Raw genomic sequence first — 110,111 nt, 5'->3', positions numbered from 1 at the left:
CCGGCAGGCGGGCCAGGGCGTGGGCGGACTCGATGGCCGGCAGGATGCCCTCCAGCTCGGCCAGGAGCTTGAAGGCGTCCAATGACTCCTGGTCGGTGGCGGTGAGGTAGGTCGCCCGGCCGACGTCGTTCAGCCAGGAGTGTTCGGGCCCGATGCCGGGATAGTCGAGGCCGGCCGAGATTGAGTGCGCCTCGGTGATCTGGCCTTCGTCGTCCTGCAGCAGGTAGGTCATGTTGCCATGGAGCACGCCCGGGCGGCCGCCGTTGATGGCCGCGGCGTGCTTGCCGGTGCCCATGCCTTCGCCCGCGGCTTCGACGCCGATCAGGCGCACGCCTTCGTCGTTCAGGAAGGGATGGAAGATGCCGATAGCGTTGGAGCCGCCGCCGACGCAGGCGACCACGGCGTCAGGCAGCCGGCCTTCCAGCTCCAGGATCTGCTCGCGCACTTCCTTGCCGATCACCGACTGGAAGTCGCGGACCATCTCCGGATAGGGGTGCATGCCGGCGGCGGTGCCGATCAGGTAGTAGGTGTCGTGGACGTTGGTGACCCAGTCACGGAGCGCCTCGTTCATGGCGTCCTTGAGGGTGGCCGAGCCGGAGGTCACCGCCTCGACCTGGGCCCCCAAAAGGTTCATGCGGAAAACGTTCGGCTTTTGCCGCTCCACGTCCACCGCGCCCATGTAGACGACACAGGGCAGGCCGAAGCGGGCGCAGACGGTGGCGGTGGCCACGCCGTGCTGGCCGGCGCCGGTTTCCGCGATGATCCGAGTCTTGCCCATGCGCTGGGCCAGCAGGATCTGGCCCATGCAGTTGTTGATCTTGTGGGAGCCGGTGTGATTCAGCTCCTCGCGCTTCAGGTAGATCTTCGCCCCGCCGAAATGCTCGGTCAGGCGTTCGGCGAAGTAGAGCGGACTGGGCCGGCCCACATAGTGGGTCATGAAGCTGGAAAGCTGCGCCTGGAACTCCGGATCCGCCTTGGCCGCGCGGTAAGCCGCGTCCAGCTCAAGCACCAGAGGCATCAGGGTTTCCGGCACATACCGGCCGCCGAATTCGCCGAAGCGGCCGTTCGCGTCGGGATAGGACGAATAATCGTTAGGTCTGGAGGGCGCGTTCACGAGCGTTTTCCGAGCCTTCACGCTTTGCGGGCGGCGTCCAGGAACGCCGAAATCAAGGAGGGGTCCTTTAAGCCCGGCCCGCGTTCCACGCCAGAGGAAACGTCCACCATGGGCGCGCCGGACAGGCGCACGGCCTCGGCCAGATTCCAGGGATCGAGGCCGCCGGCCAGGAACCAGGGCCTGGCGAAACGCCGTCCGGCCACCAGGGACCAGTCGAAAGCGCGGCCGGCGCCGCCGGGCAGGGCGGCGTCCTTGGGCGGCTTGGCGTCGAACATCAGGTGCTCGACAACAGGCTCATAGTCGGCGGCGGCGGCGAGGTCGGAGGCTTCGGAGACCGGAAGGGCCTTGATGATTCCGACGCCGGCGCGGGCGGCGATCTCCCGCGTGCGGCTCGGCGTCTCGTGGCCGTGGAGCTGGATCAGATCGGGCCGCAGGATGCGGGCGATGTCGTCCACCAGCGCGTCGTTGGGATCGACGGCCAGCGCGACGATTTTCGCCCCCCGGCCACGCGCGGGCTCGGCCAGCCGGGCGGCGGCTTCTGGCGCGAGGTTGCGGGGGCTCTTGGGGAAGAAGACGAAGCCCAGGAAGCTCGCCTGGCCTTCCAGGGCGGCGCGCACCGCCTCGGGCGTGGAAACGCCGCAGATCTTGGCCATCACGGACATGAGGGGGGATTAGGGTCTCCCGGCCCCCTGCCGCAAGGGAAGATCGCCCGGAACATGGCCGGGCGCCGGCCAGTTGGGACCGCGCCCTCCAGGAGATCGCCCATGTCGCAAGCTTCCGCCGGCCACTTCGGCCGCCTCGCCACCGCCGGGGCCATCGGCCTCGTCGCAGGTCTCGCCCTGCCGCACGCCCGTAAGTCCGTCATGCAAGGCCCGTCCCTCGCCGCCGGCGACTGGGTGGACGCCCTGACCGCCGAGCATCGGATGGTGGAGAAGATGTTCGACGCCCTGCTGAAGACCGGCGACGACGAGCGGCTGAAGCGCGAGATGCTGCTGACCAAGATCGCCTATGCGCTGACCAAGCATGCGGTGGAGGAAGAGAACGTCATCTATCCGGCGCTGGCCGAACACGCCCGGACGGATCAGTCGCGGCACCTGACCGAGGACCACCTCGAGGTGAAGACCTTTATCTACGACCTGCGCCGGACGGACACGTCCGACCCCCGCTGGCTCCTCAAGGCCCGCGCTTTCCTGGGCCACCTGCAGCACCACATGCGCGAGGAGGAGGAGGACATTTTCCCGTCGTTCCGCGAGGCGCTGCCGCCGGAAGAGAACGCAAAGCTCACCAAGATGATGAATTGGGAAGGCTTCAAGGTCGCCTAGTCGCGGGCTTCGAAGTTCCCCTTGCGGCGGGCGCGGGCCAGGACCACGACCGCGACCGCCGTGCCCACAACCATGGCTGGGAGGGAAGCCTCCGGACCGAACGCTCCGCCACTGAGCCACTCGGGCGCGGTGGGAAGCGGTCGGCTGGCGAACAGGCTGGGGCCCACATCGAGGCCGGAGACGGCGGCGCCCCACACCCAGCCCTGGGTGAAGTTCCAGGCGGCGTGCACGCCCACTGACATCCAGATGCGGCCGGTCAGGAGGTAGAAGCCGGCCAGCATCAGGCCGGCCTCCAGCGCGATGGCGATCGCGGCCGTCATGCTGGCGTTGGGGTTGGCCAGGTGCATGACGCCGAACAGGGCGGCCTGGAGGACAAGGGCCGGCCAGACCCCGAAGGCGCGCATGGCCAGCCGCAGGATGATGGCCCGCATGATCAGCTCCTCCAGCGTGCCGGAGGCGATGGAGATCGAGACCATGTCCCAGGCGGAGGCTGTGCGCGGGCCGGTGACCTCGTAGGCGCCGGTGGCGACCAGCAGGCCGACGACGGCAGTCATCATCGCAGCCCCGATGACCAGGCCGGCGGCGGTCTCTGGGACCAGCCGGCGCAGGCCGATCTCGGAGGCGGTGCGCTGCTCGGCCAAGCGGACAAGGCCGGCGTAAAGGGCAAAGCCTGCCGCGCAGATCAGCGACACCAGAAGCACGCCGGCCGGATCCCCGAACCGGTCCGCTACCGCCGGCGGCAGGGTCACGGCGGCGGCGTCGACCAGCATGAAGAGGACGAACAGGGCGAGCGCCCAGCCGGTCGCGCGCAGCCAGCGCAGCTTGCCGGGCCTAAGGACGCGACGCGATCCAAGCTCCACCCGGTCGGCGGTTTCGGGAACGAGGGCGGACATGGGCGGCGCTCCGTGCGGTTCAGCGTCGAGCACGGAGCCCATTCGCGTGAACGGTCAAGCCGTAGGCGGCGCTTTCGGCGGCTCGACCTGGCCCGCCTGGACCTTCAGGAGGTCGCGGATTTCGGTGAGCAGGAGTTCCTGCGGCGTCGGGGCGGGCGGCGCCTTGCCCTTGTCCGCGGCGTCGCGACGGCGAATGACGTTGACCAGCTTGACCAGCAGGAACACGGCCCAAGCGACAATGACGAACTTCAGCACCGCATTGAAGAAGGCGCCGTAGCTAATCGCCACCAGTTCGTTTTCCGGCGTCAGCGGGTTGTCGCGCTTGAGCACCCACTGGAGCTTGGAGAAGTCGATCCCCTGCAGCATCAGGCCGATGGGCGGCATGATGATCAGGTCGACCAGACCTTTGACGATGTCGTTGAAGGCCGCGCCGATGATGACGCCGACCGCCAGGTCGATGACGTTGCCGCGGGCGATGAACTCGCGGAACTCGCCCAGGATCGGAACGCGCTTGTCGATCTTGCCTTCGAGCTTCTTCAGCTCTTCGTGGACGTTGGTCACGACCGCGATCCCTGACTGCGGGTGTCTACTCGTCGGTGGCGTTCAGCCGCTCGCGTAGTTCTTTGCCGCTCTTGAAGAAGGGCACGTGCTTGGCGCGGACGTCAACGGGCTCGCCGGTGCGCGGATTGCGGCCGGCGCGGGCGTCGCGGGAGCGGACCGACAGAGCGCCGAAGCCGCGCAGCTCCACTCGGCCGCCTTCCTCCAGAGCCTGGATCATCCGCTCGAGGATCACGCCGACGACGCGTTCGATGTCCCGCTGCGTGAGGTGCGGGTTCTCTTCGGCGAGTTTGGCGATGAGTTCAGACTTGATCATCCCAGGTCCCTGGCCCTTCCACCCGCAGGCGGAGTTCGTCCGGTGTGGGGCAGGAAGGGTCTGCCCTTGTGAATGGAGCGCGTCCGGCAAAGCCGTCCGCTTCCGCCCGCCGCGCTCTTGAACCGGCGCGACCATGGGCGACTCCGCCCTTCGGTTCAAGGGTGGAAAAGGGTTTACGGAGGCGACTGTCAAGCTTTGTAAGGCGGTTTTGCGGCGAGCGGCCGATTATCAAAAGAAAAGCCCCGCCCGGCGGACCGGACGGGGCTTCCCAGAAGTTCAGATCGCTTGGGCCCGCGGGTCGGCGGGCCGCGGCGGCCTTACTCGCCCTTGGCCTTCTCGCGAAGAGCCGCGCCGAGGATGTCGCCCAGCGAGGCGCCGGAGTCGGAGGAGCCGAACTGTTCGATGGCTTCCTTCTCTTCCGCCATTTCGAGCGCCTTGACCGACAGCGAGACACGGCGGGCGGCCTTGTCCACGTTGGTGATCTGGGCGTCGACACGGTCGCCGACGGCGAAGCGTTCCGGACGTTGGTCCGCACGATCGCGCGACAGGTCCGACTTGCGGATGAAGGCCGTCATCGGCGCTTCGTCCTCGCCGAACTTCACCTCGATGCCGCCCGAGGTGATCTCGGTGACGGTGCAGGTGACGGTCTGGCCCTTGCGGAACGTGTCGCCGGTCATCGGGTCGCCCGAAAGCTGCTTGATGCCGAGCGAGATGCGCTCCTTCTCGACGTCGACGTCGAGGACGCGGGCCTTGACCACGTCGCCCTTGTTGTAGCGGGCGATGGCTTCTTCACCCGGCGCCGACCAGTCGAGGTCGGACAGGTGCACCATGCCGTCGATGTCGTTGTCCAGGCCGATGAACAGGCCGAACTCGGTGGCGTTCTTGACTTCGCCTTCGACGGTCGAGCCGATCGGGTGAGCCTCGAGGAAGGCGTCCCACGGGTTGGCCATGGCTTGCTTCAGGCCGAGGCTGACGCGGCGCTTGGACGGATCGACGTCCAGGACGACCACTTCCACTTCCTGAGAGGTGGAGACGATCTTGCCCGGGTGGACGTTCTTCTTGGTCCAGGACATTTCCGAGACGTGCACCAGGCCTTCAACGCCCGGCTCCAGCTCCACGAAGGCGCCGTAGTCGGTGATGTTGGTGATGCGACCGGTGAACTTCGCGCCGACCGGGTACTTGGCTTCAACGCCGTCCCACGGATCCGACTGCAGCTGCTTCATGCCGAGCGAGATGCGCTGGGTCTCGGGGTTGATCTTGACGATCTGCACCTTGACGGTGTCGCCCACGGCCAGGACTTGGCTCGGGTGGTTGACGCGCTTCCAGCTCATGTCGGTGACGTGCAGCAGGCCGTCGATGCCGCCGAGGTCCACGAACGCACCGTAGTCGGTGATGTTCTTGACCACGCCTTCGCGGACTTCACCCTCTTGCAGCTGCGACACCAGCTCGGTGCGCTGCTCGGCGCGGGCTTCTTCCAGGATGGCGCGACGCGACACGACGATGTTGCCGCGCGGACGGTCCATCTTGAGGATGGCGAACGGCTGCTCGCGACCCATGAGCGGGCCGACGTCGCGGACCGGACGGATGTCGACTTGCGAACCCGGCAGGAAGGCCGAGGCGCCGCCCAGGTCGACGGTGAAGCCGCCCTTCACGCGGCCGACGATGGAGCCCATGACCGGCTCGTTCCGCTCGTACACGGCTTCGAGGCGGGTCCAGGCTTCTTCGCGGCGGGCCTTGTCGCGGCTGATGACCGCTTCGCCCATGGCGTTCTCGACGCGCTCGAGGAACACCTCGACAGTGTCGCCGGTCTTCAGGGTCGGCTTGCCGTCTTCGCCAAGGCCGAATTCCTTCAGCGGCACGCGGCCTTCGGTCTTCAGACCGACGTCGATGATCGCGAAGTCCTTCTCGATGGCCACGACCTTGCCATGGACCACTTGGCCTTCCATGAAGTCGCGTCCGCCGAGGGACTCGTTGAGAAGCGCGGAGAAGTCGTCCCGCGTCGGGTTCAGGCTCATATCGTCAGCCATATGGATCTTTCGTCTTCTTCGAATGACGCATGGACCCCAGAGCGCATGGCGCCGGAGGGAGTCCTCGCGTCGGTTAGGGGTTGAACCGAAGGCGCAGGGCGTTCCCGCGCATCTTTGTGAAATCTGCCCGCAGCCGTCAGAGGGAAAGGCGCGGTTGGATTTGCCGTCAGGTCGCCGAAGCTTCCCAGCGGGCGCGCGCCGCCTCGACGATGCGGCGGGCCGCATCGGCGGCTTGTTCTATAGTCATTTCCGAGGTGTCCAGCAAGACGGCGTCCTCGGCCTGGCGAAGGGGCGCAGCCTCGCGCCCGGCGTCACGGGCGTCGCGGGTGCGGATGTCGGCCAGGATGTCGGAAAGCACCACCATCTCGCCCTGACCCACCAGCTGGCGCCAGCGCCGCTCGGCCCGCACCTCCGGCGAGGCGGTGACGAACAGCTTGGCCGGCGCGTCGGGGGCGATCACCGTGCCTATGTCGCGGCCGTCGAGAATGGCGCCGCCAGCTTGGGCGGCGAAGTCGCGCTGGAATTTCAGCAGGGCGGCGCGAACGGGCGGGTGAGCGCCCACGCGGCTGGCCGCCTCGCCGGCGACGCGGGTCCGGAAGGCGGGATCGGCCAGCATTACCGGCGACAGCTTGGCCGCGACCTGGGCGGCGCCTTCGACGTCGTCGAGATCGCCGCCGGCCCGCTGGAGGATCACGCCCACGGCGCGATAGAGCAGGCCGGTGTCGAGAACGGGGAGGCGGTAGAGCGCGCCGAGGCGGCTCGCGACGGTACCCTTGCCGGACGCCGCCGGGCCGTCCACCGCGATGACGAAGCCGCCGCTCAAGCGGCCACCGGCTCTTCGGCGGCGATGTCGCCGCCAAGCCCGCGGATCATCTCCACGAAGGTGGGGAAGCTGGTGGCGATCATGCCGGGTTCGTCGACGCTGATCGGCTCCTGCGAGACCTGGCCGAGGATCAGGTGGCTCATGGCGATGCGGTGGTCGCCGTGCGTGGTGACGCGGGCGCCGCCCTTCACCGACTTGGCGCCGGTGACGATCATGCCCTCGGGCTCTTCCTCGATGGCGACGCCGCAGGCCTGGAGACCGGCCGCCATCAGGGCGATGCGGTCACTTTCCTTGACCCGCATCTCGCCGATGCCGCGCATGACGGTCTGGCCGTCAGCGAAAGCCGCGGCGATGCAGAGGATCGGGTACTCGTCGATCATGGACGGCGCCCGCTCGGGCGGAACGACCACGCCTTCCAGCTGCGAGTAGCGGGCGGTGACGTCGCCGACGGTCTCGCCGCCTTCATCGCGGATGTTGGTGACCGACAGGTCGGCGCCCATCTCGCCGAGGGTGTCCAGCAGGCCGATCCGCGAAGGGTTCAGCAGCATGCCCTCGACGGTGACTTCGGAGCCCGGGGTGATGATCGCCGCCACCAGCGGGAAGGCCGCCGAGGAGGGATCGCCGGGCACATGGATGTCGGTGGCCTTCAGCGACTGGCCGCCCGGCAGGACGATGCGGCTGCCGCCGTCCTGTTCGGCCACCTGCAGCTGAGCGCCGAAGCCGATCAGCATTCGCTCGGTGTGATCGCGGGTGGCTTCCGGCTCGAAGATCTCGACGCCGCCGTCGGCCATCAAGCCGGCCAACAGCACCGCCGACTTCACCTGTGCGGAGGGCACCGGGACGCGATAGTCGATACGCTTCAGCCCGCCGCCCTTCAGGGTCAGCGGGAGGCGGCCGCCCGAACGGGCGATCCATGTCGCGCCCATTTCGCCCAGCGGGTTCAGCACCCGGTTCATGGGCCGGCTGCGCAGGGAGCTGTCGCCCGTGAAGGTGACGGACAGGTCGAAGCCCGCGGCCGCGCCCATGATCAGGCGCACGCCGGTGCCGGCGTTTCCGCAGTCCACCACGTCCGACGGTTCGGCGAAGCCGCCCTTGCCCTCGACGCGCCAGCGGCCTTCACCCAGGCGTTCGACGGCGGCGCCGAAGCTCGCCATGGCGGCGGCGGTGCGCTTGACGTCCTCGCCCTCCAGCAAGCCCTGAATGTTGGTCACGCCGCTCGCCAGCGCGCCCAGGATCAGAGCGCGGTGGGAGATCGACTTGTCCCCGGGAGCCCGCACGCGGCCCTTCAGAGGGCCTGCGCGCCTGGCGGTCAGTGCAGCCGCCGTCATTGTACGAAACGAGCCTCCCAAGGGCCGTTGATTTCACGAGGGGGATTGCTTTTGACAGCCACCCTCACGCGTGGCAAGGGAGCCCGCCTTCCCATTCCAAGACCAAGACGAGGATCGCCTACTTGGCCAATCCCGAACTGGGCACGAAGCAGATCTGCCCGCACTGCCAAGCGAAGTTCTACGATCTCAACAAGCGCCCGGCTCATTGCCCGAAGTGCGCCACTGAGTTCGATCCCGACGAAGCGGTCCGCAACCGCCGCGTCCGGGCCCGCGCCATCACGCCCGACACCGAGGCGGATGACGAGCGCGAGGATCAGGTTCGCGGCAAGGATACCGAGTCCGACGAGGACGAAGAAGAAGACGTCGGCGCGCCGGAGCTGGACGAGGTGGCGGACGAGCCGCCGCTGGCCGGCGACGACGACGAGGATGCGGCTGAGCCGGGCGTCGGCCCTGCCGGCGACGACCTGGGCGAGTTCTCGGATGACGAGGACGTCGAGGAAGCCGACGACGTGCCGTTCCTCGAGGAAGAGGACGACGATTTCGACGACACCGAGATCGAAGGCCTGCCTGAAGAAGGCGACGACGAGCGCTGATTTCCAGGTCCGGCCGGCGGTGAAAAAAAACCGCCGGCCGGGCTTGATCCGCCGGAGCCCTTTGAATAGGTTCCGCGCCTCGCCGGGAGCCAACCTCGGCAAGACAAAAAAGACCTGGGGCTATAGCTCAGTTGGTAGAGCGCTTGAATGGCATTCAAGAGGTCAGGAGTTCGACTCTCCTTAGCTCCACCATGAAGGCCCGCCGGTAACCCGGCGGGCCTTCGCCTTTTGTGGCCCAGGCCTGCGAAAGGGCCCGCCGAAGCGGACCCTGTGGTGGTCTAGCGAAGGGTCAGGCGGAGGAAGGCCATGGCGCCGTTCGGGTCTCCGCCGTAAGACGCTTCCAGCGCGTCCGGCACGAAGTTCCAGGCATAGAGACCGCCCAACCCCAGGCTGACGTGGTCGTTGACGCGGAAGTCGCGGATCGCCCCGACCGACAGCTTGCCGACCTTATAGGCGGGGCCATGGTGATGGTCGCCGTCGCCCAGCAGCAGTTCGTCATTCTCCGCCCGTTCAGCCCGGGCAAAGGCGGTCCATGCCGCATTGGGCTTCAGCGCGCTCTCGAAAGTGAAGGCGTCCAGGTCCTGGTGTGCGCCGGTGCGCCGGCCCCACGCCGCGGTGGTGGACCACCAGCCTTCGGCGCCGACGGGCACGGTGTAGATGCCGCTAGCCGACCAGCGGGTCTGGTCCATCTCCGGCTCAAGCTGCTCCGGACTCTTCATGTCGGCCCAGGACGCCTGCAGCGACCAGTTCGCGGTGGGGTTCCAGGAGACGCGGGCCGCCGTCGAGTCGAGCTTCGGGGTTTCGAAGTTGAAGCGCTTCTCGTCCGGCTCCCGCCCCTTGAAGCGCGACACCTCGAGCTTCCAGTCGTCGTGGACAAAGCCGGCCGTCACCACGCCGAAGGTGATGTGGGTGGAGTCCAGCCAGTGGTGGCTGATCGGCGCCTCGGGGCTGTCCATGATGGACAGGCGGTGCATGAAAGTCGGCGGGCCGAAGGCCGGCTCCCCCGGCAGGCCGGCGTAGATGAAGACGCTGTCCTTGGCGCCGAGCCGGTGGGCGTAAGCGGCCGACAGCTCCATGAAGAGGTCGTGGGGATGCTGGCGGTCGATCAGTGGATCGATCCCGTTGGCGGTCTCGCCTGACGCCAGATGCAGGGGATAGCCGCTCTTGCCCATGAAGGGGTCGGGGCTGAGCATGGTGGTGAAGGTGAGGGTGTCGCCGTTGTCGAGCGCCCGCCGGGCGCTGGCCATGGCCATGCCGGCGACGAAGCTCTTTTCCCCGCCGCGCGGGCCCTCCTGCCAGTCATAGACGCCGTAGAGTTGGGCGTGAGTCATGACGCTCCAAGGGCCGACCATGCGGCCGCCCATGTGGTGGGGCGAAGCGTCGGGCTGCCAGGCGGTGCCTGATGCATCGCGGCCCATCGGATAGGCGCCGAGGGCTCCGGCCTCCGCGTGGTTCATAGCCATGGGCGCGTGGTCCGCCTGCGCTCGGTCCGTCGCGCCATGGCTCATCTGACCATGATCCATTTGCCCGTTGTCCATTTGCCCGTGGTCCATCTGGCCGTGATCCATCTGGGCGTGGTCCTGGGCCGCGGCGGGCAGGGCCAGCAACAGGGCGGCGGCGCCAGCCGCCGAGAACAGGGTCTTCATCGGGTTCCACGTTCCAGAAGTTGGATCAGCTCGGCGGCCTTGCGCCGTTGTTCGTCCTTGTCGCCGCTGACGATCGCGCCCTCGATGCAGTGCCCGAGGTGATCGCGAAGGATCTCGGTTTCCACCTTGGCCATGGCGGCCCGCACAGCCTGCAGCTGGGTCAGGATGTCGATGCAGTAGCGGTCTTCTTCCACCATCCGATGGACGCCGCGCACCTGACCTTCGATCCGATTCAGGCGGTTCAGCAGTTTGGATTTGTTGTCGCGTTCCATGCGGCGTCCTCGATCTGGAGCGAACATATACCCCCCGGGGGTAATTGCAATATGCCCCACGGGGGTATACCTGGCGGACCAGGAGGCACTCCTGATGTCCGACGATCGCCACGCGCACGCCCATCCCCACAGCCATGTTCACGAACATGCCCATGCCTGTTGCAGCGACGGGGCTCAGCCGGATCACGCCAAGACGGCGACCGATCCGGTCTGCGGCATGAAGGTGGATCCGCTGGCCACCCCGCATCATGCGGCGCATGGCGGGGAGGACTTTCACTTCTGCTCAGCGGGCTGTCGGACCAAATTCGTCGCCGACCCGCCCAGGTATCTGGATCGGGAACGCGCGTCCGAAGCGGCGAAGGCTCCCGCGGGAGCGATCTACACCTGTCCGATGCATCCGGAGGTGCGGCAGGTCGGGCCGGGCAGCTGCCCCATTTGCGGCATGGCGCTGGAGCCCGAGTTGGTCACCGCAGACGCGGGGCCGAACCCGGAGCTGGTCGATTTCCGCCGGAGGTTCTGGATCGCGCTTGTGCTGACCGCGCCGGTGTTCGCGCTGGAGATGGGCGGTCACCTGTTCGATCTGCACGCGCTGATCGCGCCGCGGGTTTCCAACTGGCTCCAGTTCGCGCTGGCGACGCCCGTGGCTCTTTGGGCCGGGGCGCCCTTTTTCCAGCGCGGGTGGGCCTCGATCCGCAGCCGTAACCTCAACATGTTCACGCTGATCGCCATGGGTGTCGGCGTGGCCTGGCTCTACAGCGCCGTGGCGGTGCTGGCGCCCGGCATCTTCCCGCCCGCCTTCCGCAGTCACGACGGCGCCGTGCCGGTCTACTTCGAAGCCGCGGCGGTGATCACGGTGTTGGTGCTGCTGGGCCAATTGCTGGAGCTGCGGGCGCGGGAGCAGACCTCGGGCGCCATCAAGGCGCTGATGGACCTAGCGCCGAAAACCGCGCGCCGTGTGTGCGAGGACGGCTCCGACGAAGAGGTGCAGCTGGACCAGGTCTCGCCAGGCGATCGCCTGCGCGTGCGGCCGGGCGAAAAGGTCCCGGTGGATGGCGAGGTGCTGGAAGGCCGTGTCAGCATCGACGAGTCGATGGTGACGGGTGAGTCCCTGCCCGTCACCAAGCAGGCGGGCGACCCTGTCGTCGGCGGCTCGATCAACAAGACCGGATCGTTCGTGATGCGCGCGGACCGCGTGGGGGCGGACACCCTGCTGGCGCAGATCGTCCAGATGGTGGCCCAGGCCCAGCGCAGCCGCGCGCCGATCCAGCGGCTGGCGGACAGGGTGTCCGGGTGGTTCGTCCCGGCGGTGCTCGCCGTCGCATTGGCCGCCTTCGTGGGCTGGGCGCTCGTGGGGCCGGAGCCTCGCTTGAGCTACGCCCTGGTGGCCGCCGTGTCCGTGCTGATCATCGCCTGCCCCTGTGCGCTGGGGCTGGCGACCCCAATGTCGATCATGGTGGGGGTCGGTCGAGGCGCGAACGCCGGCGTGCTGATCAAGAACGCCGAAGCCCTGGAGCGGCTGGAAAAGATCGACACCCTGGTGGTCGACAAGACCGGAACCCTGACCGAAGGTCGCCCTGCCTTGACCGCTATCCGAACGGCGCCGGGACAGGACGAGGCCGAGGTGCTGCGGCTCGCCGCCAGCCTGGAGCGGGCCAGCGAGCATCCGCTGGCGGACGCCATCGTCGCGGCGGCGCATGAGCGCGGTCTCACGCTGTCCGAACCGGCCGAGTTCGACAGTCCGGTGGGCAAGGGCGTAACGGGGGTGGTGGACAGCCGTCGGATTCTGGTGGGGTCCGGCCGCTTTCTCGCCGAGCAAGGCCTTGAAGTGGGAGATCTGGGCAGGCAGGCCGAAACGCTGCGGGCCGAAGGGGCCAGCGCCATCTTCGCCGCCGTCGACGGGAAGGTCGCGGCCCTCCTGGCCATCGCCGACCCGGTCAAGGCGACCACGCCGGAAGCGGTGCGCGCGCTGAAGAGCGAAGGCGTGCGCCTGGTTATGCTGACCGGCGACAACCGCACGACGGCCCTGTCGGTGGCGCGCCGGCTGGGCATCGAGGAGGTGGAGGCCGAAGTCCTGCCGCAGGACAAGGCGGCGGTGGTGGAGAAGCTGCGAGCCCAGGGGCGGTCGGTCGCCATGGCGGGCGACGGCGTCAACGACGCGCCGGCGCTGGCGGTGGCGGAGGTCGCGCTGGCCATGGGCGCAGGCTCGGACGTGGCGATCGAAAGCGCCGGCGTGACCCTGCTGACCGGCGACCTGAACGGCATCGTGCGGGCGCGGCGGCTGTCGCGGGCGGTGATGCGCAACATCCGCCAGAACCTGGTGTTCGCCTTCGTCTACAACGCGGCCGGCGTGCCGCTGGCGGCGGGGCTGCTCTATCCGGCGCTGGGGCTGACCTTGTCGCCGCAGCTCGCGGCCTTGGCGATGTCGCTGTCCTCGGTCAGCGTGATCGGCAACGCCCTGCGGCTGCGGGCCGTCAGGCTGGGCTGAACTCTACGCCCAGCTCGCCCAGGCGGCGCCAGACGTAGCGGTAGTAAGCCTCGCCATAGTGGAAGGGGCTGAGGCCCCAGCGGTGCGCGGCGTCCCCGAGGGTGAGGTCGGCCGGCGCGCGGACGTAGAAGGCGTTCGGGGCGGCCTGGCGCATGGCCTGGCTGTAGCGTTCGAGGAGCTGGTTGTGGTCGTCGATGTTGGCCGGGATGCCGGGCCAGATCACCCGGTCGGGGTCGAAGGGACGACGCTGGCCGTCTTCCATGTAGTCCAGCGCCCAGCGGGCGTCGTGGAAGATCAGGCGCGTGTTCGGCAGCGTCTCGCGCAGGAAGCGCACGAAGGCCTCCAGGCCGGATCGCCACAGATCGAACGCTTCGGGCGCGTGTCGGGACAGGTGGGTGAAGGTGTCCAGCGGCGGCTGGTCACGTAGACCGGCCCTGTGCAGCTCCCAGCTGTAGGTGGCTGCCGTGCCGGTCCCGACCAGCAAGTCGAAGCGTTCCTCAATGAAGTCGACCACCAGGTGGGTGGGCGCGAACGCCACGAGCTTTTCGGCGGCGCGCTTGAGAAGGTCGTCGTAGATGACCCGAAACTCCCAGGGCGTCAGATCGGCCGGGGCCGTTTCCGGCGCCGCCAAGCCTGGAACGGGCGGGGCGAACAGGCTCGCGAAGCTGCCGCGCGCCAGATAGAGCAGGTGGGGCTTCACGACGTCCTCGAGCCCCATGACCCCGGGGATGTCCCGCGTCACGCAGCTGCCGATGATGGCCAGTCGGGGGCGGCGCAAGTTCCGGTCCTATTGACGGCGCGCCGCAATCGGGCGCAGGGGCAACGAGCCTTGCAGCATGGCGGCCTCGGCGCCAGCAGCAAGGACTGCGGGCTCTAAGGGGCGCACCGGCGAAGGACAAGTCATGCGGACATGGGCGTGCATTCTGGCGGCGGCGGCAGTGGGCCTGGCGGCCTGCGACGAGGCCAAGCCGCGCCACCCGCCGCCGGAGCCCGCGCCGCCCTATGCCGACCGCGCGCCGCCCCTGGGCTCGGCCGAGCGGCCGGGCTTGGCGAAGTGGAATGCGCAGGCGGGCGTCTTCGAGATGGACGGCCAAGCGCTGCACACCGCGCGGCTGTGGACCTTTGACGGCGCCACGGACGGCTTCACCGCCTCGAACGCCGAAGCTACGATCGAGCCGAGCGGCGGCCTGCGGCTGGTGAACCGCGGCGCGGACGCCATCTTGCTGTCGCCCAAGGGCCTCGACATCCCCGGCGGGCGCTATCCGCTGGTGCTGGTGCGGCTGACGCGGGTGAAGGCCGGCGGCCAATGGGCGGGGGCCTTGTTCTACATAACGGCGCAGCACCAGGCGGCCGAGCAGTTCCGCGGCAATGCCAAGGACATGCGCGGGCCGGAGGTCGGCGAGACCATGACCCTGGTCTACGACATGCGTCAGATGCCGGCCGCCAGCGACTGGGCCAACTCGGCCATCGACCAGCTGCGGTTCGACAGCGACGATGCGCCGGGCGGCGAGTTCGTGATCCGGCAGGTGGCCGTCGCGGCGGCGCCGCAACCGCCAGCGCCGCCGGAGGGCGCCGCGGCTCCCGCGCCAGCTCCCGCACCGGGCGCCTGACGCGTTGAAAAGGCTGCGCCGGGCGCCCAAATAGGAGGTGTCCGGCCGAGCCGCGCCGCTCCAGGGCGGTTCGACCGGAGAGTCGCTTCGCACGAGGACTCTTCGAATGAACAGGTCGATCCTTTTCGACAGCCCGTTCCTGCTGGGCTTCGATCATACCCGCAGCCTCATCGAGCGCGCCGCAAAGGCCGCCGCCGAGAGCTATCCGCCCTACAACGTGGAAGACCTCGGGGAAGGCCGTCTTCGCATCACCCTGGCCGTGGCCGGCTTCACGCCCGATCAGCTCGCGGTGACCGTCGAGGGTCGGCAGCTCACGGTGCAGGGCCGCCGCGAAGGCGAGACCCCCAAGCCCGAGGAGACTTTCCTGCATCGCGGAATCGCGGCCCGAGGCTTCGTGCGCAGCTTCGTGCTGGCGGACGGCATGCTGGTGGACGAGGCGGTGCTGGAGCACGGCCTGCTTCACATCATCGTGGCCCGCCCCGAGCCGGAGACGCGGGTCCAAACGATCCCGATCCGGGCAGCCGGCTGAAAAAAGTAGCAAATACAAGCTTCGGCGTGCGGGTTCCGACGCCAATCCTCAGTGGTCGGCTGAACCGGCGACCGTTCGAGGCGTTCAAATTTTCGGAGGTGGTCCTATGACACCGGTGTTGACAACTGAAGCTTTCGCCGCCCTCGGCGCTCCGAACCTGGTCTATGTGCGTCCGATCAAGGCCGCCGAGATCCTGGACAGCGTTCCGACGACGACCGCGGACGAGTTCGAGCTCGATCCCGAACAAACTCTTTATGCGGTGCACCGTGCAGATGGCGAACGTCTCGCCGTGCTGACGGACCGCGACTCGGCGATGGCCGCCGCCCTGGCGCACGAGCTGGCGCCGGTGTCCGTCCATTAGCGACGGCGGCCCTCCTGAGGGAGGGTTTCAGACACGAGGAAAAGGCCGGCTCGCGCCGGCCTTTTTCGTTTCAGAGCTGTGTCAGCGATCAGGCCGCCGACGAGCGGGCGGCGCCGGTGTCGTGAACCAGCAAGGCGTAGACCGCGTCCGCGGTGCGGGCCTGACGCAGCTGTTCACGCAGATCCGCCTGGCGAAGCAGGCGCGACACGCGTGCCAGAGCGCGCAGGTGTTCGGAGCCGGCGTCCTTGGGTGCGAAGAGGGCGAAGATCAGGTCGACCGGCTGGTCGTCCACCGCTTCGAACTCGACAGGCTGCTCCAGGCGCACGAACACGCCGCGCATCCGGTCCAGCCCCTCCAGCCGGGCGTGAGGCGCAGCGACGCCGTGGCCCACGCCGGTGGAGCCGGCCTGCTCCCGCTCGGTGAGGGCGTCGAGAACGACGCCCGCTTCGAGCTTGAGGTTGCGGGCGGCGAGCTCCGCAATAAGCGCCAGGGTCTGGCGCTTATTGGCCGCGCTGACGCGCAGGGAAATCGCATTGCGATCGAGGAGGTCGCCGATTTGCATTGGTCCACTAACTACCCGTACTCGCGGCGCACGTCACTCTAGCGCCGCGATGTGACGGATGTCGAAGCGCCGTCAGCCCGCAGCGGTTCCGTCCGCTCCCGCTCCGGCGGCGCCTTTCGTGCGCTCCGGATCGATCCAGCCGATGTTTCCGTCGGGCCGGCGATATACCACGGCCAGCCCGCCGTGCGCGGCGTTCCGGAACACGATTGTTTGAGCTTCAGTGATGTCGAGCTCCATCACGGCCATGGAGACCGTCATGGTGCGGACGGGGCGCTCCGTCTCGGCGATGACCATCGGCTCGGGGAAGCTTTCAGCTGACCCGTTGTCGTCGGAGTCCTCGTCGTCGTCTTCGAAATCGGTGGGCTGGAGAACGAAGTAGGCGGCCACTTCCTGTTGCTTGGCCAGGGCTTGCTGGTGGTGATCCTTGAGCCTGCGCGTGTAGCGGCGGACCCGCTTGTCCATCTTGGCCAGGGCCTGGTCGAACGCCATGTGGGCGTCGCCGCCAAGGCCGTGCGTGGTCAACTGCTGGCCGGAAGCCAGGGTGACCGCGCAGTCCACCTTGAAGGAATTTCCCTCCCGCATGACGACCACGTCGGCGCCGCCGCCGCGATCGAAATACTTGCTGATGGAACTGGTGAGTTGGTCCTCGATCCGCGAGCGCAGCGCATCGCCGAGATCGACGTGTTTGCCGGTGACTTGGACTTGCATGGCGTCATGAACGCGCCCGTCCGCATATGGTGTCAAGCCGACGTGATGATCGCGATCAGATGCTGCGCGGCGTGCATGATCAGACCGGCGGCGAGCACCAAAACACCGACGCTGGCCACGGCGAGGGCATAGCCGATCAGAGCCAGAGCGCCATCGCGCTGCACCAGCGCCAGCGACAGCACGGTTACCGAAGCGGCCGGCAGCATGTTGCCGAGCGGGATCGGCAGAATCAGCACGAACGCCAAGAGCGTGCAGACCAGGCCGATGATCCGCTGACCCGTTCCGCCGAACAGGAAGGAGAAGCGCGGCCGGGAGATGGACTCGATCCGCTCCAGCCAGGGCAGGGCCTTGTTGAGACCGGTGCGCAGGTCGACGCGCGACATGGTTCGGCGGCGGAGCTTGCCGGGAACCCACGGGGCGCGGGCGCCGAACAGCAGCTGAGGCGCCAGCAGAAGCAGCGGCAGGCCGAAGACAGTGGTGGCGCCCGGCGGCAGCGGCAGGGCGCAGGCCAGGCCGAAGACCAGCAGCAAGGCGCCCATGGCGCGACCGCCGAACCGCTCCATCAGCTCGCCGATGGAGACCCGCGGGCCGCCGTTCAGGGAAAGGTCTCGAAGGACCGCGGAAAGGGGCGCCTTGTCGTCGGCTGGCTCTGACATGTGTGCGTTCATCTGGAGCCTGAATGAACGCACGCCAAGCCGTCTTGTGTCGGCTCGCCTACATCTGTGGCGCGGAAGCTACACGGCTTCCTTGAGAAGCCGTCGGCGCTCGACCGATGAGGGTATCCGCATCGCCTCGCGGTACTTGGCGACGGTGCGGCGGGCGATGTCGACGCCAGCCTCCTTGAGGATCTCGACGATGCGGTCGTCGGAGTGGACCTGCCGCTCGTCGGACTCGGCGTCGATCAGCTGGCGGATCTTGTGGCGGACGCTTTCCGCCGAGTGCGCCTCGCCGCCCTCGGTGGAGGCGATGGCCGAGGTGAAGAAGAACTTCATCTCAAACAAGCCGCGGGGCGTGGCGATGTACTTGTTGGAGGTCACGCGGCTGACCGTGGACTCGTGCATGCCGATGGCGTCGGCGACGGTCTTGAGGTTCAGCGGGCGCAGGTGCTCGACGCCGTAGGCCAGGAAGGCGTCCTGCTGACGGACGATCTCGGACGAGACCTTCAGGATGGTGCGGGCGCGCTGGTCCAGGCTTTTCACCAGCCAGTTGGCCTGGGCCATACACTCGCTGACGAAGGTCTTTTCCTGGTCGGAGCGGGCCGCCTTGTTGACCTGGGCGAAGTAGCGCTGGTCGACCAGCAGGCGGGGCAGGGTGTCGCTGTTCAGCTCCACGTGCCAAAGGCCGCCGGGGCCTTCGCGCACGAAGACGTCCGGAGCGACGGGCTGGGCCGGCTCGGCGCCGAAGGCGGCGCCCGGGCGAGGGGTGAGGGCGCGCAGTTCGGCGACCATCTCCCGCAGGTCGTCGTCGTCGACGCCGCAGGCCTTGCGCAAGGCGGCCATGTCGCGCTTGGCCAGCAGGGGCAGGTTGTCCAGCAGGGCGTCCATGGCCGGGTCGAACCGGTTGCGCTCCTTCAGCTGAAGCATCAGGCATTCGCGCAGGTCCCGGGCGGCGATGCCGGTGGGCTCGAACCCCTGGATCACCGTCAGGACCTTTTCCACCACGCGCAGGCCGCAGCCGAGGCGGACGCTGATCTCGTCGAGTTCGGCCCGCAGGTAGCCGCCTTCGTCGATGGCGTCGACGAGGACGCTGGCGACCGCCGTCTCAGCCGGAGTGAGGCCGGCGACAGCCACCTGGTCCATCAGGTGCTCGGCGAGCGTTCTCTCGCGGGTCAGGGCGCTTTCGAAATCGTCCGGCAGAGTGTCGAAGCCGCCGCCGCCCGACCCGGCCTTGGACCAGTCCACCTGGCCGCCCACATCGGCCGCGCCATCGGGCGCATCGCCGGTGGCCCGCTCGCCGGGGGAGACCTCGTCATAGGCTGCGTCCATCTCGCCACGCGCTTCAGAGTCGGCGATCCGGTCGGTAGAAAGGTCATCGGAAGGCGGCGGCTCGGGCGCGGCCTCCGCTTCCGGCTCTTCGCGCTGAAGAAGCGGGTTGCGCTCCAGCTCGCCCTCGACGAACGCCTCGAGCTCCATGTTCGACAGCTGCAGCAGCTTGATGGCTTGCTGCAGCTGCGGCGTGATGACCAGACCCTGGCCCTGCCGAAGCTCCAAACGTGCGCCTAGCGCCAAGACTCGCCCCCGTGGCCTGTTTCTTGCTGGAGGCTACGGGACCGATCTTAATCGAATGGTTAACCGCGGCGCGTCAGGCCGCCGCGGTCTGCGTTCGCACGCCAGTTAGGCACAGCTTTCAGGGCGCAAGCCGTCCGGAGCGGCCGAATCGGCCCGGCAGGATTGACACGGCGCGGCCCGGCGCGCCCCTTTGCGCCCACGAACTGTCAGCAGGTGGCGAGAGAGATGAGACGCGCCGATCGGCTGTTCCAGATCATCCAGATCCTGCGCCGGAGCCGCGGGCCGGTGACTGCCGACGCCATGGCCGCCGAGCTGGAGACGTCCAAGCGGACCATCTATCGCGACATCGCCGATCTGGTCGGCCAGCGCGCGCCGATTCGGGGCGAGGCCGGGATCGGCTACGTGCTGGACGAGGGCTACGACCTGCCGCCGCTGATGCTGACGGCCGACGAGGTGGAAGCTGCGGTGCTGGGGGCGCAGTTCGTGATCAGCCGGGCGGACCCTGTGCTGGCGCGCGCCGCCGAGGACCTGCTGGCCAAGATCCGCACCGTCATTCCTGAGCAGCTGCGCCCATTGGTGGTGGAGCCGGCGATCCGGGCGCCGCGGGCGTGGAAGCCGATGGAGGACGGCCTCGACATGGCGGCCGTGCGCCGGGCGATCCATGGCGGACTGAAGATCCGCATGACCTATCGGGACGAGAAGGACCGGGAGAGCGCGCGCGTAATCTGGCCGTTCGCCATCGGCTATTACGAGCTGACCCGGCTGCTGGTCGGGTGGTGCGAACTGCGGGGCGACTTCCGGACATTCCGGACGGATCGGGTGGTCGGGGCCGAATTCCTGCCGGAGCGCTATCCCGAGCGGCCAGCGGTGCTGCGGGCCCGCTGGGGGAAGATCAAGGCAGAGCGCTGGCGGCAGATGATGGAAGCGCAGGCCGCCGAATAAGGGCTGCGTCGGGGGTCAGGCGCCGTACCGGTCGCCGAGGTAGACGCGGCGCACTTCCGGATCGTTGACGATCTCGTCGGGGCTGCCCTCGAACAGCACCTCGCCCGCGTGGATGATCGAGGCGCGGTCGATGATGTCGAGGGTCTCGCGGACGTTGTGGTCCGTGATCAGGATGCCGATGCCGCGACCCTTGAGGTAGGTGATCACCTCGCGGATGTCGGCGATGGCCAGCGGATCGATGCCTGCGAAGGGCTCGTCCAGCAGCATGAAAGACGGCTCGGAAGCCAGGGCGCGGGCGATTTCCGCACGGCGCCGCTCGCCGCCCGACAGCGACACGGCCGGCGCGTTGCGCAGATGCTCGATGCGCAGCTCTTCCAGCAGCTCGGTCACGATCTCGCGTCCCTTGCGTCGATCGCGCTCGCGCAGCTCCACCACGGCCATGACGTTTTCGGCCACGGTCAGGCCGCGAAAGATGGAGGTTTCCTGCGGCAGGTAGCCCAGGCCCATGCGGGCGCGCTGGTACATGGGTTGGGCGGTGATGTTCTCGCCGTCCAGGTAGATGGCGCCCGAGTCTGCCGGGATCAGCCCCGTGACCATGTAGAAGCAGGTGGTCTTGCCCGCGCCGTTGGGACCGAGCAGGCCGGCGACCTCCCCGCGACCGAGGCGGAGAGAGACGCTCTTCACGACCGGACGGCCGCGGAAGGTCTTGCAGACGTTGTCCACCACCAAGCCTTCGCCGACCGTGCCGGGAAGGGGGGCGAAGCGCTCCTGCTTCAACGGTGTCACCGGCTCCTGGCGGCGGGGGCGGACGCCTGTTGCTGCTGCGGGTAGAAGACGCCGCGGACGCGATTGGGTCGGTTGCGGCCCTTGCCAGCGGACTCCATCTGGCCCTCGCCAGTGCGAGTGTTAACCACCATCCGGCCGCCGCGCAGCACGTTCTGGCCCTGCACGGCGATGACGTCGCCGGTGATGGTCAGGGTCTCGCCGGCCGCGTCATAGACGGCGTTGTCGCCGCGTACGCGCTGCTGGGGCGTGACGTAGTAGACGTTGCCCTTGGCCTCCATGCGGGTGAGGTCGCCGCAGCCGCCGCCCGGCTTGCCCGGATTGGAGCCGGCCTTCTGCATGATGGCGATCAGCACGTCCGAGCGCAGACGCGCGGTGTCCTGCAAAGCTTCGACGTTGCCGCGCCAGGTGGAGCTGCACTCGTTGTTGTTCGCCACGAGCTCGTCGGCGGCGATGTCCACCGGGCCTTTGGCGTTCTGACCCAGTTGCTGACCGAGCGCGGGGCTCGCCAGCAGGACGAGGGCCGTGGCGGCGATGGCCGTCTTGGTCCGGGAGATGTTCTTCGCTCGCATAAGCCGCCTGCTCTATTTCATGTCCAGGCGGGTGTGAACGCCGCCCTGGAAGATCATCCGCTCGCCTTTGCCTTGCACGGAATAGGACTTCGCGGTGATTTCTCCAAGGCCACCCGTCCCCTGAATAGGACCTGAACCCACCACTTCGCCCGTCTTGGTGTCGAACAGGGAGGCGGCCGTTTCGAAGGCGCCCTGGGCGCCGGAGAGCCGCACGCCCCCACGGACTTCAAGCTTGCGGTTGGTCTCGTCGTAGACCCCTTCGTGCGCCGTGATGCGCAGCGGATCGGGACCTTCCTCGTCGAGCACCAGGGCCGGCCGGTCCAGCAGCACGCGCTGATATTCCTGCGGGTCGCGGGTGGCGGCGGCGGCGGTGAGCACGAAGGCCCGACCCTTGTCGTCGCGCCCGACGAAGCGGGGGTTCACCAGGCGGATCGGCGCATTGGCGTCGCGCGGCTGCTCCGGCTTGGCGTTCAGGGTGTTCCAGACCACCGCGCCGATCATCATGGCCACGATGGCGGCGATCGCCGCCGGCAAGGCGACGCGCAAGGTGCGGATCAGCCGGGAGCGCCGGCGCCAGCGCTCGAACCCGGTCCGTCGATCCGCCGCCGGTATGATGGACAGGTCGGGCGCCGTCATCGGCGCCTCAGGAATGAGCGAAGATGTCGACGTCTTCCCAGCCGGCGACGTCGAGCAGCGCACGGTGCGGAAGGAACTCGAAACAGGCCTTGGCTAGGGAATCGCGGCCCTCGCGGACCAGCATCTCGTCGAGCCGGGCGCGGACGGCGTGCAGGTGCAGGACGTCGGAAGCCGCATAGGCGAGCTGGTCGTCGGAAAGGCTCTTGGCCCCCCAGTCAGAGCTCTGCTGGGCCTTGGACAGGTCCACGCCGGTCAGCTCCTTGGTCACGTCTTTGAGCCCATGCCGGTCCGTGTAGGTCCGCGCGAGCTTGGAGGCGATCTTGGTGCAATAGACAGGCGCCGTCACCACCCGAAGGTGGAGCCAGAACATGGCGATATCGAAGCGGCCGAAGTGGAAGATCTTGGTGACCGCGGGATCGGTCAGCAGCCGCTTGAGGTTGGGCGCGTCATAGCTGGTGCGATCCAGCTGGACGACGTGGGCGTCGCCCTGACCGTCCGACAGCTGCACGACGCACAGCGGGTCGCGGCCAAGCCGCAGGCCCATGGTCTCGGAGTCGACCGCTACGGCCGATGCGCTGGCTAGCGCATCGGCCGGCAGGTCACCGTGATGCAGGAATGTCGTCACAGTCCTTACGCTCCGACGCCGTTTTTTCCGCCCCCACTTCGTAAGGGTGGTGCCCAGGAAAGGACTCGAACCTTCACGGCCGTTAAGCCACTGGCACCTGAAGCCAGCGCGTCTACCAATTCCGCCACCTGGGCCCGGTCCGTCGGATCGGGAGGCGGCTACATATGGCGCCTCCCGGAACGCGTCAACGGCGCCATGAAATAAGTTGTGGGCGGCTCGCATTGCGGCGCGCACGCCTATCGTCTATCCGCAGGGCCAGTCAGGGCTTTCAGAGAACCTCCGGCGCTTCCATGCAGAATCTTGTCACCGTGTTCGGCGGATCGGGCTTCATCGGCACGCAGGTCGTGCGACAGCTCGCCAAGGCCGGCTGGCGAATCCGCGTCGCGGTGCGCAACCCGAACCTGGGCTACGCCATGCGCCTGCACGGCGATGTCGGTCAGATCGACGTCATCCAGGCCAACATCCGCAACGAGGCCTCCGTGCGGCGTGCGGTGGAGGGCGCGACGGCGGTGGTGAACCTGGTGGGCGTGCTGTTTGAGCAAGGCCGTCAGGGCTTCCAGGCCGTGCACGTGATGGGGGCGCGCAACGTCGCCGAAGCGGCGCGCGATGCGGGCGTGACCCAGCTGATCCAGATGTCGGCCCTGGGCGCCGACATCAACTCGCCGTCCAAGTACGCCCGCAGCAAGGCTGAGGCCGAGGCGGCCGTGCGGGACGCCTTCCCGGGCGCCGTGATCGTGCGCCCCTCGGTGGTGTTCGGCCAGGACGACGGCTTCTTCAACAAGTTCGCCCAGATGGCCGCGCTGAGCCCGGTTCTGCCTCTGATCGGCGGCGGGCGCACCCGCTTCCAGCCGGTGTTCGTGGGCGACGTGGCCAAGGCGATCGCCCGCATGACCACTGATCCCGCTGCTGCGGGCGAGACCTACGAGCTGGGAGGTCCGGCCGATTTCTCCTTCCGGCGGCTGATGGAGATCGTTCTGGAGGAGACCGGCCGCCGGCGCATGCTGCTGCCGATCCCGTTTGGCGCGGCGGGCGCGCTGGGGGCTGTGGGCGACATCGTCGCCATGGTGCTGCCCCCGCCGATCACCTCCGATCAGCTCGAGCTGCTGAAGACCGACAACGTGGTCAGTGGCGCCTACCTGGGTCTCGCGGACCTAGGCGTCACCCCGACCACGCTAGAGTCGGTGCTGCCGACCTACCTTTACCGCTACCGCCGCGGGGGTCAGTACGCCGACCAGGAAGCGCGGGCGGTGGCGGGCGGCCAAGCCTAGGGCCCAGGCTCCAGCGCAGAAAAAGGAAAGCCCGGACCAGAGCTTGGTCCGGGCTTTTTCTTTTGCAGCCGAAACGCTTTTGGCGTCAGGCGAACTGCAGCAGCCCCAGGCCGATCACGCCGACGACGATCCGCCACCAGCCGAAGGGCGCGTAGCCGCGCTTGGTGACGATGGCGAGCATCGCCTTGATCACCACGATGGCCACGACGAACGAAACGGCGGAGCCGACAGCGATCAGGCCGAGGTTGTCGCTGGTCAGCTGGTCGCGGCTTTGCCACGCGTCGACGGCGAAGGCGCCGGCCATGGTCGGGATGGCCAGGAAGAAGGAGAATTCGGCCGCGGCGCGCTTCTCCACCCCCAGCAGCATGGAGCCGACGATGGTCGCCCCGGAGCGCGAGACGCCAGGGATCATGGCGAGGCACTGGAAGAAGCCGACGGCGAAAGAGGTGGCCAGGGGCAGGTTCATGGCGTCGGTGCGCCGCGGATGCGGGGCGAAGCGGTCGATCAGCAGAAGCACTACGCCGCCGATGATCAGGGAGATGCAGATCACCCGCGGGCTTTCGAACAGCACCTGCTTGATGAAGTCGTGGAAGACGAGGCCCAGGACCACCGCGGGGATGAAGGCCAGCAGGACGCTAAGCGCGAAGCGGCGGGCCCGAGGGTCGCTGGGCAGGCGCAGCAGCACGTTCCAGAGCCGGCTGAAGTAGAGCACCACAACCGCAAGGATCGCGCTCAGCTGGATCATCACCGAGAAGGTGTCCCAAAAGCCGGGGGGCAGGCCCATGGCGCTCTTGGCCAGGAGCAGGTGGCCGGTGGACGAGACCGGAATGAATTCCGTCAGCCCTTCGATGATGCCGAGAATGACGGCGTAGACCCAATCCGGCACTGCGGAGCACTCCTGAACGCGGCGAAGCTTCGAAAGGCCCGCATTATGGTGAAAAAGACGTTCATCCAAAAACGGGACTAAACGGAGCTCCGAAATTGGGCGTCCCGCAGCAACTTACGGCCAAGTTCCTGCTGATAGTCCAATATCGGGATGATCAACTTTTCAGCGCCCGCCGAAGAACGTAGAGGGCGAGCTGAGAGAAGGAGCGCCCCATGGCCGAGCGCATGCTGAAGTTCACCGTCACGCCGCGCAGCACCCCTGCGAAGCGCGAAGTCGCCGAGCGCAAAGGCGACTTCCACGAGATTTATGCGGACTTCATCGACGCGAAGGCGTCGGAACAGGCTTCGCGCTGCTCCCAGTGCGGCGTGCCCTTCTGTCAGTCGCATTGCCCGCTGCACAACAACATTCCCGACTGGCTGCGGATGACCGCTGAAGGCCGGCTGCAGGAAGCCTGCGCACTGTCGCAGGCGACCAGCTCCATGCCGGAGATCTGCGGCCGCATCTGCCCGCAAGACCGCCTGTGTGAAGGCAACTGCGTGATCGAACAGTCGGGCCACGGCACCGTCACGATCGGCGCGGTGGAGCGCTATCTGACCGACAAGGCCTGGGAGATGGGCTGGGTGCCGCCGCTGCAGGCCGGGCCCGCTCGTGGCCAGTCGGTGGCGGTGATCGGGGCCGGTCCGGCCGGCCTGTCCGCCGCCGAGCGCCTGCGCGAGATGGGCTACGCCGTCACCGTCTATGACCGGCACGACCGGGCCGGCGGCCTGCTGATCTATGGCATTCCCGGTTTCAAGCTGGAGAAGGACGTCGTCGAGCGCCGGACCCAGCGACTGGCCGATGGTGGGGTCGAGTTCCGCTTGGGCTTCGAGGTCGGCCGCGACGCCACCCTGGCTGAACTGCGGGCCAAGCACGACGCCGTGCTGGTCGCGACGGGCGTCTACAAGGCGCGGGACCTGGCCGTTCCGGGCGCGGGCTCCGAAGGCGTCGTGCCGGCGCTGGAGTATCTGATCGCCTCCAACCGCGTGAGTTTGGGCGATGCCGTGTCGGCCTATGAGGACGGCAGCCTCAACGCCGCGGGCAAGAACGTGGTGGTGGTCGGCGGCGGCGACACCGCCATGGATTGCGTCCGCACGGCGATCCGCCAGGGCGCGGCCTCGGTCACCTGCCTTTATCGCCGCGACCGCGCCAACATGCCGGGCTCGGTGCGTGAAGTCGCCCACGCCGAAGAAGAAGGCGTAGTGTTCGAGTGGCTGGCCGCGCCGCGGGCTGTCACGGGCGAAGCGCTGAGGGCCGCCGGCCTGCGCGCCGCGCGGATGCGGCTTGGCTCGCCGGACGCTTCGGGCCGCCAGTCGCCGGAAGAGATCGAGGGCGCCGACTTCGAGCTGAAGGCGGACCTGGTGATCAAGGCGCTGGGCTTCGACCCCGAGGACCTGCCGGGCGCGTTCCAGGCGCAGGACCTGGCGGTCAGCCGCTGGGGCACCCTGAAGACCGACTTCCGCAACATGATGACTTCGGTCCCGGGCGTGTTCGCCGCCGGCGACATCGTGCGGGGCGCCTCGCTGGTGGTCTGGGCCATCCGCGACGGCCGCGACGCCGCCGAAGCCATCAACCGCTACCTGATCGCCCATGCCAGCGCCGACGCGCTGATGGCCGCGGAGTAAGATCCATGACCGAGCACCTGACGGGTCAAGACTACGTCGATCACTACGAGCTCGAGCGGGCCAAGCTGATCGAGGCGAACGGCGGCTACGACATCACCGCGCAGCATGACGCCTGCGGCGTGGGTCTGGTGGCGGCCATCAACGGCCAGCCGCGCCGCGAAGTGGTCGAGCTCGCCATTCGCGCCCTGAAGGCCGTCTGGCACCGCGGGGCCGTCGACGCGGACGGCAAGACTGGAGACGGGGCCGGCGTGCTGCTGTCGGTGCCGCAGGACTTCTTCGCCGACCAAGTGGCCCGGATCGGCCACACCGTGCGACCCGGCCCGATCGCCGTGGGCCAGGTGTTCCTGCCGCGCACGGACCTCGCAGCCCAGGAGACCGCCCGGACCATCGTCGAGGCCGAAGCCCTGCGGTTCGGCTTCTATATCTACGGCTGGCGCCAGGTGCCGGTGGACACCTCGGTGATCGGGGAAAAGGCCAACGCCACCCGTCCCGAGATCGAGCAGATCATGCTCTCGCCGCCGGCCGGCATGGATGGCGAGGCGCTGGAGCGCGCCCTCTTCCTGTGCCGCAAGCGCATCGAAAAGCGCGTGGCCGCGGCCAACATCCAGCACTTCTACATCTGCTCGTTGTCCGCTCGGAGCCTGATCTACAAGGGCATGTTCCTGGCCGAGCACATCGACAGCTTCTACCCCGACCTGACCGATCCGCGGTTCACGGCGGCGGTGGCGGTGTTCCACCAGCGCTACTCGACCAACACCTTCCCGGAATGGCGGCTGGCCCAGCCGTTCCGCATGCTGGCCCACAACGGCGAGATCAACACGCTGAAGGGCAACGTCGGCTGGATGAAGAGCCACGAGATCCGCATGGCGGCCTCGGCCTTCGGCGACCTGCAGGAAGATATCAAGCCGGTGATTCAGCCGAGCGGCTCGGACTCCGCGGCGCTGGACAACACCTTCGAGGTGCTGGTGCGCGCCGGCCGCGACGCGCCTATGGCCAAGACCCTGCTGATGCCGGAGGCCTGGAACGCCCGCAACGAGGACCAGATCAAGCCGGCTCACAAGGCGCTGTTCGCCTACTGCAACGCGGTGATGGAGCCGTGGGACGGACCGGCCGCCGTGTGCGCCACCGACGGCCGCTGGGTCGTGGCCGGCAAGGACCGGAATGGCCTGCGGCCGCTGCGCGTGGCCCATACCGAGGACGGCTTGCTGATCGTCGGCTCCGAGGCGGGCATGTGCCGGGTTGAGGAAGCGCGCATCCTGAAGAAGGCCCACATCTCGCCCGGTCGCATGTTGGCGGTGGACCTGGTGGAAGGCCGTCTCTACGGCGAGGAAGAGATCATCGACCGCCTGGCGGCCCAGCACCCGTACGACCGCTGGCTGGGCAACATGGTCGAGCTGGAAGAGCGCATCGGCCCGGGCGCCGAGGAGCGCCTGTTCAGCCGCGAGGAACTGGTGCGCCGTCAGGCCGCCGCCGGCCTGAGCCTCGAGGACCTGGAGATGATCCTGGCCCCCATGGTCGAGGACGGCAAGGAAGCCGTCGGCTCCATGGGCGACGACACGCCGCTCGCGGTGCTGTCCAACGAGTACCGGCCGCTCAGCCACTTCTTCCGGCAGAACTTCAGCCAGGTGACCAACCCGCCGATCGACTCCCTGCGGGAGACGGCGGTGATGAGCCTGAAGACGCGCTTCAAGAACCTCGGCAACATCCTGGCCGAGGACGAGACCCAGACGGACGTGTTCGTGCTGGACAGCCCCGTGCTGACCACCGGCATGTACGCGCGGCTGGTGGAGGCGATCGGCGCCAAGAACGTCGCGGTGATCGACTGCACCATGCCGGTTCCGGCGGGCGACGCCCGCGCCGGCGACGCCCTGCGGGCCAACCTCGAACGCATCCGCATGGAGGCCGAGGATGCGGCCCTGCGCGGCTGCTCGACCATCGTGCTGTCGGACATGGGGACCGGGACCGATCGGGTCGCCCTGCCGATGATCCTGGCGACCGGCGGCGTCCATGCCTGGCTCGTGCAGAAGGGTCTGCGGTCCTACGTCTCCATCGTGGTGCGTTCGGCCGAGTGCCTGGACACCCACTACTTCGCGGTTCTGGTGGGCGCGGGCGCCACGGCGATCAACGCCTACCTCGCGCAGGAAAGCTTCCTAGACCGCCAGGAGCGCGGCCTGACCGGCGAGCTGTCGCTGCGCGAGCTGTGCCTCAACTTCAAGAAGGCCATCGAGACGGGCCTGCTGAAGATCATCGCCAAGATGGGCATCTCGGTGATCTCGTCCTACCGCGGCGGGCTGAACTTCGAGGCCGTGGGCCTTTCGCGCTCGCTGGTGGCGGAGTTCTTCCCCGGCATGCCGTCGCGCATCAGCGGCATCGGCTTGGCGGGCATTGAGGCCAAGTCGGTCGAGCTGCACAAGCGGGCCTGGAACCCCGCGGCGCTGAGCCTGCCGGTGGGCGGCTTCTACAAGGCGCGGCGCGCCGGCGAGGCCCACGCCTTTGAAGCGCGGATGATCCACACCTTGCAGTCGGCCTGCGATCGGGGCGACTACTCGATCTACAAGCGCTTCTCCGAAGGCATGGGGCGCCTGCCGCAGATCCAGTTGCGCGACCTGCTGCAATGGCGCACCGACGCCAAGGCGGTGGACATCGACGAGGTCGAAAGCGTCAACGAAATCCGCAAGCGGTTCGTCACGCCAGGCATGAGCCTGGGCGCCCTGTCGCCCGAGGCGCACGGCGCGCTGAACATCGCCATGAACCGGATTGGGGCCAAGTCGGTCTCGGGCGAGGGCGGCGAGGACCGTGAGCGCTACAAGCCGCTGCCGAACGGTGACAACCCGAACTCCGCGGTGAAGCAGATCGCCTCCGGCCGGTTCGGCGTCACCGCCGAGTACCTGAACCAGTGCCGCGAGATCGAGATCAAGGTCAGCCAGGGCGCCAAGCCCGGCGAGGGCGGCCAGCTGCCCGGCTTCAAGGTGACCGAGCTGATCGCCAAGCTGCGTCACTCGACGCCCGGCGTGATGCTGATCTCGCCGCCGCCGCACCATGACATCTACTCGATCGAGGACCTGGCGCAGCTCATCTACGACCTGAAGCAGATCAACCCCGACGCCAAGGTGACCGTGAAGCTGGTCGCCATGACCGGCATTGGCGCGATCGCGGCGGGCGTGGCCAAGGCCAAGGCGGATGTCATCCTAATCGCCGGCAACGTCGGCGGTACGGGCGCTTCGCCCCAAACCTCCATCAAGTACGCCGGCGGCCCGTGGGAGATGGGCCTGTCCGAGGCCAATCAGGTGCTGACGCTGAACAACCTGCGTCACTCGGTGAAGCTGCGCACGGACGGCGGTATCCGCACCGGCCGTGACGTGGTGATCGCCGCCATGCTGGGCGCCGAGGAGTTCGGCATCGGCACGGCCAGCCTGATCGCCATGGGCTGCATCATGGTGCGCCAGTGCCATTCCAACACCTGCCCGGTGGGGGTCTGCACTCAGGCCGAGGACCTGCGCGCCAAGTTCACCGGCACGCCGGACAAGGTCATCAACCTTTTCACCTTCATCGCCGAAGAGGTGCGCGAGATCCTGGCGCAGCTGGGCGCGCGCTCGCTGGAGGAGATCGTCGGCCGCACGGATCTGCTGATGCAGGTCAGCCGCGGGGGCGAGCACCTGGACGACCTCGACCTGAACCCACTGCTGGTGAAGGCCGACCCGGGCCAGAACAAGCCGTACTGCACGGTCGAGGGCCGCAACGAGGTGCCCGACACCTTGGACGCCCAGATCGTCCGGGACGCCGCCCCGCTGCTGGAGCGCGGCGAGAAGATGCAGCTGACCTACACGGTCGCCTCGACCCAGCGGTCGATCGGCACGCGGACCAGCTCGCACATCGTGCGCAAGTTCGGCATGGACGGCCTGCAGCCTGGCCATTTGACCGTTCAGCTGAAGGGCTCCACGGGCCAGAGCCTCGGCGCCTTCGCGGTGCAGGGCCTGCGCATCGAGGTGACCGGCGAGGCCAACGACTACGTGGGCAAGGGCCTGTCCGGCGCGACCATCGTGATCCGCCCCTCGCCGCACCTGGCGCGTCCGGAGCTGAATGCGATCCTCGGCAACACCGTGCTCTATGGCGCGACCTCCGGGCGGCTGTTCGCGGCGGGCCTGGCAGGCGAGCGCTTCGGCGTGCGCAACTCGGGCGCCACCGCGGTGGTCGAGGGCTGCGGCGCCAACGGGCTGGAGTACATGACCGGCGGCACGGCCGTGATCCTGGGGCCGGTGGGCTTCAACTTCGCGGCCGGCATGACCGGCGGCATGGCCTTTGTCTACGACGCCGACGGCAGCTTCGATAAGGCGCTGAACGCCGAAAGCGTGGTGGTCTGCGCCGTCGCCAATCCGCACTGGGAGCAGGTGCTGCGCGGCCTGGTGGAGGAGCATGCCCGCGAAACCGGCTCGCGCCTGGCCGAAGAGCTGCTGCGCGACTGGACGCGGGCTCTGCCGCGCTTCCGTCAGGTGTGTCCCAAGGAGATGGTCGGCCGGCTGAACCACAGCCTGGAAGCCGAGCAGCGGGTTTTCGAACGCGCCTAAGGTCGGATGCTCCCTATTCGGGGAGCATCCACCGCCTTGCGAGTCGTTTGCGCTGGATCAGGCGGCGCTCGCCGGTACTTTCCCGCGCATGAGCGAAGCCCATGGCCTGAGCGTTGCGCAGACCGCGGCCCTGACCCGCCGGGTGACCCTGCTGTCCGTGATGACGGCGGCGGTGCTGGTGGTGTTCAAGGCGGCGGCCTGGGGCGCGTCAGGTTCACTGGCGCTGGCGGCCTCGATGGCCGACTCGGCGCTGGACTTGGTGGCCTCGCTGGGCACCTTCTTCGCCGTTCGCTACGCCGCTGCGCCGCCGGACGCCGAGCACCGGTTCGGCCACGGCAAGGCGGAAGCCTTCGCCAGCCTCTTCCAGGCAGGCCTGGTGTTCGCCTCCGCCGCCTTGATCGCTCGCGAAGCCGTTGGGGACCTGCTGCACCCTCAGCCGATCGAGCAGGGCGCCTGGGCCATCGGCGTGATGATCGTGTCCTTGCTCCTGACTTTCGCGCTGATCACGGCTCAGGGCCGCGTCCTGCGGCAGGTTGCGTCCGTGGCGGTGTCAGGCGACCGCGCGCACTATGTCAGCGATCTGGCTTCCAATGCGGTAGCCCTGCTGGGCATCGGCGCGGCTTCCCTTCTGGGGCTGACCTGGCTCGATCCGATCGCCGCCCTCCTGGTTGCCGCCTTGCTGCTCTGGAGCGCCTTGGGCGTCTTTCGGGAAGCTTCCGACCAGCTGATGGATCGAGAATTGCCGGACGAGGACCGCGCCCGGATCGTGCAGATCGTCACCCGTGACGCGCGGCTGACGGACGTCCACCAGCTGCGGACGCGCGCCTCGGGCCCCTGGATCCACATCCAGATGCACGTGGACCTCGACCCCGAGATGACGCTGGAAGCGGCGCACGACATCGTGCTGGCCGCCGAGCACCGGCTGCTCGAGGCGTTCCCTGCGGCGGACATCATCATCCACGCCGATCCGCGCGGACGGGCGGAAATTCACACCGGACCCCTTGCCGCGCCCGAGCGGGCGCCACAGTAAACGCGCCCTTAAGGCCTGAGGCGTCAGTTGGACGTCTGTTTCCATCTGCTCATTTTTAGATCGCTCGGCGACGCCGGGCGTTAGCCGGTCATGAACGTCGAGCGCATCCTCCACCACTTCCCGCTGGATCCCGCCTCCCGGCAGGTGCGGCTTGCGCTGGGCGAAAAGCGCCTGCCGTTCACGGACAATCCGGTGCGCTATTGGGAGCGGCCGAAGGAACTCTCGCAGCTGAACCCCTCGGGCATGGTTCCCGTGCTGGTGGAGAAGACCGACCGCGGTACGCTGGTGCTGTGCGAGGCTCGGGCGATCCTGGACCACCTGGAAGAGACGGTGGTCGAGCCCGCACTGTTGGGCCGCAACGCCGCCGAGCGAGCGGAAGCGCGCCGGCTGCTGCAGTGGTTCGACCGCAAGTTCGAGTACGAGGCCGGCGGCTTCATCCTGCACGAGAAGATGGAGAAGCGGCTGCTGGGCCTGGGCGCGCCGGAGCTGGCCAACCTGCGTCAGGGCCGCGAAGGCCTGAAGAACCACCTGTGGTACATCGACCAGCTGCTGGCCGAGCGCGAATGGCTGGCGGGCAAGCGCCTGTCCCTGGCGGATTTCGCCGCGGCCGCCCATCTGTCGGTGATCGACTATTTCGGCGACGTGCCCTGGGGTGACTTCGCGTCCGTGAAGACCTGGTACATGAAGCTGAAATCCCGGCCGGCCTTCCGGCCTCTGCTCATGGACCGCTGGCCGGGCCTGACGCCCGCCAAGCATTATGACGATCTCGACTTCTAGCTCGCCTGAAGACCTGATCCGCGCCGAGGCCCAAGCGCTCGGCTTCGACCTTTGCCGCTTCACGGATCTCGACGACGCCTGGCCGGCGGCCGCGCGTCTGGAGCAGTTCGTGAGCGAAGGTCGGCACGGCGAGATGGGCTGGATGGCCGAGACGCTGGAGCGCCGCCGTCATCCGAGAGCGATGTGGGCAGACGCCCGTTCGGCGATCGTGCTGGGGGTCAATTATGGGCCCGACCGCGATCCGCGCGAGCTGCTGGCCGACTCCACGCGTGCGGCGATCAGCGTCTACGCCCAGGGCGACGACTATCACGACCTGATCAAGAAGCGGCTGAAGGCGCTGGCCAGGTTCCTGCAGGCGAAGTTCGGAGGCGAGCTGAAGGTGTTCGTCGACACGGCGCCTCTCCTGGAGAAGCCGCTGGCGGAGCGGGCGGGGCTGGGCTGGCAAGGCAAGCACACCAACCTCGTCAGCCGCGAATTCGGCTCGTGGCTGTTCCTGGGTTCGATCCTGACCACGCTGGAGCTCGCGCCGGACGAAGCGCCCGCCGTGCACTGCGGCCGTTGCACCGCATGCCTGGACGTTTGCCCGACCAACGCCTTCCCGACGCCGTTCCAGATCGATGCGCGGCGATGCATTTCCTATCTGACGATCGAGCTGAAGGGAGCGATCCCCCACGAGTTCCGTCCGGCGCTGGGCAACCGGATCTACGGCTGCGACGACTGCCTGGCGGCCTGCCCGTGGAACAAGTTCGCCCAGGTGTCCCGTGAGCAGAAGCTGCATGCCCGCGAGACCCTGCGCGGTCCGGGACTGGCCGAGCTCTCCCGCTTGGACGACGCCGCCTTCCGTGAGCTGTTCGCCAAGAGCCCGGTCAAGCGCATCGGTCGCGACCGCTTCCTGCGCAACGTGCTCTACGCCATCGGCAACTCGGGCGAGCCGGCGCTTGCGGTGGAAGCGCGACGGCTGCTGGGCGATCCCTCGCCCCTGGTGCGCGGAGCGGCGGTGTGGGCGTTAGGCCGGCTGCTGAGCGCGGAGGCGTTCGAGGCGCTGCGTGCGGCGCGGCGTCCGGTAGAGGCAGACAAGGACGTGCAGTCGGAATGGAATCAAACTCCGCTCATCCCCGCGAAGGCGGGGATCCAAGCTGAGTTGCTGGTCGATGCACCGCGCCTGCCTGAGCCGGCGCCGCATGGATCCCCGCCTTCGCGGGGATGAGCGGGGTACAGGGCGGGGCCCGCTCAGAACGCCGCGGGCGGCATGTCCTTGAGGCGGGGGAGGATCTTGTCCTTGTCGCTCAGCACGACATCACCGTCGACCGGCCAGTCGATCGCTAGGTCCGGGTCGTTCCAGAGGACGCCGCCCTCGGTTTGCGGGGCGTAGAGGCCGTCGACCTTGTAGAAGAGCTCGCAGTCGTCGGTGAGGGTGCAGTAGCCGTGGGCGAAGCCGCGGGGGACGAACAGCTGCTCGCCGCGCTCGGCGGTGAGTTCCGCGCCGACCCATTGGCCGAAGGTCGCAGAGCCCGGGCGCACATCGACCGCCACGTCGTAGATCGCCCCGCGCAGCACGCGCACCAGCTTGGCCTGCGGGTGCGGCGCGGTCTGGAAATGCAGGCCGCGCACCGTGCCCTTGCGCGCGTTGAAGGCCTGGTTGTCCTGCACGAATTCCGTGTCGACGCCGGCGTCCGCGAGGCTGCGGCGGCTCCAGGTTTCGGAGAACCAGCCGCGGGCATCGCCATGGCGCTTGGGCGTGATAAGCAGCACTTCGGGCAGCGCCAGTTGGGTGATCGTCGTCATCTCGACCTACGCTTTGAGAACAGGGCCTCGGATGGCGCGGGAGCGCGCGAAAGACAAGGGTGCAGAACCGCGCGTCAGCGTGGTGGTGGTCGCCTACGAGAGCGGCCCCCTGTTGGCCGAGTGCCTGGCCAGCCTGAAAGCCCAGACGGTGACCGATCACGAGGTCATCCTGATCGACAACGCCTCCAAGGACCCGGCGGCGCGGGACGCGGCGGCGGCTGATTCGTCCCTGATCTTCGTGGGCAACAGCGAGAACCTTGGCTTTGCAGCCGCCTGCAACCAGGGCGCCCGGATCGCGCGGGGACGCTGGATCGCCTTTCTGAACCCCGACGCCGTCGCGCGGCCGGACTGGCTGGAGCAGCTGCTGGCTGCGACCGAGAGGTTCGCCGGCGTGCGTGCGTTCGCGTCCCGCCAGCTGTTGGCCGAGGACACCTCCAAGCTGGATGGTTTGGGAGACGTGATGTCCTCCGCCGGCTTTCCGTTCCGCGGCGGCTATCTCCAGCCGGATCTCGGTCGCACCGAGCCTGGTGAGGTGTTCTCCGCCTGCGGCGGCGCCATGCTGATCGATCGCGAGCTGTTCCTGGCGCTCGGTGGGTTCGACGAGCGGCTGTTCTGCTACTGCGAAGACGTGGACCTGGGCTACCGCCTGCGGCTGCAGGGCGAGCCCACTGTGGTGATTCCGCAGGCGGTGGTGACCCACGTCGGCTCGGCTTCGTCCGGCGGCCCGCGCTCTGACTTCGCCACCTTCTACGGCACCCGCAACCGGCTGTGGGTCTTCATCAAGAACACCCCGCCGCTGCTTCTGCTGCTGACCTGGCCGCTGCATCTGGCGGCGACGGCCTTGCTGTTTGCGCGTCACGCCACCCGGGGGGAGCTCCGCAGCCCGTGGCGCGGTTTCGTGTTCGGCCTGAAGAACATCGGCGTTGCGCTGGAGGCCCGGCGGGAAGCTCAGGCTGCGCGCAAGGTCGGGTCGCTGGATATCGCCCGGGCCATGACCTGGAACCCGAAGGACCTGTTCGGCCGCCGTGTGGTGATCAAGCCGCTGGGGTCATCCGGCCGGTCCTGAGCGCGATCGCCCAATCGGGGCGGCCGTGCGCCTCGGCCGTGCGGGCGGCGCTTTCCCAGTCGTAGGCGACTTCGACGATCTCGGCGTTCCAGGCGCCATCCGAGCCACGCTCACACAGGGCGTAGCGGGCGTGCGGCGATCCCGCTTCGCTGACGTGCGGCCAGGGGCGGTCGTCCTTATAGGCGGGCAGGCCGGCCGAGCCGGGGTTGACCACGAGGCGGCCGTCCGTGAGCCGCCGCACGCGGGGCACGCGGGGCACGTGGGTGTGGCCGCAGAGGATCAAGGCATGCGGGGCGCCTGCCGCCCGCGTCGCCACCTCGGCCTCCGTCGCCTCACGCGCGCCGGTCGGCTCGACCGTCTCCAGGAAGTACTCGAGGTCGGACGCGGGCGTGCCGTGGCAGAGCAGGACGTCCGGCGTGAGCTCCAGCGCCGTAGGCAGGGATGCCAGCCATTCGCGATGCTTCGACTGCAGTTGCGGCCAGGTGAAAGCGTCGGAAGGCCCCATCTGCGCCCGCGTCTGCGTCAGCAGTTGGCGCTCGTGGTTGCCGCGGATCGTGGGCAAGCCTAGGGCCATGAGCCGTTCGGCGGTGTGCACGGGCTGCAAGGGTCCGGACAGGATGTCGCCAAGGTTCACCGTCACGTCGACGTTGCGGGCGGCGATGTCGGCCAGCACCGCCTCGAGGGCCGCCAGATTGCCGTGGATGTCGGAGATGGCGGCGATGCGCATGGTCAGGCCGGCCCGCGCGACCATTCCACCAGTCGGCGCATGAACTGGGCGCCGCGTTGCATCTGGCTGATCTCGACAAACTCGTCTGGCTGGTGCGCCTGTTCGATGGAGCCGGGGCCGCAGATCACAGTGGAGAACCCGGCCTGCTGAAACTGCCCGGCCTCTGCCGCGAAGGCGACAGCGCGGGGCGGGCCGTTGTCCCCGGCCAGGCGGCGGGCGAAGGCCTCGGCGACGCCGCCCGGTTCCGGCGACAGGGGCGGGGTGCTGGAGCGGCGGTGGATGTGGACGCCCGCTTCCGGCGCGCGGGCTTTCAGCGTCGCATCCAGCGCACGAATCTGGGCGAAGAACGGGGCCAGGATTTGCTCGGGATCCAGGCCGGGCGGGCAGCGCAGGTCGAACAGGAACTGGCACTCTCGAGCCAGGATGTTGCCGGCCGTTCCGCCATGCACGACGCCGATTGTCAGGGTCGCGCCCTTGGGCGTGAAGGGAGAGGCCGGGTCGGCTTCGCGCTCCAGGCCGTCGGCGAGCTCGCGCAGGGCGGCCATCAGGGGCACGGCTTCCATGATCGCGGAGACGCCCTGCTGGGTCTGGCTGGAGTGGGCCTCCCGGCCGTGGACCGTCACGGTGAAGGTGGCGATGCCTTTGTGGCCGTTCACCGCTTCCATGTTGGTGGGCTCGCCCACGACGACGAGGGCGGGCGCGGGGAATTCTCGGCGGATCACCTCGATCATGGAGGGTGCGCCCAGGCAGCCGATTTCCTCGTCATAGGAGAAGGCGAGGTGCACGGGCGCGCGCGCCGCCGCCTTGAGCTCCGGCACGGCGGCGAGCGACAGGGCCAGAAAGCCCTTCATGTCACACGTCCCGCGCCCGAACAGGCGGCCGTCACGCTCCGTCAGGGTCCAGGGATCGGTGCTCCACGGCTGGCCGTCCACCGGCACCACGTCCGTATGACCGGACAGCACGACGCCGCCTTCGACCTGCGGACCGATCGTGGCGATCAGGTTGGACTTGGAACCGTCGGCGTTCGGCACGCGGCGGTGCGGCACGTCATGAGCGTCCAGGAAGGTCTCCACCCACTCGACCAGCGCAAGGTTCGATCCCCGGGACGTGGTGTCGAAGCCGACCAGCGTCCTGAGGATATCGACGGCGGCCGGCGTGAGATCTTGAGCCATGGGCAAGCCATAGACCGGCGTTCGACCCGGCTCAAAGGAAAGCCGCAGGCTCACGGGCGTCAGCTCCCAGCCGACATTTTTGCGTGCGCCGTGCGGGCCCATGTCACAAGCTGCCGCGGCAACTCGTCATGTCCGTACGCACAACCGGTGCGACGAGGAGCCAGGACATGACCCAAAGACTAGCCGCCCCTTACAAGCATGCCGCCAAGCCGTACCAGGCGATGGTCGCTCTTGAGGCCGCGATCACGGACAGCGGGCTGGAGAAAAGCCTGCTCGAGTTGATCAAGACGCGGGTTTCCCAGATCAACGGCTGCGCCTTCTGCATCAACATGCATGTCGCCGATGCGTTGAAGGCGGGCGAGAACCCCATGCGTCTGCACCTGCTGAGCGCCTGGCGGGAGTCCTCGCTGTTCACCCCGCGCGAGCGCGCGGCGCTGGCTTGGGCGGAGGCTCTGACCCTGCTGCCGCAGACTGGCGCGCCGGACGCCGACTGGGCCGAGCTGCAGGCGCACTTCAGCGAAGCCGAGCAAGTGAACGTCACCTTCGCGGTCGGCGCCATCAATACCTGGAACCGACTGGCGGTCGGCTTCCGCAGCGCCCATCCGGCGGAGGCGGGTCGTGCGGCGGCCTGACGAGACGGTAAGCGTGTTCGAGGCGCACCGGCCGCGGCTGGTGCGCCTGGCCTACCGCATGCTGGGCTCGGTGGCGGAGGCGGAGGACGTGGTCCAGAACGCCTGGCTGCGGTGGCAGGGCGCGAATGCGGAGGGGGTGCGCGAGCCCGCCGCCTGGCTCACGCGAACCGTGACACGTCTGTCCCTCGATGTTTTGAAGTCAGCGCGGATGCGGCGGGAGACGTATGTCGGCGCCTGGCTTCCCGAGCCGCTCGTGCAGCCGGAGGCTGAAGAGGGCGAGCTTCACGACGACCTGACGCTGACCCTAATGCTGGCTCTGGAGCGGCTGTCCCCCCTGGAGCGTGCCGCCTTCCTGCTGCACGACGTGTTCGGCGTCGAGTTCGAGGAGGTGGCCTCCACCCTGGGGCGCGAACCCGCGGCCGCCCGCCAGCTCGCGGCTCGGGCGCGCCGGCACGTGCAAGATGCGCGTCCGCGCTTTCCCATCGAAAGGTCCGAAGGCGAGAAGATCGCTCAGGCCTTCTTCGACGCTTCACGCACGGGGGATGTGGCGGCTCTGCGCAGTCTGTTGGCGGAGGGCGTGACCCTGCGCTCCGACGGCGGCGGCAAGGTCATCGCGTTCCTCAACCCGATCCACGGGCTTGAAAAGGTGCTGCGGCTTTATTCAGGGCTTCGGCGGAAGTTCGATCCGGCGAGCTTCGTCCACCTTCGCTCGATGTGGATCGACGGGCTGCCGGGTTACGCCAGCATCGAGCGCGGCCAGGTGCTGCAGACCACCGCCCTGGACATCGAAGGCGGCCGCATCGTGGGGATCTACATCACCCGCAATCCGGACAAGCTGGCCCATGTGGCGCGGGAGCTCGGCTTGCCGTCAGCCCCGCTGCACTGAGCTTCAGCCGAAGGCGGTGGAGCCCGGGCCGGGGAGCACGTCGATCAGCTCGATCCGAAAGATCAGGGCGGCGTTCGGCGGGATGTCGCCGCCGGCGCCTTCGGCGCCGTAGCCCATCTCCGGCGGCACATAGAGCACCCACTCATCACCCGGACGCATCAGCACCAGGGCTTCCTTCCAGGCGGGGATCAGCGCCTTGAGCGGCATGGAAGCCGGCTGGCCCCGCTCGTATGAGCTGTCGAAGACCTTGCCGTCGACCAGCTTGCCTTCGTAGTGGACCTTCACCTCGTCGTTCGGCTGCGGGTGCGAGCCGGTGGCTGGGCCGGAGCGCACCACCTTGTACTGCAGGCCGCTGGGGAGGGTGACGACGCCCGGCTCCTTGGCGTTCTTGGTCATGAACGCCGCCGACTGGGCGCTCTGGTCAGGCAGCTGGCGGTTGCAGGCGCCCATGGCGAGGGCCGAAAGGGCGATGATCGTCAGTTTACGGAACATGGGTCAGACAGCTCTCGGCGGATAGCCGCGCTCGCGCAGGGCTTCCATGATTTCCTGGGTGTGTTGGGCGTCGCGCGTCTCGATCATCAGGTCGAATTCGGCGCCCTTGGCCGGCACGTCGAGCGCGAGGCGGTTGTGGGCCACCTCGATGATGTTGGCGCCGAGCTGGCCGATGATGGTCGACACGTTCGCCAGCAGACCGGGCCGATCGTCGCCGATGATCCGTAGGCTGATGATGCGTTGCTCGCGGACGAGCTCGCGGGTCAGAACGGAGGCAAGAAGGCGCGTGTCGATGTTGCCGCCGGTGATCACCAGGCCGCACTTCTTGCCCCGGAAGCGTTCGGGGTAAGCCAGCAGGGCAGCCAGTGAAGCTGCGCCAGCACCTTCGGCCACTGTCTTTTCGACGTTGGTGTAGAGCGCAACCGCGCGCTCAAGATACGGCTCCTCGATCAGCAGCACCTCGTCGAGCAGCGGGCGGGCCACGCCATAGCTGATGTCGCCCACCTGCTTGACGGCGATGCCTTCGGCGATGGTCGCCCCGCCGGTCGGCGCGCCGGCGTTCACGCCCCGCATCTTGGCGGTGAAGGACGGGTACATGGCCGGCTCCAGCCCAACCATGCGGATGTCGCTTTTAACGTGCTTGGCCGCCGTCGCCATGCCGGCGATCAGCCCGCCGCCGCCGATCGGCACGGGCAGCACCTCGAGATCCGGTGCATCCTCCAGCATCTCAAGAGCGACGGTGCCCTGGCCGGCCATGACGTCCAGGTCGTTGAAAGGGTGGACGAACACGAGGTCGCGGTCCTCGCACAGCTTGCGGGCGAAGGCGGAGGCTTCGTCATAGCCGTCGCCGTCGATCACCACCTCGGCCCCGTGGTTGCGGGTCTGCTGCACCTTCACGAAGGGCGTGCCGCGGGGCATCACGATGGTCACCGGAATCCCGAGGCGGGCGGCGTGATAGGCCAGCCCCTGGCTGTGATTGCCAGCGGAGGCGGCGATCACGCCGCGCTTCTTCTCGGCGTCGGTGAGCTGCAGCAGCTTGTTGAGCGCGCCGCGCTCCTTGTAGGCGGCCGTGAACTGCAGGTTCTCGAACTTCACCCAGACTTCAGCGCCGGTAATCTCCGAGAGCGTCCTCGACGGGCGACAGGGGGTGCGCTCGATGTGCCCCTGGAGCCGCGACTTGGCGGCCAGGATGTCGTCGAAGGTAAGCGTCATGGGGATGGGGACCGGTCGAAAGAGGCGCGCAACCTAACGGCGCCGGCCTTTGGCTGCAACGCGAGCGCTGACGCAGGGGAACTAGTCGGCTGTCGCGGCCAGAGCCTCGCGTGAGCGGCGCCTCTCCACACTGGGATCCGGTATCGGCGCGGCGGCGATCAGAGCGCGGGTATAGGCATGGCGCGGCTGGGCGAACAGCTGGTCGGCCGCACCTTCCTCGACCACCTGGCCACGGTAGAGCACCAGAACTCGGTGGCTGATCTCGCGCACCACCGCCAGGTCGTGGCTGATGAAGATGATGGCGACGCCCATCTCGGCCTGCAGCTCGGCCAGCAGATCGAGCACCTGGGCGCGAACGGTGACGTCCAGCGCCGAGACGGCTTCGTCACAGACCACCAGCTTGGGCCGCAGGATCATGGCCCGGGCGATGCCGGCCCGCTGGTTCTGGCCGCCGGATAGCTCGTGAGGGTAACGACCGGCTATGGCGGCGCCGAGGCCCACCCGCGCCAGCATGGCGGCGGCCGCTTCCGTGCGCTGAGCCAGGGATAGGTCGGGGCGGAACACCTGAAGCGGCTCGGCCACCGACTGGCCGATGGTCATCCGCGGATCCAGGCTCGCCAAGGGATCCTGGAAGACGATCTGCAGATCGCGGCGGGCGCGGCGCAGGCTTTCGCGGTCGGCCTGGGTGATGTCGCGGCCCAGCAGGGTGACGGCGCCGCCGCTGGCCGAAATGAGCCGCAGGACGGCGCGGGCCAGGGTCGATTTGCCCGAGCCGCTTTCGCCAACCACCGACAGCGTCTCGCCTTCCCGCACCGACAGGCTGACGCCGTCCACCGCCTTGAAGCTGCGCCGCCGCAGGAGCCCTTCGCGAATGGGGAACGCCACTTCGATGTCGCGCACCTCGATCACCACTGGCGCGTCCGGCGCAACCGGCGCGAGCTTGCCGCTTGCGGGCTGGTCCAGCCTGGGGACGGCTTCAAGAAGGCCGCGGGTGTAGGCGGAGGCGGGCTGCGTGAACAAGCGGTCGACAGGCGCGACCTCCACATAGGCGCCGTCCCTCATCACGCAGACCCGGTCGGCCAGGCGAGCGATGACGCCCATGTCGTGGGTGATCAGCGCCAGGGCGGTTCCGGTCTCGCGCTGGAGCTCGGCCATCAACTCCAGGATCTCGGCCTGGACGGTGACGTCGAGGGCGGTGGTGGGCTCGTCGGCGATCAGCAACTCCGGCCCGGGCGCCAGGGCTGCGGCGATCATCACCCGCTGGCGCATGCCCCCGGAAAGCTCATGCGGGAACTGGCGCAGGCGGCGGCGAGCGTCGGGGATGCGGACTTTGTCCAGCCACTCCAATGCGCGGGCCTCGGCGGCCCGCGCGGAAAGCCCGAGATGCGCGCGCAGCGGCTCGGCGATCTGCTCGCCAATGCGGATGTGCGGGGTCAGGGCGGTGAGCGGGTCCTGGAAGATCATGGTCATCTTCGAGCCGCGCACGCGGTTCAGCGCCGCCGCGTGGAGGCCGAGAAGCTCCTGACCTTGAAACCGCGCGGAGCCGGTGGTCCGCGCATTCGGCGCCAGCAGGCCCATGGCGGCCAGAAAGGTCTGGCTTTTCCCTGAGCCGCTCTCGCCGACGACGCCCAGCACCTCGCCCTTGGCGATGGAGAGGGATACGCCGCGCACCGCCTCCACCTCTCCCTCAGGGCCGACGAAGCGCACCCGCAGATCGTCGAGGGTCAGGACGGGTGGCGGCGGTGCGGACAAGCTCGGACCTTGGGCGATGCGGAAGCTGGTCGCAGGTTAGAGGCGTCCGTGCGCTTTTTGAAATCGCCTCTCGCCTATGGACCGCTATATACCCGGCCCGTGTCCGAGCACGCCACAACCCAGCTCCGCCCTGCCCTGTTCCTCGACCGGGACGGCGTCCTCAATGAAGACGAAGGCTACGTCTATCGCTGGGAGGACTTTCGCTGGATCCCAGGGGCCAGGGAGGTTGTGGCGGCGTTCAATCGGGCCGGCTGGATCGTGGTGGTGGTGACCAATCAGTCGGGCATCGGCCGCGGCTACTACACCGAAGCCGACATGCACACGCTGCACGCCAGGATGACCAAGGAGCTGGCGCAGGCCGGCGCCCACATCGACGCGTTCTACTATGCGCCGCAGCATCCTGAGGCGCCGGTGGAAGCCTATCGCCACCCGAACCCGCCGGACCGCAAACCCAACCCGGGCATGCTCCTGAAAGCGATGGCCGAGTGGCCGATCGATCGCGAGCGCTCGATCCTGGTGGGCGACAAGGGATCCGACATGGAGGCCGCCCAGCGGGCCGGCGTTCGCGGGCTGCTGTTCCGCGACGGGGACCTGAAGGCGTTCCTGGCGGAGCAGGGTCTGCTGCCCTAGCCAGGCGGGTAGGTCAGCGAGGGATACCTTGCTGCCCTAGCCAGGCGGGTAGGTCAGCGAGGGATACCTTGCTGCCCTAGCCAGGCGGGTAGGTCAGCGAGGGATACCAGGTCGGGTCGCGCCCCTCGGGCGTGCAGTCCAGGACCATCCAGAGCGGAGCCGGGTCCGGCGCGCCGCGCGGGTCCTGACCCGGATCGCTGGTCCAGTCGCCCATCTCGCCGGCCCAGAAGTGGCGCACCACGCCGCCGCGTCGCGAGAAGACGTTCAGCCCTGGGATCTCGTCACCCTCGGGCGTCACGCCGAAATAGTCGCGCGAGTAGTTGTCGTTGAGGTCGCTGTAGAGGCGCAGCGCACGCCAGCCACGCTCGGCCTTCCACGCCTTCAGCTTTTCGATGGGCGAACGGGCGATCACCACCAGGGACGCCTTCTGCGCGATGTCCTCGGCGTTGCCTTCCCATCCGCCCAGCAGGTTGGTGCACATGGGGCAGGGGCGCTCGCGATGCGGGCCGAACATGTAGCTATAGGCGACCAGGGTGGACTTGCCGGCGAACAGGGCCTCAAGGCCGACGACTTCGCCATCTTCGCCTTGGAAGCGGTAGTCGCCGACGACTTCGCCGCCTGGAGGCAAGGCGCGCCGCTGGGCGGCGACCCGCTCGATGTGCCGCCGCAGCTCGATCTCCTCGATCAGCAGGGCGTTGCGGGCGGCGCGATAGGCCGCGCTTTCGTTGGGAAAGCGGATCGGATGATCGCGGACCAGGTCTTCGGCCGGAACGAGGGGCTCGCTTGTGCTGTCCATGAGGTCCTCCTGCAGGCTGGAGCCCAGAGGACGTGCGGGCCTCGGCCGTCCCGACAGGTCAGCGACCCAGCGCTTCCGTGCAGGCGATCCCGGCGCGGTCTGCAGCGGAGAGCGCAGGGGAAACGTCCCGCGGGCCCGCGGCGCTGAAGGCCGCCTTGAGCGCGGCGGCTGCGGTTCCGGCGGTGTCCGCCACCTCCAGGCAGGCCTTGGGCGCCTTGAGCTGAACCAGTTTCTGGCGAGCGGTTCGGCAGGTCGCCGCCACCTGTTCGGCTTGGGCGACGTAGGTGGGATCCTGTGCGCCGGCGCTGGCCAGATCGGCAAGGGCGCCCAGGGTGGTGAGCCCCGTCCCGCAGGGCGTCACCGCCTGCTCGACCTGAGCCGGATCGAAGCGTTGTCCGCAGGCGGCAAGAGCCAGCGTGCTCGCGAGTATACAGACCACAAGACGCCGCATCACATTCTCCGACCTGGGCCGAGAGCCTAGCCCCTGAGCACGCCAGGGGCCAAGCACATCGCGCGGCGCTCCCGAACTAGAACCTGGTGGTGAAGCCGAAGAAGAGGCGTCGGCCCAGCAGGTCGTAGCTCGGGTAGGTGTTGGGCAGGCCGGTGCCGGCGATCAGCGCGTTGACGATCGGGGGATCGGTGTCGAGCACGTTGTTGACGCCGGCCCGGATCGACAGCACCTCGTTGGGGCTCCAGACCGCCGACAGGTCCAGGTAGTTGCGATCCGGCAGCAGGTGGTTGAACGGATCGACCGTGTTCTCGCCGATCGTCGGCTCGTTCGTGTCCGTCTCCAGCTTGGCTTCGCCGAAGTGACGCCAGGCGGCCGAGACCAGCAGGTCCCAGGGCGTTTCCCAGTTCACCCGCAGGGTGTGGCGCCAGCGGGGGTTTACGGTCTGGCATTGCGGCCCGAACAGGCCGGCGCAGTTGTACTCGTCCTCACCCGGCAGGGGGGTGGTCTTGGCGTCGATCAGGTAGGAGCCGGAGAAGGTGAAGGACAGCGCACCCCAGCCCGTCACGCCGACGCGCTCGAAGGGCAGGCTGTAGTTGATCTGGGCGTCCACGCCCGAGGCGACCCCGGAGCCGATGTTGACGCCCGTTCCGACAATGTAGCCGCCCGACGCGGCATTGCTGCCGAACAAGGTGCCGGCGGACGAACGGACGATCTGGCTGCAGAACTGCTCCGAACCGGTTTCCAGGCAACGCTGCAGGGTGACGCCGAGCGGCACGGTGCTGATCGTGCCTTCAAGATTGATCCGGTAGTAGTCGACGCTGGCGGTCAGGCCTGTGAGGAACCGGGGCCGCGTGGTGAAGCCGACAGAGAAGGTCTTCGCCTCCTCTTCCCGCAGGTTGAGGTTGCCGCCGTTCAGGACCGCGCATTGGCCAGAGGGACACTGCGGGATCACGCCATACTGCGCTGCGGTGATGCCGGTGCGCAGGCACTGTTCCAGCGGGGCGGGCTGCGTTGCATTGGCGGCGCAGGGGTCTTCAGAGACCTGGCTGGTGTTGGTCACCGATGACGGGGTGTAGAGCTCCAGGATGTTGGGAGCGCGGATCGCCTGCTGGTAGGAGGTCCGGAAGCGAATGTCCTCGCTCGGCGCCCACTGCAGGCCGACCTTGTAGGTGTTGGTCTCGATGTCGATCGAATAGCTCGAGAAGCGGTAGCCGACTTCGAGCTGCAACTCGTCGATGAAGGGGCGGTCCTGGATCAGCGGAAGCCGGGCCTCGGCGAAGCCTTCCCACACCTTGATGTCGCCATCGACGGGCGTTGCGACGCCGCTGCCGCCGGACAGCTCGCCCAACGCTGACTGCGGATCAGGTTGGAAGGACAGGGTTTCCTTGCGGTACTGGAACCCGCCGGCGACGCCGAGCCCGTCATTGGCCCAGGGCGAGCGGATGCCCCACTGGCTCAGATCGCCCGTGATCGTCCCTTCGACGATGCGCTGGGTCGCCTCGCCTGTGGAGGTCGCCGCGGGCAGGATGATGTAGTCCAGGGCCTGCTGGGTGACGCCCCCTTCCTGGAAGATGTTGTAGGGGACGCAAGAGCCGCCCGAGATGCAGACGGGGCCGTTTGGTCCCTGCACGGCCTGGAGGGCGTTCTGCGTGCGGGTCTGGCCGAGGTAGCCGGTCAGCGTCTGGTCGAGCTGGGTCTTGTAGTACGATCCATAGAGGTCATAGCGGAACGGGCCGAACAGGTCGCCGCGGCTGCCGAACACCGCGCGGTAGCTCTCGTGCCGATAAAGCGAGCCGCGGGGTCCGCCCTCAACGTTGCGGCGGCCGATGAAGAGATCGACCGTCTCCCCCGCCGCCACCAGGTCCGGCGTACAGCCCAGGGCCCCCTGCTGCTGGGCGCTCAGGAACGGATTGTTGCAGTTGACGGCGAAGCCCCCGGTCGGGGAGGGGCCGCCGCCTTGGAAGAGGCCGCTGGGCGCAATCTGCACGTTGGTCTTGTCGTGCATGTACTGGAAGTCCGAGTAGAACTCGAAGAAGCGGTTCAGCTCGAAGTTGGCGAAGAAGCCCGCCGTGGTCCGGGTGTTGTCCTGGATCAGCGAGTTGTAGGGGTTGGAGTTGAACAGGGCCGGCGGATTGGTCGTGCCGGTTCCGTAAGGCACGAACTGGTTACCGCTGACGGCCAGGTCCTCGCCCAGCCCGCTCGAGAGGTAGAACAGGTTCGAGTTGCTGCTGCCTGCGCAGAAGGGCTGGCCGTCGTCGCCGATGTTCAGCTGGCAGGCCGAGAAGTCGCGTGCTCCCTGATAAACGGGCTCCTGCCGGTGGTAGGTGTAGTAGCCGGTGATGTTGCCGCGATCGTCTGCGAAGTTGCGCCCGGCCACGAAGGAGAAGTCGTAGGAGAGGCCGTCCATGCGGTCACGCGGGATCGGCAGACCGCCCTCCTGCAGCGCGCCTTGAGCGATGTCGTTGTCCTGGTCGTGCTGAAAGACGCTTTCCTGGAAGTCGACCTGGAAGCCCTCGAAGTTGCGCCGCATGATGAAGTTGACGACGCCGGCGATGGCGTCGGAACCGTAGGTCGCCGAGGCGCCGCCGGTCAGCACGTCCACCCGCTCGATCAGCTGCGCTGGGATCTGGTTGATATCGGGCGAGGGATTGGGGTTGCCGGTGTTGGGGTCGCCGACGCCAAGCCGGCGTCCATCCACCAGCACGAGGGTGCGGGTCTGGCCGAGACCGCGCAGGTCGATGGTGGCGACGCCGCCAGGGCCCGAGAGCGGATTGGACGTCGCGCCGAGCCCTGAGGCTGCGTTCTGCTGGATCTGCGGCAGCTGGTTCAGGAAGTCGGCGGTGACGGTGCGGCCGCCAAGGCTGACCTCCTGTGCGGTCACGACCTGCACAGGGCTGACGCTGGTGAGGTTCGGCTGCGGGATGCGAGTGCCGGTGACGATCAGCTCCTCTACCTGACCGGGCGAGGAGCCCTGGGCTGCGCCGCCGGCCACGGCGCCCGGCGTGGCGCCGCCAGCCGTGCCGCCCGTGCCCGGAGGCGGAGCCTGAGCCGCGGCGACCTGCGGAGCGGCGATGATCAGGAAAGCTCCGGCCAAGGCCGAAGTGCCGAGCAACCAGTTCGGTTGATCCAAACGCCCCATGGGGCCCTCCGTCAGCTCTGCAGCGGAGGCGAAAGCCCCTGCTGTCTCCGCGATCGGCAGAGATGACGGGGTAATCATCGGGGCTGTGCGGTGGTCCCTATGCTGACGCTGCGCGCCGTCGGAATGCGACACAGCGTTGCACTTCTACCACGCAATGCGCGCATTTGTTGTAACAGTGGGAGCGGTAACTTGACGGAGTCGGCTCTGAGTTACCGCGCCTCGATCTGCTCCAGCAGGCGCTCCAGCGTCGTCAGTTCGTCCGCTTCCCGGGGGGGCTTGTCCCATCGGATGCGATTGATGCGGGGGAAGCGCATAGCCACGCCGCTCTTGTGCCGGCCCGATCGCTGCAGGCCCTCGAACGCGACTTCGAACACCAGGCCGGCGTGAGGCTCGGCACGGACCGAGCGGACAGGGCCGAACCGTTCGACCGTGTTGTCGCGGACGAACTTGTCGATCTGCTTCAGCTCCTCGTCGGTGAAGCCGAAGTAAGCCTTGCCCACAGGGGTCAGCATGCGGCCGCCCTCGGGCGACGGAGTCCACACCCCGAAGGTGTAGTCGGAGTAGAAGCTTGAGCGTTTCCCGTGGCCGCGCTGGGCGTACATCAGCACCGCATCGACGAGGAACGGGTCGCGCTTCCACTTGAACCAGGGGCCCTTGGGGCGGCCGGCTTCGTAGATCGAGTCCACGCGCTTCAGCATGATGCCCTCGGCGATCTGCGGATCGCCTTCGGGAGGCGCGGCGCGGAGATCGGCCAAGTCCGGCCAGCTGGAGAAGGGCTGCAAGGGCGACAGGTCGATGCGCGGCGTGTGCTGGCGCTCGACGAAAGCTTCCAGACGCTTGCGCCGCTCGCAAAAGGGGAGGGTGCGCAGGTCGTCCTCGCCCTCGGCCAGGATGTCGTAGGCGCGGATCGCGGCCGGATATTGGGCCATCAGCTTGGCGTCGACCGCCTTGCGGTTCAGCCGCTGCTGGAGATCGGCGAAGGTGGCGACCTTGCCGTCGCGCATCACCAGCAGCTCGCCGTCGAGCACGCCGTCCTCGTGAAAGGCGTCCAGAATGTCCGGGAAGGTGCGGGAGATGTCGTCGCCGGTGCGCGTGTAGAGCCGCTGCACGCCGCGCTCGTTCACCGCCTGGACGCGGATGCCGTCCCATTTCCATTCGGCGGAGTAGTCGGCTGGGTTGAGCTTGGCGAAGTCCACCGCCTCGTCGATGGCCTGGGCCAGCATCACCGGGCGGAAGCGGCCGGGATTGTCGGAGGTCGGCTTCTCGGACCGGCCTTCGAGCCAGGCGAACAGGTCCTCGTACGGCGGGTGGAGCGCGTGCCAAAGCTCCTCCACCTCTGCGACCGGCACGGGGCCCAAGTCCGCCGCGGCCTGCTTGGCCAGGCGGGCGGACAGACCGACGCGCAGCTCCCGGGTCATGAGCTTCAGCAAGGCCCAGCGCTCGCGCGGCTCGCGCATGGCGTCGAGCCAGCCCTCGATCAGCCGCTGCACCTCGGCCCGCGTGGCGGTGCGGAGCGCCTCGACCACCTCCGACAGCTCGGGCTCTCGGTTTGCGCCGGGCCGCATGGGCCAGACCAGGGCCACCGCCTCGGCGAGGTCGCCCACATAGTCGTAGGACCACCAGAAGAGCTGGGGGTCCATCCGCTCCTCCACCGCCTTGCGGATGAAGGTCGGCTTGGCGGCGTCGAAGGTGAGGTCGCCGGTCAGGGTGGCCAGCGCCCAGCCACGATCCGGATCCGGCGTGTCGCGCAGGTAGTCGCGCACCAAGGTGAGCTTGGCGTTGCGCGACGGCGTCAGCGACAGCCGGTCCAGCAGTTCGGCAAAGGCGCGCATGGCTACAGCAGGGCGCTCATCCCCGCGACGACGGGGGTTCGGGCAGCATTCGGTGTAGGGCGCCGGTTCAGGTCACGCGCCTCCGGGGACCGCGCCCGGCACGTCCTGGCCGAAGTCGCCATCGCCCGGCATCGGGTCGGGGTTGTCGCCGCCGCCAGGCGGGGTGAGGCCGCCGCCCGTTCCCGGCGGCAGGCCGGCGCCGTCGGGACGGCTCATCGGGCCGCCGTATTCGTCGCCGCCGATCGGGCTGCCCATCGGGTTCACGGGTTCGGACATGGTCATGCTCCTTCTGTGGAGGCGAACGTCGGGCGTGCGCGCAAGGTTCAGTCCTCGTCCTCTTCCTCGTAGCCGACGAGGGCGAGGGCCCGGGCGGAAACGCCATGGAGTTCGGCCCAGCGGGCGAGGGCTTCCTCGCGGCCGTGGGTGATCCAGAGTTCGCCGGGGCGGATCTCGTCCACAGTGGCTGTGAGCTCGTCCCAATCGGCGTGGTCGCTGATGACGAGGGGGAGTTCGACACCGCGCTGGCGGGCTCGAGCGCGAACCTGCATCCAGCCCGACGCAAAGGCGGCCACCGGATCTGGGAAACGGCGGCTCCAGCGATCTTGCAGGGCGGACGGCGGGCCGATGATGATCTGGCCGGCGAACTCGTCCTTCTTGCGACCGGTGGTGGCGGGCGCGAGCGGACCCAAGTCCACGCCGTGTCGCTCGTAAAGCGCGTTCAGCCGCTCAAGCGCGCCGTGGACGTAGATGGTCTCATCCCAGCCCGCCTCGCGCAGGAGGCAGATGATGCGCTGGGCCTTGCCCAGGGCATAGGCGCCGATCATGTGCGCCCGCTCCGGAAACTGGGCGACGGACCGCAGCAGGCGGGCGATCTCGTCCTTGTCGTCCGGATGCTTGAACACCGGCAGGCCGAAGGTCGCCTCGGTGATGAAGACGTCGCAGGCCACCGGCTGGAAGGGCGGACAGGTCGGATCGCGCCGGCGTTTGTAGTCGCCGCTGACCACCATGGTCAGGCCCTTCCAACGGACGACCGCCTGGGCGGAGCCGAGGACATGGCCCGCCGGGACCAGCGTCACCTCGACCTCGTCGCGGTTCACCACTTCGCCGTACTCGGCCGGCTGCATGGCCTGGGCGAATTGGGCGCCGTAGCGCTCGCCCATGATGTCGAGGGTCTGGGGCGTGGCCAACACCGCGCCATGGCCGGAGCGAGCGTGGTCGGAATGGCCATGGGTGATGACCGCCCGGTCCACCGGCCGCACGGGGTCGATGTAGAAGTCGCCGGGGGCGCAATAGAGGCCCTCGGGTCTCGGGCAGAGCAGGTCCTGCGGACGGATCATCTCATTCCATCTGGGGCGGGGTCGGGCGGCGCAACCTTACAGAGTATTCATCTTGTGAATTCGGTGTCATGACGCAGCCTTAACGAGTATTCGCGGCGGCTGTTGCGTATACCAGCCTCATCGAGACGCCACCCGGCGCTCACCACACAGAACTCAGATGAGGCACGTCATGAACACCAACAATATGCTCGGCTTCGCCAACGTCACGCTCGCCGCCACCCCGCTGCTGGCGGTTGTGGTCTTCCTCACGAACCTGGCCCGCTAAGGGCCAGGTCCCCTTCAGGTCGCAGGCCCTTAAGTGGCGGCTTGGGCGTTCGCCCGCTTGTCGACCAGCGACTGGATGGCGATGACGGTGTCGATGATGGTGATCCCCGCCACCACGGCCGTCACCGCCGCCGCTATATGGCGCTTGGGGTTGTCGCGCCCCAGCGAGTTGCGCAGGGCGGCGAGGTCCATGATGTCCCCGCCCACCCGCGTCCAGAACCACGGGCCAGGCTTCACCGGCGACAGAAGGCCCGAACCCGAAGCGATCTCCCGCGCGCCAAAGGCGCTGACCGTCTGCTCGTCGGCCTGGAGGCCGAGCGTCTGAGACACGCGGCGCGGCGCGGCCACGGCCAGCACGCCAAGGCCGATGGAGAGCAGGCCCAGAGCCCGCTTGGCGATCGTCAGGTTCATCTAAAGCCCAGCTCCTTGAAAACCTTGGGCTAGACGTCCAGCGGAGCCGCAGGTTCCGAAAACGGCTTGAGCCCGAGCTTCCCGCAGCGTACTGGCGCCCCCATGCTGCAAGGACTTTCCCACCAGGCGCGCGAGGCCAAGAGCTGGCCGTTCGAACAGGCCCGCCTGCTGCTTTCCCGCGTGCTCCGCCTGCGTCTGTCCGACGCCGAGCGCGATCTGGCTTTTTCGCTGATCAACGAGGGCAAGGCGGCCGAGGCGGTGGCCCAGTTCCCGCAGCTCCTCAAACCCGTCGTTTTCCAGTGCGGCTATGGCGCCAGCGGCCTGCCGCACATGGGCACCTTCGGCGAGGCCGCGCGCCCGACCATGGTGCGCACCGCCTTCCGCGCCCTGACCGAGGACGCCATCCCCACCAAGCTGATCGTCTTCTCCGACGACATGGACGGCTTGCGGAAGATCCCGGACAACGTGCCCAACCGGCACATCCTGGAAGAGGACCGCGACAAGCCGGTCACCGCCGTGCGTGACCCCTTCGGCGAGCACGAGAGCTTTGGCGCGCACAACAACGCCCGGCTGCTCGCCTTCCTGGACGGCTTCGGCTTCGATTACGACTTCTATTCCTCGACCGAATGCTACAAGTCCGGCCGGTTCGACGAGGTGCTGCTGCGCGTCCTGGCGCGCTTTGACGCCATCCAGGCGATCATGCTGCCGACCCTGGGCGAAGAGCGCCGGGCGACCTATTCGCCGTTCCTGCCGGTCAGCCCCAAGAGCGGCAAGGTCCTGCAGGCGCCGACCGTCGCGCGCAACGTGGAGAAGGGCACCATCACCTTCCCCGACGAAGACGGCGAGTTGACCGAAGTTCCAGTCACCGGCGGCCATGTGAAGCTGCAGTGGCGACCCGACTGGGCGGCCCGCTGGACGGCGCTCGAGGTCGACTACGAGATGAGCGGCAAGGACCTGGTCGACAGCGTCCGGGTGTCCAACAAGGTGTGCAAGGCGCTGGGCGGCGAGCCGCCGGAGGCCTTCCACTACGAGCTCTTCATGGACGAGAACAACCAGAAGATCTCGAAGTCCAAGGGCAACGGCCTGACCATGGAGGAGTGGCTGCGCTACGGCACGCCCGAGAGCCTGGCCTACTACATGTACCAGAGCCCGAAGTCGGCCAAGCGGCTGTACTTCGACGTCATCCCGAAGGCGACGGACGAGTACCTGCAGCAGCTGGACGCCTTCAACCGCGCCCGGGGCGAGAGCGAGAAGCCGGCCATCGACAATCCGGCCTGGCATGTCCATCGCGGCGCCCCGCCGGAAGCGGGCTCGCCGGTCAGCTTCTCCTTGCTCCTGAACCTGGTCAGCGCGGCGGACGCCTCGACGAAGGAGATCCTCTGGGCCTTTATCGAGCGCTACATTCCCGGCGCGAACGCACAGAGCGAGCCGCTGCTCGACAAGCTCGCGGGCTATGCGATCAACTACTACGAGGACTTCGTGAAGCCCTCGAAGAAGTTCCGCCTGCCGACCGACCAGGAGCGGGCGGCCATGGAAGACCTGGTGGCGCGGCTCAAGGCGCTGCCCGCTGGGGCCGATGCCGAAGCGATCCAGAACGAAGTGTTCGACGTGGGCAAGACCGCCGGGTTCGAGCCGCTGCGCGCCTGGTTCGGCGCTCTCTACGAGGTGCTGCTTGGCCAGGCCACCGGACCGCGGTTCGGCTCCTTCGTGGCGATCTTCGGCGTTGACCGCACTTTGGCTCTGATCGAGCGGGCGCTCGCGGGCGAACTGGTTGCGGCCTAGCGGGTGAAGCGCAGGCGGTTGCCGGCGATCACGCGCGCCTCCGTCTCGCTCAGCCCCGCCTTGGTGCGGAAGATGGTCCAGGCGTCGCTGAGGCTCGGCGCGCCCGGCGCGGCCATGTCCGATCCGAACAAAATGCGCTTGGGGCCGAGCTGTCGGACCCGCCGGCCGGCGCGCGCGCCTTCCTCCGGCGTGCTGTCGGCCACGAGGATCGTGGCCATGTCGAAGTAGAGGTTGCGCAGTCGCGGATCGCCGCGCTCGGCCGCGACGGCGAAGACGCCCATCACCTCATCCGCCTGTTCGGGGTAGCCGGGACCCGCGCCGCCGAAGTGGGCGACGATGATCTCCACGTCGGGCGCTCTTGGGACCAGGCGATCCAGGAAGATCTGGGCGTCCGGCGCGCCGAAGTCCTTTCCGCCCCTAGCTCGCATGTGGATCAGCACGGGCGCGCCGCGCCGCTGAAGAAGCGCGAACACCTCTTCCATGCGCGCGACGTGATCTGGGTCGCGCAGGGTGACACCGCTGTTGCCGAGGTGCAGCTTCAAGCCGCGCATGCCGGGCAGGCTAAGGCAGCGGTCGATCTCGGACAGCGCCTCCGGCCGCAGCGGATTGACCCCGCAGAAACCGATCAGGCGGCCGCCGCTGGCGACCACCTGCCGTGCCGTCCAGTCATTCTCCGCCCGGGTCAGGCCGGCAGGGTCGGGCAGTTTCTTGCGCTCGTCCGAGAAGCTGTAGCCCATGGACAGCGCCACCGCCTTTTCCATGCCGGCCGCATCGAGCCGCGCCACCAGCGCCTGGCCGTCCATCTCGGGGAACTTCACGATCGGCGCGAAGGCCGGGCTGACGAGGTGCTGGTGGTAGTCGATGCGCGGGGTTGCGGGCCCGGAAGCCCCACCGAGGGAAGCGCAGCCGCCAAGGCCGGCAGCCAGAGCCAGCATCGCGAATGGAAGTCTCATCACCAGCCCCGTCCCGTCGATGCTGCAGCTTCGCCGCGACGAGGGCGCGGGGTCGAGTGAATTCCCTTTCATCTACGCAAGGTTAGCCGCTCAAGATCGAGCTTGGCTGGGGCTTGGACGTCGACCGCGTTGCGCTGCCCTCGAGCCCCGCATGATTCCGAATAGCTGAGCTGGCGCAGACGCATCAGGGCGCCCAAAGGACGATGCGCCTCTAGACCATTCCACGGCGAGAAGCCGATCCGTGCATCCAGCTCAGGCGAGTGCTGTTCATCCCAAGCGGCTTGCGGCCCGACCTGCAGTTCAGCCACTTCGAAGAACGGGCTGCTTGCCTCGTCCCAATCGTCGGCCCCGTCCTCAATGGGGTTTGACCGCAGATCGCGGCAGAGTTGGACGGCGAGGCTCCAGGCGCCGCCGCAGCGTTGCATGGTCCTGCTGATCGCCTCACGGACCGCATCCTCGCGGTCGCTATCCGCCACCGGCGCGTCCCAAAGGCCCCGCAGTTCCGGAGAGGCTGGAACAAGGGCGAACTTCGCGGCGTGATCTCCGAAACGGATGGGCAGTTGACTGTGGAAGGCGTCTCCCAGTGGATGGGTCAGCGGCTGTCCGCCGACGGCTTTCAGCTCCGGACTTTCTCGCCCGAACCGCTCCAGCAGCTTCTCGGCGCGGCGGGTGAGGTGTGACGCAAGGATCTTCGCGCCTGCGCCCCGCTCGGCCACGCGGCTAAGCCGCCGCAAAGCCCAAAGAAAAAGGCGGGCGTTCCGGCCATTGAACGTTCGGCTGTTGGCGAGCACGAAGTCCTGGCTACCTGCCTCCGGTGCGCCAGCGAGGCGCGGCCCGTGAACGTCCAGAACCTTGATGGCGCAGCCTCGAGGCAGAGACACGGCCTCCGGCAAGATGTCGCCGGCCAAGCTTGAGACCCGCATCAGGCAAGGATGTTCGCCGGGGAACGCGAACAGACCCTGAGCAAGCCACGGCGGCAGGTCCGGCCGCACATTCAGCCGCCCGGCGATGAGCCCCAAGCTCTTGGCGTGGACGCCCCTGAATGCTTGCCCGCGTCGCTCCCACGTTTGTCGGGCGATCTCCTGAACGACGTCCGACAGCGCCCGGGCGAGCTGGCCCTCGTGCTTCCCGATCTGCTCAAGGTCTGGGTGGAACAGCAGGGGCGGCGCGAGGCCGTGCGGGGCGTCACGCCAATCGAGAACCTGAGGCAGCCGGTGTGGATCCACCTGCGTCCAACGCGGCAGGGCTCCAGGCTTTCCACCGGTCGCCTTTCGAGCGGCTTTTGCGTGCCCGTAGGCGCCGGAAGCCGCCGGTGTGCGTTTCCTTCGCGGCAGGCCGCTACGTCAGCACATTCCCTTGACGTAAACGGAAGCTGGCGTTTAGCTGCCGGCCCGATTGCATCCCATGGCCGAGGAGCACGTCATGTCGACGGACCTGCGCCGCCCGAACCGCACCTTCACGATCCGCCAGCTCTGCATGGAGTTCGGCTGCACGCCGCGCGCCCTGCGGTTCTATGAGGACAAGGGGCTGCTCGCCCCCGCCCGCGAGGGGCTGAACCGCGTCTACTCATACAAAGAGCGGGCGCGCCTGCAGCTGATCCTGCGTGGCAAACGCGTGGGCCTGTCGCTGGCCGAGATCCGTGAGATCCTGGATCTCTACGACGTCGGCGACGGCGGCCTGCAGCAGGCGGCGCGGTCCTTGCGCAAGTTCCGCGAGCGCATCGTCGCCTTCGAGCAGCAGAAGCTCGACATCGACAACGCGATCGAAGAGCTGCGCGCGGGATGCGAGGCGCTGGAGAAGCGCCTGAAGGAGACCCGCCCCGACCTGCTGCCCCAAGCGGCGGACTACGACCAGATGCTGCGCCGCCGCCTGGGCGACGTGGAGCACGCTGACGTGAAGTAGGCGTCGTCCACCGCCCTCAAGTTCCTGACCTTTAAGACCGGAAGCCGCCATGCCCTATAAGCCGCCCGTCCGTGACTACGCCTTCCTGCTGCGCGACGTCCTGAAGCTGGAGCAGTACGCCGACCTGCCGGCGTTCGCCGATGCTTCCATGGACGTGGTGGACCAGATTCTGGAGGAAGCCGGCCGCTTCACTGGCGAAGTCCTGGCCCCTCTGAACAGCGTCGGGGACAAGACCGGCTGCACCTGGAACGAGGACCACACGGTGGTCACCCCGCCAGGATTCAAGGAAGCCTACGCCCAGCTGGTGGAAGCCGGCTGGCCGGCGCTGGGCTCGGACCCGAACTACGGCGGGCAGGGGCTGCCGCACGTGGTCAACATCGCGTTCTCGGAAATGTCGTCCGGCGCCAACATGGCCTTCTCCATGTACCCGGGCCTGACGCATGGCGCCTATTCGGCCATCCATGTGGGCGGGTCGGACGAGCAGAAGCAGCTTTACCTGCCCAAGCTGGCGTCCGGTCAGTGGGGCGGCACCATGAACCTCACCGAGCCGCACTGCGGCACGGACCTGGGCCTGCTGCGCACCAAGGCGGTTCCGCAGGGCGACGGGACCTACAAGATCAGCGGCCAGAAGATTTGGATCTCGGGCGGCGAGCACGACCTCACCGAGAACATCGTCCATCTGGTGATCGCGCGGATCGAAGGGGCGCCGGCCGGCACCCGCGGCATCAGCCTGTTCATCGTGCCGAAGTTCATCCCTGATGCGGACGGCAATCCGGGCGAGCGCAACAGCGTCTTCTGCGACGGCCTGGAAGAGAAGATGGGCATCCACGGCAACGCCACCTGCGTGATCCGTCACGAGGAGGCGACCGGCTGGCTGGTGGGCGAGGAGAACCGCGGCCTGGCCCTGATGTTCGTGATGATGAACGAGGCGCGGATCGGCGTCGGCCTGCAAGGCGTCGCTCAAGCCGAAGCCGCTTATCAGGCCGCGGCCGAGTTCGCTCGGGATCGCCTGCAGGGCCGCTCGCTCACCGGTCCCAAGAACCCTGAAGGTCCGGCCGACCCGATCATCGTCCACCCGGACGTGCGCCGCATGCTGATGGACAGCCGCGCGGTGATCGAGGGCGGCCGGGCGTTCCTGGCCTGGACGGCGCTGCAGGGGGACCTGGCGCACGCCAGCCCCGACGAGGCCGTTCGCCAGAAGGGCCAGGACTACATGGCGCTGATGACGCCGGTGGTGAAAGCCTTCCTGACCGACCGCGGCTTCAAGGTTGCGTCCGACGCCATGCAGGTGCACGGCGGCTCCGGCTTCACCGAGCACTTCCCCGTCAGCCAGTACCTGCGCGATGTGCGGATCGCCCTGATCTACGAAGGCACCAACGGGGTGCAGGCGCTGGACCTCGTTGGGCGCAAGCTGGCGGCCAACGGCGGCCGCGCGGTGATGACCTTCTTCGCCGAGCTCGACGCCTACATCGGCGAGAACGAGGCCGACCCGCAGCTGAAGCCTTTCATCGACGGGCTCGCCAAGGCCAAGGGCGAACTGCAGGAAGCCACCATGTGGCTGATGCAGAACGGCCTGGCCAATCCGGACAACGCCGGCGCGGCGTCCACCGACTATCTGCAGCTCTTCGGCCTGACCGCGCTGGCCTACATGTGGGCTCAAACCGCCAAGGCGGCCCAGGCTAAGATCGCGGCCGGCGACGCCGACCCGTTCTACGCCAACAAGGTCACGGTCGGCCGCTACTACGTCGAGCGGATCCTGCCGGAAACGGCGGCGCACCTGGCCAAGCTCAAGACAGGCGCCGAACTGATGATGGCCCTGCCGGCCGAGGCGTTCTGATGGCGACTTACCGGGCGGTCGTCGACTGGGCTTTGCAGGCGGGGGAGGACTTCCCCGCCGGCCGTTACAGCCGTGGCCACTCGGTGAGGTTCGAAGATGGGCCGCAGGTGCCGGGAACGGCGTCCCGTCACGTCGTCGGCAACAAGTGGGCGGCGCTGGGGGCGGTGGATCCGGAGCAGATGCTGGTGGCCTCCCTCTCGGCCTGTCACATGCTGACCTTCCTGCACATGGCCCGCAACGCCGGCTTCGTGGTCACCGCCTATCGCGACGACGCGGCAGGGATCATGGAGAAGAACGAGACTGGGCGCCTGGCGGTGACGCGCGTCACGCTGCGGCCGCAGATCGCTTATGCGGGCGCCGCGCCCACGCCGGAGCAGGCGGACCACCTTCATCACCTCGCTCACGAAGAATGCTTCATCGCCAACTCGGTGAAGACCGAGATCGTGGTGGAAGAGGTACGGGCGAGCGCCTGAGGCGCGAAGCGCCGGCACGCTGTTCTGCAGTTTTGCAGAGTCGCCTTGCATGATCAGGCGTAGCCGGGCAGAAGCGCCGCCGGCTATCTTGACGTTGCTCAGTTCGCGGCGCCGCCGGTGTGGACACAGGTTGCGGATCGCGGGCAGGGCGCCGAGCCGTCGTCAGTCACCTCCCCGACCTGGAGACCACCCATGAAGCTTCAGACCCTTGCGGCCGCCTGCGCCGCTCTCGCCGCCCTGTCCGCCTCCTCGGCCTTCGCCGCCGACGCCGTGACCGCCAAGCTCGAGAAGCCGGTGGCCGCCAAGACCAAGTTCATCGCCGGCGGCGCCATGTTCCAGTGCGAAGCCGACGCCTGCGTGGCCGCGGCCCCGACCACCCGCACCTTCGGCGTGGCCACCTGCAAGACCATCGCGCTCAAGGCCGGTCCGGTGGCGGCGTTCTCCTCGTCGCGCGCCGCCCTCGAAGCCGAGCAGCTGGCCGAGTGCAACAAGACCGCCATCGCCCGCGCCAGCGCCACCACGCAGCTGGCCGGCAAGTAAGTTTCTCCCGGCGTCCATCGGACGCTTGCCTCGACGGGCGCCGGCTTTCGCGAGCCGGCGCCCGCTTTGTTTCCGTGCGCTCGGCTCTCTATATGAGCCCCCATGGCGCTCGATGATCAGCAGGCCGTCCTCGACTACGGCACCCCCGACTTCGATGTGGTGAAGCCCGGCGCCTATGTTCTGTGCGCCGTCACCGGAAAGCGCATCCCGCTGGATCAGCTGCTTTACTGGAGCGTCGAGCTGCAGGAAGCCTATGCCGGAGCCGCCGAACTGACGGCGCGAATGAAGCAGCTTGGGCGCACGGCGCCCTAGCTCTTCGCCCATTGTCGCGGCCCCTTCGGTTGCCGCGCCCAAATCATAGTGCTATCAGGCGCGCGGCTTAGGGGCAGGGGTCGTTCAGGCCCTTGTTCCCGCTGTGCTTTTCCGAAGCCTTTATAAGCCTTTACCGCGTCGCTGCGGACTTGTTCCGCTAGCGGCTATCCGACACGCACCGGGCGACAACAAGTGGCGAACGATTCCCAGGCGTCGAATGTGGGTGGCAGGTATGCCCAAGCCCTCTTCGATCTTGCCAACGAACAGAACCAGATTCCGGCGGTCGAGGCCGACCTGAAGTCGTTGAAGGCCGCCCTGGCCGACAGCCGTGACCTGCGCGTCCTGCTGGCGTCGCCGCAGTTCGGCTCGGACGACAAGGGTCGTGGCCTGGCGGCCATCGCCGCTCAAGCCGGCTTCAACCCGACGACGCGCAAGTTTCTCGGCCTGCTTGCGGCCAACGGACGCGCTTCGGCCCTGCTGGATGTGATTGTCGGCTTCGAGCGCCTATCTGCTCAAGCGCGCGGGGCGATCTCTGCGCAAGTGACCACGGCCGTGCCGCTCAGCGCCGCGCAAGCCAAGGGCGTCGCCCAGGCCCTGCGCCAGGCGCTCGGCAAGGATCCTGAGATTGAGACCCGCGTCGATCCCGCCATCCTCGGCGGCATCAAGGTGCGGGTCGGTTCCCGTCTGTTCGACGCTTCGCTGAAGTCGAAGCTCGACTCCCTGAAATTCGCCCTCAAGAGAGCGTAAGATTATGGACATCCGCGCCGCCGAGATCTCGGCCATCCTCAAGTCGCAGATCGCCAACTTCGGCGAAGAAGCCGACGTTTCCGACGTCGGCTCGGTGCTGTCGGTTGGTGACGGCATCGCCCGCATCTACGGCCTCGACAACGTGCAAGCCGGTGAAATGGTCGAATTCCCGGCCGCCGGCGTGAAGGGCATGGCCCTGAACCTCGAGCGCGACAACGTCGGCGCCGTGATCTTCGGCGAAGACCGCGCCATCAAGGAAGGCGACGAAGTCCGCCGCCTGGGCGAAATCGTGGACGTGCCGGTCGGCAAGGGCCTGCTGGGCCGCGTCGTGAACCCGCTGGGCGAGCCGATCGACGGCAAGGGCCCGCTGTCCAACGTGGCCGAGCGTCGCCGCGTGGACGTGAAGGCCCCGGGCATCATTCCGCGTAAGTCGGTGCACGAGCCGGTGCAGACCGGCCTGAAGGCCATCGACACCCTGATCCCGGTCGGCCGCGGCCAGCGCGAGCTGATCATCGGCGACCGTCAGACCGGCAAGACGGCCGTCGCCGTCGACACCATCCTGAACCAGAAGCAGGTCAACGCCGCTGGCGACGAAAGCCAGAAGCTGTACTGCATCTACGTCGCCATCGGTCAGAAGCGCTCCACGGTCGCCCAGATCGTGAAGACGCTCGAAGAGCGCGGCGCTCTCGACTACACGATCATCGTGACGGCCACGGCTTCCGAGCCGGCCCCGCTGCAGTTCCTGGCCCCGTTCGCCGGCTGCGCCATGGGCGAGTGGTTCCGCGACAACGGCATGCACGCCGTGATCATCTATGACGACCTGTCCAAGCAGGCCGTCGCCTACCGCCAGATGTCGCTGCTGCTGCGTCGTCCGCCGGGCCGCGAAGCCTATCCGGGCGACGTGTTCTACCTCCATAGCCGCCTGCTGGAGCGCGCCGCGAAGCTGAACGCCGACAACGGCTCGGGCTCGCTGACCGCCCTGCCGATCATCGAGACGCAGGCCAACGACGTGTCGGCCTACATCCCGACCAACGTGATCTCGATCACCGACGGCCAGATCTTCCTCGAGACCGATCTGTTCTTCCAGGGCATCCGCCCGGCGGTGAACGTCGGCATCTCGGTGTCGCGCGTGGGCTCCTCCGCCCAGATCAAGGCGATGAAGGTCGCCGCCGGCCCGATCAAGGGCGAGCTGGCGCAGTACCGGGAAATGGCCGCCTTCGCGAAGTTCGGCTCCGACCTCGACGTGGCGACCCAGCGCATGCTGGCCCGCGGCGAGCGCCTGACCGAGCTGCTGAAGCAGCCCCAGTACTCGCCCTTGTCGGTGGAAGAGCAGGTCGTGTCGGTTTACGCCGGCACCCGCGGCTACCTCGACAAGGTCCCGACCGCCCAGGTCGGCCGGTTCGAGACCGAGCTGCTGAGCCACATGCACGCCCAGCACCAGGACATTCTCGACACCATCCGGACCGAGAAGGACCTGAAGAACGTCGAAGCCCGGCTGAAGGACGTCCTGAACGCCTTCGCGTCGAACTTCGCCTAAGCCCGCCGCGCCGAGGAGAGAGTAGCAGGCGATGGCCAGCCTCAAGGAGATGCGCAATCGGATCGGAAGCGTGAAAGCCACGCAGAAGATCACGAAAGCGATGCAGATGGTCGCGGCGGCCAAGCTGCGGAAGGCGCAGGACGCCGCCCAGAACGCGCGGCCGTACGCCGAGCGCATGGGCTCCGTCATCGCCAACCTGGCGGCCGGCGTGTCCGGCGGCGACGCGCCCCGCCTGCTGGTGGGTTCGGGTTCGGACCGCCGCCACCTCGTGGTGGTGGCGACCTCCGACCGGGGCCTAGCCGGCGGCTTCAACTCCTCGATCGTCCGTGCGGCGCGCGAGCGGATCAACGCGCTTCTGAACGAAGGCAAGGACGTCCGCGTCCTGACCGTCGGTCGCAAGGCGCGTGACCAGCTGCGCCGCCTGTACGGCGACCGGTACGTCGGCTCGATCGAAGCCGGCGGCAACCCGTCGCTGGAAGTGGCCGAGCAGATCTCCGCCCGCGTGCAGGAGCTGTTCGAAAGCGGTGAAGTGGACGTCGTCACCCTGATGTTCAGCCGCTTCCGCTCGGTGGTCAGCCAGCAGCCGACCGCCCTGCAGCTGATCCCGGTCGAAGTGGGCGCCGCCACGACGCAGTCCGAGAGCACGGCTCCCTACGAGTACGAGCCGGACGAGCAGGCGATCCTCGAGACCCTGCTGCCGCGCAACATCACGACCCAGATCTTCTCCGCGATGCTGGAGAACCAGGCTGGCTTCTTCGCCGCGCAGATGACCGCGATGGACAACGCCACCCGCAACGCCGGCGACATGATCGCCAGCCTCACCCTGCAATACAACCGCTCACGCCAGGCGCAGATCACCAAGGAGCTGATCGAGATCATCTCCGGCGCCGAAGCGCTCTAGTCCGAAAGAGCCCGAAATGTCTGAAGCCGCTGTCGCCAAGAAGCCCGCCCGCCGGACGCCTGCGAAGGCCAAGGCCTCCGAGATCCCCGCCACCGTTCAAGGCGTGGCCAAGGGTCGTATCGTCCAGGTCATCGGCGCCGTCGTCGACGTCGAGTTCGAGGGGCACCTGCCGGCCATCCTGAACGCGCTGGAAACCTCCAACACCGACCAGCGGACCGGCCAGCCGTTCCGCCTGGTTCTGGAAGTCGCTCAGCACCTTGGCGAGAACACCGTCCGCACTATCGCCATGGACACCACCGAAGGCCTGACGCGCGGTCAGCCGGTGGTCGACACCGGCGCGGCCATCACGGTTCCGGTCGGCCCGGCTACCCTGGGCCGCATCATGAACGTCATCGGCGAGCCGATCGACGAAGCCGGCCCGATCAGCGCCGAGCAGTCGAGCGTGATCCACCGTGAGGCGCCGTCCTTCGACGAGCAGTCCACGACTCCGGAAGTTCTGGTCACGGGCATCAAGGTCATCGACCTCCTCTGCCCCTACACCAAGGGCGGCAAGATCGGCCTGTTCGGCGGCGCCGGCGTCGGCAAGACCGTGACGATGCAGGAGCTGATCAACAACATCGCCAAGGCGTACGGCGGCTACTCCGTGCTGGCCGGCGTGGGCGAGCGGACCCGTGAAGGGAACGACCTCTACCACGAGATGATCGAGTCCAACGTGAACGTGGACCCGAAGGCGAACAACGGCTCCACCGTCGGCTCCAAGTGCGCCCTCGTGTACGGCCAGATGAATGAGCCCCCGGGCGCCCGCGCCCGCGTGGCCCTGACCGGCCTGACGCAAGCCGAGTACTTCCGCGACGTGGAAGGCAAGGACGTGTTGCTGTTCGTCGACAACATCTTCCGCTTCACCCAGGCGGGCGCTGAAGTGTCGGCTCTGCTGGGTCGTATCCCGTCGGCGGTGGGCTATCAGCCGACGCTGGCGACGGAGATGGGCAACCTGCAGGAGCGCATCACCTCGACCAACAAGGGTTCGATCACCTCGGTGCAGGCCATCTACGTGCCCGCCGACGACCTGACCGACCCGGCTCCGGCCACCTCCTTCGCCCACTTGGACGCGACGACCGTTCTGAGCCGCGACATCGCGGCCCAGGCGATCTTCCCGGCCGTGGACCCGCTCGACTCCACTTCGCGGATCATGGACCCGCTGGTGATCGGCGAAGAACACTACGCCGTGGCCCGCCGCACCCAGGAAATCCTCCAGCAGTACAAGCAGCTGAAGGACATCATCGCGATCCTGGGCATGGACGAGCTGTCGGAAGACGACAAGCTGATCGTCGCCCGCGCCCGCAAGATCCAGCGCTTCCTGTCGCAGCCGTTCCACGTGGCCGAGCAGTTCACCAACACGCCCGGCGCCTTTGTCGAGCTGGCGGACACCATCCGCTCGTTCAAGGCGATCTGCGACGGCGAGTACGACCACCTGCCCGAGCCGGCCTTCTACATGGTCGGTTCGATCGAAGAAGCCGTCGCCAAGGCTGAAAAGCTGGCGGCGGAAGCCTAAGCGCCGATGGCCGCCAAGCTCCACTTTTCGCTGGTCTCCCCCGAGCGCGAGCTGTTCTCGGGGGACGTGGATCAGGTCGACGCGCCGGGGTCGGAAGGCGACTTCGGCGTGCTCGCCGGGCACGCGCCGTTCATGACCGCCCTCAAGGAAGGTCAGGTGCGCGTGTACGACAATGGCCGGATCCGGACCTTCAACGTTCGCGGCGGCTTCGCCGACGTGACGGGTGAAGGGCTGACCATCCTGGCCGAGCATGCTGTCGAGGCAGCTGAAGCCTAGTCGCAGGATCGCCGCGATCAGGCCTTGCGCCTGCCGCGGCGGTTCAGTTTGATGCCGCGCGTAGTCAGGGGATCCTTCCATGCGTAGTGCTTTCGCCACTCTGATCGTCGCCGCCGGCCTCGCCACCGCGGCCCAGGCCCAGGCCCAAGACCCGGCCGCCCAGGCGCCCGCCGCGGCCGCGCCGGTGCAAGCCGCGCCCGCAGCTCCGGCTGCCCAGGCCGCTCCGGCCGCTCCCGCCACGCCGGGCGCGCCGCAGGCCGCCGCGGTGGGTGAGAACATCACCCTGCCGACCAGCGGGATCGGCGCCACCGTGCTGAACGTGATCGAGAAGGTCTGCGTCCCGATCGTGCGCGGCCAGAGCCTCGACACCGTGGCCAAGGCCCAGGGCTGGAAGCTGAACAAGCGCGAAGGCAGCTGGTCCATGCCGCTTGGCGGCGAGAAGGCTCACCAGGTCATCATCTTCGCCCAGAACTCGAACAAGACGGTCTGCCAGGGCGAGATCCGCTATCCGATCGGCCAGGACGAAGAGCTGTTCAAGGCGGTCAACGTCTGGTCGGCGCTCCACCAGCCGCAGCTGCAGATGCAAGCCAACTACGTCGCGGTCGATCCCGACGGCGTGAAGCGCGTCCGCCGCTCCTGGGAGTACTACGACCAGCGCACCTCGACGGCGGTGAACATCTCCACGATGAAGAAGCCGGACGACAGCCCGCTGGGCAAGAACTACGACGCGGCGGCGATCTTCTACCAAGAACGCACGTTCTGATGATCCTCAGGGGCGCGGGGGACACCTACGCCCTCTAAGGTCCGCACCGAATGCCAGGCCGCTTTGGGAAGGCTCCCGGAGCGGCCTTTGCATGTCTGGAGGCCGGGGAAATGCGCCTGGGCCGGAGGGGAGCTCGACCAGCGCCCTACGCTGCGGCGCGTTCCTGGCCGGCCAGCCAGCTCAGCACATCGTCCGCCACCGCTTCCCAGCCGGCTTCCAGGAAGGGCCAGTGGCTCTTGCTCGCCAACACGCGCAGGTCGCCCCCGATGCGGGCGGCGGTCTGGCGGACGGTCGCCGGCGGATGGACGCGGTCCTGATCGCCCACCAGCACCAGCGACGGAGCGGACGCTCCAGCGCCGAGGCTGGTGGTCATGAAGGGGTCGAGCCACCAGTTCAGCGTCTCGCTCAACGCCTTGGCGCTCTCCCGCCGCATTCGTGCGATCAGGGCCCGGGCGTCGGCCTTGCTGACCTTGTCGAGGCTGAACCGGCGCATGATGTCTGCGTCCGGCTCCATGGCCCCGGTGGGGAATGGTCCCAGCATCTGGACGCCGAAAGCTGTGGCGGCCTCTTCCATGGAGAAGCCGGTCACCCCCCACGGCGCGGAAGGGGCGAACAGCACCAGCGCGCGAACCGGCGTGCGGCGCGCCGCCATAAGCGCGACGAGACCGCCCAGCGAGTGACCTACCAACACAGGCGGCGCGCTCTGGCGGGCGCAGGTATCCGCGACCGCGTCCGCATAGTGGCGCATGGACAGGCCGCAGACAGCGTCCGGCGGATCCGTCGCGGCATGGCCCGGCAAGTCGGGCGCGGCCACCGTCCAGCCAGCCTGCTCGAACGGGCGGCGGAACCGCTCGAAGGCCCAGCCGCCGCAGAAGGCGCCGTGCACCATCACCATGGAGCTCATCGGGCGCGCCTCACTGCCCGGCTTGCGGCCACGGCGCGGCGAGATCGGCGAAGGCGGTGACCACCTGCTCATACGCGGCGCGCTTGAACGGCACGATTAGACCGGGCGTCTCGGCCAGCCAGCCCCAACGCCAGGTGTCGAACTCCGGCTCGTGGTGGGCGGCGAGATCGAACTCAGCGTCGTCTCCATCGAAGCGGTAGGCGAACCAGACCTGCTTCTGGCCCTTGAAGCCGCGCCAGGCCTTCGAGCCGCCCATGTTGGGCGGGAAGTCGTAGGTGATCCAACCCTCGGTGCGGGCGAGGTAGCTCACCGTGACCGCGCCGGTCTCCTCGGTCAGCTCACGGCGGGCGGCGGTCTCGAAGTCCTCGCCGTCGTCGATGCCCCCTTGCGGGAACTGCCAGTTGTAGGGACCTGGCGCGCCGCGGCGGCGGCCCAGCCACACGCGGCCATCGGGGTGAAACAGCACCACGCCCACGTTTGGGCGGTACCCGGAAAGCTCACTCATTTTCGCGTCGCCAGCGCCGAAACCGGCGCCAGCTGATAGCCTCTCTTCTCAACCTCGGATGTCCAACGCGCGACCATCTCCAGGGTTACCGGGTAGGCGAAGCCGGCGCCGAGCGCCTGACCGTGTTGCAGCGCCTTGGTCTCTAGCGCAAGCAGCTGCTTCTCGATGGCCGGGCGGCTGAGGGAGTCATCCACCACCCGATCTGCGGTCGCCCGCGGGATGCCGCCGGTCTTGCCCGCAGCTGCGCCGTCGTCAACGAAGCCAAGTCCGCGGCTGCGCAGACCGCCGGCGAAGGCGTCGTAGGCCCGCGCGTCGCCCAGGAAGCGGGAGCCCAGATAGTTCGACAGGCCGAAGTAGCCGGTGGCGCGCGACAGCACCCACTCCAGCCGCTTCACCGTCTCGGGGCCCTGCGCGTCGGCCATGAGCGTGTAGGGGCCCGGATCGTTGTCCGGGTAGTCCGCGGGCTCCATGGGCGTCTCGAGCAGCACCTCGTGGCCATGGGCTCGAGCCATGTCGATCCAGCCCTGCAGCCCCTCGGCGTAGGGTGTGAAGGACAGGGTGACGACGCCGGGCAGGGTCTCGATGGCCTGGCGGGTGGCGCGCGCGTTCAGCCCCAGGCCGCCGACCACGATCGCCACCTTGGGCTTCCCGTTGGATGTGAACGGCCGGGCATAGGCCTCGAACGGCGTGCGGCCGTCGGGCGCGATAACCGGCAGGGGACCGCCCGGGCCAGGCGCGAAGAAGCCGGCGATCGGCGCCGAAGCGAGTGGTCCGGAGGCGGCGGGCTTCGGCAGGCGCGATGCGCCCGCCGCTGCGAGTGGTGCGCCGACGGCTTCTCCAGGCCGTTCAGTCAGCCGGATAATCTGGTCGGACAGCGCAACGCCGTGGTTGGGGCGAAGCATCTCGCGCCAGCCCTGCGGTGCGGCGTCGCCGACCGGTTCGAGTGCGAGGCGCACGGGCTTGGGTCCGACGGGTCCGATCAGCGCCACGACGGCTGCGAGAGCGCCGGCGAAGAGGGCTGCGGCGCCGATGGGAGCGAGCTGACGGGGGCTCAGGAGAGCCTTGAGGTCCGGACCGCGCGGCGCGCTCAGCCGGGGAAACGCAATCATGGCCACCCTGGGACTCCTTCCAGCAGAAGGTCCGGGAATATGGTTAACGAACGGCTTCTTCCCGGCGTGCGTCAAAGGCGGCGCGGGCGGCTTCCACCTGAGGCAGGGCCTCCAGGGTCCAGCGGTAGAGCGCCTTGAATGGCACCTGCAGGGTTCGGCCGAGCGGCGTGATCTCGTACTCCACGCCGATCGGCGAGACCGGGATCACTCGCCGCGAGACGAGGCCGTTCCGCTCAAGCCGTCTCAGGCAGTCCGTCAGCGCCTTTTGGGTCACACCCTCGAGCTGGCGCTTGATGCCGTTGAATCGCATGGGCCCAGGGTCGAGCACGGTCAGCACCATCATCGACCATTTGTCAGCAATCTGGTCGAACAGCAGGCGGCTTGGGCACTCGACGGAGAAGTGCTGGCGGCCCGCCGCGAACACGTCGGTTTCGATCATGATACCTAGTGTATCCTAGGTGTGTTCTTGACGCCAGGTATAGAGCATATACCTGAAGTGCTCCTTTGTGAGCGGAGCTTTCGCATGTCCCATATTTCCACCGACGTTCTGTTCCGACCGCTGAAGCTGAAAGGCGTCGAGCTGAAGAACCGGATCGTCATGGCCCCGATGACGCGGTCCAAGGCGCCGGGCGGCGTGCCGGGCGCGCTGAACGCGGCGTACTACCGCCGGCGGGCAGAAGGCGACGTCGGACTGATCCTCTCCGAGGGCACGGTGGTAGACCGGCCGGCCTCGCGCAACGAACCCGGCATCCCCTTTTTCCACGGCGGGGCGGCGCTGGCCGGTTGGAAACAGGTAATCGATGCCGTGCATGAGGCGGGCGGGCGCATGGGGCCGCAACTTTGGCACACCGGCTCGACCATCAGCGGGACCTGGGTTCCGGACGCGCCGGTGGAGAGCCCCTCAGGCCTGCTGGCGCCGGACCAGCCGCGCGGCGTGGCCATGAGCGAGGAAGACATCGCGGACACTGTGGCGGCATTCGCCCGGGCCGCGGCCGACGCTCGTCGCCTGGGCTTCGACGTCGCGGAAATCCACGGGGCGCATGGCTACCTGATCGACCAGTTCTTCTGGCCAGGGACGAACCAGCGGCAGGATCGCTGGGGCGGGGCGACCATCAAGGAACGCTCGCGCTTCGCCGCCGAGGTGGTGGCCGCGATCCGGGCCGCCGTGGGTCCGGACTTCCCGCTGATCCTGCGTGTGAGCCAGTGGAAGCAGCAGGATTTCGCAGCTCGCTTGGCGACCACGCCGCAGGAAATGGCCGACTGGCTGCAGCCTCTGGTCGATGCCGGCGCGGACGTGCTGCACTGTTCGCAGCGCAGGTTCTGGGTGCCCGAATTCCCTGAGTTGGACGGGGAGGCGGGTCTGAACTTCGCCGGCTGGGCCAAGAAGCTGACCGGCGCGACGACCATCAGCGTGGGCTCCGTCGGCCTATCCGGCGAGTTCATCGCCGCCTTCTCCGGCGAAAGCTCGCAGGTGGCGAGCCTGGATGGCCTCATCCAGCGGATGGAGCGCGAAGAGTTCGATCTGATCGCCGTGGGCCGGGCCTTGCTGGTCGACGCCCAATGGGCCGCCAAGGTGCAGGCGAACGACACCGCCTCTCTGAAGGCGTTCCACGCGTCTGCGCTTGGCGAACTGGCCTAGGACGCGCGCCCGAAGCGAACGCGGGCGCGGGCGAGCCGGCCAGCCAGCAACGGCTGCCGGCCGTCGAGGAAGCTGATGGGACCCGCGGCGCGCCACTCGCCGCGGGCGACGCCCGGCCAGCCCGTGATCCTCGCCGGGGTCAGCACCGAAGCGCTCTCGCCGGGTTGCGCGATGGTGAGGCGGAAAGGAAGCGGCAGCGGCAGCGGCAGAGCTCGTTCAGGGCGAAACACCGCAAGCCGCTCCCCGCTCCGGTCGCTTGCGGCGAAGGCAGATCCTTCTGCGAAGCGAGCAATCGCCTTCGGGATCGCCCACAGAGTGCGCGCGCCTGTCTTGGAGGCTTCGCTGTCGACCCAGATCCACGGAATGGTCACAGCCAAGGTGGATCCACGTCGCACCAAGACGCCGACCGCGAGTTCGTCATAGGACAACACGCCGGGCGGGCGGTAACGCGCCCAGAAGCCGCCCACCACCAGCCGACCCGCCACGTGGACGGGCGCGAAGCCCTGCGGCGGATCGAAATCCAGTTCGTCCCGCGGGATCAGCCACACCGACAGATAAGCCTCGCCCGACAATCGCCAGGGGGGCGGTGGGAACGCGGGGCTTGCAGCGGCGCTTTGCATGCGCTCTGGCAACCCCGCGGACTCCGCGCGGTTCCGCCTACCTTCAGGAGTCGCCCGCTTGTCCCGTCGATCCGCCGCCGCCGGCCTGGAGGCTTTCGCTGTTCGTGCGCTCTGGCCTGTGATCGCCGTCTTGTTCCTGGGCATCGGTTTGCAGAAGCTGACGGCCTACGAGGCCTTCGCCGTGGCGCCCATCGCCCGCACCAGCCCATTCCTCGCCTGGATCTATGACCTCGCTGGCGTCCGCAACGCCAGCCGCGTCTTCGCCGCGATCGAAGTGCTGATCGGCGGCGGGCTGCTGATGGGCTTCGTTCGGCCTGGGCACATCGCGGCCAAGCTGGCTTCCGTGGGCGCGGCGGTGACGGCCTTCATCACCTTCGCTTTCCTGTTCACGGCGCCGGGCGTCCTGGTCAAGGAGCGCGGGCTCACCCTGCTGTCGCTGGAGGTGGGGCAGCTCTTCCTGAAGGACCTTGTGCTTCTCACAGCCTGCCTTGTGCTGGTCGGCCAGAGCTGGCGCTCTCGCTGAGGGGCAAAGCAAAAGGGCGGCTGTCGCCAGCCGCCCTCCCGATATTATCTTCGACCTGAGGCCTACTTGGCGACCTGCGGCGGCTTCACCTCGGCGACGCGAGACTTCGAGCCTACCACCTCGGCCAGCTTGGCGGCCGGCTTCGGCAGCTTAGGCGTCGCCGCCACCGAGCCGTAGCGCAGCACTTCGGCGGCGCGGGTCAGCTGGAAGTCCTTCTTCGTGTCGAAGCCCTCCGGCGGCGCTTCGGCGGGTTCGTGGGCGCCGCGGCGCACCTTGCCCTCGTCGGCGTTGAGCGCGTTCTTGAACGAGGCTTCCGAGAACTGGAAGGTCCGGTTGGCGATCGCCTGGGCTTCCTCGCGGGTGGACGCCACTTCCAGGTCCGGTTCAATCCCGGTCTTTTGGATGGAGCGGCCCGATGGCGTGAAGTAACGCGCCGTGGTGAGCTTCAGCGCGCCGTCCATGCCGCCGCGCAGCGGGATCACCGTCTGCACCGAGCCCTTGCCAAAGCTGGTCAGGCCGACGATCTCGGCGCGCTTGCGGTCCTGCAGGGCGCCCGCGACGATCTCCGCCGCCGACGCCGAGCCAGAGTTGATCACAACCACCATCGGCATGCCGCCGGTGATGTCGCCCGGACGGGCGTTGTAGCGTTCCACGTCCCGCGGATCGCGGCCGCGCTGGCTGACGATCTCGCCGCCCTCCAGGAAGAGGTCGGACACCGCCACGGCCTGGTCGAGCAGGCCGCCGGGGTTGTTGCGCAGGTCGAGGATCAGCCCCTTCATCTTGGGGTTCTTCGCCTTCAGCTCAGCGAAGGCGGCCTCGGCCTCGTCGGTGGTCTTCTCGTTGAAGCTGCCGATACGCAGCACGCCGTAGTCGCCTTCCACGCGGGTCGAGACGATCTTCGGCTTGATGACTTCGCGCACCAGAGTGACGTCGAACGGATCGGCTTTCTCGCGGGCGATGGTCAGGGTGACCTTCTCGCCAGGCTTGCCGCGCATCTGCTTGACCGCGTCGTTGACGGTGAGGCCGAGCACGCTTTCGCCGTTCACGGCGGTGATGTAGTCGCCGGCCTTCAGGCCCGCAGCGGCGGCGGGCGTGCCGTCCATCGGCGAGATGACCTTGACCACGCCCTCTTCGCTGGTGACCTCAATGCCCAGACCGCCGTACTCGCCGCGCGTCTGGTCGCGCATGTCGTCAAAGCTTTCCGGGTCGAGGTAGCCGGAGTGCGGATCGAGCGAGGTGAGCATCCCGTCGATCGCCGACTGGATCAGCTTGGTGTCGTCCACGTCCGTGACGTACTGCCGCTCGACGGTGTCGAGCACGTCGCCGAATAGGCCGAGCATCCGGTAGGTCTTGGCTCGCGGTTGGGACGAGGCCAGCGCCTGCTGGCTCACATAGGCCATGGACCCTGCGCCGAGCACAAAGGCCGAAACGCCGATCAGAAGGTACTTCTTCATCGCCTGCCGTAGGCTCCTCTGCGGCGAACGCCGCCTGGTGACACTGGGCCCCCGGGAGCGCCGACCACGCGCTCCGCCCGCTTAGTTCTTTATCCAGCGCCCCGGATCGACTGGGGCGCCTTGTTCCCGGACCTCCAGATAGAGTTCCGAAGTCGAATGTCGACCATCCGGCATCCATCCGACAGGCTGACCCGGCGCGACGGATTGTCCGACATTGACGGACGAACGCTCCAACCCAGCAAGCACCAGATGGTATCCACCCGGCAGACGCAATATCAAGATGACGCCCCAGCCCTTAACGGCGCCCACATATTGGACGCGGCCTGCCGAAGGACTGATCACCTGCGCATTGCGACCGGCTGACCAAGCCAGACCATTGGACTTGCCGCCGCCCGGCACTGGCTCGCCGAAACGGCGGAGCAGTTGTGCGTCGACGGGCTTCAGCAGTTCCTGCGGTGGGACGCTTGGACCTTCCGGCTCGTCGGCGCCCAGCAGCGGGTCGTCGTCTCCGGGCTCTGGCGCGGCGTCGGCCTGGCGGCTCTCCGACATGAACAGGGCTTCGCTCTGCACGGCGGCGAGCCGGCGCTGGCGCATCATCTCCCCGGCTTCGCGCGCGTAGACCTCGGCCCGCGCCTGCAGTTCCGGCGTCATCGCCTTCACGAGGATGGCCGCGCGCACGGCGTCCTTGGCGTCCTGCGGGCTGACCAGCAAGGCCGGCGGCGGATCGCGCTCGAACTGCGCCAGCACCGACAGCAAACGAGCCAGCCGGCTCATGTTGCGCGCCTGGTCGGCGGACAGCTGGGTCTCTTCGAGGTTGAGGCGCGCCAGGTGATCGCCGCCCTGCGCCAGGGCGACGGCCCCCGCGCCCAGCAGGGCGCAAGCGACGGAGCTTATGAGGAGGGCGCGGCGCATCAGTCCCGATGATAGGGCGATCCGCCCAGAATGGAGACAGCGCGGAAGACCTGTTCGGCCAGCATGGCGCGGGCCAGGGCGTGCGGCCAGGTTTGAGGGCCGAAGGCGAGCTTGCCATTGGCCTGGGCGAGCAACTCGGGATCCAGCCCGTCGGCCCCGCCGATCAGGAACACGAGCTTGCGAACGCCGCGGTCGCGCAAGGTGGCGATCTCCTGAGCGAAGGCGCGAGAGGGGCGGGCGGCGCCATGCTCGTCGCAGGCGATGACGTGGGCGTCGGCAAGGTGCGGGCGCAACACCTCGGCTTCGGCCGCCTTGCCGGGCTTGCGGCTTTCCACCTCGATCACCTCGACGGGACCCAGGCTCAAGGGACGGCCGGCGTTGGTGGCGCGCTCCAGATAGAGCTTCACGAGCTCGGTCTCGGGGCTGCGCGAGAGCTTGCCGACGGCGACAATGGCGATCTTCATGGGGTGCGCCGGTGATGAGGCAGCTCAGGGCCGGGCGACGCTCAGGCGCTGAGCGTTCCTCCGTCACCCGTCTTAAGCGTCGCCCCGCCCTCCCCGCGCTAGCGAGGAGGACGGCGGACGCTGTTGAAGCGATCAGATCGCCGCGCGATGCGCGGAGTCGACCGACCAGATCTTCTCGATGTTGTAGAACGAGCGGACCTCGGGGCGGAACAGGTGGACGATCACGTCGCCCGTGTCGATCAGCACCCAGTCGCAGTGCGGCAGTCCTTCCACGCGCACCTTGCCGTAGCCTTCGTCCTTGAGCGCGCGCAGCAGGTGGTCGGCCATGGCGCCGACATGCCGGTGCGAGCGGCCGGAAGCCACCACCAGGCCGTCCGCGACAGCGCTCTTGCCTTTGAGGTCGATGAAGATGACGTCCTGCGCCTTGTCGTCGTCGAGACGGGCGAGGATCAGACTTTCCAGGGCGGCGATGCGATCCTGGGTATCAAGGGCGGGTTCGGCGTCCCGAGGCGGGACTTGGGCCGGGCCCTCATGCGCGCTTGGCGCGGCTTCACGGTTCAGCGGGGTTGCTCCTTTGATTTCCTCGCTACCAGTGACCCTAACACGGACAAGGGCTCGGGTCAGCTTCCCTCACGATAGGTTCAAGATGTGAGGGCGAAACCGGGTTCCGCAAGCGAGGCTAGCCGCGGCGTTTGGCCCGGGCGCGCAGGGCGGTCGAGGATTGGAAGTTGAAGCGGCCGAACAGAAAAGCCCAGGCCGGCGCCTTGCGGTCGGGCAGGCTCATGACCTCGGCGGCGGGCACGCGATAGCGGGCGAACCGCTGGGCGGCGGGCGAGAAGCGGCTCTTCAGCGAGATCCAGGGGCGGGAGACCACGGCCACTGGCACCTCGCGCATGATCTGGGTCCAGCCGCGCCAGCGGTGGAAGGATGCCAGGCTGTCGGCGCCCATGATCCAGACGAACTTGACCCCCGGGTAGCGGGCCTTGAGCGAGCGGATGATGTCGATGGTGTACTGGGAGCCGAAGCGGGTCTCGGCGTCGGAGATGATCATGTCGGGGGCGCGGGCCTGAAGGCGGGCGCCGGCCATGCGTTCCGCGAGCTCGGCGGTCTCGGCCGTCGGCTTCAGCGGGTTCTGGGGCGAGACCAGCCAGATCACCCGGTCGAGGTCGAGGCGGCGCTTGGCGGTTTCGGCCACGTGGGCGTGGCCCTCGTGGGCCGGGTTGAAGGAGCCGCCGAACAGGCCGACGCGCATGCCGGGCTCCAGGCGAAAGCCGAGGCGCAGGGCGCGGGGGCGGCCGGCGTCAGGCAGGCGCCGGGCCGGCCCCGCGAACCACATGCGGCCCTTGCTCAAGGGCGGGCAGGCGTGGGGGCGCCGGCTCGGTCGAGATCGAGGTCGGTCTGGCGGACCCGGGCGCGGACGGTGAAGACCCCGTCGCCGGCCAGGACGCCGCCGCGGGCGAACAGGCGGCCGTTCTCCCAGTTCGACAGGCCGAGCTCGGGCTTGTTCAGCGCGTACTGGCCGTCGACCCAGCGGGTGAAGCCGTCGCCGACGAAGGGGGCGTCGACTGCTTCGAAGAACCGGGCGTGGGCTTCGGGGTCGGCGGCGATGAGGCTGACGGTGAAGCGAGGGCTGTATGCGTTGAACAGACCTGCCGCGTGGGTCGCGCTGTCTACGATGTACAGGCTGACCTCGGGGGTTTCCTCCCATTCCCACTCGTGGCCGAGCTGGTCGGGGGAGAGGGGTTCGACGAGAGGTTCTTCGACGGGGCCTTCGGCGCGGACGATGGGGCCGTGAGCAGAGCGGAGGGTCTCGGGGATGTAGGGCAGGGCCGTATCGCCGACGTGGAGCTTGAAGCCCTTGCGGCGCTCGCCGGCGCGCTGGAGGGCGGCGAGGAAGACGGGGACCAGTTCGCCCGCGCGGCTGGCGACGATGCAGCAGGTGTTGAGGGTGTTGCAGACCTTGCGGTCGAGGGAGTGGTAGGCGGCGGCGAAGAAGCGGTCGGCGTCGGCGGTCTCGTCCACCACCATCCAGGCGCCGCCGGTGCCGTGCAGGCTGACGGGCGTGCCGGCCTGGCGGGCGATGGAGCCCAGCTGGGAGACGGCGGGGCCGGAGCCGCGGGCGACGGCCAGCGCCAAGCCGCTGTCGGCGAACATGGCCCAGCCGGCGGCGTGGGCGGCGGAGTCGATCAGGACGGCCGAGCCCTCAGGCAGGCCGGCGGCGGCGAGCGCCGGATCCAGCGCGGCCTTCACGATGGCGCGGGCGGTGCCGAGCGCGTCCGAGCCGATGCGGAAGACCACGGTGTTGCCGGCCCGCAGGACGCCGGTGGCGTCGGCGAAGACATTGGGGCGGCCTTCGAAGACGAAGCCCACGACGCCCAGGGGCGCCATGACCTGCTCGACGCTCCAGCCGGGGTGCTCGACCCGCTCCAGCACGCGGCCGCGGGACGCCTCGGCGTCGCGCCAGGCGCGCAGGCCTGAGACCATGTCCCGGCGCATGGCGTCGGAGACCTGCAGGCGGGTGGTGGAGCGGCCGCGCGCGCGGGCGCTTTCCACGTCGGCGGCGTTGGCGGCGGCGATCTCAGCCCACCGGGCCTCGTCCTCGAGGTTGGCGGCGAAGGCGTCGAAGAAGGCGGTGATGGCGGCGTCGGAGACCTCGCCCATGCGGCCGAAGGCGGCGCGGGCGCGGGCCACGGCCTCGGAGGCGATCTGATGCTCGCGGGCCGGAATGTGCAGCAGGGTCCCGGTGTCGGGCGCGACCAGCAGGCGATCGCCCGCGCGGAAGGCGGCGGCCAGCTCAGGGCTCACATGGGCGACGCGGTCGCCGCCATAGACGATGGCCTGGCCCGGCGTCAGCGTCTCGAGCCGCCCCGCAGGTGCGCTCTGCGCACTCGTCCTGATGCCGCCGTCGTCCACGTCCTGTCCCCTTATGCTCTTTCCGAGCCTTACTCTGGGTGAGGCTTACCTACCGGCCTTCCGAGGCCGGAGCAATCAGCCCACGGGTTCGCGGTGCGGGGCCAGCGCTAGGTCATCGGCGTGGACCAGCGGGCCGCTGGTGTAGCCGATGGCGGCCTCGATTGCCTCGGACTTGAGGCCGACGATGCGGGCGGCGTCCTCGGCCTCGTAGCGAACGAGGCCGCGGGCGATGTCGAGGCCGGCCTCGTCGCGGATCAGCACGGCGTCGCCCTTGTCGAAGCGGCCTTCGATGCGGCGCACGCCGGCGGCCAGCAGGCTCTTGCCCCGGCGCACGGCGGCGGCGGCGCCCTGGTCCACCACCAGCACGCCGGTGGGCGCCAGCGTCCCGGCGATCCAAGCCTTGTAGGCGGCGGCCGGGCTGATGGCGGGCTCGATCCGGGTGGCGCGCTCGCCCTCCTCGATGGCCAGCAGAGGCGAGGGGCGGGTCCCAAGGGTGATGAAGGTGGCGCAGCCGGCGGCCGCGGCGATGCGGGCGGCGGCGAGCTTGGTGGCCATGCCGCCGGTGCCGACCCCGGCCGCGGCGTTGGCGCCGCCGGCCATGGCCTCGATCTCAGGCGTCAGGCGCTCGATCACCGGCAGGTGGCGGGCGTCGGGGTTGGAGCGGGGATCGGCGGTGTAGAGGCCGTCCACGTCGGACAGCAGCACCAGGGCGTCGGCCCCGATCATCTGGGCCACGCGGGCGGCCAGGCGGTCGTTGTCGCCCACCCGGATCTCCTCGGTGGCGACGGTGTCGTTCTCGTTGACCACGGGGACGACGCCCAGGCCCAGCAGGGTCTCGACCGTGGCGCGGGCGTTCAGCCAGCGGCGGCGCACCTCGGTGTCGTCGCGGGTCAGCAGCACCTGGGCGGCGGCCAGGCCGTGCGGCTCCAGCGCTTCTTCCCAGGCGCGCATCAGGGCCGACTGGCCGGCGGCGGCGGCGGCCTGCTTTTCCGGCAGGGAGGAGCGGCGGGCGAGGCCCAGGCGCCGGCGGCCGAGGGCCACGGCGCCGGACGAGACCACCAGCACCTGCTGGCCCCGCGCCCGCATGCGGGCGGCGTCGGCGGAAAAGGCCGCCAGCCAATGGCTGTCCGCACCCTCGTCACCCGCGACCAGGGCCGAGCCGACCTTGACGACGACGCGCCGAGCGCGGGCGAGGTCGGTCACGGACGCCAGCCTTCCTCGGTGGGGGTGTTCTCCGGCTCGTCCGGATCGAGGCCCTGGGCTTCCAGCTTGCGGCGGCGGACCAGGGCGTAGGCTTCGCGCAGCAGCTCGGTCACGCCGAAGCCGGCGAAGCCGGACACGCGGCGGACCTCGGTCCCGGCGGCTTCCGAAAGCTCGGCGAGCTTGGCCTCGATGGTCTCCTCGTCCATGGCGTCGATCTTGTTGAGCGCCAGGATCTCGGGCTTGTCGCCCAGCTCGTCGGCATAGGCTTCCAGCTCGTGGCGGACGATGCGCCAAGCCTCGGCCACGTTGTCCTGGGTGCCGTCGACGAGGTGGATCAGCACGGCGGTGCGCTCGACGTGGCCGAGGAAGCGGGTGCCGATGCCGGCGCCTTCCGACGCGCCCTCGATCAAGCCGGGAATGTCGGCCAGGACGAAGCGCTCGTTGGTGGACAGGTCCACCACGCCGAGATTGGGAGCCAGGGTGGTGAAGGGATAGTCGGCGATCTTCGGCTTGGCCGCGGAGGCGGCGGCCAGGAAGGTCGACTTGCCGGCGTTGGGCAGGCCCACGAGGCCGACGTCGGCGATCAGCTTCAGCCGCAGCCAGATGGCTTTCTCTTCGCCTTCCTGGCCGGGGTTGGCGTGCTTGGGCGCCTGGTTCACCGGGCCCTTGAAGCGGTCGTTGCCCCAGCCGCCGTTGCCGCCGCGCGCCAAGAGGATGCGCATGCCGGGCTGGTCGAGGTCGGCGATCAGGGTCTCGCGGTCTTCTTCCAGCACCTCGGTGCCGACGGGGACCTTGAGCACCACGTCCTCGCCGGCCGCGCCGTGGCGGTTGCGGCCCATGCCGTGGACGCCGGTGCCGGCCTTGAAGTGCTGGGCGTAGCGGTAGTCGATCAGGGTGTTCAGCCCCTCGACCGCCTCGATCCAGACGTCGCCGCCCTTGCCGCCGTCGCCGCCGTCGGGGCCGCCGTACTCGATGTACTTCTCCCGCCGGAACGACACGGCGCCGCCGCCGCCGTTGCCGGAGCGGATGTAGACTTTGACCTGGTCGAGAAACTTCATTGGGAGCGCTTTAGCAGAAAGAGCGGTGTCGGACGAACCGCGAGGGGGAATTACCTCCCCCGCCTGCGGGGGAGGTAGGGGTCAGGCCAGCCAGACCATCATGCGGGTGGGGACGGGCTGGCCCCGGGCGCGGCTGTCCTTGAGGACGACGTCGCCGGTGTAGAGGAAGCCCGCCTTGCAGAGCACCTGGCCGGAGGCCGGGTTGTCGGCGAAGTGGCCGGCGAAGACGAGCTTCTTCCGCCACTCGCGCCGGGCCCAGGACAGGCCGCCGCGCAGGGCCTCGGTGGCGTAGCCGCGGTTCCAGTAGGGCCGGCCCAGCGAATAGCCGACCTCGGGCCGGCCGCGCTCGTTCAGCTTGAAGCCCAGCTGGCCGACGACGCCCAGGCTGCGGTGCTCTATCACGAACAGGGCCTCGCGGCTCCAGTCCCCGGTCATGCTCCGGTCGACCCAGTCCTCCACGTCCTCGGCGGCCAAGGGGTGGGGCAGGGTGCAGGTCATGGAGGCCACGCCGTAGTCGTTGAGCAGGCCGGCAAGGGCCGCCGCGTCGTCGCGCACGGCGCCGCGCAGCACCAGGCGCTCGGTTCCGATGGTGGGGGTCACGTCCAGCGTGCACATCTTTTCTACCCTCCCGGCCTGCGATCCGTTGTCGCCGCAGGCCCAAATGCAAAGCGGGGAGCCCGGCTGACCGGACTCCCCGCTAAGGAAATCATCTGTCCGGTTCGCCTCTTGGTGGGGCGGAACCGGTGGAGGGGTTCCGCCTATTCGGCAGCAAGCACCTCGGTCGCCGGCACCACCGTCACGTAGGTACGGTTGAGCTTCTTGGTGACGAACTTCACCTGGCCGGTGGCCGTGGCGAACAGGGTATGGTCCTTGCCCATGCCGACGTTGTCGCCCGGCCAGAACTTGGTGCCGCGCTGGCGCACGAGGATGTTGCCGGCGAGCACGTTCTCGCCGCCGAACTTCTTCAGACCCAGTCGCTGGCCGGCGGAATCGCGCCCGTTGCGCGAGGAGCCGCCCGATTTTTTGTGAGCCATAGTGGCCTCCTAAACGTGAGCTGCGGGAGAGGCTGGGGCCGAGATTACTCGGCGCCGCCTTCCGCGTTGTCGGTCTTCTTCTTGGCCGGAGCGCGCTTCTTCGGCGCAGCTTCAGCAGCGGCTTCGGTCACGGCCGGGGTCTCGGCGGCTTCCGCGGGAGCCGCGGCGGCCTTCGGAGCCTTCTTCGGCGCAGCCGGGGCGGCTTCAGCCACGGGCGCGGCGGCGACCGGAGCGGTGAACGGCAGGTTGCGCGAACGGGCGTTCAGCTCGGCCTTGGTGACCAGCTTCACTTCGCCGTCCCACTTGGCTTCCTGGCCGGCGCCGGTGATGCCGGTGACGCGCAGAACGCTTTCGGTCTGGCGGTGGCCGCGGGTGCGGCGATAGCCCTGGCGGCGGATCTTCTTGAAGATCTTCACCTTCTCGCCCTTGCGGGTTTCGATCAGGGTGGCGGCGACGGCCGCGCCTTCAATCAGGGGAGCGCCCACGGTGACGGAGTCGCCGTTGCCGAGCATGAGAACTTCGCCGAACGAGACGGCCGCGCCGGGCTCGCCTTCCAGCTTTTCGACGATCAGCAGGTCGCCCGGTTGAACCCGGTACTGCTTGCCGCCGGTCTTGATCACCGCGTACATCATTCGCGCCTTTGTATTTCTTCTTGATTGCAAAGCGTATCGCGCCCGCGGGGGTACCCGGAAGCCGAAGGGGCGCTCTTATACAGAGAGGGGCGCGGGAGTCAACGCGGGGGGCGACATACGGAGCTCCTGAGAGGCACACTCTGCTTCCGTCGTGCAAGTCTAGGAGGCGACGAAGAGCGCTGGTCGTTTGAGTGGCCTAGGTCGGGCAGCGGCCAAGCCATCATGGCCGAGCGGCCGGCTTGCGAGTTCTGCGGAGGCGTCGGTGAGGTGGAAAAGGCAATCATCGACGTAGACGAAAAAGGCCTCCTGCTGCTCAAGAAGAGAGAGATCTACATAACGGAGGGTCAGGCGAGCCTCGGCGTCGTTGCGCTTTGCGGCTCCCTCTAGGTGTGTGAAGTTCAGACGGTTCCCTTCAGAAGCCCAGTGGGCATGGGCGAACTGGTTTCTGATCTGAAGGCAGTAGCGCAGGTCGCTAAGGACCTTCTCGTACTGCGGCCGCAGCTTCTCATCGATTGAAGGGCGGATGAGTGCGTCGGCCAGATCGAGCCGCTGGCTTTCGCTCCTGACTCGAAAGAGCACCCTAAGCGGTGTGACCAACACTCCAGTCACGGCTTCAGCTAGACCTACGAGTGAGAACTCCAACTCACCGTAGCCCACGACCAGGCGCCCGATGTGCGCGAACTCGGCGGGAAAAGAGGCTGCGGCGGGCATGATCGTTCGACTCATGTCACGTTCATACCCGCTCGCCAGATGCGCCCTCAAATGACCTTTGAACTTGGGCGATTGCGCCGGCACATCGCCCCGAAGCTGGCCGCGCCTACGTGGGAGCACATGCTCAACGTATTCAAACAAGTGTTCTGCGGAGTTCAGCCTCCCCGCTCTCGACCACGAGAGCAGGTTTGGAGCGCAACCAAGCGGGCTTATGACAACCCGGTTGTCGCTCAGCTTGGATGCCCGCTTTCGCGGGGCTGGGCGGGCGGTGCGCGTTGGGGGTGGAACCCCCTCCGGCTTTCGGCCACCTCCCTGCGGGGAGGAACTTGCTGGAGGACAATTAGGACGTGAGACGAGCGAGTTCTCGGGCCAAGTCCTCCGGTGCATGCTCAGGCGTCATCTCGATGAACCGCACACCCGCCTTGCGGAGCGCCTCTCGCTTGACCGCGTCGCGGGCGGCTGTGGTGCTCGAGGTGTAGTGCCCTTCACCCTGGTGCTCGATGGCGGCGAGGGCGTGGCCGCGCTGGTCGACGATAAGCAGGTCGGCGCGCTTCGAGTTGATGGCGGCGTAGGCGGCTTTGTCCGGCGTGGACAGAATCTCGCCGAGGCTGACTTGGGCCATGACGCGCCAGCCGAGGTTGCGGTCGGCGACGAACTTCTCCGCCGTGTAGAGCCAGCGGACTTCGCCCTTGTTGAGCAGCGGTTGGATCTCGAACTTCGCCTCCGAGACGATGCGCAGTTGTTCCGGGCCGTCTGCGATGGCGGGGCGGGTCGGCGTCTCGACCGCGCGGAGGTTTGCAGCGCCGGGCTGGAGCCCGCCTTTGCGAGCGGGCCAAGGGCCGCGACGGTGCGCGCGCCTTGTGAACGGCAGCTTGAGCTGCTGGCCAGCGAAGAAGGCCAGGGCTACGGCGAAGGCGAAGAGGAGCGCGGGATCGAGGTTCATGGCTGATGAGGCGAGTTTCGTGAGAGCGCAACCATGGCGGGCTTCTGGTTACCGAACCTTGCTCAGCTTGGATCCCTGCCTTCGCGGAGATGAGCGGGTGGGGTGGGCGTTGGGGGTGGAACCCCCTCCGGCCTTCGGCCAACCTCCCCCTGAGGGGGAGGATCTGGGGTTACCTCTGAGGTCATCGCGGGGTGCGGGTGAACCGTGTTACGTCAACGTGGCCGTCCGGTTGGGGCGGGTGCGGACGGGTGGATGCGATGCGGTGGCTTGGGGCTTTGACGGCTTGCGCGGTGATGGCGGCGGGGGCGGCCGGGGCGCAGCCGGCGGTGTTCGACGGCCATGTGCATCTGCATGACGGGGCGGCGTCGCTGCGGGCCTATCAAGAGGCGGCGAAGGCGGCGGGGCTGAACGTGCCGGCTTACGCGGCCATGTGGTTCGGCGGGGGCAATCAGGCGCCGACGGGAGATCCGGCCGCGATCCGGGCGGGCAACGACGGCATCCTGGCGCTGGCGGCGCGCAATCCGGGGATGATCCCGGTGGCGACGGTGCATCCCTATGACGGCGAGGCGGCGCTGGCGGAGCTGGCGCGGGCAGCCGGGCGCGGGGTGAGGATCCTGAAGATCCATCCGCACACCCAAAGGTTCGATGCGGCCGATCCCCGGGTGCTGGCGCTGGTGCAGCGGGCCGGCGAGCTGGGCGTGATCGTGCTGATGGACAACGCCAACATCCTGCCGGGGGACAACGAGAAGCTGTTCAACCTGGCGCTGGCGGCGCCCAAGACCACCTTCATCTTCGCGCACATGGGGGCGCTGAACTTCCGGTTCTGGAACATCCTGAAGGCGGCGCGGACGGCGGAGAACCTGTTCGGGGAGAACATCTTCTTCGACATCTCGGCCACCGTGGCGCTGCTGGCGGACTCGCCGGTGGAGGCGGAGTTCGTCTGGACGATCCGCAACGTGGGGGTGGAGCACGTGCTGCTGGGCTCGGACTATCCGCAGTACTCGCTGGCGGCCAACGTCGAGGCGCTGGAGAAGCTGGACCTGACGGCGGCCGAGAAGGCGCAGATCCGCTGGGGGAATGCGGCGGGCCTGTTCAAGCTGCCCGCGCCCGCCGCCGGCCGGTAGGCCGGTTCAGGTCCGGGTGGGCTTGGGGCCCGCCTCCGCCACCAGGGTGCGGCATTCGTAGACCGTGGCGTCGGAGCCGCGGGTCTCGAAGCGGACGCGCAGGCGATCGCGGCCCTGCGTCCACTCGCGGGGGATGGGGTAGGTCCGGACCACGAAAGCCGGCTCCGGCGCGCCGTCGGCCCGCCGCTCGGTGGCGAGCTTTCGGCCGTCCACCAGGATGTCGAAGTTCTTGTCCCGCTCCTCGCCCCAGTAGAGGACCTGCAGCTCCATGGGTTGGTCCGGGCGGGCGGCCATCGTCCATTCCATCCAGTTGCCCTGGCCCCACCAGGCCTGGCGGGCCGAGCGGCCGCCGTTGGTGGTGACGTCGGCGTGGTTGGCGCGGAATTCGTGGTCGCGCTCGGGCTGCATCTCGCCGGGGTGCATGACGTCCACGGTGCGGGCCTCGATGGCGCGGGCCTTGGCCTGTTCGGCGGTGAAGGCGGCGGCCTCGGCGCGCCAGCGGGCCTCGGTGAAGCGAGGCAGGTAGACGGCCGTGCGGCGGTCCCACTGGCTGAAGAAGGGGCGGAAGGTGAGGGGACCTGGGCGGGCGTCCGCCGCGCGGAAGACGTGCGGCTGGCCGGCCACGGGCTGGAGGGCGGCCAGGGCGCCGGCCGCCACCAGGGCGGGCGAGGGCTGGTCCAAGGGCGTCTCGGCCGAGCCGAGGTCTGCGGCCAAGACCACGGGGCCGCTGAGGAAGGCGGTGATGTTGGGATCGTCGGGGGTGGTCTCGGCCCGAAGCGGCATCTGCAGGTCGAGGGTGACGGTGTCGCCGTCGCGCCAGGTGCGGCGGACGACCGCGTAGCCGTCGCGCCCCTGCACCGGGACGGAGCGGCCGTTCACCGTCAGGCGGGGATTGGGGCTCCAGGCCGGCAGGCGCAGGGCGAGCTCCGACGGCGTGCGGCCGGCCCGCTGGGCGGTGAGGGTGATGCGGCCGGAGGCGGGGTAGTCGGTGTCCAGCGACCAGCGGGCGCCGGTCTCCGCCCAGTCGAGGGTCGAGGGGATGAACAGGTTGACGAACAGGGTCTCGCGGTTGCGCCACCAGACGGACTCGCCGTGCTTGGCGTGGCTCTCCATCCCTGAGCCCACGCAGCACCAGAAGCTGTCGTCGGGCGTGGAGAACACCCGCGCGGAGCCGGCGCGCATGGGCGTCATGTAGGCGAACATGCCGTCGGAGGGGCGCTGGTGCGCCAGGATGTGGTTGAGGTGGGCGCGCTCGTACCAGTCGAACCAGGCGGCGTTCGGCTCCCAGGCGTAGAGGCGCCGGGTGAGCTTCATCATGTTGTAGGTGTTGCACGCCTCGCAGGTGCGGTCGGTGAGGCGGGACGCGAGCTCGCCCGGGGCGCCGAAGTGCTCGCGCTCGGAGTTGCCGCCGATGACGTAGGAGTGCTTGGAGGTGACCTCGGTCCAGAAGAAACGCGCGGCGCGGCCGTAGCGGGGCTCGCCGGTGATCTCATGGAGGGCGGCCAGGCCGATCACCTTGGGGATCTGGGTGTTGGCGTGCTTGCCCTTGAGCTCGTCGCGGCCCTGCTCCAGCGGGTTCAGCACGGCGTCGTGGTGCAGGCGCTGGGCGAGCTGGAGGTAGGCGGGCTTGCCGGTGCGCCGCCAGGTTTCGGCGAACACCTCGTTCAGGCCGCCGTGCTCGCAGGCCAGGATCTCCTGGATCTCGGCGTCGGAGCGGGGGCTAAGCACGCCCACCAGATAGTCGCTGAGACCGACAGCGACTTGCAGGGCGCGGGCGTCGCCGCACAGGGCGTGGGCTTCCAAGAGGCCCTGGTGGACCTTGTGCCAGGTGTAGAGCGGCACCCAGCCGCCGTTGAGGTCGAAGGGCGTGCCGCGCACGTCGCCGCGGCGGATCTCCTCGTAGATCACCTTGCCGTCAACGATCTTGCCGTCGCGCTCGACGGTGGTGCCGCCGACGTAGCCGTCGCCGTGGGCGGCCTGGCAGGCGGCGAGCTCGCCCACGATGTAGGCCGCGCGGGTCTTGCACTCGGCGTCGCCCGTCTGGGCGTGCATCAGCGACAGGGCGGACAGGTAGTGGCCGAGGCTGTGGCCGGCGATGCCGCGCGCTTCCCAGCCGCCATAGGCCGGGGCCTTGGGCGCAAGGCCGGCGCCGGCGCGGAAGTTGTGCAGCAGGCGGTCGGGCTCCAGCGCCAGCAGGTAGCGGCGGTTGGCGGCCACGGCGTCGGCCCAGGGCGAGGGCTTCAGCCGCACGGCGCTCAAGGGGAAGGGCTCGGCGCGCAAGGCCACGGGCGCTGCGAAGGCGCTGGGCGCGCCGAGGCTCAAGGCGGCGCCGCCCAGCAGGACGGCGCGTCGGCTCCAGTTGTCCAAGCTCATCCCCGGCTGTCTCATTTGTCGGACAATAGCCGCTACGGGACGGCGCGGGAAGGCGGGCTCAGGCTCGCCGGCTGAGGTCGCGGGCGCGGGCCAGGCGCTCGACGCCGGCGTCCAGGGTCTGGTCGGCCTTGGGGAAGCACAGGCGCAGGATGGTGGTGACGGGATCGGCTTCGAAGAGGGCGCTGACCGGAATGGCGGCGACGCCGGCCTGGGCGACCGCGCGCAGGGCGAAGGGGCGGTCGGCCTCGTCGACGCCGGAAGCGGGCAGGTCGATGTTCAGGAAGTAGGTGCCCTGGCAGGGCAGGACGGCGAAGCCTTCGCGGCGCAGGCCCTCGCTCAGCCGGTCGCGGGAGCGCTGGAGGTCGTGGGGCATCTGGGCGAGCCAGCCGCCGAGGTTCTCCAGCCCCCACGCCACCGCCGCCTGAAGGTTCGGCGGGGTGGTGAAGGTCAGGTACTGGTGGGCGCGGGACAGGGCCTGGGTGAGCGGGGGCGCGGCGCACATCCAGCCGACCTTCCAGCCGGTGAGGCCGAAGATCTTGCCGGCGCTGCCCACCTTCACGCAGCGATCGCGCATGCCGGGAAAGGCCATCAGCGGGCGGTGCGCCAGGCCGTCGAACACCACCTGCTCCCAGACCTCGTCGCAGACGGCGATGGCGTCGTGGACCACGCAGAACTCGGCCAGCAGGGCGAGGTCTTCGTCCGGCACGACCACGGCGGCGGGGTTGATGGGATTGTTCAGCACCACGAAGCGAGTGCGGGGCGTGAACGCCTCTTCCAGCATGGCGCGGGTCAAGCGCCAGTGGGGCGGCGACAGGCGCACCAGGCGCGGGATCCCGCCCGCCCGCCGGATCAGCGGCAGGTAGGCGTCGTAGACCGGCTGGAAGACCACCACCTCGTCGCCCGGCTCGATCAGGGCGAAGAAAGCGGCCGCCAAGGCTTCGGTGGCGCCGGAGGTGATGGTGATCTCCCCTTGCGGATTGAGGTCGAGGCCCTGGGCGCGGCCATAGTGCGCGGCGACCGCGGCGCGCAGCTCCGGCAGGCCCGGCATGGGCGGGTACTGGCCCGAGCCGTGGAGGACGGCGTCGGCGGCCTTCTCGCGCAGGGGCTGCGGGCCGTTGCTGTCGGGAAAGCCCTGGCCGAGGTTGACGGCGCCGTGGGCGCGGGCAAGTCCGCTCATTTCCTCGAAGATGGTGGTCGGAATGGCGGCGAAGATCGAGTTGGCCATGAGGTCGCTTGAGCCCCAGCGGAAGAGAGGATCAAGATCACCGGGCCGCCGCGAGGTCCATGGAGATTCGCTCATCTCCCGGGGCCGCGGGGCGTCGGGGGCTTTTGGGGACGGTTAACCTGCTAAGGGATAATCCTGCCCGGATGAGCGCTCGATCCAACCTCGCCCTGGCCTGGACCTTCCGCGTGGACATCTTCGACTTCCGCCCCGAATACGGCCCGGCCTTCAAGGCGCTGAACGAGGCTTGGATCACCCGGTACTTCGCCCTGGAGACGAAGGACGTGGAGACCCTCGCCGACCCGCAGGGCAAGATCGTCGATCGCGGCGGGCGGATCTTCATGGCTCTGGAGAGCGGCGAGGCGGTGGGCTGCGTGGCCATGATCGCCATGGACGACGGCGGCTACGAGGTCGCCAAGATGGCCGTCGACGAGAGCGTGCAGGGCCGCGGCGTCGGACGCGCCCTGCTGCAGAAGTGCATCGACCAGGCCCGCGCGCTGGCCGCGCCCAGGCTCTACATCGAAACCAACTCCAAGCTTACGCCGGCGGTGAGCCTTTACCGGTCCATGGGCTTCAAGGACTTGGCGCCGGCCGCCACGCCCTACGCCCGCTGCGACACCTGGATGGAGCTGAAGCTCCGCTAACGGCCGGAACCTGAGGCCGGCTCGCGGCCTCAGGAGGCATGAGCGATGTTTCCCTTGAAAACCTGCAGGCGCAGCTGGAGCAGGCGCAACGCAGCCTGCTCGCGCACGACTTCCTGCTGCGGGCCCTGCTGACGCACCTGGCGATCACCAGTCCGACCTCGTTCGAGGGGCTGATCGGCGGCTTCACGCGCTCGCGGCTCTACAGTTCGAACGGTGAAGCGGGCGAGCTGACGCGCGAAGTCGCCGAGCAACTGACATCCATGCTGGAAGAGATCGCACGCTCGCTCGGCCGGTGATGGCTTCTTGTTGCGAATGACTCGCAACTGCAATAGCGTCCGAGTCCAGCGATGGAGCGGCGCATGTACGGACGCGGATCTCTCGAGCTCTCCGACCTCAGCCAGGGTGAGCGGCTGCTGCTGCGGGCCGTGCGGCGACAGGCCTTGGAAAGCCCCTGCCACAGCCTGAGACTTGAGTTCGAGGCCGCCTGCGGCGCGGCGGGGCCGGAGGCTTGTCGAGCGCTGATGGCCTTCGTCGAGCAGCTGCGGTGGAAAGGGCGGCGCAGGATCGCCATCGCACCGCCTTGCGCGTCGGGGGTCAGCGGCGACGAGGCCCTGCTGCTGACGGTGTTCGCCTCGGCGCAGGCCGACGATTACCGCTCCTTGGATGAGGGGCTCGAAGCCTTGATGGGCGCCGAGCCGCCGGCCAGCCTGGGCGCTGCGGCCTGCCTGGTGGGCCAGCTGTTCGCGATGCATGGCCTCGTCTTGCAGGTCCGCGATCCGGTTCGCAGCGAACAGGGGCCTAGCCGACCACGACTTTGCGCGGTCGTAGCCCACGCCTGAGCGTTCAGGTCGGGCAGCGCTTCTGCGGCTGAATGACGGCGCCGCCTGCGGCGATCTGGGCGCTCATGTCCCGACCGATGCGCAGGGGCAGGGACGCTGACGGATGCGGCAAGGCGGAGACGTCGTAGAGGAAGACGCATTCGCCAGCCCGGAGCACCAGGCTTTCCCCCGCCTCGACGGGACGGAAGGTCTCGGCCGAGACGAAGCGTCGGGAGCGGCCGTCCGCGACGGGGGCCCATGCATCCTGGCCGACATAGAAGATGTCGCTGACCTGGTTGACCGGCATGTCTTTGTGCAGCACCGCGAGCGGCTGTCCGGTGGCGTTGGCCACCCGTACGGACGGATAGCTGGCGCAGGCGGCGAGCGCCGCGGCCGCCGTCAACGCCAGACCAAGAGCGCCAACGGTGCGCCTGATCTGCCGAACGCCTCGAGCCGCAACAAGCATCTCTGCGCTCCTTCTGAGAGAGCTCCGAGTTTGCCACAACTTCTGGGGGCGAAAAGGCCAAAGTGGATTGCGACCGAACTCCCGCAGGTCGCCTGAGGCTAGCTGCCAGGGCGGGTTTTCTGCGGCGTGATCGGGAAGCCCCTTGGCTGCGCCGCGGCAAGATCAACGAGAGCCAGGGCGACCCGGAACGTACGAAAACGGCGGCGGTGTCGCCACCGCCGCCGCTGAATGTCGTCCTGAGGTCAGGCCCTTAGTCTTCCTTGGTGCGCTTCTTGCGGAAGGAGGGGTTCAGGGTCTGCTTGCGCAGGCGGATGGACTTCGGTGTGACTTCCACCAGCTCGTCGTCCTCGATGTAGGCGATGGCCTGCTCGAGGGTCATGCGGCGCGGCGGGGTCAGGCGGATGGCCTCGTCCTTGCCGGAGGCGCGGACGTTGGTCAGCTGCTTGGCCTTCATCGGGTTGACGTCCAGGTCGTCGGCGCGGCTGTTCTCGCCGATGATCATGCCCTGGTAGGTCTTCTCGCCGGCGCCGACGAACATCACGCCACGCTCTTCCAGGTTCCACAGGGCGTAGGCCGCCGTTTCACCGTCCGAGTTGGAGATCAGCACGCCCTTACGACCGGCGTCGATGGCGCCCTTGTAGGGCTCGTAGTGGCTGAACACCCGGTTCAGCACGCCCGAGCCGCGGGTGTCGGTCAGGAACTCGCCCTGGTAGCCGATCAGCGAGCGCGAGGGGGCCATCAGGCTGATGCGGGTCTTGCCCGCGCCCGACGGGCCCATGTCCTTCAGCTCGGCCTTACGGGCGGAGAGCTTTTCGATGACGATGCCGGTGTACTCGTCGTCCACGTCGATCATGACGTCTTCGATGGGCTCCAGGCGCTCGCCGGTTTCCGGGTCCTGCTGGAACACCACGCGCGGACGCGAGATCGACAGCTCGAAGCCTTCGCGGCGCATGCCTTCGATCAGCACGCCCAGCTGCAGTTCGCCGCGGCCGGCGACTTCATAGGCGTCCTTTTCCGAGGTCTCGGTCACGCGGATCGCGACGTTGGACTCGGCTTCTTTCAGGAGGCGGGCGGCGATGACGCGGCTCTGGACCTTGTCGCCTTCGCGGCCGGCCAGGGGGCTGTCGTTCACCGAGACCGTCATGGAGATGGTCGGCGGGTCGATCGGCTGGGCCGGCAGCGCCTCAGTGACTTCCAGGGCGCACAGGGTGTCGGCCACCGTGGCCTTGGACAGGCCCGCGATGGCGACGATGTCGCCGGCTTCGGCGTCGTCGATCGGCTGGCGCTTCAGGCCGCGGAAGGCCAGCACCTTGGTGATGCGGCCGCGCTCAATTTCCTTGCCGTCGCGCGACAGGGCCTTGATGGCCAGACCCGGAACGGCCTTGCCGCTCTCGATGCGGCCGGTGAGCAGGCGGCCCAGGAAGGGGTCGCTTTCGATCAGCACCGACAGGATCTGGAAGGGCTCGTCCTTGCGGGCGGCGGCCTTGGGCTCGGGCACGTGGTCGACGATCAGGTCGAACAGCGGGGCCAGGTTGTCGTTGGGCTGAGCCAGGTCCATGGTCGCCCAGCCGTTCTTGCCCGACGCATAGATGTGCGGGAAGTCGAGCTGCTCGTCGGTGGCGCCCATGGCGGCGAAGAGGTCGAAGGCCTCGTTCAGCACGCGGTCCGGGTCGGCGTGGGGGCGGTCCACCTTGTTCAGGCAGAGGATCGGGCGCAGGCCCATCTTCAGCGCCTTGCCCAGCACGAACTTGGTCTGGGGCATGACGCCTTCCTCGGCGTCCACCAGGAGGACGCAGCCGTCCACCATCCCCAGGATCCGCTCGACCTCGCCGCCGAAGTCAGCGTGGCCGGGGGTGTCGATGATGTTGATGCGGGTCTCGCCCGCGCGGCCGTTCCAAAGGACGCTGGTGCACTTGGCGAGGATGGTGATCCCCCGCTCGCGCTCCTGGTCGTTGGAGTCCATGGCCCGTTCGACGGTGGCCTCGTTGGCGCGGAACACGCCCGATTGGGCGAGCAGCTGGTCGACGAGGGTGGTCTTGCCGTGGTCGACGTGGGCGATGATGGCGATGTTGCGGAGCGACATAAGGGGAGGAGGTCTCGGATCTTTTGATGTGGCGCGCTTGTAGGCGAGCAAGGGCCGCGCCGCCAGCGCCAGTTGGACGCGGCGTGGGGGAGCGTATGACAGAGATATGCGACGAAATCACGGTGCTATTGTGCAGTGCACCTAAACCGTAACGCGCATAAGTCGGTTAAAGTGGTTGTTAAAATACGCTTTTCCAGTGCGACAGACTGCCCACTCAAAAACCACGCACTTTCCGCTTGCGTTTTTTTGCGCTGCACTGTACAAAGAGATTGTGAGGCGGCGCTGTCGCCTCCTGCCCTTCCTGGGCGTTTCCTCCCTAATGACTTCCAGCCGCGCCTCGTGCGCGGCTTTTTTTTGCCTGACAGCGCTGTCCCTAGGCGACGACGGGTGTCGGCGGGCGGCTCAGGCGTCGGCAGGAACCCTCACCTGGTGGGCGCCAGATCGAAGCCGCCGCTGGTTTGGCGGGTAGTCGCGGCCCTCAGTCCGCGAGCCACTCCACCCATTCGCCGTACGGATCCGTCCTGGCCAGCACGGACGTCTGGCCGGTTGGCCATGTGGTCAGGCGGAGCTGAACCTCACGCCGGTCGGTCGTCCACTCCAGGCCGATCTCGATCAACGGCCGATCGAGGCTCGCCTCGGCTCCGGCGCCGGCGAGCGTGGCGGCCACGCTGCGCCGGGCGTCCTCGCTCAGGTACTGCAGGAACATGCTGTGCACGACCGCGCGGCAGACGCCCTTGGGCTGAGCCTCGGCCAATCGTTCGGCGAGCCACTGTCCTGCGTCGCCCTGGTCCACGCGGGGCGGCTGGGTCACCGCCTGCCGCAACGCCGCTTCGAGCCGGCGCGACCGGTCAGGCTGGTCGGCCCAGGTGAAGGAGAGGAGGCGTTCGCGGTGGGCCGGGTTGCGGGCGTTCAGCGGGCTGAGGTCGACGCCCCGCGCCGCCACGATCGAGACAAAGGCATCCGGTGGGTTCGGGCCGGTCCACTTGGGGGCGATGTGCACGCTCGACGACGCATCGCCGACGCTCATCGTCCCGAGCTCGTAGGCGTAGCGATCCAGGTTCAGGTTGAGGCCGCAACTGGAGCCAAGTTCCAGGATCTCGAAGGGCATGCGCCGTTGGGCTGCGACGCTCAGCAGAGCCGCCATGATGGCTGCGCCACGGGCCACCTCATTGGTCTGGGTGGGATGGCGGATCCATTCGGCGATGAACTGATCTTCTTGCGACAGGGCGTCCGCGACGGCGCCGTCGAAATCCTCGTGCGCGCCGCTGTAGAGATCGGCGAGATATTTGGGCTTTCCGCGGCGGGCGAGCGCATGGAGCGCGCCGTTCACCCGCAGCGCAATGGCGCCCGCGGCCGGGTCGCCCTTCCAGGCCCGAACGAATTCGTGGCTGAGCGGCGCGTGCGGCAGCTGCCGGTCGACCGCTTCAAGCACCGAGGCCACAAAGGTCGAGCCAGCAGAGCGACAGTTTTGAGCCTGCCGTGCGAACGCATGTTCGGCACCAGCCGCTTGGAGCATCTTCATAGGGACTCAAACCGCATGCTTAGGACTTCCTGAGCGCTGCCCAATACCGATGTCAGCGCTGTTCAGGATCACCTGATGCGTCTTTCCAACTCTTGCACTTGTGCACCATCTGCACGGGCACACTCATGAGCGGTACCTCTTAAGAGGAGGCAAATTTTCGCGGAGCTTTCGTCAGTCTCCATGACTCGGTGAATAGGCGAGAGCAGATTCTGGTCATTAACGGCGATGCAACAACCTTTGACTAGTACTGGTAGTAATACGCGGGAATCGTGCGAAAGCACTTGGCGTGCTACTTTGCCGAGTTATTTCGTTAGGTCGCTATGCATTCCATGCGCAACATTACGCTGAATACATTTGCTCGAGAGTGAGATGATGCGCCTTGCGATGAACATCCCGAAGAAGCTCAGCTTCTCGTTCGTTCTGATCTGCGTTTCCGCGGCGATCATGATGGTGGTCTTCCTGGGGACCATCCTGATGATCCGCGCGTCCACCGCGAGCAACAACAGCAGCCAGTCGATCCATGCGGACGCCCTGGCGCTTGAAACGGCGATCCTGAGGCAGAACAGCCAGTTCCGCGGCTTCCTCGTCACCGGCGACGAGAGCTACCTGAAGTCGTACTACGAGGGGCGCGACGAGTACGACAGCGTCTCGCAGAAGCTGGGTTCGACCCTGACGGATCCGGCCATGCTGAAGAACATCGAGGACTCGCGCACGGCGACGCTCGCCTGGCGCAAGAACTGGGGCGATCGGCTGATCGAAGTCGTCAAGGCCGGCCGCCGCGAGGAAGCGCAGGAGATCGTCCGCAGCGCCGGCTCAAAGGTGCTGGTGAGCGCCGCCGTCCTGCCGCTCCGCGACATCCGCAAGGTCGAGGCGACCCGCATCGCCGAGAACGGCGCGCGCCAGCAGGCGGCCATCTTCACGGCCATTGCGGCCCTGGTGCTTGGCGGCATTGCGCTGATCGCGGTGGCGATGACGCTGTCGCGGCAGCTGAGCCGCACGATCGCGCGGCCCATCACCACGCTGACCGACGCGATGACCCAACTGGCCAACGGCGACAACGACATCGTGGTGGACGCCGAACGCTCCGACGAACTGGGCGACATGGCGCGCGCCGTGCTCGTCTTTAGAGACGCCGCGCTCGCCAAGGCCGAGGCCGACCGGGCGAAGGCGGACGCCGACCGCGCGAAAGCCGAAGCGGACGCCGCCAAGCTCGGCGCGGAAGCTGCGCAGCGCCGGGTCGTGGAAACCCTCGACACCGCGCTCGCGGCGCTGGCGTCCGGCGACCTGACCCACGTCATCACCAAGCCGTTCGAGCCTGAATACGAGCGCTTGCGTCAGTCGTTCAACAGCGCCGTGGAAGGGTTGGAGCAGAGCATTTCAGGCGTCGCCAAGTCGGCGCGAAGCGTGCGTTCCGGCGCGTCCGACATCTATTCGGCCTCCGAGGACCTGTCGCGGCGGACCGAGCAGCAGGCCTCGCGCCTGCAAGAGACCACCACTGCGACCAAGCAGGTCACGGTCATGGTGGCCGAAACCGCCCAGCGCGCGGCCAACGCCCGGAGCGCCATCGAGGTGGCGAACGGAAACGCTCGGGAAGGCGGCGAGATCGTTTCGGAAGCCATCGCGGCCATGGACGCTATTCAGACGAGTTCCGAACAGATCAGCCAGATCATCAGCCTGATCGACGCCATCACCTTCCAGACCAACCTGCTGGCGCTGAACGCCGGGGTCGAGGCCGCGCGCGCCGGCGACGCGGGTCGCGGTTTCGCGGTGGTCGCCTCGGAAGTGCGGGCGCTCGCCCAGCGCTCGGCGGACGCCGCCCGGGACATCAAGCAGCTGATCAACACCTCGTCCGAGCAGGTTCAGAGCGGCGTCGGCCGCGTCGGCCACACCGGGGAGATGCTCACCCAGATCGGCTCCAAGATCCGCGACACCAACGCGCTGATCAGCGAGATCGCGCAGAGCACCGAGACGCAGGCTGACAATCTCAACCAGGTGAGCGGCGCCGTCGCGAGCATGGACAGCATGACCCAGCAGAACGCCGCCATGGTCAAGGAAGCGACCGCGGCCGCGCGCAGTCTGGCGGCCGAAGCTGATGAGCTGGCCACCCTGGTCTCGCGGTTCCGGCTGCGTTCGGCCGCCGCCGGAATGGACGCCCCGGTCCCGCAAGCCGCCAGCCGGCTGGAATCCGAGCGGCAGGCGCTGAAGAAAGCTGTCGGCAGCTGGTAAGAGCCGCCTCGAGCTGCAGCGAGATCAGATGTTGTCGGAGTACGCTTAGGTAGATAATAAGTAGTCGACAGATATAGCTCGTCTAAGTCGCGGTCGCCGAAAAGTACACGTCGCCAGCAAGACAACATGTCGCAGGTAATTGCCGATAAAAGATATTGGCATTTACCACTTAGCTATAGTCCCCAGTGCATTCCACACTTCGACACACAGAACGTGGATCAAGTGGGGCTACCAATGAAATACCTTTATCTGTCGGCCGCGATCGCGCCGCTTCTTCTGATCACGCCGGCGCAGGCTCAAACGCGCGCCGCGGCGCAGCAGCCGGCCAAGAACGGCGAAGCGGTGTTCTCGACGGGCGTGGCCAAGGGACGCGATCGCCTCGACAGCGCGACCTCCACCAGCGCCCTGCGCCAGGCCGACATCGAGGTGCTCGGCGCCCGCTCCCTGGGCGAAGTCCTCCGCAACATCCCTGGCATTCGCGCCGAGCACTTCGGCCGCGAGGGCAATTCCGACTACACCATCCGCGGCCTGCCGCTCTCCGGCAACGGCTCGAAGTACGTGCAGCTCCAGGAAGAGGGCCTGCCGGTCCTCGAGTTCGCCGACCTGAGCCAATTGGGCGCGGACATGTTCCTGCGCGCGGATCTGAACCTGTCGCAGATCGAAACGATCCGCGGCGGCTCCGCGTCGACGTTTGCTTCGAACTCGCCCGGCGGCGTGATCAACCTGCTGTCCAAGACGGGTGACGTCGAAGGTGGCGCGATCGCCGGCACTCTCGGCCTGAACTACGGCGAGCACCGTGTCGACGCGGACTACGGCGCCAAGCTGAGCGACACCCTGCGCTTCCACGTGGGCGGCTTCTACCGCCAGGGCGAGGGCCCGCGCGAAGTGGGCTATGACGCCTACAAGGGCGGTCAGATCAAGGCCAACATCACCAAGCAGTTCGCCAACGGCCACGTGCGCGTCTACGGCAAGTGGCTCGACGACCGCACGCCGGCTTTCCAAGACGTGCCGCTTCTGGTGACCGGAACGAACGCGGATCCGGACTTCCGGAGCCCGAACGGCTTCGACCTGAAGAAAGACACGCTGCTTTCAGACCGAAACAGCGCTGTCACGAGCCTCAATAGCTCGAACCAGCTCATGCGCAGTGATCTGCGCGACGGCCAACGCGCCAAGGTCAAGTCGATCGGCCTCGACGCCCAGTTCGACGTGGCCGGTTGGTCCATCAGCGAGAAGATCCGCTTCTCGGACATTTCGGGCACGAACCTCGGCTACGTCCCGATCGCCGCGGCGCCGGCCGCTGGGCTCGCCTTCACCTACGGCGGCCCCGGCGGGGTGCTCAGCTACGCCACCGGTCCGAACGCTGGCCAGACGATCGCCAACCCGTCGACCCTGAACGGCAACGGGCTGCTCGTCTCCACGGTCGTCGCTGACGTGCAGGCCAACAGCCTGGACAACCTCACCAACGACCTGCGCGCCAGCCGGGTCTGGGAAATCGGCGCGGGCGAACTGACCACCACGGCAGGCTTCTACGGCTCGTCGCAGGACATCGACACCTACTGGTCGTTCGTCACCGCCCTCACCGACGTCCGCGGCGATGGTGAGACCTCGCTGATCAACGTCAGAACCGCCACCGGCGTGCCGACGACGCAGAACGGCTATCTCGGCTACGGCATCGCGGGCGGCCTGTATCACCGCGCCTACGACGTGAACTACCGCGTGAACGCGCCCTATGGCTCGGTGAACTACCGCCTGGGCAAGGTGGCCATCGGCGCCAGCGTGCGCTGGGATACCGGCAAGGTGAACGGGACGCTTCTCGGGGCCGAGCTCGGCGGCGGCCGCGTCGGCACGGCGCCGTTCGACATCAATGGCGATGGGGCGATCTCGCGGCCGGAAGCCACGACTGGCGTGCTGCCGCTCGCGACGCCTGGCCGGGTGGACTACGATTATGACTACCTCAGCTACTCGACCGGCGTGAACTACCGCATCGCCGAGTCGATGGCCGTCTTCGCCCGCTACAGCCGCGGCGGTCGCGCTTCTGCCGACAAGATCCTGTTCACTCCGGCGATCGACTACAACACCGGCAAGCTGAAGGATGACGCCAGCGCCTACGACGAGGTCAAGCAGACCGAGCTCGGGTTCAAGTATCGCAAGTCCGGCGTGACGCTCAATGTGACCGGCTTCTCGGCTGAAACAGCCGAGCGCAACCTGCAGATCAACTCCAACCCGGATGGCTCCATCCGTGTCGAGAACATCGTCCGCGGCTATGAAGCCAAGGGCGTGGAGCTCGAGGTCGGCGTCCATCACGGCGTCTTCAGCCTGATCGGCGGCGCGACCTACACCGACGCCCAGATCGCCAGCGACCTGGCCCACCCGGACTTTGCCGGGAACACGCCGCGCCACCAGCCCGACTTGATCTTCCAGCTGACGCCGCAGCTCGACTTCGAGCGTCTGTCGGTGGGCGCCAACTTCGTTGGCGCAACCGAGAGCTACGCCCAGGACACGAACCAGCTGAAGCTCCCGGGCTACACCCTGGTGAACGCCTTTGTGCAGGTCCGCGCCACGGATCGACTGCAGCTGATGGTGAACGTCAACAACCTGTTCGACGAACTGGTCGTGGCGAACACTCTGCAGGGCAGCATCCCGGCCAACGGCCTGCTCCTGGGCCGCGCCTACAACGGACGCACCGCCTCGGCGACGCTCCGCTACGGGTTCTAACCGCAAGGCGGGGCTGGAACGCTCGTGCGTTCCGGCCCTGCCACCAGCTTTCCTCCCCTGACGACTTCAGCCGCGCTTCGTGCGCGGCTTTTCTTTGGGCGAACAGCGCTGCCCTGGGCGCGCTCCCACAGCCCAGGTTGAGCGCACGGCGGCAGGTTAGGGCGGCGGCGAGATCTGCGGCGGGGCTGACCGCCGGCTCGTCACCGCGCGGTGGAAAGGCTCGCGATTTCAGGAGAGGTCAGCCGACGCACCCCGGTCGCCCGGCACCGCTTGGCGCCTGCTGGGGTGTGCGCGACCACGTCCGCCAGCCGGTCAACGCAGACCACATCGCCGCCCGCAGAGCGGATCGTCAGCTTTTCCGCCGAGTTCAGGGCCTCGCACGATCCTTCGAGCTGCATAGCGAAAATCCCGCCGTGCTGCGGCTGCACGTAGATCGTGTTGGCGCCGGAGCGATTGGCCCCCTGGATGAACTTGCCGTTGAAGCACTGCTTCGATGCTTGAGGCGAAGGCCCGGGGGAGAGATAGGCGCGGGCGTGCGCACCCCAGTCGAACACCTGCGGACTGGCTGCGAAGCTGGGCGCCGAGGCCATCATCGCGATGGCGGCCGAAAGAACGAGAGTCTTCATCGCACAGCCTTTTCCTGATCCCCGCTCACTGACGGTAGGTCCGCAAACGCTGTTCGGCAAGTCTGCCGGCTGCATGTTCGCAGGCGGCGTCCGCCTCCGACGCTTAGCTGACGTTTGCCGCCACTGGCAGCAACGGGGCGAAAGCGGACCTTGGCTATCGGCCCCATAGCTGACGCTCAGAGTGGGCTGACATGCTCACCCGCACCGTGTTATCCGATAGCTATGCAATCCGTGCACTTCCCGCGCGTCATCTTGAATCGACCTGGTTCCCAGGTCGAACAGGAGCGCTCGCGCGCGGAGGGTTAGGATCGGAGTCTCACTCCAGCATCGACCTCTCCCGGTAGCGTCAGGAGAGGTCCCCCCTTAGGAACTCCCCGCCGCGCCTCCACCCATCAGTCTTCGACTGACAAAGAGCTGCGCCATGTTCCTGAGCCTCGCTACGACGCACCGGCCTGCGACAGACCTGGGTTTCCTGCTGCACAAGCACCCAAGCCGCGTGCACGAGACTGAACTGCCGTTCGGGAAAGCCATCGTCTTCTACCCCGAGGCGACCGAGACCAGGTGCGAAGCCGCCCTTCTTCTGGACGTGGATCCCATTGGTCTCGTGCGCGGTAAGGGACGGGGTGAAGGGCTGCTCGATCAATATGTGAATGACCGACCCTACGCGGCCTCCTCATTCCTGTCGGTCGCCCTCGGGCGCGCCCTCAGGACCGCGATGACCGGAACCTCCCGCGAGCGTCCCGAACTGGCCGATTGCGAGATCCCGCTGGAGGCCCGCGTCACTCCCCTCTCAATCCGCGGCGGCGGTGAGGCCCTCGTCCGTAGCCTATTCGAGCCTCTGGGTTGGAGCGTACAGATCGAGCCTGCTCCAGCCGTCAGCCAGGATGGGGCCAGCAGCTATGTGAGCCTTCGGCTGGCGGGAACGGCGCGCCTACGTGCGCTGCTTAGCCATCTGTATGTGCTTATTCCCGTCCTCGACGACGACAAGCACTACTGGGTCGGCGAAGACGAAGTCGAGAAGCTACTGCGCCGCGGCGAAGGCTGGTTGGAGAGCCATCCTTCTCGCGATCTAATCGTGCGTAGGTACCTCATCCATCGGCGCGCGCTCACGCGGGAGGCGCTGGAGCGCTTGGCGCCAGAGACGAGAGAGGAGGCGCTCGAGGCGACCGAGCGCCCCTCATCTGAGGACACGCTCGAGCGGCCGCTGCGGCTTAACGATCAGCGGCTCTCCGCCGTAGCCGACGTCCTCCGCGCGTCCGGAGCGCGCGCTATCGCTGACCTCGGCTGCGGCGAAGGCAAGCTGCTCCAGCACCTTCTTCGGGAGCGGTGGCTCGAGCGGCTCGTTGGCCTGGACGCCTCGGCCCGCGATCTGGAGTGGGCTGCCAAGCGGCTGAAGCTTGATCAGCCTGGCGGTCCGCCCGAAGGCAGGGTGCGCCTCCTGCACAGCTCGCTTACCTATCGAGATCGCCGCTGGGAAGACGTGGACGCCGCTGTACTCGTCGAGGTCATCGAACACCTGGATCTCGACCGTATTCCGGCCCTGGAGCGGGTCGTGTTCGGCGCTGCTCGTCCCGCGACAGTGGTCGTGACGACTCCCAACGCCGAGTACAACGCGCTCTTCCCAAATCTGGAAGGCGGTGCTTTCCGCCACCCTGACCATCGCTTCGAGTGGACTCGCGTCGAGTTCCGCGCCTGGGCCGAGCGTGTGGCGGATGCTTACGGCTATCGCGTCGCCTTCGATCATATCGGCGAGGTCGACGCCGCAGTTGGCGCGCCCACCCAGATGGCCGTGTTCAGCCAAGGAGCCTCCGCGTGAACGACGTCCGTCTCCCGCACCAAGACGCCACCGGCGGACCTTCCGAAATGCGACTGGATCTCCCGGATTTCGCGTTGGTGGTCCTGATCGGCGCTACCGGCTCCGGCAAATCCAGCTTTGCGGCCAAGCACTTCCGGCCCACCGAAGTGATCTCGTCCGATCATTGCCGTGGGCTGGTCTCGGACGACGAGACCGACCAATCCGTGACAGCAGACGCGTTCGAGCTCGTACGCGCGATTGCCGAGAAGCGGCTGAAGCATCGGCGGCTTACGGTAATCGACGCCACCAACGTCCGGGCGGCGGATCGCAAAGGCTGGATCGAGGTCGCCAGACGCTGGCACGCCTTGCCTGTCGCCATCGTCATCGATCCCGGGGTCAAGGTCTGCATCGAGCGCAACCAGCGGCGGCCGGACCGGCCGTTCGGGCCGCAGGTCGTACAGCGCATGGCGTCCGAGATTCGGCGCGGACTTGGGGGGCTCCAGCGCGAAGGATTCCGGCAGGTCTGGAAGCTGACGAGCGAAGCTGAGATCGACGCGGCGGTCGTGGAGCGCAAGCCCCTCTGGACTGACCGGCGTGACGACGTCGGCCCGTTCGACATCATTGGCGATGTGCATGGTTGCGCTGCCGAACTGGAGGAGCTGCTGATCAAGCTCGGTTACCAGGTGAACTGGTCCGAAGATCGCGGCGAACGGACAGTACAGGTTGTCTCAGCCCCAGGGCGGAAGGCGGTTTTCGTGGGCGACCTGGTGGACCGGGGTCCGAACTCGCCTGACGCGCTGCGGATCGCCATGAGCATGGTGGCCGCCGGTAGCGCCTACGTCGTCCAGGGTAACCACGAACGCAAGCTCGCTCGCTGGCTGCAGGGCCGCAAGGTCACCGTCGCCCACGGCCTGCAGCAGACCATCGACCAGCTGGACGGCGAGACTCGTGGCCTGCGAGAGAGCCTGCCAGCGTTCCTGGACTCGCTCCGTAGCCACTACTGGCTGGACGGTGGTCGCTTGGCTGTCGCTCATGCGGGCTTGAAAGAAGAGATGATTGGCCGCGGATCGCCGGCGGTGCGCGAGTTCGCGCTCTATGGAGAGACCACGGGAGAGGTTGATGAGTTCGGGCTGCCGGTCCGAGCCGACTGGGCGGCCGGCTATCGGGGGGCAACGACGCTCGTCTACGGCCACACTCCCGTGCCCGACGCCGAATGGGTCAACAATACCCTCTGCATCGATACCGGCTGCGTGTTCGGCGGCAAACTGACCGCTCTGCAATGGCCGGAGCGAACGCTGGTGCAAGTGGCGGCCCGCCAGGTCTGGAGCGAACCAGTTCGGCCGCTCGCCTCCGCCGGCGGCGGGCGTTCGATGCAGGCTGAGGCCGACGATCTGCTAGACATGGAAGACGTCAGCGGGCGGCGCTGGATCGAGACCGAGCTGCGCGGACGTGTGGTGGTGGCGGAGGAGAATGCAGCCGCCGCCGTCGAGGTGATGAGCCGCTTCGCCTTGGCGCCGCAATGGCTCGCCTACCTTCCGCCGACGATGTCGCCCTGCGAAACCAGCGCCGCTGAAGGGTGGCTGGAACGGCCTGAAGAGGCATTCGCCCACTACCGCGAACGTGGTGTGGAGTCGGTCGTGTGCGAGGAGAAGCACATGGGCTCCCGGGCGGTGATCGCCATTTGCAGGAACACGGAGGCGGCACGGAAGAGGTTCGACGCCCAGCGAGGCGAGACAGGCGCGATCTGGACGCGAACGGGGCGCGCCTTCTTCAATGACGCTGCGATGACCGAGGGGCTGCTCGAACGCATCCGTGCGGTGGCTGACGCAACTGGTCTGTGGACCGAACTGGAAACGGACTGGGTCCTGCTGGACTGCGAAATCATGCCATGGTCGGCCAAGGCCGGCGCGCTGATCCAGGCACAGTACGCGCCGGTCGCGGCCTCTGCGGCGGTCGGCTTGGCGGCCGCCAATCACGCCTTAGCGCGCGCGGCGGCGAGTGGGGTCGAGGTCGACGAGCTTGCTCGACGCTTCAAAGGTCGCTCACAGCGGGCGGCGCTCTATGCACGCGCTTGGGAGCCGTACGTCTGGCCGGTGAGCGGTGTTGATGACCTCAAGATCGCACCCTTCCACCTGCTCGCCACGGAGGGGCGGACGTGGTTCGACCGAGACCACGTCTGGCATATGAACTGGGCCGATCGTCTAGCCGCCGCCGGCCACGGTGTCGTTACCGCCACCCGCTGGCGGACGGTCGACCTACGCGACGAAGCCGCATGCGCCGAGGCTGCAGCTTGGTGGGAGACCATGACGGCCGCAGGCGGCGAAGGCATGGTGGTGAAGCCGCAGGCCTTCATCACACGCGGACCAAAGGGCCTCATTCAACCCGCACTGAAGGTTCGCGGGCGCGAGTACCTGAGGATCATCTATGGCCCAGAGTACGATGCGCCTGAGCACCTTGCCCGATTGAGGGAGCGGGGGCTCACCGGCAAGCGCAATCTCGCACTGCGAGAATTCGCGCTGGGCCACGAAGGGCTGAAGCGTTTCGTCGCCGGAGAGCCGTTGCGCCGGGTTCACGAGTGCGTCTTCGCGGTGCTTGCCATGGAAAGCGAACCCCTCGATCCAAGGCTATAACCCGCATTGCACTATGCACGCCTAGAAGCGGACGTTCTCAACGTCCGCTGCCGACCCGTTGCTGAGCTTCCCAAGCAGCCGCTGGCGCTTGCTATTCGTGGCAGGGAGCCCATGTTGGTCGTATCGCTGGCCTAACGTGGCCTCCAGCGCCTGAGAGACAGCGTTCGCGTGTGCTCCCGCCCGGAGCACCAATGACGACCCGCCTATCTGACCTGCCTGAGCACGCTCAGTTCCTCTCGAAGCTGAACAATATCGCGAAGCTTCCCGAGAACGAAGCGGCAGCGCTTCTCCAGCTGCCGGTGACGACCCGGGAGTACCAGCGCGGTGACGACATCGTGCGGGAGCATGATCGTCCTTCCCATTCCACCCTCCTGCTGGGCGGCTTCGCCTGTCGCTACAAGGCAGTGCCTGACGGCAAGCGCCAGATCATGGCCTTCCACATCGCCGGCGACATCCCGGACCTACAAAGTCTGCACCTCAGCACCATGGACCACAGCATCGGCGCGCTGAGCGCCGTGCGCGTGGCGGCCCCCCGCACGAGCCGCTGCGGGACCTGATTTACCGGCACCCGACCATCTGCCACATCCTTTGGCGCGATACGCTTGTGGACGCGGCGATCCATCGCGAGTGGATGATGGGCATTGGCCGGCTGTCGGCCCATTCCCGGGTCGCCCACCTGCTTTGCGAGTTGCTGGTGAAGTACCGTGCTGCAGGACTGTCGGAGGATCATCAATTCGCCCTGCCGATCACGCAAGCCGACATGGCTGATGCGCTGGGCCTGACCAGCGTGCACATCAATCGGGTGCTCCAGGACATCCGCGGCGAGGGGCTGCTTGAGCTTCATCGCTCCGAGGCGAAGATCGTCGACTGGGACCGATTGCGCGAACTCGCAGCCTTCGATCCCACCTACCTTCACGTCAAGGCGAGCCTTGCCGCGTGAACATCACCTTTCTGCCCATTGAGGTCGCGCTGCATCCCCGGCGCACCGAAGGGCTGCAGATCTTCTGCGACGGCGCGCTCTGCGCCGTGCTGACGAGGCTAGACGAAGAGGTCGACCCGCCGGGCGGCTGGTTTGTGGAAGCGGCCTTCGGTGCGCTCGATGATCGGCAGCACCCCTCTTTCTTGGAGCTGAATGAGGTGGAGGCTTGGGTGCGTAAGACCCTCAGTGATTTCCTGAAGTGACCAGCAGCAGGCTTCGGGTCCGAGGTCGGCCTTGCACCCATAGCGGCCTTCGGAAGGTCCGCTCATCGGCGGCCTCGGAACATCCGCTCTCCGGACCGAACCCAATGTCCGCTTCCCATGGCTGACGTTCGCAGCCAATGACCGGTTCGGGTCGTAAGCGGACGTTCCCGCCCATCCGGAGGGCAGATCTCCCGGAGCGCAGCTTAGCTAGGAGTGCGCTGACGCCTCTGGCCGACCGTAGGGCAAGGGCATTCGTATCTCACACAAAAGTCCGGACTCCAGGTACTCGATCTTCGCCTTCCCGCGCAGATCCTGGGCGACGCCCCGCTCGATCAATCTGGATCCGAAGCCAAGCTTCGAAGGCGGCGTGACCTTGGGGCCGCCTCGCTCGGTCCAGAGCAGCTTCATCTCGGGACCGTCGTCTGACCGCGTCAACCACCAGTGGACGTCAACGCTTCCCTCATCGACAGACAGCGCCCCATGCTTCACCGCGTTGGTCGCCAGCTCGTGGAGCGCAAGGCTCAAGGCGACAGCGTGCTGGCTCTCCAGTCGCATCCGAGGCCCTTGAGATCGAAGCCGCTCGGGCCGCGCCGCATCGACAAACGGGTTGAGCGCGCTCTCGACGATCTCGTCCATAAACGCGGCCTGCCAACTGTGGCGCGTTAAGACATCGTGCGCGGCCGCGAGCGCGATGAGCCGGCCGTCGAAGGCCGATCGAGCGCTGGTGTTTAGCTGTCGTAGGCTCTGCCGCGCCATGTTCTGGACGATGGCGAGCGTATTCTTCACCCGGTGATTGAGTTCGTTGATGAGCAGCTCGCGGTGACGGTCCTGCTCCTTCCGCTCTGTGATATCCCGGGCGACGGCCACCACGCCAGCGACGGCGCCGTCGCCTACTCGCATGGGCGCCTTGGTTACGAGGTAGGTCTTCGTCGCCACGCCGAGATCTTCGACGATCTCTTCCTCTGTGATCGTCTCTCCACCCAGAACGCGGGAGTCATGCGCCCGAACGCCTGCGAGCAGGTGTGGTGCTATGACCTCGCTGTCCTTCAGACCCGTAACCCCCTTCTCGGACCTGCCTAGCGCCTTGGCGGTCGCGGTGTTCGCGAAGAGGTAGGTTCCGTCCGGGGCCTTGGCGAAGATCGGATCGGGTGATGTCTCGAGCACGGCGGCGAGAAGATCGCGACCACGCGCCAGCTGTTCTTCGAGAAGCTTGCGGTCGTGGATGTCTGTCGCGACGCCGGTCCATTGTACGATTTCGCCTGCATCGTTCCGGTGCGGAACCCCGTTGCAAACGAACCAACGGTATTCGCCGGACGCCGACTTGAAACGGTATTCCTGCTGATATCGGCTGCCAGCGGAAACCGCCTTCCGCCACTCCGACGCGGCACGGACATGATCGTCAGGATGCAGGAAGGAGATCCAGCCGTGGCCCAGCAGGTCCGCTGCGGCCACGCCGCAGTAGCGCTGGAAAACTTCGTTGGTGAAGGTGTTCCGCCCTTCGGCATCGCTGATGAACAGGAACCCCGGGGTGGCTTCGACGAGGTTGCGAAACCGGGTCTCGGACTCAGCGAGACCTTGGCTGACCCGCTCACGCTCGTCCTGACTTTGCCGGAACTCCTCGACGTCCATGGCCGTCCCAAGCCAGGCGTAGATCTGCTCGTCTTTGAGCAAGGGCTTCACGCGGCAAAGGTGCCGCCGGTACACGCCGTCGAACCGACGCATCCGCGCTTCAACCTCATACTGCGAGCCGGCCTGAATCCCCCGGGTGCGCGCCTCGATCAGGCGCTGACGATCGTCTGGATGGAACACGTCCGCCCATGACAGCGCCGGCATTTCTGTCGGCAAGCCGGTGTAGGCGCTCCAAGCCGCGTTGAACTGCCGAATTCCACCTTCCGGCGTCAGCAACCAGAGGATCTGGCCTAGCTCCTGGAACATCTCCTGGAAGATGTCACCGACAGGCGGTTCGATCGTCGGCGTCACGATCGCACTTACCCTACGCCTGGCATGGCGAAGTTGGTCCCCATGTGCAATCCCGACCTCAGCTTGCTCCCGCTCGCGCAGGACGACGGCGAACACCTACCAGCAAAGTAGGTGCACGTCTTTCCGCACAAACCTGTTGTTTGGATCACCCTTGCGGGCCCGCGGCCCTACCCGACTTTGCGCAGGCTGGCGATGGCCACCACGAGTTCCGCCGGTGCGAACGGCTTCATCACCACCACGCTGTGGGGAACGCCTTTCGAGGGCCAATCCTGCGCACTGTCGCCGGTGACGTACACGATCGGCATGTCGGGCCTAAGTTCTCGCGCGCGTCGCCCGATGTCCCAGCCGGAGTAGCGGCTTCGGCCAAGATTTACATCCGTCACCAGGCCGCCGAGGTCTGCGCTACGGTGCTCAAGCGTTTGGAAGGCTTCTTCCGCATCGGAGGCTTGAAGGACACTGTAGCCGCCATCCTCCAGAGAGCTGGCGATGAGGTCCAGTACGAGAATCTCGTCGTCGACCGCCAAAATCAGAATCGGAGGGGTGTCGGTCATAGTTTGCTCCAGCTTGGGCGGGAGCACTCTGTCTCTCAGGACGCGCAGGCCTGGCAGGAACGCGTCTGAAGGTCCTTTAGCAGAGCACGAGGACGACAGCTTCTACGTAGTCGCCGCATGCGGTCATCCACCGCTCCTCGCCCTTGTTTGGGTACACCAGCTGTCCTGGGGGCGGGCGCATCTTCCCTTCACGGCGCGGATGAAGCTAACCCGCACTCCGCAAAGGAGGGCGCGCGTGCCCGCTTTTCCGCGCAACAAACCCTCGGACGCGGTGTTCACCCAGGGTGGTTATTGAGCGCTTGCAAGCTATGGAAGCGCCGCGTATCCGCCTCGTCAGGCAGGTTTTCATGTCCCGTATCCTGCTTGTTGAAGGCGAAGCCGACGTCCGTGAGCTGATCGTCGATGCGTTTGAGGAACGGCATCTGGACGTCCGCACGGCGGCGTCCGACCGGGCCGCCTACGCGGTTCTGGACGCTGAAGCGCGCGCCTTCGACGTGCTGGTGGCCGACATCAACTTGGGCGAGGGAACCACAGGTTTCGACGTCGCCGACGAGCACGTCAGCTCAATCCCAAACTCAAGGTCATCTACATAACTGGGCATGCCGCCCACCTCGGCCGCTTCGGCGTCGAAGGCGGCGAGATGTTCCCGAAGCCATTCAACCCGAGCGAGCTGGCGGAGCGCATCCTCGAGCTCAGCTCGTCTCAGTAGCTTGCACCAGCTGCGTCTGACCGCCGCCCAGAACCAGGCCCTCTCAACGTCCGCTTCCGACCCATCGCAGACGTCCAGAGGGTCTGCATCCCAAGCCCCGCGCGGGGTCAGTCGATCAATCTAGGACCTTTTCGCAGACGAGTGACGGCGGGCGCTTCGATCGCAGAGACGTCGAGCACGAAGAGCATCAGACCCGCCTCATCAGTGATGATGAGCTTCATCGATTGCTCGTCCCAGAATTCCCCCGCCTTGTCCCTCAGCACTTCGCCCAGAAGGCGGACAGCCTCGATGCGGGCAGTGTTGTGGTCAGGTAGTTCCTGACCACGGACGTCCACGCCGCGCGGGGTATCCCCGAAGTGGAAGAAGTAGCGGGCCATCTGGGGCTCCTCGAACGAGGCTCATCCCCGGACGAGCATCAACCTACTGCAATCGTTGGAAGTTGCCGAGAGAGCCGCGCGCGACCCAATGTCCGCTAACCACCCATGGCCGACGTTCGGAAGGTCCGCTGGCGGTAGACGGTCCACATTGCTGTCTACTTGCCTGATGGGCGGCAAGTGGCGCAGCTCAGACCCGCAGGGCGGCCCAGTCGGTGGCGGTGAGGGCGGCGATCACCTTGTCGAGGTTGGTCTTCAGCCGCTCGAAGCCTGGGGTGGGGGCCAGGCGCGCCTCGTCCAGGTAAAGCGCGCGGTTGATCTCGATCTGCAGGGCGTGGATGCGGCCGGAGGGCCGGCCGTAATGCTCGGTGGTGTAGCCGCCGGCGTAGGGGGTGTTGCGCGCCACGCGGTAGCCGAGGGCCTCGAGCTCGCGCTCCACCCGGGTGGGCAGGACGCCCGAGCAGGCGGCGCCGAACCGGTCGCCCAGCACGAAGTCGGCGGGGCGGTCGCGTCCGCCGGCCTTGGCCGCCGCCGCCGGCATGGAGTGCCAGTCCACCAGGATCGCAAAGCCGTGGGCGGCCTTGGCCTCGGCCAGCAGCTCCGACAGTGCGACGTGGTAGGGGCGGTGGGCCAGCTCGATCCGGTCGCGCGCCTCGGCGAAGGTGAGCTTGCGGTTGTAGATCTCCTGGCCTTCGGAGACCACGCGGGCGATGGCGCCCAGGCCGGCGGCCACCCGGGCGGTGCGGGCGCGGGCGAACTCCGGCAGCTCGTCGGCGAACATGCCGGGGTCGAGTTCGAAGGGCTCGCGGTTCAGGTCGATGTAGGCGCGGGCGAACCTGGCGGAGAGCACGGTGGCGCCCAGCTGGGGCGCGGCGGCGATCAGGTCGTCCACAAAGGCGTCTTCGGAGCGGCGGATGGAGAAGGCGTCCAGGGCCGCCGCCTGCATCATGTCGTCCGGATAGAGCCGGCCCGAGTGCGGGGAGGCGAACACCAGGGGCGTGGGCGGAGCCTGCCCCTCGGGCGCAGCGCGGCGGACGTCGAACGCGGCGACGCGCGTGGACTCGTCTTCGGCGCGGAGGGGCTCCCAGGCGTTCATCGTGCCCATAGAACGCACAGCGGGCGGACGGGTCAAAGGGTTCATCGCCCCTTTACGCTTGAAAGCCTAGGGTGAGGGTTCATCATTCAGACAAGATACGCCCTTGGACGCCATGCCCCGCATCCTGCTCGCCGAAGACGACGACTCCCTGCGCGGCTTCCTGGCCCGTGCGCTGGAGCGCGCCGGCTATGAAGTCACCGCCTGCGCCGATGGCGATGAAGCGACCGCGGTGCTGGACCAGAGCTGGGACCTGCTGCTGACCGACATCGTCATGCCCGGCGTGGACGGCATCGAGGTGGCCCGCCAGGCCGCGGCGCGTCATCCGGGCCTGCCGATCATGTTCATCACCGGCTTCGCCGCCGTGGCCCTGGCGGCGGGGGAAAGCGCCCCGCCCGGCGCCAAGGTGCTGTCCAAGCCCATCCACCTGCGCGAGATCGTGAACGAGGTGGAGCGGATGATCGCGGCCTAAAGAGCCGCTTGCGCGGCGGCGACCGGATAGGTATACCGCCGCCCTTCCCGCTTCCGGCTCCGGCCGGGAGATCCGGATACGGACGCGTAGCTCAGCGGGAGAGCACTACGTTGACATCGTAGGGGTCACAGGTTCAATCCCTGTCGCGTCCACCATCCGCTTCGGCCCTTTGCGGGCGCATCCCACATATCCAAGTCGAACAGCGCCAGCCTGAGCCGGCGCGTGTCCGCATGCGCGCCTATGGCGCGGCGTTCCTCGGGTCTTTGATCTCGGCGGGGGTGAGCTTGCGCATGGAGGTGGCGATGCAGCGCTGGGGCACGGCGCCGGCGCGGACGACGAACTCCACGTCGCGGGCGTCGCAGATCGAGCCGCCGCCCTTGGAGACCAGGGCGATCTGCGAAAGCGGGAAGCTGATGTCCGAACAGCCGGGCGAGACCTGCAGGCGATAAACGTCGCGGACGCCGACGCGGACGTCCACCGTGCCTTTGCGGTTGCTGCCGTAGCCGTCGATGTTGCTGGCGAAGAAGCAGGTCCGCGCCGGCTTGGCGGCGACGTCCGCAGGGGTGGACTGCGGCGCGGCGACGGCTGCGGAACCGGCGATCGCCGCAAGGGCGGCGGCGAGGATGAAGGGCGTTCTGGAAAGGCGGGTCATGGGCGGGCGCGATCCGGCAGGGCCTTGGCTTCGGCGGGCGTCAGGCGACGCAGGTTGGTGACCTGGCAGTGCAGGGCCGGACCAAGGGTGGTGGGCACCGCGACCTGGACGTTCTGGCCCTCGCAGATCCGGGGCGAGACGTTCTGGGGCGCGACAAAGCTGATGGCGCCGGCCTGGCGCACGTTGGGGCAGCGGCCGGCGAAGTCGAACTGGAAGATCTCCCCGCGATTGGTGCGCAGAAAGACAGAGCGCTCGTCGGGCGTGGCGTAGCGCTGCACCTGCTCAGGCCGGAAACAGGCCGGCGAGCCGGCGGCGGATTGCGCGGCGCTGGCGGCGTGCGGGGCCGCGGCGACTGCGGCGAGCAGCAGGGCGGCAAGGAAGGGTTTCATCTCTTCGGTCCTCATGACGAGGGCGTCCCCCGAAGCTCGCCCAATATAGGGTGCTGAAAAGCTTTCAGGAATGGCCCCGGGCGATGGCTCGCAGGCGGAAGCGTTCGGGCGCGACCAGGGTTGCGAGACTTGCCGGAAGAGGGGATGGCGCGCCGCACGCCAGGGCCGCCACGTGCTCGGCCAGCAGGGGCGCGAATGAGAAGCCGCGCGAGCCGAAGGCGGTGAGCAGGAAGAGGCCCGGGGGCGCGCTGGGCGCGGGTCCGGCCAACGGCAGGCGATCGGGGCTGGCGGCCCGCACGGCGGCGCGGCCGGCGAGGGGGCGGCCCTCCAGAGCCTGGGCGAGGTTCGGCAGGGCCGTGGCCAGGGTGGCGAGGTTGCGGCGGTGGTCGTCGTCCCGCAGGTCGTCGCCGGCGTCGTCGCGGTCATGGGTCGCGCCGAACAGCACGCCCCCGTCAATGGGCGCGGCGTAGCCGCCCCAGGCGACCGCCTCCGGGATGCTTGCGCCTTCCACCCAGCTGGCCTGGCCGCGCACCGGCTGCAGAGGCGCGTCCGCGAGGGCGGC

110 protein-coding genes and 3 tRNA genes (2 of these 113 cut by a window edge) are annotated in these 110,111 nt (G+C 68.0%); 46 read left to right on the top strand and 67 right to left on the bottom strand.

Annotated features, from left to right (window positions below; genetic code table 11):
• Window positions 1–1,114, bottom strand: the 5' portion of a protein-coding gene (trpB, locus tag DJ018_RS03845) for a tryptophan synthase subunit beta (protein ID WP_111513550.1). It extends 107 nt beyond the left edge of the window; only the first 1,114 of its 1,221 coding nucleotides appear in the window; its start codon is at window positions 1,112–1,114; its stop codon lies off the left edge, out of view.
• A gap of 17 nt (window positions 1,115–1,131) precedes the next feature.
• Complete coding sequence (locus DJ018_RS03840) at window positions 1,132–1,776, bottom strand: phosphoribosylanthranilate isomerase (protein ID WP_111513549.1); 645 nt, start codon at window positions 1,774–1,776, stop codon at window positions 1,132–1,134.
• Window positions 1,777–1,878: 102 nt separating this feature from the next.
• On the opposite strand from DJ018_RS03840, the gene DJ018_RS03835 reads away from it, so the two are divergent.
• Entirely contained in the window at window positions 1,879–2,436 is a 558-nt protein-coding gene (locus DJ018_RS03835) for a hemerythrin domain-containing protein (protein ID WP_111513548.1), read from the top strand.
• Here DJ018_RS03835 and DJ018_RS03830 read toward each other — a convergent pair.
• From DJ018_RS03830 to aroA, 6 genes are all read right to left on the bottom strand, one after another.
• Window positions 2,433–3,329 carry a CPBP family intramembrane glutamic endopeptidase gene (locus DJ018_RS03830; RefSeq protein WP_111514664.1) on the bottom strand — a complete coding sequence of 299 codons (897 nt, stop codon included), beginning with the start codon at window positions 3,327–3,329 and terminating at the stop codon, window positions 2,433–2,435. The two genes, DJ018_RS03835 and DJ018_RS03830, sit on opposite strands and share 4 nt — an antisense overlap.
• Window positions 3,330–3,383: 54 nt before the next feature.
• Entirely contained in the window at window positions 3,384–3,830 is a 447-nt protein-coding gene (gene mscL / locus DJ018_RS03825; RefSeq protein WP_420849501.1) for a large-conductance mechanosensitive channel protein MscL, read from the bottom strand.
• An 85-nt stretch (window positions 3,831–3,915) separates the two neighbouring features.
• Window positions 3,916–4,203, bottom strand: coding sequence for an integration host factor subunit beta (locus DJ018_RS03820; protein ID WP_111513547.1), 288 nt, complete (start codon window positions 4,201–4,203; stop codon window positions 3,916–3,918).
• 317 nt (window positions 4,204–4,520) lie between these two features.
• Window positions 4,521–6,230 carry a 30S ribosomal protein S1 gene (gene rpsA, locus DJ018_RS03815; RefSeq protein ID WP_111513546.1) on the bottom strand — a complete coding sequence of 570 codons (1,710 nt, stop codon included), beginning with the start codon at window positions 6,228–6,230 and terminating at the stop codon, window positions 4,521–4,523.
• Window positions 6,231–6,396: 166 nt separating this feature from the next.
• On the bottom strand, window positions 6,397–7,053 hold the full coding sequence (gene cmk, locus DJ018_RS03810) for a (d)CMP kinase (protein ID WP_111513545.1): 657 nt from the start codon (window positions 7,051–7,053) through the stop codon (window positions 6,397–6,399).
• Window positions 7,050–8,381 (bottom strand): 3-phosphoshikimate 1-carboxyvinyltransferase, encoded by a 1,332-nt coding sequence (gene aroA / locus DJ018_RS03805; protein WP_111513544.1) that lies wholly within the window; start codon window positions 8,379–8,381, stop codon window positions 7,050–7,052. Before aroA ends, cmk begins: the two co-directional genes overlap by 4 nt.
• 122 nt (window positions 8,382–8,503) lie before the next feature.
• Here aroA and DJ018_RS03800 point away from each other — a divergent pair, with 122 nt between their 5' ends.
• The gene (locus DJ018_RS03800; RefSeq protein WP_111513543.1) at window positions 8,504–8,974 is read left to right on the top strand and encodes a TIGR02300 family protein; all 471 of its coding nucleotides are present in this window, start codon (window positions 8,504–8,506) and stop codon (window positions 8,972–8,974) included.
• Window positions 8,975–9,090: 116 nt separating this feature from the next.
• Window positions 9,091–9,166: transfer RNA gene (locus tag DJ018_RS03795), tRNA-Ala, on the top strand.
• A gap of 86 nt (window positions 9,167–9,252) precedes the next feature.
• Here the strand turns inward: DJ018_RS03795 and DJ018_RS03790 are convergent.
• Together DJ018_RS03790 and DJ018_RS03785 are read right to left on the bottom strand one after the other, a co-directional pair.
• Complete coding sequence (locus tag DJ018_RS03790) at window positions 9,253–10,620, bottom strand: hypothetical protein (protein WP_111513542.1); 1,368 nt, start codon at window positions 10,618–10,620, stop codon at window positions 9,253–9,255.
• Window positions 10,617–10,892 (bottom strand): metal-sensitive transcriptional regulator, encoded by a 276-nt coding sequence (locus DJ018_RS03785; RefSeq protein WP_111513541.1) that lies wholly within the window; start codon window positions 10,890–10,892, stop codon window positions 10,617–10,619. The genes DJ018_RS03790 and DJ018_RS03785 overlap by 4 nt, the downstream gene beginning before the upstream one ends.
• A 94-nt stretch (window positions 10,893–10,986) precedes the next feature.
• Here DJ018_RS03785 and DJ018_RS03780 point away from each other — a divergent pair, with 94 nt between their 5' ends.
• Complete coding sequence (locus DJ018_RS03780) at window positions 10,987–13,377, top strand: heavy metal translocating P-type ATPase (RefSeq protein WP_111513540.1); 2,391 nt, start codon at window positions 10,987–10,989, stop codon at window positions 13,375–13,377.
• On the opposite strand, the gene DJ018_RS03775 is transcribed toward DJ018_RS03780, so the two are convergent.
• On the bottom strand, window positions 13,364–14,155 hold the full coding sequence (locus tag DJ018_RS03775) for a DUF6270 domain-containing protein (protein ID WP_133254210.1): 792 nt from the start codon (window positions 14,153–14,155) through the stop codon (window positions 13,364–13,366). The genes DJ018_RS03780 and DJ018_RS03775 overlap by 14 nt on opposite strands.
• Window positions 14,156–14,279: 124 nt before the next feature.
• Between DJ018_RS03775 and DJ018_RS03770 the strand changes: the two genes are divergently transcribed.
• From DJ018_RS03770 to DJ018_RS03760, 3 genes are all read left to right on the top strand, one after another.
• Complete coding sequence (locus DJ018_RS03770) at window positions 14,280–14,987, top strand: hypothetical protein (protein ID WP_111513538.1); 708 nt, start codon at window positions 14,280–14,282, stop codon at window positions 14,985–14,987.
• Between the two features lie 106 nt (window positions 14,988–15,093).
• Window positions 15,094–15,516 carry an Hsp20 family protein gene (locus DJ018_RS03765; RefSeq protein WP_111513537.1) on the top strand — a complete coding sequence of 141 codons (423 nt, stop codon included), beginning with the start codon at window positions 15,094–15,096 and terminating at the stop codon, window positions 15,514–15,516.
• 106 nt (window positions 15,517–15,622) lie between these two features.
• The gene (locus DJ018_RS03760; RefSeq protein WP_111513536.1) at window positions 15,623–15,877 is read left to right on the top strand and encodes a DUF1150 family protein; all 255 of its coding nucleotides are present in this window, start codon (window positions 15,623–15,625) and stop codon (window positions 15,875–15,877) included.
• A gap of 88 nt (window positions 15,878–15,965) precedes the next feature.
• Here the strand turns inward: DJ018_RS03760 and ptsN are convergent, their stop codons facing one another.
• The 4 genes from ptsN to rpoN form a co-directional block, all read right to left on the bottom strand.
• Window positions 15,966–16,439, bottom strand: a complete 474-nt coding sequence (gene ptsN / locus DJ018_RS03755) for a PTS IIA-like nitrogen regulatory protein PtsN (RefSeq protein ID WP_111513535.1) — start codon at window positions 16,437–16,439, stop codon at window positions 15,966–15,968.
• A 72-nt stretch (window positions 16,440–16,511) separates the two neighbouring features.
• The gene (gene hpf / locus DJ018_RS03750) at window positions 16,512–17,147 is read right to left on the bottom strand and encodes a ribosome hibernation-promoting factor, HPF/YfiA family (protein WP_111513534.1); all 636 of its coding nucleotides are present in this window, start codon (window positions 17,145–17,147) and stop codon (window positions 16,512–16,514) included.
• A gap of 32 nt (window positions 17,148–17,179) precedes the next feature.
• Window positions 17,180–17,803, bottom strand: coding sequence for an exopolysaccharide biosynthesis protein (locus tag DJ018_RS03745; RefSeq protein ID WP_111513533.1), 624 nt, complete (start codon window positions 17,801–17,803; stop codon window positions 17,180–17,182).
• A gap of 78 nt (window positions 17,804–17,881) precedes the next feature.
• Window positions 17,882–19,375: an RNA polymerase factor sigma-54 gene (gene rpoN, locus DJ018_RS03740; RefSeq protein WP_111513532.1), complete on the bottom strand. Its 1,494-nt coding sequence runs from the start codon at window positions 19,373–19,375 to the stop codon at window positions 17,882–17,884.
• Window positions 19,376–19,600: 225 nt separating this feature from the next.
• On the opposite strand from rpoN, the gene DJ018_RS03735 reads away from it, so the two are divergent.
• Entirely contained in the window at window positions 19,601–20,317 is a 717-nt protein-coding gene (locus DJ018_RS03735) for a helix-turn-helix transcriptional regulator (protein ID WP_111513531.1), read from the top strand.
• Window positions 20,318–20,332: 15 nt separating this feature from the next.
• On the opposite strand, the gene lptB is transcribed toward DJ018_RS03735, so the two are convergent.
• The 5 genes from lptB to DJ018_RS03710 form a co-directional block, all read right to left on the bottom strand.
• The gene (gene lptB, locus DJ018_RS03730; RefSeq protein WP_111513530.1) at window positions 20,333–21,094 is read right to left on the bottom strand and encodes an LPS export ABC transporter ATP-binding protein; all 762 of its coding nucleotides are present in this window, start codon (window positions 21,092–21,094) and stop codon (window positions 20,333–20,335) included.
• 5 nt (window positions 21,095–21,099) lie between these two features.
• The gene (locus DJ018_RS03725) at window positions 21,100–21,672 is read right to left on the bottom strand and encodes an LptA/OstA family protein (RefSeq protein ID WP_111513529.1); all 573 of its coding nucleotides are present in this window, start codon (window positions 21,670–21,672) and stop codon (window positions 21,100–21,102) included.
• 12 nt (window positions 21,673–21,684) lie between these two features.
• On the bottom strand, window positions 21,685–22,308 hold the full coding sequence (gene lptC / locus DJ018_RS03720; RefSeq protein ID WP_111513528.1) for an LPS export ABC transporter periplasmic protein LptC: 624 nt from the start codon (window positions 22,306–22,308) through the stop codon (window positions 21,685–21,687).
• 7 nt (window positions 22,309–22,315) lie between these two features.
• Window positions 22,316–22,933: a ribonuclease D gene (locus tag DJ018_RS03715; RefSeq protein WP_111513527.1), complete on the bottom strand. Its 618-nt coding sequence runs from the start codon at window positions 22,931–22,933 to the stop codon at window positions 22,316–22,318.
• A 47-nt stretch (window positions 22,934–22,980) separates the two neighbouring features.
• Window positions 22,981–23,067: transfer RNA gene (locus DJ018_RS03710), tRNA-Leu, on the bottom strand.
• Between the two features lie 156 nt (window positions 23,068–23,223).
• On the opposite strand from DJ018_RS03710, the gene DJ018_RS03705 reads away from it, so the two are divergent.
• Complete coding sequence (locus DJ018_RS03705) at window positions 23,224–24,201, top strand: complex I NDUFA9 subunit family protein (protein WP_111513526.1); 978 nt, start codon at window positions 23,224–23,226, stop codon at window positions 24,199–24,201.
• A gap of 85 nt (window positions 24,202–24,286) precedes the next feature.
• On the opposite strand, the gene DJ018_RS03700 is transcribed toward DJ018_RS03705, so the two are convergent.
• On the bottom strand, window positions 24,287–25,087 hold the full coding sequence (locus DJ018_RS03700; protein WP_111513525.1) for an undecaprenyl-diphosphate phosphatase: 801 nt from the start codon (window positions 25,085–25,087) through the stop codon (window positions 24,287–24,289).
• A 212-nt stretch (window positions 25,088–25,299) separates the two neighbouring features.
• Here DJ018_RS03700 and DJ018_RS03695 point away from each other — a divergent pair, with 212 nt between their 5' ends.
• The 5 genes from DJ018_RS03695 to queG all read left to right on the top strand — a co-directional run bounded on the left by DJ018_RS03695 (window position 25,300) and on the right by queG (window position 34,327).
• Window positions 25,300–26,748: an NAD(P)-dependent oxidoreductase gene (locus DJ018_RS03695; protein ID WP_111513524.1), complete on the top strand. Its 1,449-nt coding sequence runs from the start codon at window positions 25,300–25,302 to the stop codon at window positions 26,746–26,748.
• Between the two features lie 5 nt (window positions 26,749–26,753).
• Window positions 26,754–31,313: a glutamate synthase large subunit gene (gltB, locus tag DJ018_RS03690; protein ID WP_111513523.1), complete on the top strand. Its 4,560-nt coding sequence runs from the start codon at window positions 26,754–26,756 to the stop codon at window positions 31,311–31,313.
• Window positions 31,314–31,401: 88 nt separating this feature from the next.
• Entirely contained in the window at window positions 31,402–32,343 is a 942-nt protein-coding gene (locus DJ018_RS03685) for a cation diffusion facilitator family transporter (protein WP_111513522.1), read from the top strand.
• Window positions 32,344–32,433: 90 nt separating this feature from the next.
• Window positions 32,434–33,120 (top strand): FtsZ-binding protein FzlA, encoded by a 687-nt coding sequence (fzlA, locus tag DJ018_RS03680; RefSeq protein WP_111513521.1) that lies wholly within the window; start codon window positions 32,434–32,436, stop codon window positions 33,118–33,120.
• Window positions 33,101–34,327 (top strand): tRNA epoxyqueuosine(34) reductase QueG, encoded by a 1,227-nt coding sequence (queG, locus tag DJ018_RS03675; RefSeq protein ID WP_111513520.1) that lies wholly within the window; start codon window positions 33,101–33,103, stop codon window positions 34,325–34,327. The genes fzlA and queG overlap by 20 nt, the downstream gene beginning before the upstream one ends.
• Before the next feature lie 23 nt (window positions 34,328–34,350).
• Here queG and rfbC read toward each other — a convergent pair whose 3' ends face one another.
• The gene (rfbC, locus tag DJ018_RS03670; RefSeq protein ID WP_111513519.1) at window positions 34,351–34,905 is read right to left on the bottom strand and encodes a dTDP-4-dehydrorhamnose 3,5-epimerase; all 555 of its coding nucleotides are present in this window, start codon (window positions 34,903–34,905) and stop codon (window positions 34,351–34,353) included.
• Between the two features lie 31 nt (window positions 34,906–34,936).
• Here rfbC and DJ018_RS03665 point away from each other — a divergent pair, with 31 nt between their 5' ends.
• Window positions 34,937–35,971, top strand: a complete 1,035-nt coding sequence (locus DJ018_RS03665) for a glycosyltransferase family 2 protein (RefSeq protein ID WP_111513518.1) — start codon at window positions 34,937–34,939, stop codon at window positions 35,969–35,971.
• Here DJ018_RS03665 and DJ018_RS03660 read toward each other — a convergent pair.
• Both DJ018_RS03660 and argE read right to left on the bottom strand, forming a co-directional pair.
• Window positions 35,940–36,722: a metallophosphoesterase family protein gene (locus tag DJ018_RS03660; protein WP_240609442.1), complete on the bottom strand. Its 783-nt coding sequence runs from the start codon at window positions 36,720–36,722 to the stop codon at window positions 35,940–35,942. The genes DJ018_RS03665 and DJ018_RS03660 overlap by 32 nt on opposite strands.
• Entirely contained in the window at window positions 36,701–37,870 is a 1,170-nt protein-coding gene (argE, locus tag DJ018_RS03655; protein ID WP_111514661.1) for an acetylornithine deacetylase, read from the bottom strand. The genes DJ018_RS03660 and argE overlap by 22 nt, the downstream gene beginning before the upstream one ends.
• A gap of 167 nt (window positions 37,871–38,037) precedes the next feature.
• On the opposite strand from argE, the gene DJ018_RS03650 reads away from it, so the two are divergent.
• Entirely contained in the window at window positions 38,038–38,502 is a 465-nt protein-coding gene (locus DJ018_RS03650) for a carboxymuconolactone decarboxylase family protein (protein ID WP_111513517.1), read from the top strand.
• Window positions 38,489–39,388: a sigma-70 family RNA polymerase sigma factor gene (locus DJ018_RS03645; RefSeq protein ID WP_111513516.1), complete on the top strand. Its 900-nt coding sequence runs from the start codon at window positions 38,489–38,491 to the stop codon at window positions 39,386–39,388. Before DJ018_RS03650 ends, DJ018_RS03645 begins: the two co-directional genes overlap by 14 nt.
• Before the next feature lie 3 nt (window positions 39,389–39,391).
• On the opposite strand, the gene DJ018_RS03640 is transcribed toward DJ018_RS03645, so the two are convergent.
• From DJ018_RS03640 to DJ018_RS03630, 3 genes are all read right to left on the bottom strand, one after another.
• Window positions 39,392–39,880, bottom strand: a complete 489-nt coding sequence (locus DJ018_RS03640) for an FKBP-type peptidyl-prolyl cis-trans isomerase (protein ID WP_111513515.1) — start codon at window positions 39,878–39,880, stop codon at window positions 39,392–39,394.
• 3 nt (window positions 39,881–39,883) lie between these two features.
• Complete coding sequence (locus tag DJ018_RS03635) at window positions 39,884–41,092, bottom strand: threonine ammonia-lyase (RefSeq protein ID WP_111513514.1); 1,209 nt, start codon at window positions 41,090–41,092, stop codon at window positions 39,884–39,886.
• 81 nt (window positions 41,093–41,173) lie between these two features.
• On the bottom strand, window positions 41,174–42,844 hold the full coding sequence (locus DJ018_RS03630; protein WP_111513513.1) for an ABC transporter ATP-binding protein: 1,671 nt from the start codon (window positions 42,842–42,844) through the stop codon (window positions 41,174–41,176).
• Between the two features lie 48 nt (window positions 42,845–42,892).
• Here DJ018_RS03630 and DJ018_RS03625 point away from each other — a divergent pair, with 48 nt between their 5' ends.
• Window positions 42,893–43,474 (top strand): D-glycero-alpha-D-manno-heptose-1,7-bisphosphate 7-phosphatase, encoded by a 582-nt coding sequence (locus DJ018_RS03625; protein WP_338066132.1) that lies wholly within the window; start codon window positions 42,893–42,895, stop codon window positions 43,472–43,474.
• A gap of 76 nt (window positions 43,475–43,550) precedes the next feature.
• Here the strand turns inward: DJ018_RS03625 and DJ018_RS03620 are convergent, their stop codons facing one another.
• The 7 genes from DJ018_RS03620 to DJ018_RS03590 all read right to left on the bottom strand — a co-directional run bounded on the left by DJ018_RS03620 (window position 43,551) and on the right by DJ018_RS03590 (window position 51,704).
• A complete protein-coding gene (locus DJ018_RS03620) occupies window positions 43,551–44,270 on the bottom strand; it encodes a DUF899 family protein (protein ID WP_111513511.1) in 720 nt (239 codons plus the stop codon).
• A 58-nt stretch (window positions 44,271–44,328) separates the two neighbouring features.
• Window positions 44,329–44,721: a hypothetical protein gene (locus DJ018_RS03615; RefSeq protein ID WP_111513510.1), complete on the bottom strand. Its 393-nt coding sequence runs from the start codon at window positions 44,719–44,721 to the stop codon at window positions 44,329–44,331.
• 76 nt (window positions 44,722–44,797) lie between these two features.
• On the bottom strand, window positions 44,798–47,860 hold the full coding sequence (locus DJ018_RS03610; protein WP_165842786.1) for a TonB-dependent receptor domain-containing protein: 3,063 nt from the start codon (window positions 47,858–47,860) through the stop codon (window positions 44,798–44,800).
• Window positions 47,861–48,069: 209 nt separating this feature from the next.
• Entirely contained in the window at window positions 48,070–49,692 is a 1,623-nt protein-coding gene (locus DJ018_RS03605) for a cisplatin damage response ATP-dependent DNA ligase (protein ID WP_111513508.1), read from the bottom strand.
• A 72-nt stretch (window positions 49,693–49,764) separates the two neighbouring features.
• The gene (locus DJ018_RS03600) at window positions 49,765–49,968 is read right to left on the bottom strand and encodes a hypothetical protein (protein WP_133254209.1); all 204 of its coding nucleotides are present in this window, start codon (window positions 49,966–49,968) and stop codon (window positions 49,765–49,767) included.
• Window positions 49,969–50,015: 47 nt separating this feature from the next.
• Complete coding sequence (locus DJ018_RS03595; protein WP_111513506.1) at window positions 50,016–51,029, bottom strand: ligase-associated DNA damage response exonuclease; 1,014 nt, start codon at window positions 51,027–51,029, stop codon at window positions 50,016–50,018.
• A gap of 294 nt (window positions 51,030–51,323) precedes the next feature.
• Window positions 51,324–51,704, bottom strand: coding sequence for a hypothetical protein (locus tag DJ018_RS03590; protein WP_111513505.1), 381 nt, complete (start codon window positions 51,702–51,704; stop codon window positions 51,324–51,326).
• Between the two features lie 102 nt (window positions 51,705–51,806).
• Here DJ018_RS03590 and DJ018_RS03585 point away from each other — a divergent pair, with 102 nt between their 5' ends.
• On the top strand, window positions 51,807–53,486 hold the full coding sequence (locus tag DJ018_RS03585; RefSeq protein ID WP_111513504.1) for a lysine--tRNA ligase: 1,680 nt from the start codon (window positions 51,807–51,809) through the stop codon (window positions 53,484–53,486).
• Here DJ018_RS03585 and DJ018_RS03580 read toward each other — a convergent pair.
• The gene (locus tag DJ018_RS03580) at window positions 53,483–54,439 is read right to left on the bottom strand and encodes an amidohydrolase family protein (RefSeq protein ID WP_165842785.1); all 957 of its coding nucleotides are present in this window, start codon (window positions 54,437–54,439) and stop codon (window positions 53,483–53,485) included. The genes DJ018_RS03585 and DJ018_RS03580 overlap by 4 nt on opposite strands.
• 68 nt (window positions 54,440–54,507) lie before the next feature.
• Window positions 54,508–55,665 carry a catalase family protein gene (locus DJ018_RS03575; protein ID WP_111513502.1) on the bottom strand — a complete coding sequence of 386 codons (1,158 nt, stop codon included), beginning with the start codon at window positions 55,663–55,665 and terminating at the stop codon, window positions 54,508–54,510.
• A gap of 196 nt (window positions 55,666–55,861) precedes the next feature.
• Here DJ018_RS03575 and DJ018_RS03570 point away from each other — a divergent pair, with 196 nt between their 5' ends.
• From DJ018_RS03570 to DJ018_RS03520, 11 genes are all read left to right on the top strand, one after another.
• Window positions 55,862–56,341, top strand: a complete 480-nt coding sequence (locus DJ018_RS03570) for a MerR family transcriptional regulator (protein WP_111514660.1) — start codon at window positions 55,862–55,864, stop codon at window positions 56,339–56,341.
• A 49-nt stretch (window positions 56,342–56,390) separates the two neighbouring features.
• Window positions 56,391–58,178 (top strand): acyl-CoA dehydrogenase C-terminal domain-containing protein, encoded by a 1,788-nt coding sequence (locus DJ018_RS03565; RefSeq protein WP_111513501.1) that lies wholly within the window; start codon window positions 56,391–56,393, stop codon window positions 58,176–58,178.
• The gene (locus tag DJ018_RS03560; protein WP_111513500.1) at window positions 58,178–58,651 is read left to right on the top strand and encodes an OsmC family protein; all 474 of its coding nucleotides are present in this window, start codon (window positions 58,178–58,180) and stop codon (window positions 58,649–58,651) included. Before DJ018_RS03565 ends, DJ018_RS03560 begins: the two co-directional genes overlap by 1 nt.
• 192 nt (window positions 58,652–58,843) lie before the next feature.
• Window positions 58,844–59,191 carry a DUF8200 family protein gene (locus DJ018_RS03555; protein ID WP_111513499.1) on the top strand — a complete coding sequence of 116 codons (348 nt, stop codon included), beginning with the start codon at window positions 58,844–58,846 and terminating at the stop codon, window positions 59,189–59,191.
• 102 nt (window positions 59,192–59,293) lie between these two features.
• Window positions 59,294–59,503: a DUF2093 domain-containing protein gene (locus DJ018_RS03550; protein ID WP_111513498.1), complete on the top strand. Its 210-nt coding sequence runs from the start codon at window positions 59,294–59,296 to the stop codon at window positions 59,501–59,503.
• A 192-nt stretch (window positions 59,504–59,695) separates the two neighbouring features.
• Window positions 59,696–60,250 carry a F0F1 ATP synthase subunit delta gene (locus DJ018_RS03545; RefSeq protein WP_111513497.1) on the top strand — a complete coding sequence of 185 codons (555 nt, stop codon included), beginning with the start codon at window positions 59,696–59,698 and terminating at the stop codon, window positions 60,248–60,250.
• Between the two features lie 4 nt (window positions 60,251–60,254).
• Complete coding sequence (gene atpA, locus DJ018_RS03540; RefSeq protein WP_111513496.1) at window positions 60,255–61,787, top strand: F0F1 ATP synthase subunit alpha; 1,533 nt, start codon at window positions 60,255–60,257, stop codon at window positions 61,785–61,787.
• 31 nt (window positions 61,788–61,818) lie between these two features.
• Window positions 61,819–62,688, top strand: a complete 870-nt coding sequence (locus tag DJ018_RS03535; RefSeq protein WP_111513495.1) for a F0F1 ATP synthase subunit gamma — start codon at window positions 61,819–61,821, stop codon at window positions 62,686–62,688.
• 16 nt (window positions 62,689–62,704) lie between these two features.
• Window positions 62,705–64,240, top strand: coding sequence for a F0F1 ATP synthase subunit beta (atpD, locus tag DJ018_RS03530; RefSeq protein ID WP_111513494.1), 1,536 nt, complete (start codon window positions 62,705–62,707; stop codon window positions 64,238–64,240).
• A 6-nt stretch (window positions 64,241–64,246) separates the two neighbouring features.
• A complete protein-coding gene (locus DJ018_RS03525) occupies window positions 64,247–64,516 on the top strand; it encodes an ATP synthase F1 subunit epsilon (RefSeq protein WP_111513493.1) in 270 nt (89 codons plus the stop codon).
• Window positions 64,517–64,595: 79 nt separating this feature from the next.
• Window positions 64,596–65,279 carry a hypothetical protein gene (locus tag DJ018_RS03520; protein ID WP_111513492.1) on the top strand — a complete coding sequence of 228 codons (684 nt, stop codon included), beginning with the start codon at window positions 64,596–64,598 and terminating at the stop codon, window positions 65,277–65,279.
• 145 nt (window positions 65,280–65,424) lie between these two features.
• On the opposite strand, the gene DJ018_RS03515 is transcribed toward DJ018_RS03520, so the two are convergent.
• From DJ018_RS03515 to DJ018_RS03500, 4 genes are read right to left on the bottom strand one after another with little or no spacing between them, the layout of a single operon-like run.
• The gene (locus DJ018_RS03515; RefSeq protein ID WP_111513491.1) at window positions 65,425–66,183 is read right to left on the bottom strand and encodes an alpha/beta fold hydrolase; all 759 of its coding nucleotides are present in this window, start codon (window positions 66,181–66,183) and stop codon (window positions 65,425–65,427) included.
• Between the two features lie 10 nt (window positions 66,184–66,193).
• Entirely contained in the window at window positions 66,194–66,688 is a 495-nt protein-coding gene (locus tag DJ018_RS03510) for an RNA pyrophosphohydrolase (protein ID WP_111513490.1), read from the bottom strand.
• Window positions 66,685–67,797: a divergent polysaccharide deacetylase family protein gene (locus DJ018_RS03505; protein WP_111513489.1), complete on the bottom strand. Its 1,113-nt coding sequence runs from the start codon at window positions 67,795–67,797 to the stop codon at window positions 66,685–66,687. The genes DJ018_RS03510 and DJ018_RS03505 overlap by 4 nt, the downstream gene beginning before the upstream one ends.
• Before the next feature lie 43 nt (window positions 67,798–67,840).
• Complete coding sequence (locus DJ018_RS03500; RefSeq protein ID WP_111513488.1) at window positions 67,841–68,236, bottom strand: winged helix-turn-helix transcriptional regulator; 396 nt, start codon at window positions 68,234–68,236, stop codon at window positions 67,841–67,843.
• A gap of 93 nt (window positions 68,237–68,329) precedes the next feature.
• Between DJ018_RS03500 and DJ018_RS03495 the strand changes: the two genes are divergently transcribed.
• Entirely contained in the window at window positions 68,330–69,436 is a 1,107-nt protein-coding gene (locus tag DJ018_RS03495; protein ID WP_205853738.1) for an NADH:flavin oxidoreductase, read from the top strand.
• On the opposite strand, the gene DJ018_RS03490 is transcribed toward DJ018_RS03495, so the two are convergent.
• A complete protein-coding gene (locus DJ018_RS03490) occupies window positions 69,433–70,056 on the bottom strand; it encodes an acetoacetate decarboxylase family protein (protein WP_111513486.1) in 624 nt (207 codons plus the stop codon). The two genes, DJ018_RS03495 and DJ018_RS03490, sit on opposite strands and share 4 nt — an antisense overlap.
• Before the next feature lie 58 nt (window positions 70,057–70,114).
• Here DJ018_RS03490 and DJ018_RS03485 point away from each other — a divergent pair, with 58 nt between their 5' ends.
• On the top strand, window positions 70,115–70,579 hold the full coding sequence (locus tag DJ018_RS03485) for a DUF417 family protein (protein ID WP_165842784.1): 465 nt from the start codon (window positions 70,115–70,117) through the stop codon (window positions 70,577–70,579).
• Window positions 70,580–70,641: 62 nt separating this feature from the next.
• Here DJ018_RS03485 and DJ018_RS03480 read toward each other — a convergent pair whose 3' ends face one another.
• The 13 genes from DJ018_RS03480 to DJ018_RS03420 form a co-directional block, all read right to left on the bottom strand.
• Window positions 70,642–72,033 (bottom strand): S41 family peptidase, encoded by a 1,392-nt coding sequence (locus DJ018_RS03480; protein WP_111513484.1) that lies wholly within the window; start codon window positions 72,031–72,033, stop codon window positions 70,642–70,644.
• A gap of 81 nt (window positions 72,034–72,114) precedes the next feature.
• The gene (locus DJ018_RS03475; protein ID WP_240609441.1) at window positions 72,115–72,945 is read right to left on the bottom strand and encodes a murein hydrolase activator EnvC family protein; all 831 of its coding nucleotides are present in this window, start codon (window positions 72,943–72,945) and stop codon (window positions 72,115–72,117) included.
• Complete coding sequence (gene rlmH, locus DJ018_RS03470; RefSeq protein WP_111513483.1) at window positions 72,945–73,409, bottom strand: 23S rRNA (pseudouridine(1915)-N(3))-methyltransferase RlmH; 465 nt, start codon at window positions 73,407–73,409, stop codon at window positions 72,945–72,947. The genes DJ018_RS03475 and rlmH overlap by 1 nt, the downstream gene beginning before the upstream one ends.
• A gap of 132 nt (window positions 73,410–73,541) precedes the next feature.
• Window positions 73,542–73,988 (bottom strand): ribosome silencing factor, encoded by a 447-nt coding sequence (rsfS, locus tag DJ018_RS03465; protein WP_240609495.1) that lies wholly within the window; start codon window positions 73,986–73,988, stop codon window positions 73,542–73,544.
• A 100-nt stretch (window positions 73,989–74,088) separates the two neighbouring features.
• The gene (locus tag DJ018_RS03460; RefSeq protein WP_111513481.1) at window positions 74,089–74,745 is read right to left on the bottom strand and encodes a nicotinate-nucleotide adenylyltransferase; all 657 of its coding nucleotides are present in this window, start codon (window positions 74,743–74,745) and stop codon (window positions 74,089–74,091) included.
• Window positions 74,746–74,756: 11 nt separating this feature from the next.
• Window positions 74,757–76,322 carry an aldehyde dehydrogenase family protein gene (locus DJ018_RS03455; RefSeq protein ID WP_205853703.1) on the bottom strand — a complete coding sequence of 522 codons (1,566 nt, stop codon included), beginning with the start codon at window positions 76,320–76,322 and terminating at the stop codon, window positions 74,757–74,759.
• A 75-nt stretch (window positions 76,323–76,397) separates the two neighbouring features.
• Window positions 76,398–77,534 carry a glutamate 5-kinase gene (gene proB, locus DJ018_RS03450; RefSeq protein WP_420849499.1) on the bottom strand — a complete coding sequence of 379 codons (1,137 nt, stop codon included), beginning with the start codon at window positions 77,532–77,534 and terminating at the stop codon, window positions 76,398–76,400.
• Window positions 77,522–78,583, bottom strand: coding sequence for a GTPase ObgE (gene obgE / locus DJ018_RS03445; RefSeq protein ID WP_111513479.1), 1,062 nt, complete (start codon window positions 78,581–78,583; stop codon window positions 77,522–77,524). Before obgE ends, proB begins: the two co-directional genes overlap by 13 nt.
• Window positions 78,584–78,664: 81 nt before the next feature.
• On the bottom strand, window positions 78,665–79,198 hold the full coding sequence (locus tag DJ018_RS03440) for a GNAT family N-acetyltransferase (protein ID WP_111513478.1): 534 nt from the start codon (window positions 79,196–79,198) through the stop codon (window positions 78,665–78,667).
• A gap of 143 nt (window positions 79,199–79,341) precedes the next feature.
• Complete coding sequence (gene rpmA / locus DJ018_RS03435) at window positions 79,342–79,617, bottom strand: 50S ribosomal protein L27 (protein ID WP_111513477.1); 276 nt, start codon at window positions 79,615–79,617, stop codon at window positions 79,342–79,344.
• A 44-nt stretch (window positions 79,618–79,661) separates the two neighbouring features.
• Window positions 79,662–80,246 (bottom strand): 50S ribosomal protein L21, encoded by a 585-nt coding sequence (gene rplU, locus DJ018_RS03430; RefSeq protein WP_111514657.1) that lies wholly within the window; start codon window positions 80,244–80,246, stop codon window positions 79,662–79,664.
• Between the two features lie 162 nt (window positions 80,247–80,408).
• On the bottom strand, window positions 80,409–80,975 hold the full coding sequence (locus DJ018_RS03425; protein WP_111513476.1) for a hypothetical protein: 567 nt from the start codon (window positions 80,973–80,975) through the stop codon (window positions 80,409–80,411).
• Between the two features lie 325 nt (window positions 80,976–81,300).
• A complete protein-coding gene (locus DJ018_RS03420; RefSeq protein WP_111513475.1) occupies window positions 81,301–81,903 on the bottom strand; it encodes a DUF2726 domain-containing protein in 603 nt (200 codons plus the stop codon).
• A gap of 257 nt (window positions 81,904–82,160) precedes the next feature.
• On the opposite strand from DJ018_RS03420, the gene DJ018_RS03415 reads away from it, so the two are divergent.
• Entirely contained in the window at window positions 82,161–83,027 is an 867-nt protein-coding gene (locus tag DJ018_RS03415) for an amidohydrolase family protein (RefSeq protein ID WP_111513474.1), read from the top strand.
• A 6-nt stretch (window positions 83,028–83,033) separates the two neighbouring features.
• On the opposite strand, the gene DJ018_RS03410 is transcribed toward DJ018_RS03415, so the two are convergent.
• Complete coding sequence (locus DJ018_RS03410; RefSeq protein WP_111513473.1) at window positions 83,034–85,400, bottom strand: glycoside hydrolase family 127 protein; 2,367 nt, start codon at window positions 85,398–85,400, stop codon at window positions 83,034–83,036.
• Between the two features lie 58 nt (window positions 85,401–85,458).
• The gene (locus DJ018_RS03405; protein ID WP_111513472.1) at window positions 85,459–86,625 is read right to left on the bottom strand and encodes an aminotransferase; all 1,167 of its coding nucleotides are present in this window, start codon (window positions 86,623–86,625) and stop codon (window positions 85,459–85,461) included.
• 143 nt (window positions 86,626–86,768) lie between these two features.
• On the opposite strand from DJ018_RS03405, the gene DJ018_RS03400 reads away from it, so the two are divergent.
• The 3 genes from DJ018_RS03400 to DJ018_RS03390 all read left to right on the top strand — a co-directional run bounded on the left by DJ018_RS03400 (window position 86,769) and on the right by DJ018_RS03390 (window position 88,105).
• Window positions 86,769–87,266, top strand: coding sequence for a GNAT family N-acetyltransferase (locus DJ018_RS03400; RefSeq protein ID WP_111513471.1), 498 nt, complete (start codon window positions 86,769–86,771; stop codon window positions 87,264–87,266).
• Window positions 87,267–87,304: 38 nt separating this feature from the next.
• The gene (locus DJ018_RS03395; protein ID WP_111513470.1) at window positions 87,305–87,562 is read left to right on the top strand and encodes a hypothetical protein; all 258 of its coding nucleotides are present in this window, start codon (window positions 87,305–87,307) and stop codon (window positions 87,560–87,562) included.
• Window positions 87,563–87,625: 63 nt separating this feature from the next.
• Window positions 87,626–88,105 carry a hypothetical protein gene (locus tag DJ018_RS03390; protein ID WP_111513469.1) on the top strand — a complete coding sequence of 160 codons (480 nt, stop codon included), beginning with the start codon at window positions 87,626–87,628 and terminating at the stop codon, window positions 88,103–88,105.
• A gap of 4 nt (window positions 88,106–88,109) precedes the next feature.
• Here the strand turns inward: DJ018_RS03390 and DJ018_RS03385 are convergent, their stop codons facing one another.
• The 3 genes from DJ018_RS03385 to DJ018_RS03375 all read right to left on the bottom strand — a co-directional run bounded on the left by DJ018_RS03385 (window position 88,110) and on the right by DJ018_RS03375 (window position 92,155).
• The gene (locus DJ018_RS03385) at window positions 88,110–88,550 is read right to left on the bottom strand and encodes a hypothetical protein (protein WP_111513468.1); all 441 of its coding nucleotides are present in this window, start codon (window positions 88,548–88,550) and stop codon (window positions 88,110–88,112) included.
• Window positions 88,551–88,800: 250 nt separating this feature from the next.
• Window positions 88,801–90,633, bottom strand: coding sequence for a translational GTPase TypA (gene typA, locus DJ018_RS03380; protein WP_111513467.1), 1,833 nt, complete (start codon window positions 90,631–90,633; stop codon window positions 88,801–88,803).
• A 478-nt stretch (window positions 90,634–91,111) separates the two neighbouring features.
• Window positions 91,112–92,155 (bottom strand): DUF2332 domain-containing protein, encoded by a 1,044-nt coding sequence (locus tag DJ018_RS03375; RefSeq protein WP_111513466.1) that lies wholly within the window; start codon window positions 92,153–92,155, stop codon window positions 91,112–91,114.
• A 369-nt stretch (window positions 92,156–92,524) separates the two neighbouring features.
• Here DJ018_RS03375 and DJ018_RS03370 point away from each other — a divergent pair, with 369 nt between their 5' ends.
• Window positions 92,525–94,381, top strand: coding sequence for a methyl-accepting chemotaxis protein (locus tag DJ018_RS03370; RefSeq protein WP_240609440.1), 1,857 nt, complete (start codon window positions 92,525–92,527; stop codon window positions 94,379–94,381).
• 234 nt (window positions 94,382–94,615) lie between these two features.
• Entirely contained in the window at window positions 94,616–97,096 is a 2,481-nt protein-coding gene (locus DJ018_RS03365) for a TonB-dependent receptor domain-containing protein (RefSeq protein WP_111513465.1), read from the top strand.
• 200 nt (window positions 97,097–97,296) lie between these two features.
• Here the strand turns inward: DJ018_RS03365 and DJ018_RS03360 are convergent, their stop codons facing one another.
• Window positions 97,297–97,722 (bottom strand): DUF6491 family protein, encoded by a 426-nt coding sequence (locus tag DJ018_RS03360; protein ID WP_111513464.1) that lies wholly within the window; start codon window positions 97,720–97,722, stop codon window positions 97,297–97,299.
• Window positions 97,723–98,143: 421 nt separating this feature from the next.
• On the opposite strand from DJ018_RS03360, the gene DJ018_RS03355 reads away from it, so the two are divergent.
• From DJ018_RS03355 to DJ018_RS03340, 5 genes are all read left to right on the top strand, one after another.
• Entirely contained in the window at window positions 98,144–99,538 is a 1,395-nt protein-coding gene (locus DJ018_RS03355) for a 3' terminal RNA ribose 2'-O-methyltransferase Hen1 (protein WP_111513463.1), read from the top strand.
• On the top strand, window positions 99,535–102,147 hold the full coding sequence (locus DJ018_RS03350; protein ID WP_240609439.1) for a polynucleotide kinase-phosphatase: 2,613 nt from the start codon (window positions 99,535–99,537) through the stop codon (window positions 102,145–102,147). Before DJ018_RS03355 ends, DJ018_RS03350 begins: the two co-directional genes overlap by 4 nt.
• A 191-nt stretch (window positions 102,148–102,338) precedes the next feature.
• Window positions 102,339–102,704: a Crp/Fnr family transcriptional regulator gene (locus tag DJ018_RS19305; protein WP_205853702.1), complete on the top strand. Its 366-nt coding sequence runs from the start codon at window positions 102,339–102,341 to the stop codon at window positions 102,702–102,704.
• A gap of 47 nt (window positions 102,705–102,751) precedes the next feature.
• Window positions 102,752–103,087, top strand: coding sequence for a Crp/Fnr family transcriptional regulator (locus tag DJ018_RS19300; protein ID WP_205853701.1), 336 nt, complete (start codon window positions 102,752–102,754; stop codon window positions 103,085–103,087).
• Window positions 103,084–103,329 (top strand): hypothetical protein, encoded by a 246-nt coding sequence (locus tag DJ018_RS03340; protein WP_111513462.1) that lies wholly within the window; start codon window positions 103,084–103,086, stop codon window positions 103,327–103,329. Before DJ018_RS19300 ends, DJ018_RS03340 begins: the two co-directional genes overlap by 4 nt.
• Window positions 103,330–103,536: 207 nt before the next feature.
• Here the strand turns inward: DJ018_RS03340 and DJ018_RS03335 are convergent, their stop codons facing one another.
• The gene (locus DJ018_RS03335; RefSeq protein WP_133254208.1) at window positions 103,537–105,405 is read right to left on the bottom strand and encodes a PAS domain S-box protein; all 1,869 of its coding nucleotides are present in this window, start codon (window positions 105,403–105,405) and stop codon (window positions 103,537–103,539) included.
• Window positions 105,406–105,476: 71 nt separating this feature from the next.
• Window positions 105,477–105,860, bottom strand: coding sequence for a response regulator (locus DJ018_RS03330; protein ID WP_111513460.1), 384 nt, complete (start codon window positions 105,858–105,860; stop codon window positions 105,477–105,479).
• A gap of 347 nt (window positions 105,861–106,207) precedes the next feature.
• Between DJ018_RS03330 and DJ018_RS03325 the strand changes: the two genes are divergently transcribed.
• Window positions 106,208–106,453, top strand: a complete 246-nt coding sequence (locus DJ018_RS03325) for a response regulator (protein WP_165842783.1) — start codon at window positions 106,208–106,210, stop codon at window positions 106,451–106,453.
• Between the two features lie 223 nt (window positions 106,454–106,676).
• On the opposite strand, the gene DJ018_RS03320 is transcribed toward DJ018_RS03325, so the two are convergent.
• Together DJ018_RS03320 and DJ018_RS03315 are read right to left on the bottom strand one after the other, a co-directional pair.
• Window positions 106,677–106,946, bottom strand: coding sequence for a DUF6894 family protein (locus DJ018_RS03320; RefSeq protein WP_111513458.1), 270 nt, complete (start codon window positions 106,944–106,946; stop codon window positions 106,677–106,679).
• A gap of 187 nt (window positions 106,947–107,133) precedes the next feature.
• Window positions 107,134–108,039, bottom strand: coding sequence for an N-formylglutamate amidohydrolase (locus DJ018_RS03315; RefSeq protein WP_111514654.1), 906 nt, complete (start codon window positions 108,037–108,039; stop codon window positions 107,134–107,136).
• A 112-nt stretch (window positions 108,040–108,151) separates the two neighbouring features.
• Between DJ018_RS03315 and DJ018_RS03310 the strand changes: the two genes are divergently transcribed.
• Window positions 108,152–108,508 carry a response regulator gene (locus tag DJ018_RS03310; protein ID WP_111514653.1) on the top strand — a complete coding sequence of 119 codons (357 nt, stop codon included), beginning with the start codon at window positions 108,152–108,154 and terminating at the stop codon, window positions 108,506–108,508.
• 80 nt (window positions 108,509–108,588) lie between these two features.
• Window positions 108,589–108,663, top strand: a tRNA-Val gene (locus DJ018_RS03305).
• Between the two features lie 83 nt (window positions 108,664–108,746).
• Here the strand turns inward: DJ018_RS03305 and DJ018_RS03300 are convergent.
• From DJ018_RS03300 to mnmC1, 3 genes are all read right to left on the bottom strand, one after another.
• Window positions 108,747–109,160, bottom strand: a complete 414-nt coding sequence (locus DJ018_RS03300) for a DUF6491 family protein (protein WP_111513457.1) — start codon at window positions 109,158–109,160, stop codon at window positions 108,747–108,749.
• Window positions 109,157–109,549, bottom strand: coding sequence for a DUF6491 family protein (locus DJ018_RS03295; protein ID WP_111513456.1), 393 nt, complete (start codon window positions 109,547–109,549; stop codon window positions 109,157–109,159). The genes DJ018_RS03300 and DJ018_RS03295 overlap by 4 nt, the downstream gene beginning before the upstream one ends.
• Before the next feature lie 64 nt (window positions 109,550–109,613).
• On the bottom strand, window positions 109,614–110,111 hold the end of the coding sequence (gene mnmC1, locus DJ018_RS03290; protein ID WP_111513455.1) for an FAD-dependent 5-carboxymethylaminomethyl-2-thiouridine(34) oxidoreductase MnmC1. Its footprint extends 1,302 nt past the window's final position; only the last 498 of its 1,800 coding nucleotides appear in the window; the start codon falls outside the window, past its right edge; the stop codon is at window positions 109,614–109,616.

Origin of the sequence: Phenylobacterium deserti (assembly GCF_003254705.1) — a bacterium.
GTDB lineage: Bacteria > Pseudomonadota > Alphaproteobacteria > Caulobacterales > Caulobacteraceae > Phenylobacterium > Phenylobacterium deserti.
Note: the sequence above shows the minus strand (reverse complement) of the source record. Positions and strands in the feature narration are given on the sequence as shown.

What these genes read in the sequence shown, in the direction of transcription:
- argE (WP_111514661.1), bottom strand. Translation starts at nt 37,870, where the DNA reads ATGGCTCAAGATCTCACGCCGGCCGCCGTCGATATCCTCAGGACGCTG.
- DJ018_RS03325 (WP_165842783.1), top strand. Translation starts at nt 106,208, where the DNA reads ATGTCCCGTATCCTGCTTGTTGAAGGCGAAGCCGACGTCCGTGAGCTG.
- DJ018_RS03555 (WP_111513499.1), top strand. Translation starts at nt 58,844, where the DNA reads ATGAAGCTTCAGACCCTTGCGGCCGCCTGCGCCGCTCTCGCCGCCCTG.
- DJ018_RS03480 (WP_111513484.1), bottom strand. Translation starts at nt 72,033, where the DNA reads ATGAAGAAGTACCTTCTGATCGGCGTTTCGGCCTTTGTGCTCGGCGCA.
- DJ018_RS03780 (WP_111513540.1), top strand. Translation starts at nt 10,987, where the DNA reads ATGTCCGACGATCGCCACGCGCACGCCCATCCCCACAGCCATGTTCAC.
- DJ018_RS03500 (WP_111513488.1), bottom strand. Translation starts at nt 68,236, where the DNA reads ATGATCGAAACCGACGTGTTCGCGGCGGGCCGCCAGCACTTCTCCGTC.
- typA (WP_111513467.1), bottom strand. Translation starts at nt 90,633, where the DNA reads ATGTCGCTCCGCAACATCGCCATCATCGCCCACGTCGACCACGGCAAG.
- DJ018_RS03410 (WP_111513473.1), bottom strand. Translation starts at nt 85,400, where the DNA reads ATGAGCTTGGACAACTGGAGCCGACGCGCCGTCCTGCTGGGCGGCGCC.
- DJ018_RS03600 (WP_133254209.1), bottom strand. Translation starts at nt 49,968, where the DNA reads ATGTCCGAACCCGTGAACCCGATGGGCAGCCCGATCGGCGGCGACGAA.
- DJ018_RS03475 (WP_240609441.1), bottom strand. Translation starts at nt 72,945, where the DNA reads ATGCGCCGCGCCCTCCTCATAAGCTCCGTCGCTTGCGCCCTGCTGGGC.
- rpmA (WP_111513477.1), bottom strand. Translation starts at nt 79,617, where the DNA reads ATGGCTCACAAAAAATCGGGCGGCTCCTCGCGCAACGGGCGCGATTCC.
- DJ018_RS03705 (WP_111513526.1), top strand. Translation starts at nt 23,224, where the DNA reads ATGCAGAATCTTGTCACCGTGTTCGGCGGATCGGGCTTCATCGGCACG.
- DJ018_RS03390 (WP_111513469.1), top strand. Translation starts at nt 87,626, where the DNA reads ATGTACGGACGCGGATCTCTCGAGCTCTCCGACCTCAGCCAGGGTGAG.
- DJ018_RS03820 (WP_111513547.1), bottom strand. Translation starts at nt 4,203, where the DNA reads ATGATCAAGTCTGAACTCATCGCCAAACTCGCCGAAGAGAACCCGCAC.
- DJ018_RS03685 (WP_111513522.1), top strand. Translation starts at nt 31,402, where the DNA reads ATGAGCGAAGCCCATGGCCTGAGCGTTGCGCAGACCGCGGCCCTGACC.
- DJ018_RS03535 (WP_111513495.1), top strand. Translation starts at nt 61,819, where the DNA reads ATGGCCAGCCTCAAGGAGATGCGCAATCGGATCGGAAGCGTGAAAGCC.
- DJ018_RS03580 (WP_165842785.1), bottom strand. Translation starts at nt 54,439, where the DNA reads ATGAGACTTCCATTCGCGATGCTGGCTCTGGCTGCCGGCCTTGGCGGC.
- DJ018_RS03295 (WP_111513456.1), bottom strand. Translation starts at nt 109,549, where the DNA reads ATGAAACCCTTCCTTGCCGCCCTGCTGCTCGCCGCAGTCGCCGCGGCC.
- DJ018_RS03400 (WP_111513471.1), top strand. Translation starts at nt 86,769, where the DNA reads ATGAGCGCTCGATCCAACCTCGCCCTGGCCTGGACCTTCCGCGTGGAC.
- DJ018_RS03785 (WP_111513541.1), bottom strand. Translation starts at nt 10,892, where the DNA reads ATGGAACGCGACAACAAATCCAAACTGCTGAACCGCCTGAATCGGATC.
- DJ018_RS03460 (WP_111513481.1), bottom strand. Translation starts at nt 74,745, where the DNA reads ATGTGGTTCGCGGGGCCGGCCCGGCGCCTGCCTGACGCCGGCCGCCCC.
- DJ018_RS03735 (WP_111513531.1), top strand. Translation starts at nt 19,601, where the DNA reads ATGAGACGCGCCGATCGGCTGTTCCAGATCATCCAGATCCTGCGCCGG.
- DJ018_RS03560 (WP_111513500.1), top strand. Translation starts at nt 58,178, where the DNA reads ATGGCGACTTACCGGGCGGTCGTCGACTGGGCTTTGCAGGCGGGGGAG.
- DJ018_RS03360 (WP_111513464.1), bottom strand. Translation starts at nt 97,722, where the DNA reads ATGAAGACTCTCGTTCTTTCGGCCGCCATCGCGATGATGGCCTCGGCG.
- queG (WP_111513520.1), top strand. Translation starts at nt 33,101, where the DNA reads ATGACGATCTCGACTTCTAGCTCGCCTGAAGACCTGATCCGCGCCGAG.
- DJ018_RS03725 (WP_111513529.1), bottom strand. Translation starts at nt 21,672, where the DNA reads ATGCGAGCGAAGAACATCTCCCGGACCAAGACGGCCATCGCCGCCACG.
- rfbC (WP_111513519.1), bottom strand. Translation starts at nt 34,905, where the DNA reads ATGACGACGATCACCCAACTGGCGCTGCCCGAAGTGCTGCTTATCACG.
- ptsN (WP_111513535.1), bottom strand. Translation starts at nt 16,439, where the DNA reads ATGCAAATCGGCGACCTCCTCGATCGCAATGCGATTTCCCTGCGCGTC.
- DJ018_RS19305 (WP_205853702.1), top strand. Translation starts at nt 102,339, where the DNA reads ATGACGACCCGCCTATCTGACCTGCCTGAGCACGCTCAGTTCCTCTCG.
- DJ018_RS03590 (WP_111513505.1), bottom strand. Translation starts at nt 51,704, where the DNA reads ATGAACCTGACGATCGCCAAGCGGGCTCTGGGCCTGCTCTCCATCGGC.
- DJ018_RS03605 (WP_111513508.1), bottom strand. Translation starts at nt 49,692, where the DNA reads ATGCGCGCCTTTGCCGAACTGCTGGACCGGCTGTCGCTGACGCCGTCG.
- gltB (WP_111513523.1), top strand. Translation starts at nt 26,754, where the DNA reads ATGACCGAGCACCTGACGGGTCAAGACTACGTCGATCACTACGAGCTC.
- DJ018_RS03765 (WP_111513537.1), top strand. Translation starts at nt 15,094, where the DNA reads ATGAACAGGTCGATCCTTTTCGACAGCCCGTTCCTGCTGGGCTTCGAT.
- DJ018_RS03610 (WP_165842786.1), bottom strand. Translation starts at nt 47,860, where the DNA reads ATGGGGCGTTTGGATCAACCGAACTGGTTGCTCGGCACTTCGGCCTTG.
- rpsA (WP_111513546.1), bottom strand. Translation starts at nt 6,230, where the DNA reads ATGGCTGACGATATGAGCCTGAACCCGACGCGGGACGACTTCTCCGCG.
- DJ018_RS03640 (WP_111513515.1), bottom strand. Translation starts at nt 39,880, where the DNA reads ATGTTCCGTAAACTGACGATCATCGCCCTTTCGGCCCTCGCCATGGGC.
- DJ018_RS03830 (WP_111514664.1), bottom strand. Translation starts at nt 3,329, where the DNA reads ATGTCCGCCCTCGTTCCCGAAACCGCCGACCGGGTGGAGCTTGGATCG.
- DJ018_RS03355 (WP_111513463.1), top strand. Translation starts at nt 98,144, where the DNA reads ATGTTCCTGAGCCTCGCTACGACGCACCGGCCTGCGACAGACCTGGGT.
- DJ018_RS03395 (WP_111513470.1), top strand. Translation starts at nt 87,305, where the DNA reads ATGAGCGATGTTTCCCTTGAAAACCTGCAGGCGCAGCTGGAGCAGGCG.
- obgE (WP_111513479.1), bottom strand. Translation starts at nt 78,583, where the DNA reads ATGAAGTTTCTCGACCAGGTCAAAGTCTACATCCGCTCCGGCAACGGC.
- DJ018_RS03570 (WP_111514660.1), top strand. Translation starts at nt 55,862, where the DNA reads ATGTCGACGGACCTGCGCCGCCCGAACCGCACCTTCACGATCCGCCAG.
- DJ018_RS03525 (WP_111513493.1), top strand. Translation starts at nt 64,247, where the DNA reads ATGGCCGCCAAGCTCCACTTTTCGCTGGTCTCCCCCGAGCGCGAGCTG.
- DJ018_RS03405 (WP_111513472.1), bottom strand. Translation starts at nt 86,625, where the DNA reads ATGGCCAACTCGATCTTCGCCGCCATTCCGACCACCATCTTCGAGGAA.
- DJ018_RS03620 (WP_111513511.1), bottom strand. Translation starts at nt 44,270, where the DNA reads ATGGACAGCACAAGCGAGCCCCTCGTTCCGGCCGAAGACCTGGTCCGC.
- DJ018_RS03650 (WP_111513517.1), top strand. Translation starts at nt 38,038, where the DNA reads ATGACCCAAAGACTAGCCGCCCCTTACAAGCATGCCGCCAAGCCGTAC.
- DJ018_RS03665 (WP_111513518.1), top strand. Translation starts at nt 34,937, where the DNA reads ATGGCGCGGGAGCGCGCGAAAGACAAGGGTGCAGAACCGCGCGTCAGC.
- atpD (WP_111513494.1), top strand. Translation starts at nt 62,705, where the DNA reads ATGTCTGAAGCCGCTGTCGCCAAGAAGCCCGCCCGCCGGACGCCTGCG.
- rlmH (WP_111513483.1), bottom strand. Translation starts at nt 73,409, where the DNA reads ATGAAGATCGCCATTGTCGCCGTCGGCAAGCTCTCGCGCAGCCCCGAG.
- rplU (WP_111514657.1), bottom strand. Translation starts at nt 80,246, where the DNA reads ATGTACGCGGTGATCAAGACCGGCGGCAAGCAGTACCGGGTTCAACCG.
- DJ018_RS03300 (WP_111513457.1), bottom strand. Translation starts at nt 109,160, where the DNA reads ATGACCCGCCTTTCCAGAACGCCCTTCATCCTCGCCGCCGCCCTTGCG.
- DJ018_RS03770 (WP_111513538.1), top strand. Translation starts at nt 14,280, where the DNA reads ATGCGGACATGGGCGTGCATTCTGGCGGCGGCGGCAGTGGGCCTGGCG.
- DJ018_RS03370 (WP_240609440.1), top strand. Translation starts at nt 92,525, where the DNA reads ATGATGCGCCTTGCGATGAACATCCCGAAGAAGCTCAGCTTCTCGTTC.
- aroA (WP_111513544.1), bottom strand. Translation starts at nt 8,381, where the DNA reads ATGACGGCGGCTGCACTGACCGCCAGGCGCGCAGGCCCTCTGAAGGGC.
- DJ018_RS03440 (WP_111513478.1), bottom strand. Translation starts at nt 79,198, where the DNA reads ATGTGCACGCTGGACGTGACCCCCACCATCGGAACCGAGCGCCTGGTG.
- DJ018_RS03515 (WP_111513491.1), bottom strand. Translation starts at nt 66,183, where the DNA reads ATGAGCTCCATGGTGATGGTGCACGGCGCCTTCTGCGGCGGCTGGGCC.
- DJ018_RS03315 (WP_111514654.1), bottom strand. Translation starts at nt 108,039, where the DNA reads ATGAACGCCTGGGAGCCCCTCCGCGCCGAAGACGAGTCCACGCGCGTC.
- DJ018_RS03840 (WP_111513549.1), bottom strand. Translation starts at nt 1,776, where the DNA reads ATGTCCGTGATGGCCAAGATCTGCGGCGTTTCCACGCCCGAGGCGGTG.
- lptC (WP_111513528.1), bottom strand. Translation starts at nt 22,308, where the DNA reads ATGACGGCGCCCGACCTGTCCATCATACCGGCGGCGGATCGACGGACC.
- DJ018_RS03310 (WP_111514653.1), top strand. Translation starts at nt 108,152, where the DNA reads ATGCCCCGCATCCTGCTCGCCGAAGACGACGACTCCCTGCGCGGCTTC.
- DJ018_RS03745 (WP_111513533.1), bottom strand. Translation starts at nt 17,803, where the DNA reads ATGTCAGAGCCAGCCGACGACAAGGCGCCCCTTTCCGCGGTCCTTCGA.
- DJ018_RS03415 (WP_111513474.1), top strand. Translation starts at nt 82,161, where the DNA reads ATGCGGTGGCTTGGGGCTTTGACGGCTTGCGCGGTGATGGCGGCGGGG.
- DJ018_RS03635 (WP_111513514.1), bottom strand. Translation starts at nt 41,092, where the DNA reads ATGACGCTTACCTTCGACGACATCCTGGCCGCCAAGTCGCGGCTCCAG.
- DJ018_RS03510 (WP_111513490.1), bottom strand. Translation starts at nt 66,688, where the DNA reads ATGAGTGAGCTTTCCGGGTACCGCCCAAACGTGGGCGTGGTGCTGTTT.
- DJ018_RS03835 (WP_111513548.1), top strand. Translation starts at nt 1,879, where the DNA reads ATGTCGCAAGCTTCCGCCGGCCACTTCGGCCGCCTCGCCACCGCCGGG.
- DJ018_RS03695 (WP_111513524.1), top strand. Translation starts at nt 25,300, where the DNA reads ATGGCCGAGCGCATGCTGAAGTTCACCGTCACGCCGCGCAGCACCCCT.
- DJ018_RS03505 (WP_111513489.1), bottom strand. Translation starts at nt 67,797, where the DNA reads ATGATTGCGTTTCCCCGGCTGAGCGCGCCGCGCGGTCCGGACCTCAAG.
- DJ018_RS03790 (WP_111513542.1), bottom strand. Translation starts at nt 10,620, where the DNA reads ATGAAGACCCTGTTCTCGGCGGCTGGCGCCGCCGCCCTGTTGCTGGCC.
- DJ018_RS03490 (WP_111513486.1), bottom strand. Translation starts at nt 70,056, where the DNA reads ATGCAAAGCGCCGCTGCAAGCCCCGCGTTCCCACCGCCCCCCTGGCGA.
- fzlA (WP_111513521.1), top strand. Translation starts at nt 32,434, where the DNA reads ATGAACGTCGAGCGCATCCTCCACCACTTCCCGCTGGATCCCGCCTCC.
- DJ018_RS03385 (WP_111513468.1), bottom strand. Translation starts at nt 88,550, where the DNA reads ATGCTTGTTGCGGCTCGAGGCGTTCGGCAGATCAGGCGCACCGTTGGC.
- DJ018_RS03660 (WP_240609442.1), bottom strand. Translation starts at nt 36,722, where the DNA reads ATGGTCGCGCGGGCCGGCCTGACCATGCGCATCGCCGCCATCTCCGAC.
- DJ018_RS03565 (WP_111513501.1), top strand. Translation starts at nt 56,391, where the DNA reads ATGCCCTATAAGCCGCCCGTCCGTGACTACGCCTTCCTGCTGCGCGAC.
- DJ018_RS03425 (WP_111513476.1), bottom strand. Translation starts at nt 80,975, where the DNA reads ATGAGTCGAACGATCATGCCCGCCGCAGCCTCTTTTCCCGCCGAGTTC.
- hpf (WP_111513534.1), bottom strand. Translation starts at nt 17,147, where the DNA reads ATGCAAGTCCAAGTCACCGGCAAACACGTCGATCTCGGCGATGCGCTG.
- DJ018_RS03330 (WP_111513460.1), bottom strand. Translation starts at nt 105,860, where the DNA reads ATGACCGACACCCCTCCGATTCTGATTTTGGCGGTCGACGACGAGATT.
- DJ018_RS03520 (WP_111513492.1), top strand. Translation starts at nt 64,596, where the DNA reads ATGCGTAGTGCTTTCGCCACTCTGATCGTCGCCGCCGGCCTCGCCACC.
- DJ018_RS03320 (WP_111513458.1), bottom strand. Translation starts at nt 106,946, where the DNA reads ATGGCCCGCTACTTCTTCCACTTCGGGGATACCCCGCGCGGCGTGGAC.
- DJ018_RS03585 (WP_111513504.1), top strand. Translation starts at nt 51,807, where the DNA reads ATGCTGCAAGGACTTTCCCACCAGGCGCGCGAGGCCAAGAGCTGGCCG.
- DJ018_RS03550 (WP_111513498.1), top strand. Translation starts at nt 59,294, where the DNA reads ATGGCGCTCGATGATCAGCAGGCCGTCCTCGACTACGGCACCCCCGAC.
- DJ018_RS03595 (WP_111513506.1), bottom strand. Translation starts at nt 51,029, where the DNA reads ATGATCCGTCCGCAGGACCTGCTCTGCCCGAGACCCGAGGGCCTCTAT.
- DJ018_RS03375 (WP_111513466.1), bottom strand. Translation starts at nt 92,155, where the DNA reads ATGAAGATGCTCCAAGCGGCTGGTGCCGAACATGCGTTCGCACGGCAG.
- atpA (WP_111513496.1), top strand. Translation starts at nt 60,255, where the DNA reads ATGGACATCCGCGCCGCCGAGATCTCGGCCATCCTCAAGTCGCAGATC.
- DJ018_RS03365 (WP_111513465.1), top strand. Translation starts at nt 94,616, where the DNA reads ATGAAATACCTTTATCTGTCGGCCGCGATCGCGCCGCTTCTTCTGATC.
- DJ018_RS03615 (WP_111513510.1), bottom strand. Translation starts at nt 44,721, where the DNA reads ATGCGGCGTCTTGTGGTCTGTATACTCGCGAGCACGCTGGCTCTTGCC.
- DJ018_RS03760 (WP_111513536.1), top strand. Translation starts at nt 15,623, where the DNA reads ATGACACCGGTGTTGACAACTGAAGCTTTCGCCGCCCTCGGCGCTCCG.
- DJ018_RS03420 (WP_111513475.1), bottom strand. Translation starts at nt 81,903, where the DNA reads ATGAACCTCGATCCCGCGCTCCTCTTCGCCTTCGCCGTAGCCCTGGCC.